Below are 83,589 nucleotides of genomic sequence, written 5' to 3'. Positions count from 1 at the left end.
GGCGGGTCACCGCTGGCGGGAGGGGGAGGGGGAGGGGGGAAAGGGTGCGGTGTGGTGTCGCGGGGTCATGGACTGCTGGTGCGTCCGGGCGGGGCGTTCCAACCCCGGGCGGCGGGCATTGCACTCAAAAGCGGTCATGGGGGTCGGGCTGATCACCGTACCGCTCCGTTGTCGTGCTGCGAGTCGAGGCGGGAGTGCAGCGCCGCCGCGTAGGGGCGTATCCGGTGCAGCAGGGAGCGGGTCAGCCGGTCGCCCTCGTCGCGGTCCAGCAGCGCGGCCACCTCGCGGGCCAGTCCCGGCGGCAGGTCGTGGGCGACCCAGTCGCGTACCGCCTGGCCCAGCCAGCGGCGCTGGAGCAGCACCGCCGGGTCCTGGTCGGCCTCCCGTACCGCCCGGGTGTCGGGGGCCGGGCCGGCCGCCAGCAGGCCGCGGCCCAGCAGCACCGGGGAGGTCCCGCCGCGCGGCAGGAAGCGGCGCACGATCTCGGCGCGCTCGGTGGCGGTGAGGGTACGCCGCAGCCGCTGGGTCTCGGCCTCCGCGTACCGCAAGTAGGCGGTCCTGGCCCGGCGTTCGCCCCGGGTGAGCGGGTCCTCCGCCCGCGCCGCGCCGGTCCAGGCGTTGCGCAGCCGGGCCTTCAGCAGCGCCGGCCACACCTCGTACCGCTGCCAGTCGATCCGGCGGACCGCCTGGAACACCTCCCACAGCACCTCGCCGCGGACCGCCTCCCGGTCGGCGCCGGCCGGCACCCGCGCCGCCTGCGCCTGGGCGGTGCGCAGCGCCCAGGGCCAGAGGGCTTCCAGCAGCCGGTCGGTGAGCTCCCGCCGCGCCCCCTCGCCCCGGGCGCGTGCCTCCTCGGCGAGGGCCCGCAGCTCGGTGTCCACCCAGGATCTGCGGAAGGGGTCGGCTGCCGGGGCGGTGTTCGGTCGGGGGTCCTGACACTGTGGCGGCTGCATGAGCCCGCTCCTTTCCATGTGCGTGGGTCAGGCCGACCGTTCGATCAGGGCCGCGGCCAGGGCGCCGCCCAGGCCGACGGGGGTCGTCCGGGCGTCCCGGGAGGACCAGCCCCGGTGCAGGTCGAAGCCGAGGTGGGCCGGACCGGGGCGGGTCAGGTCGAGCAGGACGGTGGGCCCCACGATGTCCCCGGCCGGGGACCCGGGTCGCAGCGGGCGGGTGCCGAACGCCAGGGTGATCCGGGGCAGCGGGGTCAGGAAGACCAGGTGCCCGCCGTGGAGCGGGACGGCGCAGTACGGTGCGGGCAGCCCGTCGCCGCCGATCGGCGGGGTCTGGGCGAGCCCGCAGGTGTACGGGGTCCGGGTGGTGTTGAGCACGGTGACCGCGCCCGGGTCGCCGCCGGGGCGGTCGTACGGGGCGGTGGCCGCGTCCGCGCCGACCGCCACCACCTCTCCGGCGCCGACAGGGCAGAGCCGGGGCGGGGTGGGCGGGGCGGCGGCGTAGGCGTAGGTCTCCGCCGTCCACGCCAGGGTGGTGGTGGGGGCGAGGTCCCGGAGGACGGCCCAGACCAGCGGGACGCCGTCCCGCTGGTCGCAGCCGACCGCGTGGCAGAGGGAGAGCGCGTAGCCGCCCTCGCGGAGGGCCCGCACGGTGGGCTCCGGCATGGTCAGGACGATCAGCCGCCGGGCCCCGTCGGTCTCATGGACACCGGTGCCGATGCGCGTCATGCCGTCGCCCCCTCTCCCGGTCCGCCGGTCAGGGGTTGGGGATCTCCCGCAGCTTCTTGAAGTCGTACGGGTTGCCCGGGGCCTCCGGCACATAGGTGCACTGCACCTGCCAGGTCTCCATCACGGTGGGCCGGACGAAGAACTCCGCGATGTAGACCTGGTCCTTGCGGATCACCGCGGCCCCGGCCTGCGGGGTCAGCACGGCGGCCAGCGAGTTCTGGTCGACGGAGCCGGAGGAGGCCCGGGCGATGATGTTGTTGGGCTGGAAGGGCTTGGTGCTCATCGGCGTCCAGATGGACACCGAGGTGACGGCGTCCCCGAGGAGGTTCGGGAGGCCGACGGACTGACCGAGGCCGGAGGGCACGATCAGGGTCTCGATGAACTGGTCGGACGGGATGTCCGAAGCCTGGTTGCCGGTCCAGGACCAGCCGTTGTTGATGTCGTAGCCGAGGCTGATGTTGTTGCTGAGGGTGAGGTCGGCCAGCACGGCGGGGCCGATCGAGCTCTCGATGACCATGCCCTCCTGGTAGGGCGCGGCTGCGAAGACCAGTGCCACCTTCTCCAGCGGCACGATGAGGTCGAGGTTCAGCCCGTACAGCGGGAAGGCGCAGATCGGCGTGGGCAGTCCGCCGCCGGTCGGGTTGGGCTGGGCCAGCCCGCAGGTGAACGGGGTGGTGACGGTGTTCTGCACGGTGACCGCCCCGGGGGTGCCGCCGTCCACCACCGAGCCGACCGCCTGGCCGGAGACCTGGAGGATCTGGCCCAGGTCGATCGCCTCGGTGTCGCTGCTGCTGAAGTCGACGCCGTTCTGGATCTCCTCCATGGAGGCGTAGGCGTAGTAGTCCTCGGTCCACGCCACCGACGTGGAGGTCGAGTACTGGGTGGTGGCGGCCCACACCGTCGGCGCGCCGCCGCCCACGGCACTCTGCACCGCCTTGAACATGAACAGCTTGTAGTTGCCCTGGGCGAGCTGCTGCACGGTCTCCGGCGACATGGCCACGTTGATCATGTACGGGGTGCCCTCGGCGTCCCGGAACCGTCCGGCCGGCGGGTTGACGGCGAGGTGGGGGTTGCGCATGGGGACCACTTCCCTTCGGTGGGCCCGGGCGGTGCGCCCGGGCGGCTTGCGCACCTTCCAGTAGGCAGTCCGTCCCCCGGTCCGGAGCGGTCCGGACCCGTGCGCGGATCAAACCAGGCAAACGCCAGAGGCCAACCGGTGAGTAAACGATCCTTCGGCCGACATGGTGACCGGGGCCGGCGGCCGGCACCGGGCGGAGCCGTCCATGGCCCCCGAGGGAGCGGCACGGTCGGCCCGATGCTGTGATCCGCGTCTCAGCCGGTTGCCCCTGACGTCAATGTCAGAGGTGAGGATGGCGGCGACGCCCGGAGTCACCGGGCCGGTCGGACGAGAGGCGGCGGAAGATGGGCCAGGCGTGGGGTTTCGGCAGGTATGGCGGGCCCGAGGTGCAGGAGTTCTTCGATCGTCCCGATCCCGCCCCGGGTCGCGGCGAGGTGCTGATCCGGGTCGCCGCGGCCGGGGTGAACCCCCTCGACCACCTTCTGCGCTCGGGTCTGGTCGACGGGCTCGACGGCGGACGTCCGTTCCCCCGTGTGCTGGGCATGGAGGCGGCCGGAACCGTTCTCGCCCGGGGCGAGGACGTCAGCGGGCTGGAGGTGGGTGACGCGGTCTTCGGCTTCGCGCTGACCGGTGGCGGCACCTACGCCGAGACGACGGTGCTGTCCGCACCCAACACCGCGCGCATCCCGGAGGGCCTGTCCCCGACCGTGGCGGCGACGCTGCCGGTGGCCGGGACCACCGCGGTGGACGCGCTGGACCAGCTCGGCCTCCCGGCCGGTGCCACGGTGCTGGTCAACGGGGTCGGGGGCGGGGTCGGCCTCGCCGTCGCCCGGCTGGCCATCGGGCGCGAGCTGCGGGTGGTCGGCACCGGGAGTACCGCCAAACGCGAGTACGCCGAGGCCATCGGGGTGCGGTTCATCGACTACACCGCCGAGGACGTCGCCGCCGCGGCACGCGAGCTGGTTCCGGGCGGCTTCGACGGGATCGTCGACCTGGTCGGAGGCACCTCGCTGCGGACGGTCGCTCCGCTGGCCCGGCATCCCCGCGAGGTCATCGCCGTGGGCGACGTGACGGTGCCGGATCTCGGTGGCCGCCTCGTGGAGCGCCGCATCGACCGCGAGAACCTGGAGCGGTCGGCCCGGCTGGCCCTCGACGGAGTCCTCGCACCGGTCGTCACCGCGGTCCATCCGCTCTCCGACGCCCCGGCCGCCCTCGCCACCGTCGAGACCGGCCACGCCCCGGGCAAGGTGGTCATCGAGGTGGCCTGAGAAGCGCCCGGCCGTCTGACACCGCCCGCCCCGCCGGGCCGGTGCTCGGCGGGGCGACGTGGTCGGGACTCCGGCCCAGGGGCGGGGGTGGCCCTGGGCCGGAGGTCGTGGGTCAGCGGCTTCGGTCGCCCTGCGCCGCGTCCTTGCGGGCCTGCTCCTCGATGCGGCGCTTGGCGTCCTCCCAGGTGATCGGCAGCTCCGCCACCGGCACCTCCCAGAAGGTGAACGTCGACTCGCGCATCACGGAGCGCAGCCCGGTCATGATCGTCTTGTGGGGCTCGGCCTTGGCGTAGGCGTACAGCGCGTCCCGGTCCTCCCAGGCGGAGAGCGTGTAGAAGACGCCCTTCAGCAGCTGGGCCTCCAGGGAGGCGCCGAGTGCGCCCGGGGCCTTGCGCACCTGGCCCCAGGCGGAGAGCGACTTCAGGAAGAACCGGGGGGTGTCCTTGCCGGACCGCACGTCCAGGCGCGACGCCATGACGAAGGCGGTGGTGTCGGGCCGGGCCGGGTTGGGCGTGGTCCACGGAAGAGTCGGCACGGTATCCTCGCATCACAGTTGGTGAGTGGCGGTATCTATATTAGACAGTGCTACTGCCTAGTTGCCAGTGGGGAGCTGAATCCGGGTGAGGATTTCCGAACTGAGCCGTCGCAGTGGAGTGGCCACCGCGACGATCAAGTACTACCTGCGGGAGGGGCTGCTGCCGCCCGGGCGCGCGACCGCCGCCACCCAGGCGGAGTACGGCGAGGCCCATGTGCGCCGCCTCCGGCTGATCCGGGCCCTGATCGGGGTGCGGGGGCTGAGCGTGGGCGCCGCCAAGGACGTCCTGGACGTGATCTCCGAGGGCAAGTCCGACACCCATGAGCTGCTGGGCCTGGTCTTCGGCATCTGGCCGTCCGGCGACGGGGGCGGCAAGGGTACGGAGGAGGAGGGGGACGGGCTGGGGGTGGACCACCTCCTCGCCGAGATGGGGTGGACCGTCTCCGAGCACAATCCCGCCCGCGAGGTCATCACCCGGACCCTGCACACGCTCAACTCCCTCGGTGTGGAATACGGCTGGCGCGAACTGCTGCCCTATGCCGCGCTGGCCGAGCAGACGGCCACCCTCGACCTGGACCAACTCGAAGGGCCTGACGACCCGTTGGAGAAGGCGGAGCGGGCCGTGCTGCTGACCATCCTGCTGGAGCCCGCGCTGCTGGCCCTGCGCCGGCTCGCCCAGGAGGCCGAGTCCACGGTCCGCCACCGCGGTTGACCCGCCCCGATGACAACACGGGGGCGGGCGGGGGTGCGTGAGTGGTGGGTACTCACCTTCCCCCGGCCCGCGCCGGGGTGCCGGCGGGGGGCGGGTCGCCGAGGCCGGGGGGAAGTGAGTGGCCGGCCCTCAGGTGCGCCGGACGGGGTGGATGGTCTTCTCGCGGGTGGAAGGGCACGGGGCAAAGGCCCCGCGTACCGCGTGCGGGGAGGCAAGGACATGCAGTTCAGGATTCTGGGCCCGCCCGATCTGCTCGACGAGGAGCGCCGCCTTCGGGCGCCGCTGACCAGCCCCAAGCAGCGGCGGTTGCTCGGCGCGCTGCTCGCCCGGCCGAACGCCCCGGTGCCCCGGGAGGAGCTGGTCCGGGAGGTCTGGGGCGGCGACCGGACCCCGAAGCACGCGCGCGCCGCGCTCGGCGCCCATGTCGCCGGTTTGCGCTCCGCCATCGCGGCGGTGGAGGGGCCGGGCGGTGCGCGGGCGCGGCTGACCGCCGGCCCGGACGGGCTGCTGCTGCGGGTCGCGGCCGCGGAGACGGACAGCGGGCGCTTCGGCCTCGCCGTCGCCCGGGCCGCCCGGCTGCGCCGGACCGACCCGGAGGACGCGTACACCGTGCTGCGCGGCGCCCTGCCGCTGTGGCGCGGGGCCGTGCTCGGTGGCGGTGGAGGACCGCACGGGCTCCTCTGCGCCGCGCTGGCGGACGGGCTCCGGGACGAGCGGCACCGGGCGCTGGGGATGCTGTTCGACACGGCGCTGCGCACCGGGCGCCATCGGGAGGTCGTCCCGGAGCTGCGCGAGGCCATCGCCGCCCACCCGCTGTGCGAGCGCTTCCACGACCAGCTGATGCTGGCGCTGTGCCGCTCGGGGCGGAGCGGGGAGGCGATCGGGGTCTACACCGAGGCCCGGCGCCGGCTCACCGAGGCCCACGGCCACACCCCGCTGCTCCGCGCCCGGCTGGAGCAGATCAGTACCCGGGCCCCGGAGCTGTCCGGGGAGGCCGCGGGGGAGCATCCCGTACTCCCGGCGCCCCGGCCGCCGCTGGACGGATCCGCGCGCACCGGGCGGGAGCGGTTCGCGGTCCGGGAGAGGGAGCGGGGGGCCGGGCCGGCGGAGCGCTCCGTCCTGGGGTTTCTGACCGATCTCCTCAGCGGGCGGGAGCTGTACAGCGGGGGAGGGTGAGGGGGCGGCATGAGACCGCCCCGGGGAACGGGTTCCCCGGGGCGCCGCTGTGTGGAGGGTCAGAGTTCGCCGATGATCCGGGCGGCCACGTCCATGCCGGAGGAGTAGGCGGCCTCGTGCGAGCCGATCTGGTCCACGCCGTGGCGCCTGGCGTGGAAGTAGGAGCCGCACAGCTTCACCCGGGTGCCGTCGTTGACGTCATAGATGTGCTGCTGCATCTCGCGGACCGGGACGTCGATGACGGGGTGGGTGTACGGGAACTCGGCGATGACGGTCGCCGGGTCCACCTCGCCCGGGTAGTCCAGGGTGACGAAGTAGTCCTGCTCGGCGGTGAAGCCGTGCAGCTTGTTCATGTAGTAGGCGACATAGGTCCTCGGCTGCCCGTCGACCTCGACCTTGCCGTAGTTCCACGCCTCCCAGCGCTCCCGGTCGGCCGGCACCACGGAGGGGTCGGTGTGCAGGATGACCGTGGAGCCGTTGTAGGCCACCTTGGAGAGCACCTCGGTCTGCCGGTCGCTGGGGTTGTCCAGCAGGGCGAGCGCCTCGTCGGCGTGCGCGCCGATGACCACGTAGTCGTACCGCTCGGAGCCCCGCGCGGTGGTCACGGTGGCCCCCTCGCCGTCCTGGTGGATGGCGGTCACCGGCTCGGCGGAGCGGATCTCCGGGCCGATCGCGGCCAGCGCCTTGCGCACGTAGGAGACCGAACCGCCGCCCACCGTGCGCCAGTCCACGCCGCGACCGCCGAGGCCGCCCTCGTCGTGCCCCATGAAGAAGGCGATGGCGGTGCTCGCGGGCATCTGCCAGATCAGCTCGGCCGGGATGGACCAGACCGCCGAGCAGAGCAGGATCACATACGAGTGGCGGAACGCCTGGCTGTAGCCGCCCCGGTCCAGGTACTCGCCGAGCGGGATGTCGGCCTTCTTGCGGACGAAGTCCTTGCGCCCCTCGGTGTGGAAGCGCCGCGCCTCCCGCCAGATGGTCAGGAACTCCTCGGAGTAGCGGGCGGTCACCTCCTCCTCGCTCAGGTCCAGCTCCCTGGTCCCGTACTCCAGGCCGCTGTCCCGGTCGAAGAAGTTGAAGGCGCCGCGGTGCTCGACGGTGTCGACGCCCAGCTCCTCGAAGAACTCGCAGAGGTTGGTGTAGGCGGGACGGTTGAAGACGACGAAGGCGGTGTCGATGCCGAGGGTGCGGCCGTTCTCCACCACCTCGACCGTGTTGGCGTGACCGCCCAGGCGGTCCTCCCGCTCGTAGATCGTGATGTGGGCGCGCTCGCGCAGGTGGTAGGCGGCGGAGATCCCGGCGGCACCGGCTCCGACGATGGCCACGCGCGGACGGGTGGGCTGTGACATGGGGTGTCCTTTGCTGGGGTGGGGCCGTCTCAGACGGAGGAGAGGTGCGGGAGCGGGGCGAGGTCGGTGCGGCGCAGGGCCCCCGGGCGGCCGTCCTCGGCGGCGACGGCCACCAGGTGCCCGGGGGCGGGCCGCAGCAGGTCGAACCACCAGCGGGAGGCCGGCCGGTGGGGGTCGTGCACGCGGATGGGGCCGCCGCCCCGGGGGCCGAAGGCGAACGAGCCCAGGTCCCGGGTCAGGCCGGTGCCCAGGGCCTTGAGGTACGCCTCCTTGAGCACCCACAGCTCGGCGGCGAGGGCGTCCCGGGCGCCGGGGTCCGCGGCGGCCAGCTCGGCCCGCTCGGCGGGGGCGAGCCGGGCCGCCAGTCGCGGTGCCAGCCCGGCGGGCGCGGGATCGGGGCCGGTGTCCACCCCGCACCCCCGGCCCCGGGTGACCACGCAGGCGATCAGCCCCGGGGTGTGCGAGAGGTTGAACCGCAGCCCGTCCCCGTCCCCGGCCAGCTCCGGACGGCCGTACGGGCCGGTGGTGAACCGCCAGTGGGCGAGCGGACGGGACGCGGTGGCGCTCAGCGCGTGGCGGCACAGCAGCCGGGCGCCCAGGAAGCGCCGGCGGGCCCCCGGGGCCGGGCGCCGGGCCAGGGCGGCCCGTTCCGCGGCGGTGAGCAGCCGGGCCCCGCCGAGGGCGGCGGCGAAGCCGTCCACCGCGTACTCCGGCAGCAGCCACAGGGAGGTGGAGTCATCGGCTTTCGGTGCGGGCGGCATGGGCGGGGCTCCCCCGGGTGCTCAGCGGCGGGCGGCGGCGAGGTCGCCGGCGCGCTTGGCGAGCGGGAACTGCCAGTGCGAGAACAGCCGGTCCTCGCGGTGCAGCCGGCGCAGCACCGCCATCACCTCGTCCACCACCGACTGGTCGGTGATCTGCTCGACCGGGTGGATATGGCGGCGCAGCCGCTCCAGCATCAGCAGCAGCAGCGCCCCGCTGGGCAGCGGCGCCTCCGAGACCCCGGCGGAGTGGACGAAGGTGAGCACACAGGCGGAGACCGCGTGCAGCAGGCAGTACTCCTTGGACAGTTCGAACAGCTCGGCCGACTGGGCGTAGGCCCGCCCCAGCTCCTCCTTGAGCGCCGCCGCCCGGTCGGCCAGCGCCGCCGTCCGGTCCAGCAGCTCCTCGGCCACCTCGGCGGCCCGCTCCAGCCTCTCCCGTTCGGTGCCGTCCGCCGCCTCGGCCAGCTCCCGCAGCCGGCGGATGCCGTCCGGGGCGGCGAGCAGCGCGTCGTCGGCGCCCCGGCTGAACAGCTCCTGCCGCCACGGCTCGTAGCGCGGCAGCTCCCGGTCCATGGAGAACAGCACCCCGGCTCGCTCGGCGGCGGCCGCCCGGACCTCCGGCGAGGCGTCCAGGGCGGTGGTCAGCAGGCCGCCCAGCTGCTGGCCCAGGTTGCGCAGGTTCACCACGGTGTTGCCGTCGGCGATGTTGGCCACCAGCAGGTCGCGCAGCATCTTCTGGTACGGGCCGTAGTGCGGGTGGTCGCGCAGGAAGAACCGGGCGCCGAGCACCGTGTTCAGCTGGGCCATGGTCCGCTCCAGCAGCGTCGGCACCAGGTACTTCACCGCCGAGGACCAGACGCTGACCTGCTCCGGGGCGGCCTGGAGGCAGCGCACCGCGCCCAGGCTCATGGCGTCGGCGATCATCAGGTCGGCGAACACCTCGGTCAACTGGCGGCGGCTGTAGGGGACGTCGCTGACCGCGGTGCCGAAGAGGATCCGGCCCTCGGTGAAGTCCAGCGTCAGCCGCAGCCCGGTGTCCACCGCGGACATCGGCAGGCTGCCGATCACGCTGCGGGCGACCTGGGTGGCCTTCAGTGCGATCTCCAGCCCCTGGCCCTCGGCCCCCAGCAGCGCGCCGTCGGGGACGAAGGCCCGCTCCAGGCGCAGTCCGCTGAGATCCAGGGCCCGCAGCCCGTGCAGCTTCTCGACCGGCAGCTCCTCCACGGTCTCGGCCGCGAGGGTCCACTTGTCGACGAGGAATATGGAGTACGCGGCCGGGCCGTTGCGCTTGCCGGTGCGGGCGTGGACGACCATGGTGTCGGCGACGGTGGCGTTGCCGATCAGCCACTTCTCACCGGTCAGCTCCCAGCCGCCCTCCACCTTGACGGCGGTCATCTCGTTGGCGACCAGATCACTGCCGTGCTCGCGCTCGGACAGCCCCCAGGACAGCCCGCCGCCCCGCTTCATCGCGGCGACCGCGGCGCTCTTCTGCTCCTCGGTGCCGGCGATCCACAGCGGCATGAAGCTGAGGTTGGTGATCACCATCGCGGTGGCGGTGGTGGCGTCCCGGCGGGCGACCAGCCGCATCAGGTTGAAGCCGGTCTCCACGTTGCCCGCCCGGCCGCCGTGCTCCCCGGGCAGCGAGTACTCGTGGGCGCCCCAGCGGCGCAACTGGCTGACCAGGCCGAAGGGGTACTCCTGGTTCTCGTCCAGGTCCAGCACCCGGTGGAAGGACATCCGGCTGCCGCCGTCGTGCGGATCGCCGAGGTACTGCTCCAACTCCGCGGCGAGCGCGGTGAGATCGGCCTGGGACATCAGGACTCCTGTCGGGTCGTCGGCGCCAGCGCCACGGGCAGGGCGGAGAACAGCTGCCCGGACTCCCGCAGCGCCGACACGGCGTCCAGGGCGGGAAGCAGGGCGGCGCCATGGCGCCGGGGGTCCACGCCGTCGGCGCGGGCGAGCAGATAGCCGAGCACGGCGCCCAGCCAGCCGGTGGAGCCGGGCTTGGTGCCGTACAGCGGGCGGTGCCGGTTGGCCTGCCACAGGTGTACGCAGGTGGCGGCGGCGTGCAGCCAGGCGTACCGCTCGGCCGCGTCCACCAGGGCGTTGGGGTCGGCGCCGGGCCGCTGGGCGGCGCCGGTCAGCTCCCCGAGCCCGCCGGTGGCCTCGGCCAGCCGCCGCAGCAGCCCGGCCGTCACCCCGTCCTCCTCCGGTACGTCCTCGGCCGCCGCGGCCAGGGCGCCGGGCAGGCCGGCGAGGACCGGGTCGGCGCCCCGGGCGAACAGGTCGAGGCGGTCCGGTTGGTACGGGGGCAGCTCCGCGTCCAGGTCGAACACCGTGGCCAGGGCGGCCGGGTCCACCAGGGCGCCGGAGCCGGTCAGGGTGGGCAACTGGCCCGCGTAGGACCGCAGGTTGGCCAGGGTGCTGGAGTCGATGACCCGGACCACCCCCGAGTCCCGCGCGAGCTTCTGGAACAGCCCGGCGCCGGGTGCCCCCTCCCGTAGCACCGAGCGGGTGGCCAGCACCGTGCCGCAGCGGCGGATCAGCTCCTCGCCGGACTCCGCCACCACATGCTTGGCGACCGGGGCCCAGACGCTGAACGCCTCGGGCAGGACGTGCACCCCGCGGGCCGCGCCCAGCGCCACCGCGTCCGCCGCCAGCAGCGCCGCCGAGGCCACGGCCAACTCCCGCCGGGCATGCGGCGATGCGGTGAGCGCGGTGCGCCCGACCGTGCGGGCCGAGGCGAAGTCCAGGGTGAGGCGGACCGCGCTGTCGGCGATGCCGAGACTGCCGGCCATGGACATCAGCCGTACCGCCTGCTGCGCCTTGACCGCCGCCTCCAGCCCCTCGCCGACCCGGCCGACCAGCGCGTCGTCCGGCACCGGCAGCCCGGTGAAGCGCATCCGGGCCAGGTCGATGCCGCGCATCCCGCCGGTCCGCGCGGCGGGCGCGCGCTCCAGCCGGCCGGGCTCCGCCGACGCCACATCGAGCAGCACCGCCGAGAAGGCCGCCGGTCCCCGGCCGCCGGTGCGGGCCACCACGTACACCGCCTCGCAGCGCGTCCCCAGGCCCACCATCCACTTCTCGCCGTCCAGCACCCCGTCGGTCAACCGCACCTCGCCGGACAGCAGATCGCTGCCGTGCGCCGCCTCGGTGAGCGCGAAGGCCACCGCGCCGCCGCCGCGCAGGATCCGCGCCGCCCGCTCCCGCTGCGCGGGCGAGCCGTGCAGTTGCAGACAGGTCGCCGCGATGATGCTGAACATGGTGCCCGGCATGACGTTGACGTCCCGCCGGGCCGCGCACCGCACCAGGGTCAGGCTGCGGTCGAACGACTCGAAGGTGCCGCCCCACTCGCGGGGCAGGTAGTTGAGATGGAACCCGGCGCCCACCAGCGCCTCGCACAGGGCGGTGGGGAACTCGTCCCGCTCGTCCCGGGCCACCGCCGCCGCGAACCCGTGCGGCAGGGTGTCGTCACCGGGGTCGCCGAGCAGCTCCTCCAGCCGCTCCGGGGTCAGCGCCGCGCTCATCGCAGCCCCGCCGGGGTGTCGTCCACCGGGGCCTCCAGCGGCACCGGGCGGTAGTCGCCGACCCCCGCCGGGATGCGCACCCCGGCGCTGCGCAGCTGCGCCAGCCGGGTGTGGAAGGCCGCGCCCAGCATCAGATGGTGGGCCACGTCGGCGACCCGCCGGTTGCCCGGGGTCTTCAGATAGCTGCCGGTCACCCAGTCGTTGAAGCTGCCCATCGCCGGGCCGCACCAGACCTGGTAGTCCATCGTCCGGTCGCCCTCCCCGGTGACCGCCCAGCGCGAGGACATCCCCAGATACCAGCGGAACACCAGCGCCATCCGGCGCTTGGGGCTGCCCGCCGCGCGGGCCAGCTGCTCCGGGTCGCGCCGCTCGAAGTAGCCCACGCACTCCTGCCAGACGTCCTCCAGCGGACGCCGGAACAGCTGCTGCTCCAGCTTGGCCCGCTCGGCCGCCGGGATGGCCTCGATGCCGTCGTACGCCTGGTAGAGCTGGTAGAGCTTCCTGGCCCGCATCGGGAAGAGGGTGCCCTTCTTCAGGACCTGGAGCTCCACCCCCAGCTCGAACATGTCCGCCGCCGGCGCCATGTCGCAGTCCGCGATTCCCGCCTCCGCCAGCATCGCCTTGGCGGCGGTGGACGCGCCGGACTCCACACAGGACTGGTTCACCGAGCCGGTCACCACATAGGCGGCCCCCATGGCGAAGGCGGCGCTGACCGCCACCGGGGTGCCCAGACCGCCGCCGGCGCCCACCCGCACCGGCACCGGGTAGCGGTGCTCGCGCTGCACGGTGTCACGCAGCCGCAGGATGGTCGGCAGCAGCGCGGGCAGCGGGCGGCGGTCGGTGTGGCCGCCGGAGTCGGCCTCCACGGTGATGTCGTCGGCCAGCGGCACATGGTGGGCCAGCGCGGCCTGCTCCTGGGTGATCAGCCCCTGCTCCAGCAGCGAGCCGACCAGGGCCGCGGGCGCCGGGCGCATGAAGCGCTCCGCGGTCTCGGTCCGGGAGACCTTGGCGATCAGCCGGTTGGCGGCCACCACCGTCCCGTCCGCCTCCCGGTAGAGCCCGGCCAGTCGGTAGCGGACCACATGCGGGGTGAGGTCCAGATAGGCGGACGCCTCCACACAGCGCACCCCGTGCAGCAGGAACAACTCCACCGCCTCCCGCTCCAGCCGGTCCTCGCTGGGGCTGTGGATGAGGTTGACCGCGTACGGCAGGTCCGGGATCTCGGCGGCGAACCGGCCGAGCGCCTGCTCGATCGTCCGGGGCAGCAGCCCGGCCGCCCCGAAGGAGGCGAGGAAACCCTCCCGGGCGAGGGCGATGACCATGTCCGCCGAGGCGATGCCGCCCGCCATGGCGCCGGCCATGTACGGGCTGCGCACCCCGTGGGCGGTCAGGAAGGCGGCCGACCCCAGCCGGTGCGGCGGCAGCGGCTGGGCGGCGGCGAGCAGCGGCCAGCCGGTGGTGTCGGTGCCGGAGACCACTCCGCCGCCGGAGACGGCGCCGATCCCCTCGGGGGTGACGACGATGAAACAGGGCTGGTCGAGGTCGGCGAGGGCGCCGTAGATCCCCGCCGCGTCCGTGCCGGGGTACCGCTCTCCGCGCCATCGCAGAGGCGTGTCGTGAAGGTGATGCGTGGGAGACATGGGGAACGAAGCTCCTAGGGCTGGGCGGGCCGTCAGGCCCCGGGGCGGACCTCGATGGCCACGTCGGTGAGTTCGTAGATGCGCAGACCCGGCTTGGACAGGTCCGCGTCGGCGATCACGAGCAGCCGGCCCTCCTCGCGGCGGACCTCCTTGATGTGCACGTCGAAGCGGAGCTCGCGATCGTGGCGCAGGATCTGGCCGCGGTACTTCCAGGCCGTCTCCACCCCGGTGGCCATCGCGAACCGGGGCCGCTCGAAGCCGGCGGCGAGGTCCTGCTCCAGCACGAACAGCCGCATCGCCTGGAGGATCGCCTCCACACCGAGCGAGCCGGGCATCACCGGGTCGCGGTGGAAGTGGCAGTCGAAGTACCACTCGTCCGGCCGGATGGCGCGGTACCCGTGCAGATACCCCTGGCCGTGCCGGCCGCCGTCGGTGACCAGGTCGACGTGGTCGACCAGGGCGAACTGCCCGCCGGGCAGCTTCAGATGGCCGCCGGCCGGGTCGCGGTAGGCGGGGGCGTCCGGGCCGAGCTCGATCCGGCGGACCCGGTCGGCCGCCGGCTGCTCCCGCTCGATCCAGGGGGCCACGTACGTACCGCCGTCCAGACCCACCTGGTTGGCCAGGGCCGCGTCGCTGAAGTACCCGAACAGCGACTCACCGGTGTAGAACACCTCGCCGTCGGCGGAGAGTTCGTAGCTGAAGTTCTGGAGCACCGCGCCGGATACCGCGCTCGTCATCAGCAGCCGGGAATGGTGCCGGATGGTCTTGCCGCGCAGGTCCACGTCCTTGACCAGGGTGGCCCGGCCGTCCAGGTTGCGGATCGCGTACTGCTCCTGGGGCGCCTCCAGGGTGGCGCCGAGGTAGTAGCCGAGGAAGATCGCGGCCTGGAGGGAGGTCTCCATGTAGACCGCGTTCGGCATGTGGGGGTGGGAGTTCTGCCGGTAGTACCAGGCGTCGGCCGGTGAGTCGTACTCGGTGACCATCTCCGAGCCGGGGCTGCGCAGATCGCCGCGGGTGCCCTTGAGGGACATCACCCGGTCCACGAACTGGAAGTCGCCGTTGGGGATGTAGGGGGCCCGGCTGTCCCGGTAGACCTCGAACTCCGGGCCCATCGCCACGTCCAGCAGTCCCTTGGCGGCGTGCGCCAGATGCATCTCGTTGATCATCGCGGCCTCGCCGTCCCGGTTGCGGCGGCCGAGGAACTTCGGCACACCGCCCAGCTCGGGACGGAAGGGCGTGCCCTCCTTCTCCCGGACCTGGAGGCCCAGCCCCTTCATCCGGATCACCGGCAGATCGCCCAGGTAGATGAGTACGTCGGCGATGACCGTGGCGCGCGGCAGCAGCGTCAGCTCCATCACCTCGACCTCGTAGCGGATCTCCCGGTGCTCCTGGGTGATCTGGCCGCGGACCTGGACCTCGATCGGGACGTCGGTGACGCACTGGAAGCGCGCGTCCGGCAGGGTGAGGTGCATGCCCTGGTGCATCAGATAGATCTGGAGCAGCTGCACCGCGCCCTCGGCGACCAGCGAGCCCGCGAGCACATGGTCGTCCGGGAAGTGGCAGGTGAAGTACCAGGCGTCCGGCTCCAGCCGCTTGGTGGCGCTGAGCGTGCCCAGACCGCGCGGCCCGCCCTTGCGGTCGATGACCACCTCGTCCACCATCCGCAGCCGGGCGTCGGGCAGCCGGATCGCCGGATTGACCCCCGGGTCCTGGGCGTGGTCCGGGCCGAAGACATCGCCGGGGCGCCCCTCGGAGAGGGTCTGGAGGTCCTCGGCGGTGAGGTGGTTCTTCTCGGTGTACGCCAGGGGCTTGAAGTACCCCTTCGGCAGCGCCGCGCGCTCCGCCTTCTCCTTGTCGGTCATCACCACGCCGAGCGGGGTGGCCAGCTCCTCCTTGCTGAAGAACCCGGCGCAGGCGTCGTGCAGTTCGAGGATCAGCTCGCCGTCCGCGTAGCACTTGTAGCTGAAGAAGAAGAGGGTGGTGTCGCCCTGGTGGACGAAGCGGTCGATGGAGATGTCGTAGCGGAGGGTCTGGCCGGTCCGGGGCAGGTCGCCGCGGAAGATCAGGGTGCTGTCCAGCAGCCGGTAGACGCGCTCGCCCTTGTTGCGGAAGTCGATGCCCAGATAGCTGACGAGCAGCAGATCGCACTGGCCCGCCTCCACGGTGACGGCCGGCGGTACACCGCCGTCCACCGCGTACCAGGCGTCCTCGGGCACGTCGTACTCGGTGGTGATGGTGGCGGGCTTCAGCTCGCCGGTGGTGCCCTCCAGGGCGGTGACCCGGGAGACGAAGTGGTACGGCGGCGCGGGCAGCCGGACCCGCTTGGCGTAGCCGTCGACCACGCCGAACTCCGGCCCGAAGACCTTGGCGACCGAGCCGACCGCGAACTCCAGCAGATCGGCCTCGTCCCAGATGACCCCCTCCTTGACCGTGCGCTCCGGCGCCGGGGCGGGAGCGGCCGGGGGCAGGGCGGGGGCGGCCGGGGCCGCCAGGGGCGCTACGGGAAGGGGCGCGGGCGGAGCGGTGGCGGCGGGGGTGCCGCCGTCGAGCAGGGCCTCGATCCGGGAGAGGGTGGCGCCCTGCAGGATGCGCTGGGTCTCCATCACCACCGAGTGGGTGGCGACCATCTGCTGCCGGATGTCCCGCACCAGGTCGGCGGCAGGGGTGGGTGAGTCGGCGGTGGTCGAGTCGGCGGTGGTCGAGGGGGCCGCCGGGGTGGGCGCGGGCGGTGGTGCGGTGTCCTCCCCGTGCGGTGCGGGCACCCACGGCAGGAAGGAGACCGGGTCGCCGTCGAAGGCCATGGCCTCCGCGTCGGCGAGAGTCGGATCGGCAGGCATGGCGGGGTCCTCCGGCGGTACGGGCGGTACGGGCAGGACGGGCGCGGACGGTACGGCGGGGCGGGGGGCACCCGGGCCCGCGGCGGCCGGTCGGGCGGTGGCCCTCTCGCCGCCCGGCACCGGGGCGGCACCGGTGGCGACCGGGCCAGGTCGGGTGGCGGTGGCGTGGGCGGTGGGTGCGCCCGAGGTGGCGAGCACGGCGGGGACGGCGTCCGCGGCCGCACCCGCGGACGCCGTCGCGGTGGCGATGTCCCGGGCCAGGCGGGCCGGGAGCGGGTCACCGCCACCCACATGGAAGCGGTGGACGGGGGCGGTGTGCACACTGGTCGGCGGGGACTCCAGCAGCGCGGAGAGGTCCAGCTCCAGGCCGTTGCCGACCAGCCGGGCCACCAGCCGGGCGACCGACCGGGCCGCCGGCACCCCGCGCCGGTCCACCGGGACCGCGACATGCGGGGCGTCCTTCAGGGTGTCCTGGATCCAGCGGGAGCAGGTCGCCCCGGGGCCGACCTCGACGAAGTAGCGGTACCCCCGGTCGTGGGCGTCCCGCACCAGCCGGGCGAAGTCGATGGTGGAGCGCAGGGTCCAGGCGATCCGGCGGGCGATCTCGCCCCGCTCCAGGGCCGGGAGGGCCTGGTAGTCGTAGGCGCTGAACAGCTCCAGGTCGCCGGACGAGCCGGTGGGGTAGTCGTTCAGCGCGGCCAGGCCGTCCAGTTCGGCGTCCACGGCCGGGCAGTGCATGACCACGTTGACGGGCGAGCGGGCCGCCGGGCAGCCGATCTCCTTCACCAGGGCCTTGCACTGCTCCGGGTCGCCCGCGATCACCAGCTCGGCCGGGGTGTTCACATGGGTGAGGTGGACCCGGTCGTAGCGGGGCAGGGCCGCGCGTACCGTGTCCGCGTCGGTGAGCAGCACATGGCTGGCCCAGAGCGAGGCGTCCGGGGCGGAGTCCGGCAGCTGCCACAGCTCGCGCACGGTGCGCCGGGGCCCGCACAGCCGGTCCTTGAAGACCGGGGTGTCGCTGATCAGGTCGTCGCGGCGGCCGGCGCGCCGCCAGCCGCCGGTGGCGAACAGCATGCTGGACTCGCCGAGGCTGTAGCCGAACGCGCCATGCGGCCTCACGCCCAGCACCTCGCGCACCAGATCGGTGTAGAGCAGCGCGAAGTTGGTGCCGGTGGCCAGCATGAACGGAACGTCCTCGCCCAGCCCCGCCTCCAGCTCCATCAACTCCCGCCGCCCCAGGGCGCTCTGGGCGCGCGGGTAGAGCGAGGCGGCGCGCAGCTGGCGCTCCGGCTCGGTGGCGTCCTCCTCGAACCGGTCCAGCAGCCCCGGGAAGGCGCGGAAGAAGTCCTGGCCGAGACCGGGGTACGAGTTGAAGGCGCCCGGGTAGACCAGGGCGACCTTTCCGTCCGGGCCGATCGGCCGCGCGGTGGAGTAGCTGCCCGCCGGGGTGGCCCACTCGCCGCCCCTGGCGTGCACCCCGGGCAGATCCCGGGCCGCCAGCCGCAGTTGGGCCAGCAGCTCGTCCCGGTCCTGGCCGACCAGCACCACCCGGGGCCCGCTGCCGGTGAGTTCGCGGGCGGCCTGGCGGGCCAGGGCGTACGGGTCGCCGTCGGCCACCAGCTCCGTATGCCGCTCGACCGAGGCGAGCAGCGCGTCGAAGGAGTCCGCCGACAGCGGCAGCACCACCGGTCCGCCGGCCCGCCGCCAGTCGGCCGGGGCGACCCGGCCCCGGGTGGCGTCGGCGGAGAGCACCAGGTGGCCATGGGCGCCGGAGGGGCCGACGAAGTCCACGGCGGCGTACCGGCGGCCCCCGGTGCTCCGGCGCATCCACGGCCGGGACGCGGTCGGCACGTACAGCGCCGAGGCGCCGAAGTCGCCGGCCAGCTCCTCGGCCGGGCGGGTCCAGCCGCCGGTGCCGGGCAGATAGCCGTGGTGCAGGCAGAGCACGGTGCGGATCAGCCCGGCCATGGTGGCCGCGCACCCGGCGTCGCCCACCAGGGCCTTGGCGCTGCCCAGGGCGACACTGCCGCTCCCGGCCGGGTAGATCCGGGCCAGCGCCGCGATCTCGGCGCGGTCCTGGGCCTCAGTGCCGCCCGCGTGGGCCTCCAGATAGCCGATGTCGGCCGCGGTGACACCCGCCGCGGTCAGCGCCTCCTCGGCCGCCGCCGCCAGCACCGCCGCGTCGGCCTCCGGCACCGCGCCGTCCACCGGGGCGGCGTGCCGGATGGCGACCGCGTCCAGCCGGGCGTAGGCGGGGCGCTCCCGCTCCCCGGGCCGGGTGACCACCAGCGCCCCCGCGCCCTCGCCGATCCGCCGGCCCCGGGCGCCCTCGGCGAAGGTCAGTCCGGCCTCGGCGACCACGTCCGGGCGGAGCAGCAGGTTCTCGGCCGAGCCGGCCAGGTCGACCGCGCCGACCAGCACCGCCTCGATACCGGGGTCGAGCAGCAGCAGCCGCGCCACCTCCAGCGCCTCGGCGGTGCCGGAGCCGTCGGAGGAGACCGTGAAGGAGGGGCCGGTCAGGTTCCAGAGCGAGGAGATACGGCTCGCCATGACGTTGCCGATGAAGCTCAGCACCTCGTTGGCGACGATGGGGTCCACCACCGCGTCCCGGCCCGCCGCGCTCACCGCCGCCAACCGCTCCTCGTCCACCGCCACCCCGGCCCGGGCGAACTCCTCGCGGACGAAGGCGCCCAGGCTGCGGCGGGTGAGCCGCAGATGGGTCATCGGCTCGATCTCCATCCCGACCACCACCGCGATCCGGCGGGGCTCGGGCGCCCCGCCGCCGGGGGCCGCGGCGCGGCTGAAACCGGCGTCGCGCAGCGCCTCGTCGGCGACCTTGGTGACCAGGGCGTGCTGGAGGTTGTACGTCCGCAGATCGGCCGGCGGGATCTTCAGGTCCACCGGGTCGATGCCCAGGCCGTCCACGAAGGCGCCGTACGGCAGGGCGTCCGGCGAGACGCCGGTGGCGGCCTCCAGCGAGCCGCCGCGGGTCTGGTCCAGCCCGCGCCAGCGCCGCTCGGGCAGCGGGGCGAGGGAGCCGGTGCCCCGGTGGACCGCCTCCTCGAAGGCGTCCAGCGAGTCCAGCGGGCCGAAGTGGGCGCCCAGGCCGACGATGTCCAGCGCGGGTACGGGGGTGGGCTCGGCGTCCCCGGTGGCGCCGTCCGCCGCGGTGGCCGCCTCGGAGAGCACCACATGGGCGTTGGTGCCGCCGAAGCCGAACGCGGAGACCGCGGCCCGGCGGGGCCCCTCGCCCTCGGGCCAGGGGCGTCCGGTGCGCACCAGCGAGCCTTCGCCGACCCGTCCGTCCTTGGAGGCCACCGGCTGCTCGACGCCGGTGGTCGGCGGGATGTGGCCGTGGCCCATGGCCAGGATGACCTTCAGCAGGCTGCTCAGGCCCGCCACGGTGAGCAGATGGCCGATGTTGCCCTTCACGGAGCCGACCAGGGGCACCCGGCCCGCACCGCCGAAGAACTCGGCGACCGAGTCCGCCTCGGTGGCGTCCCCGATCGGGGTGCCGGTGGCGTGGCACTCCAGGTAGTCCACGGTGGCCGGGTCCACCCCGGCGTCGGCGTAGGCCTGCTCGTACGACTGGAGCTGGCCGCCGCCGCGCGGCACCAGCAGATGGCGCCCGCTGCCGTCGTTGGTCAGCCCGATCCCGTCCACCACCGCGTACACCCGGTCGCCGTCCCGTACCGCGGCGGCCAGCCGCTTCACCGCGACCATGCCCGCGCCCTGACCGGTGAGGATGCCCCCGGAGCGGCTGTCGAAGGGCTGGCTGAAGCCGTCCCGGGGATAGGCCTGGAGGTCGGAGAAGGAGAGGTGGATCAGGGTGGGGTCGGGTGCGCAGACCCCGCCCGCCAGCACCAGGTCCGCCTGGCCGGCGGCGAGGTGGTCGCAGGCCAGCTTCAGCGCGTACAGCGCCGAGGAGCAGGCGGCGTCCAGGGCGTAGCGGGGGCCGCCCAGACCCAGGGCGCCGGCGGCGAGGGAGGCGGGCGAACCGCTCACCCGCAGGTCCTCGGGGCGCAGCCGGGACGGGTCGATCCGCCGGCTCCCGTCGGCCAGCGCGCCGAGCGCCGGGTGCCCGGCCCGGCGCAGTCCCTCCAGGACCGCCTCCCGCACCAGGGGGACGCTGACCCCGGCGGAGGCCGGGGTGGGGAAGGAGTAGTTGCCCAGGATCAGCCCGGTGCGCTCCAGGACCCCGGGGCGCTCCAGCTGCCCGCTGTCCCGCAGCGCCTCCCGGGCCACATGCAGCGACCAGTGGAAGATCCGGTCCAGCCCGGCGAGGTGGCCGGGGTCCAGCAGGAAGCCCTCCGGGTCGAAGGCGAAGTCGGTGACGAAGCCGCCCCGGGTGCAGTAGACGGCGTGCCGCGGGTCGGCGTCCCGTGCGTCGATGCCGGGCCCGAAGACCCGCTCGCCGCCTTCCGCGCGGCTGTCCGTCCCGGCGCGGAGGTTCCGCCAGAACTCGGCAGGGCTGCCGGCCCCCGGGAACAGGCAGGAGAGGCCAACGATGGCGTACTTGCTCATGAGAGCTCTACGGTCCCTTCTTGGGGGGCGGGCCGGCCCGGGCGGCGCGGGGGAGGCGCCGTCCGGGCCGACCCGATCGCGTGCGTCGGGTACGAAGGGGGGATCAGCCGCTGATGAACTTGGCCGCCAGCTGGGGCGCGGAGACCACGGAGACGTCCTCGAAGCGGGTGATCACCTCTCCGCCCGGGGTGCACGCGGTGACGGTGAGCGAGGCGCCGGAGCCGGTGGCGGCGGAGGCGGCGGGCTCGACCACGACCACGAAGGGCTCACCGTCGGGCAGCGGCCGGTGCAGGTCCGCCCGGCCGACCGACAGCGGCAGACCGGCGGTGCCCCGGAACAGCCGCACCCAGACCAGACCCGCCTGGAGCAGCAGATCCGCGGCGCCGGGGGCGAACCGGCCGCCCGCGAACGCGCCTCCCGCCGTACGGAGTTCGGTCAGCTCGCACTCCAGGACCAGCCGCTGGGCGGCCTCGTCCTCGGCCAGCACCCGGCGCACCCCGCGCAGCGAGGGGCCGTGGAAGAGGGTGCCGTCGCCGTAGAGCTCGTCGGCGGACCGGCCGCTGCCGAGGGCGGGCAGCGCGCCGGGGGAGACCGCGGCGAGCGCTGCCGCCGGGTCCAGCACCGCCCCGTAGTGCGGCCGGACGGCGCCCTGGGCGTCCGTGGACCGGATCGCACCGCGCACCGCGGTGCCGTCGGCGGTCAGCTCCAGGGTCATCCGCTCGGGCTGGGAGCCGTCGAAGACGATGCCCTTGTGTACGGAGAAGTCCCGGACCTGGCGCACCTCGGCGCCGTGGATCCGCTCCGCCGCCCCGATCATCCAGCCGAGCGCCAGCACCGCCGGGAGCACCGGGGCCTCGCCGATGACATGGTCGGCGAGGATCGGCTCGCCCTCCAGCGGGGCCGTCGCCCGCTCCACCACGGTCGCGGTCGGGACGGTCCGCTCCGGCACCGACAGCGGGGTGGTCGGGCCCAGCACGGTCACCACGTCACCGGCGCGGTCGGGAGCGAACTGCTCGGCGAACAGCCGGGCCCCGGTGTCCACCGGGATCAGGGTGAGGCCGCGCTCCCGGAAGACGGCCTTGACCTCCGGGGAGACCATGCCGCTGTCCCAGGCGCCCCAGTTGAGCGAGGTGACCCGGGCCGCCGGGTGGCGCTGCTTCCAGGCGGACGCCCAGGTGTTGAGCACCTCGTTGGCCATCGCGTAGTCCGACTGGCCCCGGTTGCCGAAGAAGCCGGCGACCGAGGAGAAGAGGACCACATGGCGCAGGGCGCCGGTGTCCAGCGCGGCGGTCACCGCGCGCAGCCCGGCCAGCTTGGGAGCGAACACCCGCTCCACCTCGGAGGCCTTCTTCTGGGCGATCAGCTGGTCCGCGAGGACCCCCGCGCCGTGCACCAGACCGGTCACCCGGTCCCGGTGCGGGGCGAGCGCGGCGGCGGTGGCGACCGGGTCGGTGATGTCCGCGGCCAGGTACTCCACCTCGCTGCCCGCGGCGCTCACCTCGGCGAGCGTCGCGCGGATCTCCCGGGCGCCCACGACGCCCTGGTAGAGCTGCTCCACCCGCTTGGGGGTCGGCTTCTCGCCCGCCGACTTCAACCGGGCGGCCGCGGCGGCCTTCAGCGCGGCGGTCTCCACGCCCCGCGCCCACTCCGGCTCGTCCGCCAGCGGAGTGCGACCGAGCAGCAGCAGGCCGGGCCGGTAGCGCCGGGCCAGCTCGATCACACAGGCGGCGGTGATGCCGCGCGCCCCACCGGTGACCACCAGGACGTCGTCACCGGTCAGTTCCGGCACCTCCGCCGTCCCGCCGGCGCCCGGCAGCTCCTCGGCGAGGGTCAGACCGACCCGCCGGGCCCCGTCCAGGCCGACCTGCGCCGGGTCGGTCACGGCGTCGCCCAGCTCGGCGAGAAGCAGCTCGGCCGAGGCCTTCGGGCTCAGCGCCGGGGCCAGGTCGACCGCGCGGCAGAACAGCTCGGGGGCCTCCACGGCCAGGGTCTTGACCAGCCCTCCGGCGCCTCCCGCCGGGGCCAGCTCCTCCGCGACCCCGCCGAGCCCGAAGGCCCCGTCCAGCCGGGTGACGGTGAGGAAGGCGGCACGGCCGGAGGCGGCGGCGGTCGTCAGCGGCCGGACGGCGTGCTTGGCGACCAGCAGCGTGTGCGCGAGCCGCCGCACCCCGTCGGACCAGTCCCCCGCACCCGCGGCGGTCAGGTCGATCACGGTGCTGACCCGGTCGGCGAGGATCTCCTCCATCCGCTCGGCCAGCTCGGTCACGCCCCAGCCGCTCAGCGCGTGGTCCTTGACCCCGCCGGCCCGCTGGGCCACCCCGGGCAGCCGCAGCACATGCACCCGGCGGCCGGACTCGATCAGCCGCTGCGCCAGCACCGGCGCCAACTCGGCGCCGTCGTCCACGATCAGCGCACCCGAACCCTCGGCGAAGGCGCCGACCAGCTGGTCCGGGCTGGGCAGGGTCACCAGGGCGGCCTGCGCCCGCCCTATGCCGGTGCCGACCGGGGCGGTGAAGGTGGCCGGGGCGGCCGGGGTGGGGGCGGCCTCCGCCGGAGAGGCGGCGGCTCCGCTGGTGAACTCCACGATCTGGCGGAGGGTGCGGAGTTCGGCGAGCTGTTCGGGGCCTGCGGTGATGGCTCCGGGGAAGCGTTCTTGGAGGATGCCCATGATTTCGACGCGTTTGATGGAGTCGATGCCGAGGTCGGCTTCGATGTCCATGTCGAGTTCGAGCATGTCGGCGGGGTAGCCGGTTTTGAGGGCGACGACGTCGAGGAGTGCGGTCTGGGCGGTGGTGGCGTCGGGTCCGGTGGGGGCGACGGGGGCCGCAGGGGCCGCCTCGGTGGTGGTGGTGAATTCGACGATCTGGCGGAGGGTGCGGAGTTCGGCGAGTTGTTCGGGGCCTGCGGTGATGGCTCCGGGGAAGCGTTCTTGGAGGATGCCCATGATTTCGACGCGTTTGATGGAGTCGATGCCGAGGTCGGCTTCGATGTCCATGTCGAGTTCGAGCATGTTGGCGGGGTAGCCCGTCTTCAGGGCGACGACGTCGAGCAGGGCGGTCTGGGCGGTGGCGGTGTCGGGTCCGGTGGGGGCGACGGGGGCCGCAGGGGCTGCCTGGGTGGTGGTGGTGAATTCGACGATCTGGCGGAGGGTGCGGAGTTCGGCGAGTTGTTCGGGGCCTGCGGTGATGGCTCCGGGGAAGCGTTCTTGGAGGATGCCCATGATTTCGACGCGTTTGATGGAGTCGATGCCGAGGTCGGCTTCGATGTCCATGTCGAGTTCGAGCATGTTGGCGGGGTAGCCCGTCTTCAGGGCGACGACGTCGAGCAGGGCGGTCTGGGCGGTGGCGGTGTCGGGTCCGGTGGGGGCGACGGGGGCCGCAGGGGCTGCCTGGGTGGTGGTGGTGAATTCGACGATCTGGCGGAGGGTGCGGAGTTCGGCGAGTTGTTCGGGGCCTGCGGTGATGGCTCCGGGGAAGCGTTCTTGGAGGATGCCCATGATTTCGACGCGTTTGATGGAGTCGATGCCGAGGTCGGCTTCGATGTCCATGTCGAGTTCGAGCATGTTGGCGGGGTAGCCCGTCTTCAGGGCGACGACGTCGAGCAGCGCGGCCTCGGCGGTGGTGGCGTCGGGCCCGGTGGGGGCCGCCTGGACGGGGGCGGTGGGCTGGACGGGCGCCGGTGCGGGAGCCGCGGGGGCCGGGGCGAGGGGCTGCGGGGCGGGGGCCAGGGCGGCCGGGAGCTGGGCGGCCGGGACCTGGGCGGGGGCGGGCCGGTGGAGGGCGGGCGCCGCGGGTGGGGCCGGTACGGCGAGTGGTACGGGTGCGGGGGTGGCCGAAGCGGGGGCGGCGCCGAACTCCAGGCCGGCCAGGTCGCGCAGGATCTCGTTGGCCCGCAGATGGCTGCGGCCGATGTCCAGACCGTGTTCCTTGACGGCGTTCACCCCGGCCAGGACCTGGCCCACCTGGCCCTGGGCGGCGGCCCGCTCCAGCAGCCCGGCCAGCCGCTCCGCGCTCTGCAACTGGCCGGTGAGGTAGTCGTCGTGCAGGGCGAGATGGTCGGCCACCAGACCGGCCAGGCGATCACTGTCCACGTGAGGGGTCTCCAAGGCGGTGGGTGCGGGCACGGCCGGGGCCGGGGCGGGCACCGGCCGGACGGCCGTGGCCGTCGACGCGGTGGCCGGGGCGGTGGCCGGGACGGCGACCTGGGCAGCGGCCGGTGCCGGGGCGGGCGTGGCGCGGGCCGGGGTCGGCAGCGGCGCGGGCCGGGGGGCCGGGACCGCGGGCAGTGCCGCCGAGGGGGCGGCGGGTGCCGGGGCGGCGGCCTGTCCCGGTGCCACCGGGGCGGCGATCCGGTAGCCGTGGTCGATCGCCTCGCGGTACGCGGCCCGCCGCTCGGGCGAGACGTAGTTGATGCCGTTCAGCAGGATGGACATGCCCTTGGCCGGCTCGGCCACCGGCGCCGGGGCGGTGTAGCGGTCGGTGGTCGCCAGCGGCAGCCCCAGGACGGCCAGCTGGGCGACGGCCTGCTTGACGGCGGTGTCGGCGTCGCGGCCGGGGCCGGCGTCGAGCGCCACCACCCAGTGCTCCCGGTCGCCGAGGATGCGCCGCACCAGCTGGGTGAGGATGTTCTTGGGCCCGAACTCCACGAAGACCCGGAACCCGGCGGCGTACATCTCCTCCACCCGCCCGGCGAAGTCCACCGGGTTGACCAGCTGTTCGGCCAGTACGGAGCGGTTGGCGGCGACGTCCTCGCCGTAGGCGGCCCCTCGGGTGTCGGCGAACACGGTCCCGTGCGGGCGGTTGACCTGGAAGTGCTCCACCTCGGTCCGGAACGCGTCCAGCGCGTGGCCGACCAGGGGCGTGTGGAAGGCCGCCGAGACCGGCAGCCGGCTCGCCCGCAGGCCCGCCTCCTTGGCGGCGGCGACCAGCAGGTCCACCTCGGCGGTGGGGCCGCCGACCACGATCTGGTCGAGCGCGTTGCGGTTGCAGACGACCACCCCCGGCCGGTCGGCCAGCAGTGCGGCGACCCGCTCCTCCGGCGCGGAGACCGCGGCCATCGCCCCGGGGTCGAACCCGGCCTCCGGCGGTGGGGCCATGGCCTTGCCCCGGGCCCGGGCGAGGGCGAAGAACGCCTCGTCGTCCAGCGCCCCGGAGGCCCACAGAGCGGTCAGCTCACCGAAGCTGTGGCCGAGGAACCCTTCGGCGGCGAAGCCCAGTTCGGACAGGTAGCGGAACTGGCCCGCGGACAGCGCGCCGATGGCCGGCTGCGCGTACGCGGTCGCCCGGAGCGCGGCCTCCTGCTCGGCGGGCACCTGCGCCCCGAACAGCGGCGGCGGGAAGGCGACCCGGGACAGCGGGGTCTCGCCCGGCGCGGCGGTGTTGGCCCGGTCGAAGGCGGCCCGCAGCGGGGGCAGCGCCATCACGGCGCTCCGGCCCAGGTTGACGTACTGGCTGCCCTGGCCCGCGAAGAGGGCTCCGACCCGGCCGGCCTGTGCGGCCCGGCGGCGGTAGTGCAGGCCCTTGGGGTGCGACCAGGCCTCGGCCTCGGGGCGGGCGCGCAGCTCGCCGAGAGCCAGCTCGCGCAGGGACGCCAGCTCGTCGGCGGTACGGGCGACCAGCGCGAGGCGGGCGTGGCCCTCGGGGGCCGGGCCGCCGGTCGCGGGCGCGTCGGCGGCGAGCAGCGCGGTGAGGGCGGCGGTGTCCGGGGCGTGCCACAGCTGGACCGCGGCGACCGGGTGGGTGACCTTCAGGTCGTCGCCGTCGCCGTGCTCCTCCAGCACCATGTGGAAGTTGGTGCCGCCGAAGCCGAACGAGGAGACGGCGGCCCGGCGCTTGGGGCGCTCCGGGTCGCGGATCCAGGGACGGGCCTCGGTGTTGACGTAGAACGGCCCGGAGGCGAAGTCGATGGCGGGGTTGGGCTCGTTCACGTTGATGGTGGGCGGCAGCACCTTGTGGTGCAGGGCCAGTGCCAGCTTGATCAGCCCGGCCGCACCGGCCGCCGCCTTGGTGTGCCCGATCTGGGACTTGACGCTGCCCACGGCCGCGTACTGCCGCCGGTCGTTGCCCTCGGAGACGACGGCGGACAGCGCGCTGAGCTCGGTGGCGTCCCCGACCGCCGTGCCGGTGCCGTGCGCCTCGAAGAGCTCGACGCTGGACGGGAGGCAGTCGGCGTCCTCGTACGCCCGGCGCAGGGCGACGACCTGGCCCTCCTTGCGCGGGGCGTAGATCGACTTGAACCGGCCGTCGCTGGAGGTGCCCATACCGCGCAGCACCGCGTAGATCCGGTTGCCGTCGCGCTCGGCGTCGGCGAGCCGGCGCAGCGCGAGCATCCCGATGCCCTCGCCGATCAGGGTGCCGTCGGCGTCCTTGTCGAACGGGCGGATCCGCCCGGACTTCGACAGGGCCGGGGTCTTGCTGAAGCAGAGGTACATGAAGATCGTGTTCTCGGCGTCGCAGCCGCCCACCAGCATGGTGTCGGAGCGGCCTTCCAGCAGCTCGCTGACCGCCGTGCGGACCGCGCCGAGGGAGCTGGCGCAGGCGGCGTCGATCGTCATGTTGATGCCGCCGAGGTCCAGCCGGTTGGCGACCCGGCCCGCCACCACGTTGCCCAGCATGCCGGGGAAGGAGTTCTCCTCCCACGGGGCGTACGCCAGGCGGAACTTGGCGGTGATCTCCTCGGCGTCCCGCTCGGAAAGACCGCAGCTGCGGACGACCTCCTTGAGCACCGGGCTCTGGAGGCGGGCGGTCAGCGGCTGGGTGAGCTGGTTGGCCCCGGTGATGCCGAGGACCACGCCGGTGCGCGAGGCGTCGTACCAGGGCTGGTCGGCGCCGGCGTCCTTCAGCAGGTCGCGGGCGACCACCAGGCTGAGCAGCTGGAGGACGTCGGTCACCTCCAGGGTGTTCGGCGGCAGGCCGAACTCCAGGGGGTTGAACGGGACGTCAGGGATGAAGCCGCCGCGCTTGGAGTACGTCTTGTCCGGCACGGTGGGGTCGGGGTCGTAGTGCTCGTCCACGTCCCAGTGGCCCGCGGGCACGTCGTCGATGCAGTCGGCGGCCGAGACGACGTTCGCCCAGAAGTCCCGCACGTTGCTGGACTTGGGGTAGAGCGCGGAGAGGCCGACGATGGCGATGGGGTCCCGGGCGAGCCGACGGTCGAGGTCGGGTTCCTGCGAAGGGTTCACGGCAAGTCTCTCTGGATCTGGGCGAACAGGGACTTCGGGGCACGTCGGCCCCGGCTCCGGCGCGGAGGGGCCGAGGGGGCCGCAGGGGCCTGCGGGGAGGGCGTCCTCAAAGGCGGGGGAGGGACGATCCGGACCGGTGGACCTCGCGGTGGCGGCGGTCGTGGGCGGGGGCCTCGGGCCGGGGCCCGGTGGCGGTACGGGCGCGGTGCGGGCGGCCGTGCGCCGGGGGCGGTCGGTCCGGCCGTGGCGCGGGGGCCGGAGTGTCCCGGGGCCGGCGGTCTCGGGCGGATGCGGGGCCGGAGTCGCACCGGGAGCGCCGGATAAGGCCGGGATGCGGGGCGACGCCCGCCGGTGGGCCGCACGGCCGGCGGCCGGGCTCGGCTCCTTCGCCGTACGGGCCGGGTGGGACCGGATACCGGGAGCGCGGCCACCGGTCCGGTACGGCCACCGGTCCCGTACGGTCGCCGGGCGCGGGTGGCGGTCGGCGCGGCCCGGGTGCCGGGGCGGCTGGGCCGCGGCGGTCAGGCCGCGGCGGTGTGCTTCTGGCTCTCCTCGGCGATGTGCGCGGCGAGCGCCTCGATGGTGGGGTGGTACCAGAGCGCCGTGGTGCCGAGCTCGAAGCCCAGCCAGGACTCCATCTCACCGGCGATGATGAGCGCCTGGGTGCTGTCCAGGTCGAGCTCGTCGAAGTACTGGTCGGGCGGAACGTCGGCCGGTGCCACGCTGAGCCGCTGGGCGATCTCCTCGATCAGCCACTTCTGGGCTTCCTCGGCCGATATGTTCTTCGCCATTTCCCGTCCTCTCGAAATGTCTGCTGCCCGCGTCCGGGAAACATCAGGGAATTCCCCGGGGCACGCCTCTCGTCCGAGGCGCCGAAGGGTGGTGAGCGGGGGAGTCGGAGCGGTAGCGCTCCGGGCCGTCCCGAGATCCGTGACCCTAGGGCGGCACCCGTCGCGGAGCAACCGGACCCGGCCCGCGCAAAGGCGGGCCGATGCCCTTTCCGAACGGAATGTCAGCGGCGTGACCGGTAACGGCCACGCTGAGCTGGGCGAACGGGTGGCGGAGAGGCGGGGTGGCAGGCGCTGTCAGCCTGCCGTAAGGCTGTCAGCGGCCGTGTCAGGCAGCCGCGTCAGGGAGCCGGGTGAGGGCCGTCAGGCCGGGGCGGGGCGGTGCGGGCGAGGTCGGCGGCGAGCCCGGCGAGGGAGCCGGACGGGGTGGCGGCGAGCTCGGTGACGGCCCGGCGCAGCGGCAGCGGCAGACGGCCGCAGACCGCCGCCAGTTCCTCGGCCGCGCCCGGTTCGGCGGCCGTGCGCTCGGCGCCCAGGTGCGTCACGATCAGCTCGTGCGCCTCCTCGGCGGTCAGCGCACCCAGGCCCAGCGAGTGGGCGCCCTCGCGGGTCTCCAGGTCGGCCAGCGGGGAGCGGCTGGTGGCGACCACCGCGTTGCCCGGGGTGCCCGGCAGCAGGCAGCGGACCTCGGAGGCGGTCTCCACGTCGTCCAGCACCACCAGGAAGCGGCGCCCGGCCAGCAAACTGCGGAAGAGGGCGGTCACCTCGTGCGGGGTGTCGGGAATCCAGTCGTCGCGTACGCCGAGGGAGCGGATGAAACCGGTGACCACCGTGCACGGGGTCACGGTCCGCTGCTCGGGGTCCATGCTGCCCTGGAGGCTGGCGTACAGCTGCCCGTCGGGGAACTCGGCCAGCCGATGATGGGCCCAGCGCACCACCAGGGCGCTCTTGCCGATGTCCGCCGGGCCGTGCACCACCGCGATCCCCGGGGAGCCGTGGCCACCGTGCCGCCGGAGCAACGCGTGGTCCAGGGCGGTCAGTTGCCCCGCCCGGCCGGTGAAGGGGGCGGGCACCAGGGGGAGCTGGGCGGGCGCCCCGATGCTGGGCGAGCGGCCCGCCGGGGCGGCCGCCGGGTGGACCGGGCCGGCGGTGCCCGCGCGGGGCGGCGGCCCGGACATCCGCGACCTCGGCGACCGGGGCGCGGGGATGGCCGAGAGGACACGCTGCTCCGGGGCGCCGCCGCCCCGCAGGACCGTCTCGCGCGCCCGCCGGATGTCGTCGCCCGGCTCGACGTCGAGCTCCTCCTTCAGCCGGGTGCGCAGCTCGGCGAAGAGCTGGAGGGCCGCCGCCCGGCGGCCGGAGCCCGCGAGCGCCAGCATGATGCGGGCCTGGAGGGGTTCGTGCAGCGGTTCCTCGTACGAGGCGGTGCGCAGATGCTCCACGGCGAAGCCGGGCCGGTCCAGCCGCAGGGCCAGGTCGGCGGACTCGATGGCCACGTCGATATGGCGCTGGGCCACCCGCACCACCGAGGGGTGGTGCCAGAGCTGGGGCAGGTCGTGCAGCAGCCGCCCCTGCCAGCAGTGCAGGGCCTGCCCGTAGAGGTCGAGCGCGACCAGCGGTTCGTGCGTCACGGTCCGGCGGGCCAGGGCCACCCGGTCCTCGAACCGGCACAGGTCCAGCCGTACGTCCGTACTGTTGAAGACATAGCCGCCGCGCACGGTGCTGATCCGCCGCACGGTGGCGGCGGCCGCCCCGGCGGAGGGCTCCACGATCCGGCGCAGCCGGGCCACATGGGTGTGCACCAGCTGCGGATAGGAGGGCGGGGCCTCGCCGTTCCACAGCACGTCCGCGATCTCCTCGTGGCTGACCGTCCGGTCCGGCTGGACGGCGAGCAGCCCGAGCAGCGCGCGCTGCTTGCTGGGCAGCGGTACGGGCCGGTCGGCCGAGAGGACCGCCAGCGGCCCCAGCACCCGGATCTCCTGGGCGGCCGGCCCGGTATCCGGCGCGGAGGCTGGCTCGTCCGGTGGATCGGCGGGCCGCCAGCCGACGACTTCGGCGATCCGCGTCAGCGTCTCGCGCCGGGGCGTCTTCACCTGGCCGTGCTCGATATGGCGGATGGTGCGCACACTCACGGAGGCCCTTCGGGCCACCTCTTCCTGGGTCAGTCTCGCCTTTGTGCGCGCGGTGCGCAGTTCGGAACCTCGTATAGTTCTCAACTAATCCCCCGTCCTGAGCAGGTCCGCGAAGAAACAAGAAAACCCGCCGGTTTTCTTTCGCTCGGCTCCTGGTCGTTCCCTTGCGCAGAGGTTATGGGAAGCGGTCGTCGGCCATACGGAGATCGTGCGGTCCGGTTACCCGGACCGCACAATCCCGATCAATTCCCCGGGGGCCGCGATTCCGTCAACTTCCCGTCGCCCGCTGACCGATCGACTCCTTCGGCACCCGGTGACCCGACCGATTTCCCGGCGCCCGGCGACTCGTTCGCCTTCCCGCCGCCCGGTGGCCCGACCGATTTCCCGGCGCTCGGCGACTCCTTCGCCTTCCCGGCGCCCGGTGGCCCGGTCGAGCACCCGGTGCCTTCGGCCCGGAGGTCACACGGCGGGTGCCGGGCTCTCCGTGGCGGGCCGCGCCGCCGTGCCCGGCCCGGACTCCGCGGGGTCCGGCTGCTCGGGCGACCTGCGCACCAGCAGCAGGACGAGCACCCCGGCCAGCACCGCCGCGAGACCGCTCACCAGGAAGGCCCGGTCGAGCCCGGCCGCGTAGGCCTGCTCGATCACCCGCTCACCCGTCTCCCGTGCCCCGGCGGGGAGTTCGGCGATCAGGCGGGCCGACTGGCCGCCGGTGGCCAGCTCGGCCGCCGCGTCGGAGTCGGGGAACACCCCGCTGTCGGCCGCCTTCCGCCCGACCACCCCGGACAGGATGGCGCCCACCACCGGGATGCCGACGGCGAAGCCGAGCTGACGGAAGGTGTTGGCCGCGCCGGAGGCCATGCCCGCCCGGCTCGCCGGGGCCGCGGCCAGGGCGGCCGAGGCGAGGATCGGCGAGGCGATGCCGACGCCCACACCGCTCAGCAGCATGCCGGGCAGCAGCGCCGTCCAGCCGGACGTGGCGGTCAGCCGCATCTCCAGCAGGGTGCCGGCGCCGATCAGCAGCAGGCCGATGCCGATCGGCCACTGCGGGGCCACCGAGGAGAGGAACCGGCCCGCGAGACCGGCCGCCACGAAGGACATCCCGCTCAGCGGCATCAGGATCAGGCCCGCCTCCACCGGGCTGAGGCCGAGCAGGGACTGCGCCCAGACGGAGACGAACACCAGATTGGCGAAGGCGGCGGCGCTGAACACCACCGCACCGGCCATCAGCCCGCCGAACGAGGGCGAGCCCAGCAGCCCCAGGTCCAGCATGGGGTCCCGCTTGCCGCGCTCGACCAGCAGGAAGGCGATTAGCGCCACTGCGCTCCCGGCGAACAGGGCAAGCGTGGTGGACGAGCCCCAGCCGTCCTCACCGGCGTGGATCAGGGCGAAGATGAGCAGGGTCGCGGCGAGGGTGAAGCCGATGGTGCCCGGCAGGTCGATCCGGCGGGTGGCCCCGGAGGGCTCGCCCTTCAGATGCCGCCGCCCGATGACCAGCGCGACGGCCGCGACCGGCAGGTTGACGAAGAAGATCCAGCGCCAGCTGGCGTGTTCGGTGAGCAGACCGCCCAGGATCGGCCCGGCGGCCGCCGCCGCGCCGTTGACCGCGCCCCACAGGCCGAACGCGATACCGCGGTCCTTGCCCTGGTAGTTCCCGGCCAGGAGCGCGGCGTTGGTGGCGAACATGGCCGCGGCGCCCAGGCCCTGGACACCCCGGGCGGCGATCAGCAGGGCGCTGCCGTCGGCCAGTCCGCAGGCCAGCGAGGCGGCGGCGAAGACGGCCAGGCCGATGAGGTAGACCCGGCGGGCGCCGACCAGGTCGGACAGCGAGCCGATCGACATCAGCAGGGCGGCGAGCACCAGGACGTAGATGTCCACCACCCACTGGAGGGCGGAGAACGAGGCGTCGAGCGAGTCCGTCATCTGGGGCAGGGCGACGCTGACGATCGTCACGTCGATCAGCAGCATGAAGGTGCCCAGGCAGACCGCCAGCAGCGGCATCCATTTGCGCATGGCGCGGTGCCTCTCTCGGGAAAGGAAGGTGACGTGAGGGAAAGGAAGTGCCTTCTGAGCGACAGGAGGTCTCTTCTGAGGGACAGGAGGCGTCTTCTGAGGACGGAGCGGTGCGAAAGGCGGGACCGACCGGTGGGGGAGGCGGTCGGTCCGAAGGTGCGGGGCGCGCTGTCCGGTTCGCCACGGGCGGCACGGCGCATGGGGGTGCGCGGCCGGTACGAGCCGGTCTTAGACAGTGGCTAATAGGTTAGGCTGACTCTATGCCCTGCGGGACGCCGGGCGTCAAGTCGCACCGGGTGCCGTACCCCCGGTAGCCCCCCAGCGTGAGGTGACAGCCATGCCCGAATCCGTATCGCGCGCGCCCGAATCGGCTCCGCGCCGCCGGTCACGCGCCTCCGCGGGCCTGCCGCCGATCACCGCCGACAAGATCGTCGAAGCGGCCGTCGAACTGACCGCCGAGCGCGGCCTCGACGGCTGGTCGATCCGTCAGATCGCGACCCGGCTGGATGTCTGGCCGGGGGTGGTGGCCCACCATGTGGGGGACCGGGAGGCGGTGGTGATGGCGGTGACGGACCGGATCGTCGGCCGGATACCCGTCCCCGGCACGGACGTCGGCTGGCGCGAGTGGTTCAGCCGGCTGACCTTCGAGGGCCGCGCCATCCTGAAGGAGTACCCGGGGGTGGCGCGCCGCCTGGTGGTGGTGGGCCCCACGGTGCGGTCCGCGCTGCCGACGATCGACGCGGGCATCCGGGTGCTCCAGGCGGCGGGCTTCGGGGACCGCGCCACCGACATCTACCGCTACCTGCTGAACAGCGCCTTCATGCTGGTGGCGGTGGAGGACGACCGGGGCAGCTACTTCCCCCAGGCCCGGGCCGAGATGGGCCGCACCATGGCCGCGTTCGCCGAGGACGCCGAGCGGCCGGGCCTGGCGGCGGCGGGCGCGCGGGCGCTGGCCAGCAGCGAGGACCCGGCCGACCAGGACCTCGCCTTCTTCCGGCTCACCGTGGAGCGCTCCCTGGACGGCGCGGAGGCGCTGCTCACCCGGCCTTGAGGCCGGGGAGGGGACGGGGGCGGTACGGAGTCGGGGCCCGGCCCCCGGTGGGTGCGGCCGGCGTTACGGGGCCGGGCCCGGTGGGCGCGCCTCCGGTCCGGGGGCGCGCCCCGGTGGTGCGGGTGCGGGGCCCTCGGGACGCGGGCCCGGGTGCAGAACGGGCCGCGCCCCGGGCGGGTGGCCCGGGGCGCGGCTGTGTGCGTGTGTCCCCGTGGGTGTACGGGGGTGGGCGGTGCGGTCAGGCGCCGGCGGGGGCCTCGTCGGGGGCGCGAGTCGCCAGCACGCCCGCCAGGAAGCCCGCGATCTCGCTCACCGTCGGGTAGTTCCACAGCAGGGTGGCCGGCAGCGCCACCCCCAGGTCGCGCTCCAGGGCCACCCGTACCGCCGCCGCCAGCAGCGAGTCCACGCCCGCCTCGGTCAGCGGCCGGTGCACCCCGATGGCGTCGGGCCGCAGCCCGAGCACCGCGGCCACCCGGCGGCGTACGTCGTCCAGCAGATACGCCGCCAGTTCCTCGCCCGACAGGCCCACCCAGTCCGGCACCTCGGCCGGCTGGGCGGTGTCGTCCGGGGCCAGCTCCGCCAGCAGGGCGGGGCGCGGGCCCCGGTGGCCGCGGAGCAGCCCGAGCACCGCGACCAGCGGACCCGCGGCGCCCGCGGCGATCTGGTCGAAGGCGCGCAGCGCCCGGTCCGGGGCGATGTCGGCCGTGCCACGGGCGGCGAGTTCGACGTCGGTGGCCTCCGCCGCCGTGGCCATGCCCATCCCGCGCCAGCTCGTCCAGGCGATGGACACCGACTCCCGGCCGCCGAGGGCCCGCCGGTGGGCGGCGAGCGCGTCCAGACAGGCGTTGGCCGCCGCGTAGGCCCCCTGACCGGGCAGCCCCAGCAGCGGGCCCGCCGAGGAGAACAGCACGAAGAAGTCGGTGGAGCCGGGCGGGAACAGCTCGTGCAGCACCCGAGCGCCGTCCACCTTGGGCCGCATCACCTCGCGCAGCGCCTCGGCCTCCAACTGGTGCAGCAGCGCGCTGTGTACGGTGCCCGCCGCGTGCACCACACCCCGTACGGGGGGCAGTCGGAGCCCGGCCAGGGCCGTGCGCACCGCCTCCCGATCGGTGATGTCCACCGCGAGGGTGGCGACCGTGACGCCCGCCGCCTCCAGTCGGCGCACCGCGGCGGTCCGGCGGTCCTCGTCGGACCACTCGGCGCGCGGCGGCAGCGGGGTGCGGCCCAGCAGCACGATCCGGCGGGCGCCCCGCTGGGCGAGGTGCTCGGCCAGCTCCAGGCCCAGCACACCGAGGCCGCCGGTGATGAGATAGGTGCCGTCGGCCCGGCAGCCGAACGGCTCGCCGTCCGGCGCCGGTGCGGCCGGCACCAGCCGGGGTACCTGGACCGCGCCACCGGCCACCGAGAGCACCGGCTCAGGGGGCCGCAGCGGGAGCAGGTCCAGCAGCAGCGTGGCGGACTCCTGGTCCAGCGGGCCGGCCGGTACGTCCACCACCCCGCCCCAGAACTCCGGGTGCTCGCTCGCCGCCACCCGGCCCATGCCCCACAGCGGCGCGCCGCCGAGGTCGCCGGCCGAGGCCGCCGCGCGCACCCCGGAGGTCAGGCACCACAGCCGGGGCTTGCGGCCGGGCAGCGCCGCGATCTCACCGACCAGCCGGGTGAACCCGGTGGCCGTGGCGACCGGTTCGGCGTCCCCCGGCGCGTACAGCACATGGTCGGCCTCGGCGAGCCCGGTCGCGTCCACGCTCACCGTGGCGCCCTGCCCCGCGCAGGCCGGGACCAGCGAGCGGGCGAGCGGATCGGGGCCGAGCACCAGCACGGTCCGGCCGGGCAGGGCGGTGTGCGTCCCGCCGCTCACCGGGAACGGCTGCCACTCCAGGTCGAAGCGCCCGCTGGTGCTCCGCTCCTCACCGGAGAGGTTGCCGTCGAGCTCCCCGTACCGCAGCCCGCGCAGCGAGCACAGTGACGCGGCCCCGCCCCCTGCCGCCTCCGGCAGTCCGCGCACATCCACATGGACGGTGGTGGGGCGGTCCGGGTCGAGCGTGACGGTGATCGCGGCGGTGCGCGGCGGCGGGCCGGACCGGCTGACCCGGTCGATGTGCGCGGGCATCCGCAGCACCGCCGGACCGGTGAAGATCACCGAGGCCATGGAGAGGGCGGCGTCCAGCACCGCCGCCCAGCTGCGGTCCAGACCGGCGGTGACCACGGCGGTCAATACACCGTCGCCTCGGCGCAGTTCGTCGATCCGCCAGGGGTATCCCATGTCGGCGACGCCGAGTTCGGCCAACCGGTCGACCACATGGTCCGGGTCCAGCGGCTCCGGGGCGCTGACCTCGCCGAGCGGCTCGGTCTCCCCGTCCCCGCCGACCGCCGCCAGGGTGTGGGTGGACCAGGCGGTGTCCGGGGCGCCCAGCCGGCGGGTGACCAGCCGCAGCCCGCCGTCGTCCCGGACGACCTGTACCTCCCGGGTCTCCTCCCGGGGCACCACCACCGGCTGGCGCAGCCGCAGATCGGTCAGCACCTCGGTACGGCCCGCGGTGAGGAAGGTGTTCACCAGGACGGCGGCCGGGATGATCTCGGTGCCCTGGACCGGGTGGCGGCGCGGGTAGGGCCGGGTCCGCAGGTCGAGCGTGGTCCGCCAGATCCGCAGCCGGGCGCCGTGCACCGCTGTCTCGGTGCCGAGCAGGGTGTCGGCGGGCGACTCGGTGAGCCCCCGGGCGTCCACCCAGTGCCGCTCGTGCTGCCAGGCCCTGGTGGGCAGGTCGGCGCGGTGCCCGGCCGGCTGGAGCACCGGCCAGTCGACCGGTACGCCCGCGCAGTGCAGCCGGGCCAGGGAGGCGAGCAGCGTGGCGCGCTCCGGCTTGTTACGGCGCAGGGTCGGCACGACCAGCACGCCCGGGATTCCGGCGGTGGTCTCGGTGACCGAGTGGCTGACCACCGGGTGCGCGGAGACCTCCAGGAAGGTGCGGTGGCCGTCCTCGGCGGCGGCCCGTACCGCGTCGGCGAACCGCACCGGCTCGCGCAGGTTCGCCGCCCAGTAGGAGGCGTCCTGGCGGCGGCCGGAGCGGGGGTCCTCGACGGCGGTGAGATAGAGCGGTACGCGGGCGGGGCGCGGCTCCAGGTCGGCGACGGCCAACGCCAGGTCGGCGCTGATCTCCGTCATATGGGCGCTGTGGAAGGCGACGTCGGAGTCCACCCGCCGTACCGTCCAGCCCTGTTCCGCCCACCGCTCGGCGGCCTGGTCCACGGCCGGGATGTCCCCGGCGACCACGGTCGAGGAGGGGGCGGCGGCGATGGCGGCGCAGAGGGTGTCGGTGGTGCCGATGGCGGCGGCCACCTCGTCGAACGGGCGGTCCACCATGATCATGGCGCCCATCCCGGCGACCTTGCGCAGCAGTGCGGAGCGGCGGCAGACCAGCCGGGCGCCGTCCGCCTCGTCCAGTACCCCGGCCGCCACGGCGGCGGCGATCTCCCCGACCGAGTGGCCGATGATCGCGCCGGGCACCACCCCGTAGTGCCGCCAGACCTCGGCCAGCCCGATCTGCATGGCGAACAGCATCGACTGGACGGTGTCGACCGAGCCGAGGTCGCCCCCGGTGAGCACCTCACGCGGGGTGAGGCCCAGCTCCTCGGCGTAGATGGGGCCGAGCCGGTCGATGGCGGCGGCGAACACCGGTTCGTCGGCGAGGAGTTCGCGGCCCATGCCGGACCACTGGGCGCCGTGCCCGGAGAACACCCAGACCGGGGCGCGGGACGGGCCGGAGGCGTCGCCGGTGACCAGGGCCGGATGGGCCTCGCCGGCGGCCAGCGCCGCCAGCGCGGCGGCCAGCTCCTCCCGGTCGCCGGTGACCACGGCCGCCCGCTCGGCGAGGTGCGCCCGGCGGTGCGCCAGGGTGTGTCCCACGTTCCGCAGCGGGTGCGCCCCGACGGCCCCGGCCAGCCGCCCGGCCTGAGCGGCCAGCCCGGGGCCGTTGGCGGAGGAGACGGGGTACAGGGTCAGCGCCCGGGCCCCGCGCTCCCGCGCACTCCCGGCGTCGGCGGCGAAGGCGCGCTCCCGCGCGGTGGGTCCGGCCCCGGTCTCGGCTGCGGACCCGGGGTCCGCGTCGGCGCGCTCCTGCGGGGTGGCACCGGCCTCCCGGGGCGCGGGCACCACGCCGCCCGGTTCGGCGGCGGCGCGCTCCTGCGCGGTGGGTCCGGCCTCCTGGGGCGCGGGCGCCACCCCGGCCCGCCCGGAGGCGCCGGGCTGGGGCTGGGCAGCGTCCTCCGCCGGGGCCTGCTCCAGCACCGCGTGGGCGATGGTGCCGCCGTAGCCGTAGCTGGCGACCCCGGCCAGCCGGGGGCGTCCGGTCTCGGGCCAGGGGGTCGGCTCGGCGACCAGCCGCAGGCCGGAGGTGGCCCAGGGGATGTCCTTGCGGGGGCCGGCCACCGAGAGGGTGGGCGGGATGACGCCGTGCTCCATCGCCAGCACCGTCTTGATCAGCCCCGCGACCCCGGCCGCGGACTCGCAGTGCCCGATGTTGGTCTTCACCGAGCCGATCAGGCACGGACCGCGGCCCTCGGCCCGGTCGCCCACCACCTCGGCCAGCGCCGCCGCCTCGATCGGGTCGCCGACCTTGGTGCCGGTGCCGTGCGCCTCGACGTAGTCCACCTCGCCGGGAGCCACCCCGGCGGCCCGGTAGGCCCGGCGCAGCAGATGCGCCTGGGCGGCCGGGCTGGGCGCCATGATGCCGTCGGTGCGGCCGTCCTGGTGCACGGCGCTGCCGCGGACCAGCGCCAGCACCCGGTCGCCGTCGCGGCGCGCGTCGGAGAGCCGCTTGAGCACCACGACCCCGCAGCCCTCGCCGCGCCCGTAGCCGTCGGCGGCCTCGTCGAACGCCTTGGAGCGGCCGTCCGGGGAGATGGCCCCGGCGACGTCCAGGACCGTGGTGAGACCCGGGCCCGCCATCAGCATCACCCCGCCCGCCAGCGCCACCGGCACCTCGCCGCTCCGCAGCGCCGCGCAGGCCTGGTGCAGGGCGACCAGGGAGGAGGAGCAGGCGGTGTCCACGGCCAGGCTGGGGCCGCGCAGGTCCAGGGTGTACGAGATCCGGTTGGGCACCCCGCACAGCGAGGAGCCGATGCCGGTCCAGGCCTCGACGCCGGGCAGGTCCTCCAGCAGCCGGCGGCCGTAGTCGTCGGTGCCCACGCCGATGAAGACACCGGTGTCGGTGCCGGCCAGCCCGGTGGCGGGGATGCCGGCGTGCTCCAGGGCCTCCCAGGCCACCTCCAGCGCCATCCGCTGCTGCGGGTCGAGCTGGCGGGCCTCGGTGGCGGACATCCCGAAGAACGCGGCGTCAAAACCGCTGATGTCGTCCAGGAAGGAGCCGTTGGAGATCACCCGCGACAGCACCGCCGCGTTCTCCCGGGACAGCGCGCGCTGCGGGGCCCAGCGGTCCTCGGGCACCGGCCCGGAGGTGCCGGCCCCGTCGGTCAGCAGCCGCCAGAAGGCCTGCGGGGAGTCGATGCCGCCGGGGAAGCGGCAGCCGATGCCGACGACGGCGATCGGTTCCTCGGGGGACGGCGGCAGAGGGGGCGTGTCACTCACCATGGGTCACCGCTCACGGGTCGGGGCGCCGTCCGCTGCGGACGGCGGGGGACGAGGGGAATCCGGCCGGGGCCGGGGGCGAGGCGCGACGAGGGGAAGGCGGTCATGCGTACATGACCGCCCGGTCCCAGTCCTCGCCCTCGCCGAAGAGGTAGCGGGCCTTGAGGATGTCGCGCGGCGCGGTGAGGGCGGAGGTGGGTACCAGCGTGCCGAGCGGCAGTCCGGTGATCCGGTGCGGTACGCCGAGTTCCCGGTCGACCAGCGCGGTCAGTTCCTTGACGGCCCGCTCGCGGACCGCGTCCGGCGCCTCGAACTCGACGCGCAGCAGGTCCCGGTGGGCCATCGCCCGCCAGAACATCACCTCGTAGTCGAAGGGCAGGCTGAACACCAGCTCCTCCAGCCGCTGCTGGGTGACCGTGCCGGAGCCGACCGGGTAGCCGGCGCCGGACCGGCCCAGCACCCGCACGGTGGGCAGCACCCAGCCGCAGCCGCAGCCCTCGGCGGCCACCTCGACGTCGTCGGCGAGGTTGTAGCGCAGCAGGGGCATGGCCTCGCGGAACAGCGGGGTCACCACCAGCTGGCCGCGGCCGGTGGGGGAGAGCCCACCGGTCTCCGGGTCCCACACCTCGAAGACCGCGCGGTCCGCCCACAGGTGCAGGGACCCTTGCGGGCACTGGCCGGCGATGGTGCCGGTCTCGGTGGAGCCGTACTCCTCCACGATCGGGATGCCGCCCCAGATCTCGCTGATCCGCTTCCGGCGCACCTCGGTCAGCGGCTCGGCCGCGGTGAACATGGCGCGCAGGGCGGGGAAGTCCTGCTCGGGGCGCAGCCCGGCGGCCTTCGCGGCGGCCGCCAGCATCATGATCTCGGTGGGGTTGCACCAGGTGAGGGAGACGTCCAGGGCCCGCATCACCCGCACCATCCGGGGCAGCGGGGTGGCCAGCGAACGGGCGTCGCCCGGCACGATGGTGGCTCCGCGTAGCCGTCCGGCGGCCTGGGCGAGATGGGCGGTGATGACCAGGCCGTAGGGGGTACGCACCAGGAAGGTGTCCGAGGGGTGGATGCCGACCCACTTGCGGGCGTACCGCTCGGCCAGATCGGTCCAGTCCCGGTCGGTGTAGTACGAGGCGGTCGGGTCGCCGGCGGTGCCGCTGGACTCGTGGTAGGTGGCCAGCTTCTCCCGCTCCACGGCGAGCATCCCGAAGGGGTACTGGTCGCGCAGATCCTGCTTGGTGGTCAGCTCGATCCCGGCGAAGTCCGCCGCCTCCACCGGCTTCGCGCGCCCCGCGTAACGGGCCGCGTAGAAGGGCGAGCGCATCGCCTGGGCGAGCACCCGGGGCAGCTCGGCGGCCTGGAGCCGTGCGAGTTCGGCGGGGTGGGACCAGTCGCCCGGTTCCGGACGCGACTGCGACATCGGATCTCCCTCGTCTGTGTCCAGGGCCGCGGGCTGCGGCGCGCGGCGGTGACGCGCACAGCACAGCACCGGCGCCCCGGGCGCGCCCGAGTAGTCGCTACTCAACTCGCGCGGGGCGGGCCCCGTACCCGCCTCATCGGTCCGGTCCGTCAACGCATCGGCGTACGACGGGGGTTGAGTACCGCCTACTCATGAGGGCCCGGCGGCCCGGCTGCTCTGCTTGCGGCCAAGGCCACCCACCACGAAGGAGTCGGCGCGATGAGGACCGAGAACCTGTATCTCGCCGGGATCGGCAGCCAGCTGCCGCCCCTGTACCCGGCCGGGCGCGCGGTGGAGGAGGGGCTGTACGACGAGGCGGCCCGGCAGTCCTCCGGGATGCGCTCGGCGGCCGTCAGCGCCTCCACGCCCGCCCCCGACATGGCGATCGAGGCGGCCCGTGCCGCGCTGGCCGGCTCCGGGCACGGGCCGGACGACATCGGCGTCCTGCTGCACAGCTACACCTACCACCAGGGCCCCGACGGCTGGTCGGCCGGGCACTACGTGCTGCGGAACACCGTGGACCGCCCGGTGCCCGCGATCGAGGTCAAGCAGGGCTGCCTGGGCATGCTCGCCTCGGTGGAGGCCGCCGCCAACCGGCTGATCGCCAACCCCACCCATGACGCGGCGCTCATCACCACCGGCGACAACTACTCGACGCCCGGCGTGGAGCGCTGGCGGGCCTCCGGGCTGTTCGTGCTCGCCGACGCCGGTTCGGCCGTGGTGCTCTCCCGGCGCTCCGGCTTCGCCGAGCTGCTGGCGGTCGGTTCGCTCTCCGACTCCTCGATGGAGATCCTGCACCGGGCCGGCGAGGAGCTGTTCCCGCCGGGCGTCACCCGGGGCCGGGGCCTGAACTTCTCCGAGCGGGCCGAGAAGGTCCGCGAGCAGTGGGCCGCCGGCCAGGCCCCGCCGATCAAGAACTTCGGCGACCGGGTCGCCGAGATCGCCGAGCGCACCCTCAAGGAGGCCGGGCTCACCCTGGACCAGGTCAGCCGGGTCTGCCATGTCGGCTTCGCCCGCCCGGCGCTGGAGGCGATGTTCCTGCTGCCGCTGGACCTCCCCGAGGAGAAGAACGTCTGGGAGTACGTCCGCACCATCGGCCACACCGGCGCCGCCGACCTCTTCCTCGGGCTGGAGCACCTGTGGCGCGGCGGCGAGGTGGGCCCCGGCGACCACGTCCTGCTGATCGGCGCCAGCACCGGCATGGAGGCCGGGGCCGCCGTCGTCCGGATCACCGAGTCCGCGCCCGAAGCCGCGTGAGAGGGGCCGACCATGCTTGCCGGATGCACGCCCTGGCCGCCGGAGACCGCCCTGCGCTACCGCGAACAGGGGATCTGGCGCGGTGAGACGCTGGGTACGGTGCTGCGCGCCGCCGCTCGTGAGTACGGCTCGGCCACCGCGCTGGTCCACGGCGAGCGGCGGATCAGCTACCGCGAACTCGACGACTGGGCCGACCGGTTGGCCGCGGGCTTCGTGGAGCACGGCGTCCGCGCGGACGACCGGATCGTGGTGCAGCTGCCCAATGTGCCGGAGTTCGTGGCGATCTCCTTCGCACTGATGCGGATCGGCGCCAAGCTGGTCTTCTCGCTCCCCGCGCACCGGGAGACCGAGATCGGCCATCTGGTGGAGCTGAGCGGCGCCACCGGCTACGTCCTGCCGGAGACCCACCGAGGCTTCGACCACCGGGAGATCGCCCGCACGGTGCAGGCCGGCAGCTCCACCCTGCGCTCGCTGTTCGTGCTCGGGGACAAGAGCGAGGGCTTCACCGCCCTCTCCGAGCTGGAGAACGCGGTCGCCGACCCCCGACCGCTGCCCGAACCCGACCCGTCCGACGTGGCGTTCTTCCTGCTCTCCGGGGGCACCACGGCGCTGCCGAAGCTGATCCCGCGCACCCACGACGACTACGTCTACCAGGCCGGCCGCGCCGCCGAGGTCTGCGAACTGACCTCCGCCGACACCTATCTCGCGGTGCTGCCGATCGAGTTCAACTTCGCCTACGGCTGCCCCGGGGTGATCGGCACCCTGATGACCGGCGGCACCGCCGTACTCGCCGACACCCCCAACCCGCTGGACTGCTTCCCGCTGGTGGAGCGGCACCGCGCCACCGTCACCGCGATGGTCCCCTCCATCGTGCAGCTGTGGCTGGAGGCCGCCGAGTGGAGCGGGGAGGACCTGGGCAGCCTGCGGCTGGTGCAGGTCGGCGGGGCCAGGATGACCCGCGAGTTCACCGAGCGCATCGGCCCCACCCTGGGCTGCTCGCTCCAGCAGGTGTTCGGCATGGCGGAGGGCCTGCTGACCTTCAGCCGGCCCGGCGACCCGGCCGAGGCGGTGCTCACCACCCAGGGCCGGCCGATCTCCGAGGCGGACGAGGTGCGCATCGTCGACGGCGACGGCGCCGAGCTGCCCCCGGGCGCGGTGGGCGAGCTGATCACCCGCGGCCCGTACACCCTGCGCGGCTACTACGGGGTGCCGGAGTACAACCGGCGCGCCTTCACCGCCGACGGTTTCTACCGCACCGGCGACCTGGCCCGGCTCACCGAGGACGGCGACCTGGTGATCGAGGGCCGGATCAAGGAAATGATCATCCGGGGCGGCGACAAGGTGTCCGCCGGCGAGGTGGAGGACCATCTGCTGGCGCTCGACGGGATCGCGGCGGCGGCGGTGATCGGGGTCCCCGACCCGTTCCTCGGCGAGCGGATCTGCGCCTACCTCGTCCCGGACGGACCGGACGGACCGGACGGACCGGATGGACCGGGCGGGGCTCGGCGGTCGCTGCCCGAGCTCAAGCAGGCCGTGCACGCCCGCGGGGTCGCCGACTACAAGCTGCCCGACGCGGTGCGCTACGTGTCCGAACTCCCCCTCACCCCCCTCGGCAAGGTCGACAAGAAGGCGCTGGCGGCCGCCGCCGCGTCCGAGCAGGAAGGCTGACGTGGACAAGTCCCCCAACCCGACCGAGCAGGACCTGCGCGAAACGCTCGCGCCGCTGCTGGGCACCGACCCCGCCGAGATCACCCCGGACGCCAACCTGGTGGTCCTCGGCCTGAGTTCGCTGGAGCTGATGCGGCTGGTCAGCGGCTGGCGCCGGGCCGGTGTCCCGGCCCAGTTCGACGCCCTGGTCGCCGACCCCACCCTGAACGGCTGGCTGGCGCACTTCGCCGCGCTGGCGGAGCCCTCCGCCGCCGACTCGGGGGCGGCCCGGTGAGCGCCCAGCTGATCACCGGCGGCACCGTCTACACCGCTGACGCCCAGGAGAGCGTGCACCCCGGCGGCGCGGTGCTGGTGGTGGACGGCGCCCTCGCCGCCGTCGGCCCCGCCGCCGAGGCCGAACGGGCCGTCGCCGCGCTCACCCCCGAGCAGCGGGCGGGCCTGCGCCGGCGCGACGCCCGGGGCATGATGGTGCTGCCCGGCTTCGTCAACGCCCACTGGCACGAGATGTTCGCCATGCGGCTGCCGATGCGCGGCGCGCTGCGCCCCGCCTCCGACCGGGACGACCAGGTCGCCTTCATGGGCGGCGGCGGCGACATGCACCAGGTCTCCGCCACCTTCGACCGCTTCGACGAGCTGATCGACGCGATGACCCCCGAGGAGGCCGGGGCCATCGCCGAGTACTCGATGTGGACCCAGCTGCGCGGCGGGGTCACCACCCTCGGGGACATGGGCTCGCTCAACCGCCCGCACGCCATGGTCGCCGCGGCGCGGCGCCTGGGCATCCGCTTCTCCGCCAGCACCTGGGCGAGCGACGCGATCTGCCCGCCCGACGGGGACCGCCCGGTGCGCACCCGGGACACCGACGGGGTGCTGGCCGGGGTGGCCGAGCTGCTGGAGCTCACCGCCCGGGACACCTCGGGCCGTATCCGCTTCCGCCCCAGCATCGCCTATGTCACCAACATGACCGACGAGTTGGCGCGGGGCATGGCCGAGCTGGTCGCCCGCCATGACCTCGGCTTCGCCACCCATGTGGGCGCGCTGCGCAACGAGACCGCCCTGATGCGCACCTACTACGGCGAGACCGGGGTGCGCCGGCTGGCCGGGTTCGGCCTGGTGGACGAGCGGCTGATGGCCGGCCACTGCGCCTTCGTGGACGAGGACGAGCAGAAGCTGCTGCTCGCCGGGCGCGCCCACATCAGCCACTCGCCCGGCAAGTACGGGCCGTCCGGCGAGTCCTCGCTCACCGAGACCGGCGCGGTGCCCGCGCTGCGCCGGCAGGGCCTGGACGTCTCGCTGTCCACCGACGGCTCCTCGATGCCCAGCGCCGGGATCGCCGAGACCATGCGGGCCGCCTGGCAGATGTACAACGAGATGAGCGCCGACCAGACCGAGGTGCTGCCCACCGACGCGCTGGCCATGGGCACCCGGATCGCGGCCAAGGGGCTGCGCTGGGACGACCAGGTGGGCAGCCTGGAGGCCGGCAAGCAGGCCGATCTGGTCCTGGTACGGGCCGACGACTGGCGCTATCTGCTCAACCCCCGGCCGCTGGAGAGCTTCCTCTGGCTGGCCGGCTCCACCGACATCGACACCGTCATGGTCGGCGGCCGCACCCTGGTCTCGGGAGGCCGGGCCGTCGAGGTGGACGAGGCCGCGCTCCAGGAGCGCTACCTGGCCGCGCTCGGCTCCTTCTCCACCCGCGCGCTGCGCATCCCCGACGAGGTCGTCGGCCGCGTACTCGGCGGGTGGTCCCGATGAGCGCCCCGCAGTCCGCCGCCGTCCGCCCGTCCGGGGCCGCCCCGCTGTCCGGGACCGCCCTGGTGACCGGGGCCGCGGGCGGCATCGGCGCCGCCGTGGTCCGCGCCCTGGCTACCGCCGGGCTGCCGGTCGCCCTGCTCGACCGGGACGCACCGGCCCTCTGGGAGCTGGCCGGCGAACTGGCCGCGACCGGGGCCCGGGTGCTCGCCGTCCCCGCCGATGTGACCTCCGCCAAGGAGGTGGACGCGGCGGTGGCCACCGTGGAAACCGAACTCGGGCCGATCGAGAACCTGGTCAACGGCGCCGGGGTGCTCCGCAGCGGACCGGCGATCGAGATGGACGACGAGGACTGGGAGACCACCCTCGCGGTCAACGCGGGCGGCGTCTTCCACACCAGCCGGGCGGTGGCCGCGCGGATGGTGCCCCGGCGCCGCGGCGCGATCGTCACCATCGCCTCCAACGCCGCCTCCACCCCCCGTAGCTCCATGGCCGCCTACGCGGCCTCCAAGGCGGCCTCGGCCATGTTCACCAAGTGCCTGGGCCTGGAGCTGGCGCCCTACGGCATCCGCTGCAACGTGGTCGCCCCCGGCTCCACCCGCACCCCGATGCTCACCGCGCTCCAGGGCGACGCCGCCGAACGCGCCTCGGTGGACGGGGTGCCCGCCGCCTACCGCCTGGGCATCCCGCTGGGCCGGATCGCCGAGCCCGCCCATATCGCCGACGCCGTGCTGTTCCTGCTCTCCGAGCGGGCGGCCCACATCACCCTGCACGACCTGACCGTGGACGGCGGCGCCACGCTCGGCGTCTGACCGAACCCGTGAGAGAGGGAAACGTTCCGTGGCCATTGCGCCGATCGACTCCTATCCCATGCCGCGGGCCGCCGACCTGCCGGCCAACACCGCCGCCTGGACCGTCGACCCCCGCCGGGCCGTGCTGCTGGTGCACGACATGCAGCACTACTTCCTCGCCCCCTTCGCCGAGGGCGCCGAACCGCGCACCCGGCTGCTCACCGGCGTCACCGCGCTGCGCGAGGCCGCCGCCCGGGCCGGTGTGCCCGTCGTCTACACCGCCCAGCCCGGCGGGATGAGCCCCGAGGACCGAGGGCTGCTCCAGGACTTCTGGGGGCCGGGCATGTCAGCCGCCCCCGAGGACCGGGGCATCCCGGACGCCATCGCGCCCGGCCCGGACGACACCGTCCTCACCAAGTGGCGGGCCAGCGCCTTCCACCGCACCGAGCTGCTGGCCACCCTGCGCGAGCGGGGCCGCGACCAGCTGGTCGTCTGCGGGGTCTACGCCCATGTCGGCATCCTGCTCACCGCCTGCGACGCCTTCGCCCACGGCATCCAGACCTTCGTGGTCGCCGACGCGGTGGCCGACTTCACCCCCGACTTCCACCGGATGGCGCTGAGCTACGCGGCGACCCGGTGCGCCATGGCCGTCACCACCGCCACCGTGCTCGGCGCCCTGGCGGCCGCGCCCGCCGTACCGGCCGGACGTGCCCGGTGACCATTCTCGACGAACTGGCTCTGGGGGGCCGCCCGTTCGCCCTGCTGCACCGCCCCGAGAGCGGGCACCCGGACACCGTGGACCTGCTGCTCGGGGACTTCTCCGAGGTGGCGACGGTGGCGGAGCTGCCGGACCGGGACGAGGGCCCCGACCGCCATGAGGCGCTGGTCCTGCTGCCGTACCGGGTGATCGGCGAACGCGGCTACGACCACCATGACGACGGCGAGCCGCTGCTGGTGATGACGGTGCGCGAGCAGTCCCGGCTGCCGGTGGCCGGTGCCCTCGCCCAGGTGCTGGACTGGCCGCTGGAGCCGGACGGCGCCGAGGGCGGCTTCGACCTGGACGACGAGGAGTACGGGGAGCTGGTCCGGCGGGTGCTGGCCGAGGAGATCGGCCACGGCGCGGGCGCCAACTTCGTCCTCAAGCGCACCTTCACCACCGAGCTCCCGCACTGGTCGGCGCGGACCGCGCTGGCCTTCTGGGGGCGGCTGCTGCGCGGCGAGCCCGGAGCGTACTGGACCTTCCTGGTGCACACCGGGGAGCGGACCTTCATCGGCGCCAGCCCCGAGCGGCACGTCAGCCTGGACGGCGGTACGGCGGTGATGAACCCGATCAGCGGCACGTACCGCTACCCCGCCGAAGGCCCGGACACCGCCGGTCTGCTGGAGTTCCTCGCCGACGGCAAGGAGACCGACGAGCTCTACATGGTCCTCGACGAGGAACTGAAGATGATGAGCCGGGTCTGCGACGACGCCCGGGTGGTCGGCCCCCGCCTCAAGGAGATGGCCCACCTCGCCCACACCGAGTACCGCATCGTCGGCAGCAGCGGCCGCGATGTGCGGGAGATCCTGCACGAGACCCTGCTCGCCCCGACCGTCACCGGCAGCCCGGTGGAGAGCGCCTGCCGGGTGATCGCCAAGTTCGAACCGCACGGGCGGGGCTACTACGCGGGTGTCGCCGCGCTCATCGGCCGGGACGCCCTCGGCGGGCGGCGCCTGGACTCCGCGATCATGATCCGTACGGCGGACGTGGACGCCCGGGGCCGGATGCGGATCGCGGTCGGCTCCACGCTGGTACGGGACTCCGACCCGGCGAGCGAGAGCGCCGAGACCCGGGCCAAGGCGGCCGGGCTGCTCGCCGCGCTGGACCGCACGCCCCGGCGCCGCCGCCCGGCCGGCCACAACGAGCACCCGCAGATCAGGGCCGCGCTGAAGGAGCGCAACCGCCCGCTGTCGGAGTTCTGGACCACCCCCGCCCCACCCCGCCGCACCGGCCGGGGCCGGCTGCTGGTGCTGGACGCGGAGGACACCTTCACCGCGATGGGGGCCCAGCAACTGCGGTCGCTGGGCTACGAGGTCGCGGTCCGCCGCTTCGACGAACCGCACCAGTTCATCGGCCATGACCTGGTGGTCCTCGGCCCCGGTCCCGGCGACCCCCGCGAGGAGGGCCACCGCAAGATCGCCTATCTGCGGGCGGTCACCGCCAGCCTGCTCAACCTGCGGGTGCCGTTCGTCTCGGTCTGCCTGAGCCACCAGATCCTCTGCCGGCTGCTCGGCCTCCCGCTGAGCCCGCTGGACCGGCCCAACCAGGGCGTACGGCGGACCATCGACCTCTTCGGCGCCACCGAGCAGGTCGCCTACTACAACAGCTTCGCCGCCCACGCCGAGGACGACCTGCTGCACTCCCCGCTGACCGCCCATGGCGTGGAGGTCGCCCGCGACCCGGCCACCGGCGAGGTGCACGCCCTGCGCGGCCCCGGCTTCGCCTCGGTGCAGTTCCACCCCGAGTCCGTGATGACCCGTCACGGTACGGCCATCCTGGACGACCTGGTCACCGGCGCGCTCGCCCCGGTCCCGCAGAGAGTGGAGCTCACCGCGTGACCGCGACCCTGCCCGGTGTCCCGCCCGTTCCGCACGTGCCGGCGGACCCCGGCCCGCCCCCGCTGCCCGCCCTCCAGCAGCCCCGGTGGCCCGACACCCCCGCGCTGCCCGCCGCGCTCGCCACCCTCGCCCGGAGCCTCCCGCTGGTGCTCCCGTCCGAATGCGCCCTTCTCAAGCACCGGCTGGCCGCGGTCGCCCGGGGCGAGGCCTTCCTGGTCCAGGGCGGCGACTGCGCCGAGTCCCTGGACGCGCTGCACCCGGACGCGGTGCACCGGACCGTCGCCCTGCTGGGCCGGCTGGGCAGCGTACTGGGCCGGGCCATGGAGCTGCCGGTGGTCACCGTCGGACGGCTGGCCGGGCAGTACGCCAAGCCCCGCTCCTCGCCCACCGAGCTCCGAGACGGCACCGAACTGCCCGTCTACCGGGGCGACGCGGTCAACGGCCACGCCTTCACCGCCGCCGACCGGGCCCCCGACCCGGACCGCCTGGTCCGCGTCTACCAGGCCTCCGCCGCCACCCTCAACCTGGTCCGGGCCCTTGCCGGGAGTGCCCGCGAGGAACCCCGGGAGGACCTGCCCGAGGAGCTGTTCACCTCCCACGAGGGGCTGCTGCTCGACTACGAGCGGGCCCTCACCCGTACCGACCCGGCCTTTGCCAAGCCGTACGCCGCCTCCGGCCATCTGCTCTGGATCGGCGAGCGCACCCGGCAGCTGGACGGCGCGCACCTCGCCTACTTCGCCTCCATCGCCAACCCGATCGCGGTCAAGATCGGGCCGACCACCGGCACCGACGAACTGATCCGGCTGGTCGAACGGCTGGACCCGGACCGCGAGCCGGGCCGGCTCACCCTGATCGCCCGGATGGGCGCCGGCCGGGTCCGCTCCGTACTGCCCGACCTGGTCAGCAAGGTGCGGGCCGAGGGCATGACCGTCGGCTGGGTCTCCGACCCGATGCACGGCAACACCGTCGGCGCGCCCTGCGGACGCAAGACCCGCCGCTTCGACGACATCCTGGACGAGCTGTCCGGCTTCTTCGAGGTGACCAGGGAGCTGGGCGCGCACCCCGGCGGCGTCCATCTGGAGCTGACCGGCGAGGACGTGGCCGAGTGCGTGGGCGGCGGCGGCCGGGGCGTCCTCCCCGAGGACCTGCCGGGCGGCTACCGGTCCGTCTGCGACCCCCGCCTCAACCCGGAGCAGTCGCTCCACCTCGCCGACCGGCTCGCCGCGCTCATCGCCCGGCCCACCGCGCCATGAGCCTCCTCGCCACCGGGCCCGACCTCGGTACCGGGACGGCCGATCTCTGGCTGCTGCCGGAGCACGCCATCCCCGCGTTCACCGCCGGGCTCGGTGGCGAGCGGCTGCTGACCCCGGCCGAACGCGCCCGCCGGGCGCGGCTGTTCAGCCCGGCCGCCCGGCAGCGGTTCCTGGCCCGGCGGCTGCTGTGCCGCCAGGCGCTCAGCGCCCGCACCGGCCGCCCGCCGGACGCCTGGCGCTTCACCACCGGCCGGCACGGCCGGCCCGAACCCGCTCCGGACGGGTACGGAGACGGGGACGGCGTACGGTTCAGCCTCGCCTCCACCCGGGGCCTGGTGGTCTGCGCCGTCACCACCGGGCGGGCCTGCGGGGTGGACGTGGAGTCGTACGGGCTCTCCGCCGACTCGGCCCACCACCTCGCCAGGTTCTTCGCCCCCGCCGAGCGCCGGGAACTCGCCGCGCTGGACCCGGCCGCCCGGGCCGCCCGGACCGGTGAGCTCTGGGTGCTCAAGGAGGCCTATCTCAAGGCCCAGGGGGCCGGGCTGCACCGGAGCCTCGCCGAGTTCTCCTTCACCCCGCGCGGGCCGTCCGGCCAGGGGCGGATCACCGTCCGCGACCCCCTGCGCCCCGGCCCCTGGTCCTTCGACCTCCTCGACCTCCTCCACCCCGGTGCCCGGCACCTGGTCGCCCTCAGCGTCGAGGGCGACCACCCCGCCGAGGTGCGCCAGACCTGGCCGGCCGGCGCCGACACGCCGACCGCCCCACGACGACGGGAAGCCCCATGAACCGTGAACCGAACCGTGAAGCGAACCGCGAACTCGACCTGACCGTCGCGCTCTTCCCCGGGCAGGGCGCCTACCGCCCCGGGGCGCTGAAGGGCCTCTGGGAGGACGGCGACCGCACGGTGCGCGCCACCTTCGAGGAGGTGGACGCGGTCGCCAAGGAGCTGACCGGGCGCGAGGTGTCCGCGACCGTGTTCCAGCCCTCGCCGCCCAGCCCCGCCGCGCTGCTGGAGTCCGCCCCGGACACCCTCCAGCTGGCCGTCTTCACCACCGCCGTCGCCGCCCACCGGCTGCTCGCCGAGCGCGGCGCCGTGCCCTCGGTCCACCTCGGCCACTCGCTCGGCGAACTCGCGGCCCTGACCTGCGCGGGTGCCTGGGACCTGGCGGACGCGGCGGCGATCCTCTGCGAGCGGATCTCGGTGCTGCGCGAGCAGGACCGCAGTGGCGGCGCGATGCTCGCCCTGGGCTGCGACCGCGCCCGCGCCGAGCGGATCGTCGCGCTGATCGACGACCCCGATCTCGTACTCGCCGTGGACAACGGCCCCCAGACGGTCGTCTCCGGCCGGGCCGAACCGCTCACCACGGCGGCGGACATCGCCGACCGGCTCGGCATCAACCACACCCGGCTGCGCTCCCCGCACCCCTTCCACCACCCCCTCCTGGAGGGCGCGCGCACCAGCCTGGCCGAGCGCCTCGCCGCCTACCGCCCCCGCCCCCTCCAGGTGCCGGTCTACTCCCCGATCCTGGGCCGCTTCTACCGCGACGGCGACGACCTGGCCCGGCTGCTCGCCCTGCACCTGGTCACCCCGGTCGCGTTCGGCCCGGCCGTCTCGGCGCTGTACGCGGCCGGGGCGCGGGTCTTCGTGGAGACCGGGGCCGGGCGGGTGCTCTGCGCCCTGGTGGAGCAGCTCCACCCCGGCGCCCACGTGGTCAGCCCCTTGGCCGGCCGGGACGAGGAGGCCGGCCTCACCCGGGCGGCCGGCGCCCTGCGGTCTCCGCTCAACCAGACCCCCGTGGCCGCCGTACCAGTGGCCCCTGAGATCCCCGAGCCCGTCGCCGCCCCGCCCCGGACAGCGGACCGGGCCGAACTCAGCGGCCAGGTCAGGGCCCTGTACGCGGAGGCGATGGAGTACCCGGAGGAGGTGTTCACCGACGACGTGCAGCTGGAGGCGGACCTCGGGGTGGACTCGGTCAAGCAGACCGAGCTGCTCAGCAGGCTGGGGGACCGCTTCGGGCTGGGCCTGCCGCCCGCCGGACTGCGGGTCGCCGACTACGACACCTTCGGCAAGGTGGTCGACTTCGTGGCCGCCGGGGTCACCGGCGGCGCGGGCGCCGGAAGCGCGGCCGGGCGATGACGGGTCCGAGCCCCGGCGCGGAGTTCGCCGGACGCATCGCGCTGGTCACCGGCGGCGCGGGCAGCGTCGGCCGGGTCGTGGTCGAACGGCTCGCGGAACGCGGCGCGACCGTGCTGCTGAACTGCTTCCACTCCTACGGCGCCGCCAAGGAGCAGGTCCGCGCGCTCACCGGCCGGGGGCTGGACGTCCGGCTGATCCGCGCCTCGGTGGCCCGGCCCGAGCAGGTCGAGCGGATGTTCGGGGAGATCGGCGAGGAGCACGGGCGGCTCGACATCCTGGTGAACAACGCGGCCGCCGGGTCGTTCGTCCCCTTCGACGAGATCACCGAGGAGCTGCTGGACCGCACCTACGCCACCAACGTCAAGGGCCCGCTGTGGTGCGCCCGCCACGCCCGGCCGCTGCTCGCGGCGGCCGGCGGGACCGGTGCCGCGATCGTCAACGTCTCCTCCCTCGGCGCCGCCACGGCCCCCGCCAACTACCTGCCGGTCGGCGTCTCCAAGGCGGCCCTGGAGGCGCTGACCCGCTATCTGGCGGCGGAACTGGCCGGGGACCGCATCCGGGTCAACGCGGCCTCCTGCGGGCTGATCGACAACCCGGTGGGCCAGCTCTTCCCGTCGTTCGAGGACGTCCGCGCCAACACCGTCGCGGCCACCCCGCTCGCCCGGCTCGGCCGCCCGGAGGACCTGGCGGAGGTCGTGCTCTTCCTCAGCTCCGAGCGCTCCGGCTGGGTCACCGGCCAGACCCTCCTCGCCGACGGCGGCCTCACCCTGCTCCGTTCCGCGATGTCCCCGACCGCGAACGAGGAACCGGCCGCGTACGCGGAGCCCGCCGCATACGAGGAGCCGACCGTCCTCGCCGAGCCGGCCGCCCTCGCCCAGCCGGTGGCGCACGCTGAGCCGACTGTGCCCGAGGCCCACGTCGACCCGGCCGCCCTCGCCGGTAGGGCCGCGCCCCGCGATACAGCCTCACCCCGCGAACCGGCCCCGCCCGCACCGGCCGCAGTCGGGTCCCCGGCCGCCCACGGGAAGCCGACCGCTCACACCGATTCGGCCGTGCTCGGTAGAGCCGTGTCCCGCGAGCCGATCGCGCCCGCGTCGGCCGCGTACGCCGAGCCGGTGGCGCGCACCGAGCCGGTTGTGCCCGGGGCCCCCATCAACCCGACCACCCACGCCGGTACGGCCGCCAGCGAGCCGGCCGCCCACGAGAAGCCGACCACCCTCGCCGGTACGGCCTCACCCCGCGACCCGGCCGCGCCCGCACCGGTCGCAGCCGGGTCCCCGGCCGCCCGCGTCGAGCGCGCCGCGCCCGCCGAGCCGGCCGCGCTCGCCGAGCCGGGCGCCCATGGGTCAGCTGCCCATGAGCCGGGCGCCCATGGGTCAGCTGCCCATGAGCCGGGCGCCCATGGGTCAGCCGCCCATGAGCCGGGCGCCCATGGATCGGTCGCCCATGAGCCGGGCGCCCACGAGAGCGCCGCCCTCGCGTTCCCGGGCGCCCACGGCGGACCCACCGACCCCCACGACCCCGCCGCCCTCGCGTTCCCGGCCGCCCACGGCGAACCCACCGACCCCCACGACCCCGTCGCCGTCGTCGGTATGGGGATGGCCGTCCCCGGGGCCTCGTCCCCGGAGGAGTTCTGGCGGCTGCTGTGCGAGGGCGCCGAGCTCTTCGTGGACGCGCCCGCCGACCGGTGGGACATCGCCCGCTTCCATGACGAGGACCGCCGGGCGCCCGACAAGACGTACCAGCGGCGCTCCGGCTTCATCACGAGCTTCCGGCCGCACGACAAGCTGCGGGCGGAGGGGCTGGCCGACGCCGGTCTCGACCACACCGCGCTCTGGCTGCGGCACAGCCTGCACCAGGCGCTCGACGGGGTGCGCCGGGCGGACGGCGACCGCTTCTCCTTCTGCGTCGGCTACACCCCCGACGGCAGCCAGCACCTGGAGGAGTCCTACGTCCTGGGCCACGCCCTGGACACCCTCGCCGAGGACGGCGACGAGGCCGTCCGCGGCCCGGTCGGGGACGCCCTGCGGGGGCGGTTCGGCCGGGGCGGCGCACCCGGCGAGGCCCGCCACCCGCACCGCGTCGGCCGGGACGCCATGGACGGCATCCTGCCCGGCGACACCCGGCTGCACATGGTGGACACCGCCTGCTCATCCTCGCTGTACGCGATGGACCTCGGGGTGCGCGACCTGCTCTCCGGCCGCAGCGACATCGCGGTGTGCGGCGGCTCCTTCGCCCTGGCGCCCAGCGGTTCGATCCTGTTCGCCAAGCTGAACGGGCTCTCCGCCGGCGGCGCCGTACACGCCCTGGACGCGGGCGCCGACGGCGCGCTGTTCTCCGACGGGGCCGGGCTCGTGGTGCTCAAGCGGCTCTCCCGGGCCCGCGCCGACGGAGACCGGGTCCTCGGCCTCATCTCGGCGATCGGGCTCTCCGCCGACGGCCGGGGCAAGGCCATCTACGCCCCCGCCCCGGCCGGCCAGGAACTCGCCGTGGAACGGGCCTTCGAGCGCGGCGGCCTCGGCCCGGACGACATCGACTGGATCGTCGCCCACGCCACCGGCACCCCCGCGGGCGACGAGGCCGAGTTCACCAGCCTCGCCCGGCGCTACGCCGGCACCCGCGTCCAGCAGGTCACCTCCAACAAGTCGCTGGTGGGGCACTGCGGTTGGGCGGCCGGGGTGGTCTCGGTGATCCACACCCTGCTGGCGCTGCGGCACGGCACCATCCCCGCCCAGTACCGCTTCTCCCGGCTGCCGGACGCCCTCGCCGGACAGGCGAGCGGGCTGACCGTGCCCCGTGAGCCGGTGCCCTGGCCCGCCGAGCCCGGCCGCCCGCGCCGCGCGGCCGTCTCCGGCTTCGGGTTCGGCGGCACCAACGCCCATGTGATCATCTCCGAGGACCACCGGGCCGCCCGCACCGGCCGCCCACCGGCCCTGCCCGCCCCGCTCGGCGAGGACCTGGTCCTGGTCGGCTGGTCCGCCCACCTGCCGGGCGCCCCCGCGCCCGAGGAGGTCGCGGCCTGGGCGGCGGGCAGCCGCGACGAGGAGTTCGAGCCCTCGTTCGGCGCCACCTACCCCGTACCGCCGTTCCAGGAACTGCGGATGCCACCGCCCACCGCCCGCGCCACCGACCGCACCCAATTGGCCCTGGTCCGCTGTATGCAGGGCCTCCCGGAGCCGGTACGGGAGCTGTGCCTGAGCCACAACCGGACCACCGGCGTGGTCGTCGGGCACACCGGGGCCACCCGCAACGCGCTGCTCTACAAGTCCCGTGCCTACCTTGACGAGATCGGCCGGGTGGTGGCGGACGCGGGCGACCGGCCCGGCACCGAGAAGTTCCTGCGGCGGCTGGAGGAGCGCGCCACCGGGCTGATCGCCGCGCCCACCGAGGACTCGTTCCCCGGAGAGATGCCCAATGTCATCGCGGCGCGGCTCTCCAACTACTTCGACCTGCGCGGCCTCAACATCACGGTCGACGCGGGAGAGGCGTCCCTGCTGGAGGCGTTCGACGTGGCCGGCTCCTATCTGGACTTCCGGGAGATCGACGTGGCGCTGGTCGCGGGCGTCAACGGGACCGCCCTGCCCGGCTGGAACGACGAACCGGGCCGCCGCGCCGCCGAGGCGGCGTTCCTCTTCGCGCTGACCCGCAGATCGCTCGCCGAGCGCACCGGCCTGCCCGTACTGGCCGTCGTGGAAAGGAGCGTGGCGGCGTGAGCCCCTCGCACCAGGGAACCACCCTGCTGGGCGCCGAGGGCGCCCGGGAGCTGATCGCCTTCCTCACCGGGCCCGGCCAGGACTCGGCGGCGGTGATCGAGCGCGCCTTCGAGACGGGCGGCCCCACCCGGCTGCTCCGGCTCAGCCGCCCGATCACCGAGGCGCCCCCGGCCACCGAAGAGGCCCCAGCCGCTGGGAAGGCCGAGCCCCGGCTGCTGGACCGGCATGTGCTGCGGCTCGCCCCCGCGCCCCGCCCGGCCTCCGCCTCCGCCCCGCCGCCGCTCTTCCCGCCGTCCAGCGCGCTGCTGGCGGACGGGCGGGCGGCGCTGGGCGGGTACGAGCTGCCCGCCGACTGCACGCTGCTGCTGCCCGAGCCGTCCGAGGGGGACGCCCTGGAGGAGGCCGTCCGGCGGGCCGCCCCGCGCCATGTGCGGGTGGTGGTCGACCTCTCCCGGGAGGGCGACCCGTCACGAGGCCCCTCCGAGCGGCTGCTGCGGCTGCACGACGCCCTCTTCCGTACCGCCAAGCAGTGCGCCCGACTACCGCAGCTCCCCGCCTCGTTCACCGTGGTCGTGCTCGGCGGCATCGACGCCGAGCGGGTCCCGCATCCCAGCACCGGACTGTTCACCGGCTTCACCAAGAGCCTGGCGCTGGAGTGGCCGTCCTGCTCGGTGGTGGCCGTGGTCCACCAGGCCACCGCGCTGGCCGAGGCCGAGGCCGACGCGGCGGCGGAGTCCCAGGCCGCCCAGCTGCTGCCGGTGGTCGCCTTCGCGGACGGCGAGCGGCTGCTGCTCCAGGCCGTGCAGGAGCCCGGCACCACCCAGGCCGTTCCACCGGTGCCCCGTACCGTCGTCGCGGCGGGCGGCGCTCGGGGCATCGGCGCGGCGCTGCTGACCGCGCTGGCCCGCCGCGACCGTCCCCGTATCCATGTCATCGGCTCCACCCCGCCCGGCCCGGACTCCACCGAACCGGCCCCGACTCGCGCCGAGTTCATCCGGCTGCGGAGCGCCGGCCCGGAGCGCCTCACCGTGCGGGAGGCCAACGCGGCCTACGACCGGCTGGCCGCCGCCGCGGAGGTACGGGACACCCTGCGCACCCTTCAGGCGCTCTGCGGCGCGGACCGGGTGGCGTACCACCTCTGCGACCTGCGCGATCCGGAGGCGGTACGGGAGACCGTCGGCCGGATCGAGGCGGCGGAGCCGGACGGGGTGGACCTGCTGCTCAACATCGCGGGCACCAACCGGGCCGCCTCGGTGGCCAAGAAGAGCCTGGCGGACTTCCGGACCGTCCGCGACCTGAAGGTGCGCGCCTACGCCAACCTCAAGGCGGCGTTCGGCGACCGGGTGCCCCGCCGCTGGTGCAACTTCGGCTCCTTCGTCGGCTTCACCGGGCAGAACGGCGAGACCGACTACGGCGCGGCCAACGACTTCCTCAACACCGCCGCCGCCCACAGCGCCGCCCGGGGCGCCCGCGAGTCCACCATCGGCTGGACCCTGTGGCGGGACATCGGCCTCGGCGCCACCCCGATCATGCGGAGGTTCCTGGCCAAGAGCGCCCAGTTCACCGCCATGCCCACCCCGGAGGGCGTCGAGCACTTCCTGCACGAACTGGACCAGTCCGAACCGCCGCCGCTGACCGTCCTGTTCGGGGACGCCGAGCGGGCCACCATGGAGCTGGCCGCCCCCGGCTACCTGGACTTCTGCCGCGCCCCGGCCCCACCGTCCCCGCCCCGCCCCGCGTCGCCGCCGGACTTCTTCGTGGACGACATCGTGGACCGCGGCCCCGACCGGCTCACCGTGGTCCGCACCTTCTCCCTGGAGCGGGACGCCTATCTGCGCGAGCACGTCGTCAACGGCTTCCCCACCCTGCCCGGCACCTTCGTGCCCGAACTCGCCGCCCAGGCCGCCATGCACCTGGTGCCCGGACGGGTCCCGGCGGTGCTGGAGGACGTCCGGCTCGACGCCTTCCTGCGGGTCTACAAGCCCGGCCGGGGCGAGACCAAGCGGATCACCGCCCGACTGGTGGAGCACGGGCCGCGCGAGTCCGTGGTGGACGTCGAGGTGACCGGCGAGGTGCGGGCGCCCGGCGGCCGGCTGCTGGTCGCCGACCGCCGCCACTTCTCGGCCCGGGTGCGGCTGCGCGACGAACCGGTGGCCGCGCCGCGCTGGGAGCACTGGGACGACCAGGGCGCCGAACCGCTGGCCGACCCGTACCACCTGCCCAACCCCGCCGTACTGCTCAGCGGGGTCTTCGTCTCCACCACCGCCACCCGCACCCATCCGCACGGCCGGCGGGCCCGCTACCTGCCCGACCGGCCCGGCATCGAGCGCTGGTTCTCCGGCCTGGTGGTGCCGTCCGTGCTGCTGGACGGCCTGGCCCGGGTCTCCGTGCTGGACCGCAGCGACGGCGAGTGGACCCCGCTCGCCGTACCGCGCACCATCCGCCGTATCGACCTGTACGGGGGACACACCGACGCCTCACTGGCCGCTGCGGGCACCGGGGTCGAGCTGTACTCGCTGCCCGCCTCGCTCGACCTGGAGAGCGCCGAGGAGAACCGGGCGCTCGCCGTCACCGCCGCCGGGGACGTCGTGCTGCAGATCAAGGACATGACCGGGGTCGTGCTCGGCCATGTCCACCAGACCACCGGCGAGTACCGCGCACGCCGCCCCGCCGAGGAGGCCCGCCCGTGACCGACGCACCACCGGACGACAGCACCGCCACCCCCGTGCGACCGGACGACACCACCACGACCGCCACCACCGCGCGACCGGAGGCGGGCGTCTGCCCGGTGACCGGCGCCCGGGCGAGGGCGGTGCGGGGGCCCCGGTCCTTCCCGCTGTCCAACCCGGTCATCTCCACCGTGGCCTACGCCGCCGACCCGCCCGGCTACTCCCTGCGCGCCCAGCGCGACCACGGCACCGTGGTCCGGCTGCCGATCCTGCCGCACAACCCGACCGTGCAGCTCTCCGCGCCGGACGGCATCCGCCGGGTGCTCCAGGTCAACGCCGACAACTACGCGCGCGGCGCCTACTACGAGGCGTTCGAGCTGTTCATGGGGCGCGGGCTGCTCACCCTGGAGGACCGCGACTGGCGCGCCCACCGCAAGGCGGTCAACCCGGCCTTCACCCCGCAGGCCATCGCCGACCGGGCCGGGCAGAGCGACGAGGCGATCGCCGCACTGCTCGACCGGTGGGCCGCGCACGCCCGCACCGGGGAGCCGTTCGACCTCTTCCCGGAGGCCATGAAGCTGACCTGCCGGGTGCTGGGGATGGCCCTGGTCGGCAAGGACCTGTCCCAGGACGGCGGCGAGTTCGCCGAGGCGGTCTCGGTCGCCCTGGAGGCGATCTTCAAGAACGTCGGCTCCGTGGACAAGGCCATCCCGTCTTTCGTCCCGACCCCCTACCGCCGCCGGGTGGCCAGGGCCCGCCGCACCCTGGAGCGGGTGGTCGCGCAGGCCGCCCGGGACGTCGACAACGGGGCCGGCGGCGAGGTCGCCACCCTGATCCGCGCGGCGGACCTGCCGGACGACGCGCTCTGGTCGGACCTGGTGACCCTCTTCCTGGCCGGGGTCGAGACCACGGCGCTCGCGCTGACCTGGACCCTGTACGAGATCGCCCGCCACGGGGAGGTGCGGGACACGCTGGCGGAGGAGACCGACCGGGTGCTGGGCGGGCGCCCGCCGACCGCCGGGGACCTGGACCGGCTGACGTACACCGCGATGGTGGTGGACGAGAGCCTGCGGGCGCACCCGCCGGTGTGGCAGTTCACCCGTGAGGCCATCGAGGACGATGTGCTGTCCGGCCATCACGTCCCGGCCGGCACCCCGCTGCTGGTCTCGGTGTACGGGGCGCACCACAACCCCGAGCAGTGGGACGAGCCCGAGCGGTTCGACCCGGAGCGCTTCCGTCCGGGCGGCTCGCCCGCCCGCGACCGCTCGGCCTATCTGCCGTTCGGTGGCGGACGGCGCCAGTGCATCGGCAAGCGGATGGGGCTCGCCCTGCTCCAGCAGACGGTCGCGGCCGTCGCCGGCCGGTTCCGCATCTCGCCCGCCCAAGGTGCCGTTCGCGGCGGCGCGTTCATCACGCTCTTCCCCAAGGGCGGCATCCGGGTGACCATCCAGGAGCGCGCCCGATGACCGCCACCACCCCGGTGGCAGAGCCCGCCTGGCCCGCGCTGCGGCCGCATCTGTCCTCCTTCGACCCGGAGGCCTTCGTCCGCCCGGTGGACCGGTTCGTCTGGGAGCCCGTCCCGGTCCCGCACCCCACCCCCGCCGTGGCCCGTCCGCTGGCCGGGCGGCGCCTGCTGCTGGTCGGCGAGTCGGCCGCGCTGGTGGCCGCCGTGGCCGGGGAGCTCCGGGCGCGCGGCGCACGGGTCATGCGCTGCGACCCCGAGACCCCGCTGGACGCCGAGGGCTGGGACGGCGTGGTCGACCTCAACGTCACCGGGCTGGCGTACGAACTGGGCGACACCACCTGGCAGTCGGCGCTCACCCGCACCACCGGGGTGATCCATGCCGCGTACGGCCGCTGGAGCACCGAAGCCCGCTTCGGCCGCCATGTCTATCTCGCCGTCACCCACCTCGGCGGCCTGGCCGGGCACGGGGCGGGGCCGGTGCCGCAGCCGCTGGGCGGGATCTGGGCCGGGCTCGCCAAGTGCCTGCCCCGGGAACTGCCCGCCGCGGGCGTGGTCGTGGTGGACCTGGACCGGGCCGACGCCGCCGCCGTCGCGGACGCCGTCGAGCGGGAGTACGTACGGCCCGCGCACTTCGAGGTCGGCTACCGCGACGGCGTACGCCATGTGCTGGCGGGCCGCCCGGCACCCGCCGTCCCACCGGGGCCGCGGCCACCGGGTCCCGGCGACACGGTGCTGATCACCGGCGGCGCGCGGGGCGTCGGATTCGCGGCGGCCCGCTCCTTCGCCGAGCGCTTCGGCTGCCGGGTGGTGGTCACCGGCCGCGGCGAGCGGCCCGAGCCGGGCGAGGCCACCGGCCTGGACGACGAGGCGTTCGCCGCCTGGCGGCGCGGCCGGCTGGCCCGGGCCCGTACCCCCGCCGAACTGACCGCACTGCGCCGGGAGATCCGCCGCGCGGACGAGGCCCGCACCGTCCTCGGCAATCTGGAGCGGGCCGCCGCCGACGGGCTGCGCATCGAGTATCTGCGCTGCGACTGCACCGACGCCGAGCAGGTCGAGAGCGTCTTCGCGGCGCTCGGCGACGGCCCGCAGTACGTGGTGCACAACGCCGGGATCGACGAGCCGGCCCGCTTCGACCGCAAGTCACCGGAGTCCGTGGTGGGCACGGTCGACGTCAAGGTGACCGGCTTCGCCCAGCTGGTCCGAGCCGTCCTCGCCCGCCCCGAACGGCGGGCCGCCCTGCGGCTGCTGAGCAATGTCGGCTCACTGGCCGGCCGGATGGGCGGGATGGTCGGCCAGATCGACTACGCGGCGGGCAACGAGGCGCTGGCCCGGCTGGGGTTCTGGGCCCGCGACAACCTCGGGCTGCCGGTGCAGACCCTCTGCTGGCCGACCTGGGAACGCCTCGGCGTCATCGCCAACTACGCCGCCGCCGTCCGGTACGTCTCCACCCTGGACCCCGCCGAGGGCGCCCGCCGCTGGGCCGAGGAACTGGCCTCCGGGCACACCGGCGAGGCGGTCTTCCTCGGCCGGATCGGGGCCGTGCTGGCCCCGGGCCAGCTGCGCGGCTTCGGGATGCTGACCGGCCACCCGGACCTGCCCCGGCTGCACGCGCTCGACCACCATCTCGGGGAGGTCGAGGAGTACGCGCTGTTCCGGTCGCTGCGCACCCGCTGGACGCTGGAGGCCGGACGGCACCCCTGCCTGGCCGAGCTGCGGGTCGAGGGCGCCGAGGCCGTACCGGTCGGAGTCGTCCTGGAGCACCTGGTGGCGGCGGGGGACTGGGTGGTGCCGGAGGGCTGGCCCCTGCTGCATCTGCGGGAGGTGCGTGGTTTCACCGTCCACCTGGCCGGGCTGCGCCTCACCGGCGGGCGGCTGGAACTGCACCGGTGGGCCGAGGGGGTCCGGCGGGACGGCGAGTGGCAGGTGGACGTCAGCGTGGACGATCCGTCCGGTGCGCGGGTTGCGGGCGCCACCCTGGTGTACGGCCCGGAACCGGCCGTACTGCCGGCCCCGGGGCCCACCACCGACCGGGTGCCCGCGGCGGAGGAGGCGCCCTCCGACGCCGGGCGGCTGGAGTGGGCCGGGGTGGTGTTCCCGGCCGAACGGCCGGAGCCCGGCGCTCCGGGGGAGTACGCGCTGCGGCCGGTGACCCCGGCCGACCTGTGGACCACGCCCTTCCCGCCCGGTCACACCGTCTCACCCGCGGCCGTCGAGACCATGGTGCGCGAGACGGACCGCCGCTCGCCCCGCCCGGCCGCCGGCACGCTCACCGTAGGGCGGCTGGTGCTGAGCCCGGGGGCGCAGCGGGTGGACCGGCTGCGGGCGGGTGCGGCACCCGGCGAGTGGTGGGGCGTCCGCGCCGGGCGGGAGGTGCTCTGTGCGGAGGGCGTCACCCTGACCGACTGAGGACCGCCCGGTCGATCAGGGGCGCGGGGGCGGTGCGGAGTGGCCGCCGTCCCCGGCCCGGGCGCGCCAGCCGCTGACGACGGCGTGCAGGGTCTCCTCGTAGACCGCTCCGATGTCCAGCCCGGTCGGGGCGTTGCCGGACAGCTCCAGCGAGACCAGGCCGTGGGCCGCGCCCCAGCAGGACAGGGCGATGACCTCGGCCGATCCGTCCTTGAACTGCCCGGCGGCCTGGCCGCGCGCCACCGCGTCCACCAGCGGCTGGATGGTCGAGCCGGCCTCGTTCAACCGCTCGGGTGTGGGCTCGTAGTCCAGGCGGTCGGCGAACACGATCCCGTACAGGTGCGGGTTGGCGACGGCGTAGTCGCGGTACGCGATGCCGAGCCGTACCACGTCGGCCGCGGGGTCGTCGCTGGGGCGGACGGCGGTCAGCCGGGCGAGGAACAGCCGGACCGCCTCCTGGTACAGGCTGTCGATCAGCCCGGCCTTGTTCCCGAACAGCGAGTAGACGGCCGTGGTGGACGTCTTCACGTCGGCCGCCAGCCTGCGCAGGCTCAACGCCCCGGCACCGCGGTCGAAGACCGTGGCGGCGGCGCGGTTGATGAGCCGGAGGCGGAGTGCTTCGTCGTGGGTCTTGAGCCTGGCCATGGACCCGAATGTATCGCAACGGCGTTATGGAGGCTCCCCGCCGGAGCACGGATGCCCGGTCGGCTGACATCCGGCTGACGCGGCACCAAAAAAATTGCACAGTGTCTAAGAGCGTCAAAAGGCCTGTTCAGAACGGGTGCTGATAGATCGTCCGCTCCTGCCGCCGGTTGCCGGTTGTGGCGAAGAGCATTGATAACACTGTTACTGTCGGCTTAGCTTGGGCACCATGCCACGCGGAACCGGTAGAACCATCTAGGGAGTTGGGATGTTCGAGGCGCTGGGGCGATTCATCCACCGGGGGCGCAAACCCCTGCTGATCTTGACGCTGGTGTTCGCGGTCTTCTCCGGCATCTACGGCGTCGGTGTCTTCGGCGACATGAAGCCCGGTGGCTTCGAGGACCCGAACTCCGAGAGCCGCAAGGCGGCCCGCCTGGCCGAGGAGGCGTTCCCGCAGCGGGCGCCGGACGCGGTCGTGGTGTACCGCAGCAAGGACAAGACGGTGGACGACCCGGCCTTCCGGGACGCGGTCGTCACCAAGCTGGACTCACTGCCCGAGTCGGCGGTGACCGGGTCGGCGCACTTCTGGATGACCAGGATGCCGGCCCAGGTCAGCCGGGACCGGCACGCCACCTACGTGGCGATGAACCTCAAGGGCGGCGACGACAACGCCAAGGAGGCCTCGTACAAGAAGATCAAGGACAAGCTGGACGTCGAGGGGCTGGAGACCCTTCAGGGCGGCCCGGTGCCCACCGGCTTCCAGGCCGGTGAGGAGATCGGCGAGGACCTCGCCGCCGCCGAGGGCTACTCCTTCCCCGTCCTCTTCCTGCTGCTGGTCGTGGTCTTCGGCGGGCTCGCCGCCGCCAGCCTCCCGCTGCTGGTGGGCGGGCTGTCCATCCTGGGCTCCATGGCGGTGCTGCGGGTGATCGCCCAGTTCACCGACGTGTCGGTGTTCGCCATGAGCCTGGTGACCATCCTGGGCCTGGCCGTGGCCATCGACTACGGCCTGCTGATCGTGAGCCGCTACCGCGAGGAGCTGGCCGCCGGGCACACCGGCGAGGACGCCCTCGCCCGGACCGTCGCCACCGCCGGGCGGACCGTCATGGTCTCCGGTATCACCGTCGCGGTCGCCCTGTTCGGGATGACCTTCTTCCCCTTCGCCTTCCTGAAGTCGATGGCGTACGGCGGTGTCGCGGCGGTCGTCCTCTCGGTCTTCTTCTCGATCATCGCGCTGCCCGCCGCCCTCGCGGTGATGGGCACCAAGGTCAACTCCCTCTCGCTGAGGCGGAAGAGGAACGCCGCCGCTCCCCGAGCCGCCAAGGCCGCCGAGGAGGGGCCCTGGTTCCGGCTGGCGCAGGGCCTGATGCGCCGTCCGGTCGCCGTCGCGGTGGCCGCCGTGGCGATCATGCTGGCACTGGCCGCGCCGTTCCTGCGGATCGACTTCGGCGCCAACGACGCACGGCAGCTGCCGGACAGCGCCGAGGGCCGCCAGGTCCACAACATCATGGAGCGCGACTTCGAGGGCGACGGCGTCAAGTCCATCGACGCCCTGCTGAAGCTGCCCGGCGAGGCCAAGTCCCCCGAGCAGGGGGCGGCGCTCCAGGCGTACGCCGAGCGGCTGGCCGAGGTCCCCGGGGCGAAGGAGGCGCAGATCAGCGGCGCGGAGGGCACCTCGGGCCGGATCTCGGTCAGCTTCGACGGGGATGCCGTCTCCGCCGACGCCCGCGACCTGGTCAACGACCTGCGCGCGGTGGAGCGTCCGCCGGGCGCCACGGTGTACTTCGGTGGCGAGACCGCGGTCTTCGACGACACCCTGGACGCGCTCGCCGATGTGCTGCCCTGGATGCTGCTGTACATCGCCGTCGCGACGTACATCCTGCTCTTCCTGGCCTTCGGCTCGGTGCTGCTGCCGCTCAAGGCCATCGCGATGAACCTGCTGTCGCTGTCGGCCACCTTCGGCATCCTGGTCTGGATCTTCCAGGACGGGCACCTGGCCGACCTGATCGGCTTTGACCCGACCGGCAACATCGAGCCCAACATGCCGATCATGCTGTTCGCGCTGATCTTCGGACTCTCCATGGACTACGAGGTGTTCCTGGTGTCCCGGATCCGGGAGCAGTACGACCTGCTCGGCGACCCCAGCGCCGCGGTGGCGACCGGGCTGCAGAGCATCGGCAAGCTGATCGCCAGCGCCGCCCTGCTGATGTGCGTGCCGCTCGCCGCGATGGCGACCAGCGGGGTGCTCACCATGACGCTGTTCGGCGTCGGCATGGTGATCGCCATCCTGCTGGACGTGGCGGTGGTCCGCATCCTGCTGGTGCCGGCGGTCATGAAGCTGATGGGGCACGCCGGCTGGTGGGCGCCCGGCCCGCTGAAGAAGGTGTACGCCCGGGTCGGCATCAAGGAGGGCGACGCCGTCCTGGCCGACCGGGAGGTCCCCCGGGAGCGTGTCCCCGCGGGCCGCTGAGGCCCCACCCCGCCGGGTGAAGTGCCCCGCCTGCCCAGGGCACTTCACCCGGCCCGGCCAAGCCGGCGAGTCCGGTGGGAGTTCCCGTACCCACCCCCCGCCGCGGCGGATGTCGGGTACAGTCATCGCAGCTATTAGACAGCGTCTAACACACGCCCTGGAGGACCGGATGGCCGCGGAACAGGCCGCACTGGGCGAGATCCTGCGCCCGATCAGAGGAAGGCTGCGGCTGGCCGTGGCCGCCCAGACCCTCTCGGCGATCGCCGGGGTGGTCCCCTTCATCGCCATCGCCGAACTCGGGCGGGTGCTGCTGGGCGACGGCGCCGACCGCTCGGACCGGGCGTGGACCATCACCGCCGTCGCCGTCGGCGCCCTGTTCGTCAGGCTCGCCCTGATGCTGGCCGCCGGCGCCCTGTCGCACTTCGCGGACGACGAGCTCCAGTCGCACATCCGCCGCGGGATGGTGGCCCGGCTCGCCCGGGTGCCGCTGGGCTGGTTCTCCGCGCGCAACTCCGGCACGGTGAAGAAGGCCGTGCAGGACGACGTGGACGCGATGCACCACATGATCGCCCACTCGCTGCTGGAGATGACCTCGGCGACCGTGGTCCCGGTGGTCTCGGTGGTCTACCTGCTCTGGGTCGACTGGCTGATGACACTGGTGACGCTCGCCCCGCTGGTGATCGGGCTGGGCCTGTACAGCATCACCATGGCCCAGATGGCCAAGCACCTGCCGGACTACGACCGGGCCATGGGCGAGATCAACGCCAGCGCGGTCGAGTTCGTCCAGGGCGTCGCGGTGGTCAAGACCTTCGGCCAGACCCACCGGGCGCACCAGAAGTTCCGCGACGCGGCCGACGACTTCGCCGCCTTCTTCCTCTCCTGGGTGCGCTCCACCGTCCACTCCAAGGCGGTCGCGGAGATGGTCCTCTCGCCCATCGCCGTGCTGCTGGCCGTGGTCGCCGGGGGCGCCCTGCTGGTCACCGGCGACCGGCTCGCCGGGGTGGACCTGCTGCCGTTCGCCCTGCTGGGCGTCGGCCTCACCGCCCCCGTGCTCGCCCTCTTCTACGCCAGCTACGAGCTGCGGTTCGCCAAGGCGGCCGCGGCCCGGGTCGGCGAGGTGCTCAACGCCGAGGAACTGCCGGTGGCGAAGGAGCCGCGCACCCCGGCCGGGAACCACGTCAGCTACCAGGGCGTGCGGTTCAGCTACGACGGGGAGAAGGAGGCCCTGGCCGGTATCGACCTGGAGCTCGCCCCCGGCACGGTCACCGCGCTGGTGGGCCCCTCCGGCTCGGGCAAGAGCACCCTGGCCACCCTGCTGCCCCGGTTCGCCGACGTGACCGGCGGCAGCATCGGCATCGGCGGGGTGGACGTCCGGGACCTCGCCCTGGACGACCTGTACCGCCGGGTCGCCTTCGTCTTCCAGGACGTCCGGCTCACCCAGACCTCGGTGGCCGACAACATCGCGATGGCCCGCCCCGGGGCGAGCCGCGAGGAGGTCATCGCCGCGGCCCGCGCCGCCTGCGTGCACGAGGAGATCGAGGCGCTGCCCCGCGGCTACGACTCGGTCGTCGGCGAGGACGCCCGGTTCTCCGGCGGGCAGGCCCAGCGGATCTCCATCGCCCGGGCGCTGCTGGCTGACACCCCGATCATCGTCCTGGACGAGGCCGCGGCCTACGCGGACCCGCAGTCCGAGGCCGAGGTGCAGGCCGCCCTCTCCGAACTGACCCGCGGCAAGATCGTCCTGATGATCGCGCACCGGCTCTCCACCGTGGTGGAGGCGGACCGGATCGTGGTGCTGGAGGACGGCGCCATCGTGGAGGAGGGCACCCACCCCGAGCTGGTGGCCCGCGGCGGGCGGTACGCCCGGATGTGGCAGGCCCATGAACGCAGCACCGTCTGGCAGCCGCACCGGGGCACCCCGGACCCGGCCGCCGGCACCGCCCAGGTGGGAGGCATCAGCCGATGATCCGCAAACTGCTCGACGTCGTGGGCCCCGAGCACAACCGGCCCATCCGCCGGATGATCACCGCCCTGGTGGTCTGCGCGGTCCTCCAGGGCGTCGCCTTCGCCCTGCTCGTACCGATCCTTCAAGCCCTGCTCGGCTCCGACCCGGACTCCGTCTGGCCCTGGGTGTGGGCGCTGCTGGGGGTCTCCGCCCTCTACTGCGCCGCCTACTACGACTCCCTGCGCACCGGCTTCGACGCCGGGGCCACCCTCTCCCGGATGCTGCACAACCGGATCGGCGACCAGGTGGCCTCGCTGCCGCTGGGCTGGTTCGGGCCCGAGCGGGTCGGCCGGCTGGGGCAGCTGGCCACCAAGAGCGTCATGGACGTGATGGGCGTCCCCGCGCATCTGCTGCGGCCGCTGGTCACCAGCTTCGTCACCCCCGCCACCGTGGTGGTCATCATGTACGTCTTCGACTGGCGGCTCGCCCTGGCGGCCACCCTCACCGCGCCGCTGATCCTGCTGGTCTACCGGTGGAGCGCGGGGCTCACCCGCACCGCCGACGAGGCCCGCACCGCCGCCCAGGCGGAGACCGGCGGCAAGGTGGTCGAGTTCGCCCAACTGCAACCGGTGCTGCGGGTGTTCGGGCGGGGCGAGCAGGGGTCGGGCGGCACCGGTCTGGACGCCGCGCTGCGCAACCAGGCCGAGGCCTCCCGCCGGGTGCTGAGGACCGGGGTGCCCGGGCTGGTCAGCTTCGCCCTGGTGGTGCAGGCCGCGTTCACCGTGATCCTGGTGACCGGGGTGTACCTGGCGCTGGACGGCGGCCTGGACGTCGCCAAGCTGCTGGCGGTGCTGGTGCTCGCGGCCCGGTTCACCGAGCCGATCGCCGAGGCCGCGGTGCTCGGCTCCACCCTGCGCACCGCCCAGGCCGCGCTGGACCGGATCGCCGAGCTGCTGGCCGAGCCCCGGCTGCCGGAGCCCTCCCCGGCCCGCGAACCGCACGGCCATGACGTCGAGTTCGAGGACGTGCGCTTCGGCTACGACGGCACCCCGGTGCTGTCGGGGGTCTCGCTCAGGCTCGCCGAGGGGACGATGACCGCGCTGGTCGGGCCGTCCGGGTCCGGCAAGACCACGGTCGGCAAGCTGATCCCGCGGTTCTGGGACGTGGACGGCGGCGTGGTCCGGGTGGGCGGGGTGGATGTCCGGGAGATCGACCCGGAGGTGCTGATGTCCAAGGTCTCCGTGGTCTTCCAGGACGTCTACCTCTTCGAGGGCACCATCCTGGAGAACATCCGGCTGGGCCGCCCCGGCGCCAGTGACGAGGAGGTCCGGGCGGCGGGCCGGCTGGCCCGGGTCGAGGAGATCGCCCAGCGGCTGCCGTACGGCTGGGACCAGAAGGTCGGCGAGGGCGGCGCGCTGCTGTCCGGCGGTGAGCGCCAGCGGGTCTCCATCGCGCGGGCCATCCTCAAGGACGCCCCGATCGTGCTGCTGGACGAGGCGACCGCCTCGCTCGACCCGGAGAACGAGCGGGCGGTGCAGGACGCGCTGACCCATCTGACGGCGGGCCGCACCCTGCTGGTCATCGCGCACCGGCTGCAGACCGTCGCGGCGGCCGACCAGATCCTGCTGCTGGACGAGGGCCGGATCGTGGAGCGCGGCGCGCACCACGAACTCATGGCCGCGGACGGCCGGTACGCCTCCTTCTGGGCCCAGCGCAGCCGCGCCCGGCGCTGGCGGCTGGCCGCCCGGCCGGCCTGAACGGCGGCCCCGCGGGGCCGCCCCCTGAACCACTCGTCCCCGGTGACCCCCGCGCCGGGGGCGAGTGTCTCCACCTGGCCGATCTTCGACCCGTGTATCAGCCAAAGAAACATGGCGGAGACGGAGGGGCGGAAGGCCCAATTCCGGTGCGGATCCGGTCGGTGCCCGCCGAAGCGACGGCAGAATTGCCGGTCCATATTGCCGATCAGGCCCCCGATCGGCCGCCGGAAGCCCGGGTATCAGGCCGTTTGAACGTTCTCCGCCCCGTCAGATCGCCGTCAGCTCCGGTCTCAAGGTGCCGGTCTATACTTGACCGGAAATGTAGGCCCGGATGGTCGTGATGTGACTGAAGGGCGGCCTGCGCTGTCGGGTTTGCGCCAGGGATTTCCCCTGTTCGCACCCGGCCGTCCCCGGCCGCAGGGAAATCGAATCCAGTCCGTCCACCCCCGGGTCGACCAGTGTTCACCGACAAGTGCTGACATTATTCCTGCGGGGGCACGAGAAACAATGTCAACAGAGCTTTCCGTCGATTGGCCGCTAACGGGTAGACAGTCCGAACTCGACGCCGTGGAGCGGGCACTCGCCCGCGGCGGCGGCGCGATCCTGGTGGGCGGATCCGGGGTGGGGAAGAGCCTGCTGCTCGCCACCGCCCTGGAACGCGCCTCCGACGCCGGCCGCACCGTCCTCTCGGTGGGCGGCGCGAGCTGGAGCAGCAGCGGTGCCCGTGCCCAGGGGTACGGGTCGCTGGGCGAATGCCTGTCCTCCCTCGAACCATCGACCCTCGGCGGCCCGGCCGCCGACCGCCCGGTCGTCGGCATCGACGACGCCCACCTGGTGGACGACGCCTCGGGCCTCCGGCTGCACCGGCTGGTCGCCGCGGGCCGCCTCAGCGTGCTCGCCACCAGCCGCCGGGACGCGCCCGCGCCGGCCGGCATCGACAAACTCTGGGTGGACCGGCTCATCGACCATGTCGACGTCGCGCCGTTCGACCGGGCGGCGCTCCGCGACGTGCTGCGCGCCCGGCTCGGCGGCCACACCGACGCGCCCACCCTGGAACGGCTGTGGGCCGCCACCCACGGCAACGCGCTGATGCTGCGCGAACTGGTCGACTACGCCGTGGAGCGGGGCTCGCTCCGCCCGGCGGGCGGGGTCTGGGTCTGGGAAGGCCTCACCGACCCGCCCGGCCACCGGCTGTCCGAGGTCATCCGCCTCGGGCTGCGCGACCTGGGCCACGAGGAGCGCGAACTGGTCAACATGCTGGCGGTCGCCGAACCGCTGGACCTCGACATCGCCGCGGCGTTCGGACTCGGGCACGCCGCCGAGTCGCTGGACCTGCGCGGCATCGTGGCCGTACGCCACGAGGGTACGCGCGTAGAGCTGCGGCTGGCCGTCCCGCTCAGCCGGGTGGTGGTCGCCTCCCGGATGTCCGGCCTCACCGCCCAGCGGCTGCGCCGCCAGGTGGCGGACGCCATGGAGTCCACCGGCCCGCAGCAGCCCGAGGACGTGCTGCGGGTGGTCTCCCTGCGCATCGAGGCCGGACTCGTACCGGAGCGGGAGCAGTTGCTCGTCGCCGCCCGGGCCGCCGTCCGGCGGCGGATCCACCACCTCGCCGAGCGGCTGTGCCTGCTCGCCCTGTGCGTCGCCGTCCCGGGCAAGCCGCCCCGGCGCGGCTCGGTGTCCGACTTCGGCGAGGGCACCCAGGCGCTGTGCCGGCTGGTGGCGTACGCGCTCCGGAACTCCGACGCCCCCGCGGACACTCTGCGGGCCGCCCTGCTGCTCGGCGAGGTGCTGATCGGCCGGGGCTGCCACGAGGAGGCCGAGGCGGTCTTCGACACCGCCCTGTCGGCCGGGGTGGAGATGGAGCGGGCCGAGTACGTGGCCGCGGTGCACGCCCGGGTGGTCAACCTGGCCTGGCGGCTGCGCCGGGTCCCGGACGCCGGGGCGGTGCTCGACCGCGCCCTCGACGCCGTCGGGCCGGGCGAGGCGGGGGTGCTGCACGGCAGCCGGGCCCTGATCGCCATGATGTCCGACCGGCTGCGGGAGGCCGTGGAGATCGGCGAGGCGGTGCTGCGTACCGGCGACGTCCCGCCGGCCGTCGCCCAGGGCCTGGTCCCGGTGGTGGCGCTGGCCCGCGCCGAGCTCGGCGACCCGGTCGGCGCCTCGGAGCTGCTGAGCCGCCACCGCGGCGCCAGCTTCGAGTGGGACCCCGACGCGGTGGTCCTGCTGGAGGCCCTGGCGGCCCGCTGCCTGTGGCTGGCGGGCAACCTCAGGGAGGCCGCGGACGCGCTGGACGCCCCGCACCGCTACGACGAGGCCGACCGCTGGCCGGCGCTGCTCCAGACCGTGTTGGCGCGGGCCCGGCTGGCCCGGCTGTGCGGCCGGCCGCAGCGCGCGGTGGCCCTGCTGCGGCAGGCGGTCGCGGTGGACACCGCGCACGAGTGGCCGGTCACCCGCGCCTGGCCGCTGGCCCAACTGGCGGGGGCGCTGGCCGAGTCGGGGCAGCACGCCGAGGCACTCCGTACGCTGGTGGAGGCCCGTACCGTACAGAGCGAGGGCGTCTCCCACCCGATCGCCGACGACGAGATCGCCTTCGACCGGGCCCTGGTCCTGGCCCACACCGGCGACCGCTCCGGGGCCGCCTCCGGCGCCCTGGAGCTGGCCGACCGGGCGGCGGCCGGCGGGCGCCCGATGACCGCGCTGGCCGCCCTGCACCTGGTTGCCCGGATCAAGGAGAACGCCTCCTACCGCTTCCAGGCCCGCGCCCGGCAACTGGCCGCCTCCTGCGGCGGTGCCGCTGCCCGGGCGATGGCCGACCACATCCAGGCGCTGGCCGAGGCCGACGGGCAGGCGCTGATCCGGGTCTCCCGGCAGTTCGGCGAGATGGGCGCCTTACCGCTGGCAGCCGAGGCGGCGGCGCAGGCCGCGCGCGCCCACCGGGCCGCCGGGCAGCGCCGCAAAGGCCGGGAGGCCTGGGCGATCTGCGAGGACCTGCTGAGCGGCGGCGCCTGCGCCCTGCCCGCCTGGACGGTGAACGAGAGCCGCGGCGACCTGGCCCCGCTCACCCCGCGCGAGCGGGAGGTGGCCGCGCTCGCCGCCACCGGGATGTCCAACCGGGACATCGCGGTGCGGCTGGTGGTGTCGGTACGGACGGTGGAGAACCACCTCCACCGGATCTACCACAAGCTGGGCATCACGGCCCGGCAGGCACTGCACCGGGCCCCGGGCCAGGAGCCCGCCGAACGCGGCGCCCCCGTCACGGCCGGCTGACCGCCGAGGGGCAGTCGAAGGGGCGGTGGCCACCGGCCACCGCCCCTCCGTACGTACGATGTGCCGGGCCGTCAGCCCACCAGCGCGGCCCCGGCCGCCGGCGCGGGCAGGGTGCCCTGGCGGACGAAGTACGCGACATAGGTGGCGAACAGCCTCTCGTCGATCTCCGGGCGCACCACCCCCGAGCCGCTGAGGAGCGCCCGGGTCTCCTCGTCCGAGAACTCCGCCGCCTCGAACCGCTCCAGGTCCACGATCAGCCGCATCAGCGGGAACATCGAGTTCCCGGTGTCGGCCGAGACCGCCTTCATCCACTTCAGGATGGAGACCTCCCGGATCTCGTACCCGGCGCCGCGGACCAGCTCCAGGATCCGGTCCGAGTCCAGGGAGCCCGCGCTGACCTGGTGGAAGCAGCGCCCGGTCGACCGGGGGTCGCGGGAGGCGGCGACGATCGCCGCGCTGACGTAGTCCACCGGGACCATGTTCATGTCCAGCCCGAACCGGCGCGGATACACCCCGGCCTGGATGGACCCCTTGATGAACCGCCACACGAAGTCGTTGGGCTGGCAGGCACCGGTGGTGGAGTCGCCCCACACCTGGCCCGGCCGGTGGATGGTCAGCGGCACCCCGCGGCGGCCGGCCTCCCGTACCAGCTGCTCGGCCACCCACTTGCTCTTGGTGTAGCCGAGCGACAGGGACTCGGGCGGGCCCGTCGGGTCCGACTCCCCCCGGGGCGTCTCATGCTCCTTGGGCTCGAAGATGCCGGTGGTCGACACATGGTGCAGGGTGGCCCGGGCGTCGCGGGCCAGCCGCAGGACCTCATGGGTGGCGTCCACCGTCGGCTTGCGCAGCCACTTGTAGAGGGTGAGGAAGTTGACCTTGGCCGCGGAGTGGTAGACGGCGCCGATCCGCGCGGTCAGCTCCGCGTACTCCGCCTCCCCGATCCCGAGCCGGGGGCGGGTGACATCCCCGGTCACCACCCGGACCCGCGAGAGGTCCACCCCGTCCAGCACCTCGTAGGCGCCGAGCGTGGTCCGCAGCCGGGCGAGGCCCGCCTCGGCGTCGGCGGCCCGCACCAGGCAGGTGACGGTCAGTCCGCGGGCCAGCAGGTCCCTCAGCAGGAAGCTGCCGAGGAACCCGGTGGCGCCGGTGAGCAGCACCTCACAGACCGTGCCGGGGTCCCTCGCCTCGAAGCCGGTGATGTCGTCGGCGAGGACGACATCCGCCGCGAACTCCTCGGCGATCCCGGTATACGTCGGCGCAGTCATCAGTCCCTCTCTCTTCCTTCCTCAGACTTCCTCAGACGCCGGCGGCGGCCTGGGCTATCGCCCCGCCGAGCAGCGACAGGGCCTCCTTCACGTCCTCGTCCGAGGCGGTGATCGGCGGCAGCAGCCGCACGGTCGTCGGCCGGCTGATGCAGGGGGAGACCACCAGACCGCCGCCGGCCAGCGCGGCCAGTACGTTGCCGGAGACCTCGGCGGTGGTGAAGTCGATGCCCCACAGCAGCCCGCGGCCCCGGGTCCCGACCACCACCTCGGCGTACCGCTCCCGGATCTCGGCCAGCCCGGCGGACAGCGCGGTGGCGACCCGCTCGCCGTCCTGCGCGTGCTCCTCGATGGCGGCCAGCGCCGCGGGGATCACCCCGGTGCCCAGCGGATGGCCGCTGAACGTCGCGGTGTGCAGCATCGGGTCGGCCAGCAGCGGGGCGAACAGCCGGTCGTTGCCGACCGCGGCCGACACCGGCACCACCCCGCCGCCCAGTGGCTTGCCGAGCAGCACGGCGTCCACCGGCAGACCGGCCTCCAGCGCCAGCGACCGGGCACCGCAGCGCCGCAGCCCCACCTGGATCTCGTCCGAGACCACGAGCGCGCCATGCTCCCGCGCGTCCCGGCACCAGCGCGCCAGCACCTCGCCGTCCAGCACCCGCACCCCGTTCTCGGCCTGTACGGGCTCGAAGAAGAGCGCCGCCACCTCCCGCTCGGCGACGACCCGGGCCACCGCCTCGGGGTCCTCCGGGTCCACATGCACCACGTCCCGCAGCAGGGGCTCAAGACCTGCGCGGAACCGCTCGTTGTGGGTGAGCGAGAGCGCGCCCAGGGTCTTGCCGTGGAAGGCCCCCTCCACGGCGATCACCGTGGCCCGGCCGGTCGCCAGCCGGGCCAGCTTCAGCGCCACCTCCACGGCGTCGGCCCCGCCGCAGCCGAAGTACACCCGGTCGAGGCCGCCGCCCAGGTACGCGGTCAGGTGCTCCGCGGCCAGCGGGGCCGCCGCGTTCTGCACCGTCCTGGTGGAGGTGGGCAGCACGTCCAACTGCGCCCGGACCGCCTCCACCACGGCCGGATGCCGGTGCCCGAGCAGCGCCACCGCGTACGAGCCGAAGTCCAGCACCGACCGGCCGTCCGACAGGGTCACCCGGCTGCCCTCGGAGGCGGCCTCCACGGCGCCCTGCCCGCTGAACTTCCCGGCCACCGCCAGCGCGGGCGAGAAGTGCCTCTTCACCCGCCGAAAGGTCTCCTTGGCGTCCACCGCGCGAACCGCGCCCTCCGTCGCCCGCGACTCACTCATCGCCGCCGCCCTCCTCCGCACTCCGGCCGATGATGTCCCGCTGGTAGCCCTCCAGCGCCTTGGCCACCGCCGGGTGGATCATCTCGGCGACCAGCGGCAGCCCGATGTCGAATTCCACGAACAACTCCAGACCGGTGCCCTCCCCGTCCTCCACGACCTGCCAGTACCCCTCATAAGAGGCAAGATCGCCTTCCGTCTGCCGGAACTCCACCCGCCGCCGTCCCGTGTCGACGACATCCTCCTGATCCCATTCCATTTCCGAGCCCTTGAGCTCGACCACCCAGCTGCTGGTGCGGACATCGTCCTTCCCGCCGGTTATCCCGACCTCGTTGACGCCCTCCATATAGGACGGGTACGCCTCGATGTCCAGCAGTGTCTTCCACAACTGGTCGGCGCTTCCGCCGCCCCGATGCACTTCATGCAGCACGGTCACAGAATTCCCCTGACCCCTCATCCCGAATTCCCTCGCACGCGATTCTTCGCACACGTCCGGCGATCCGCAGTGTAGGAGCGCCCCCAGCGCATCCGGCCGAATCCCCACGCACATCTGACACCTCACTGACACCCTGACGATCTCGCGCGAAAAACCCCTCACGCTCCCTCAGGCGGAATCCCGCCGCTGGGCCGCCCCGCCCCGCTCGACCAGGGCCGTCAGCCGCTCCAGCTCGGCCCGCATCGCGTGCTGCTCGGCCGACAACTGCTCCACCCGGCGGCGCAGCCGCACCAGCTCCAGGTCGTCGCCCTCCTCCCGGGGGTGCGCGTGGTCCTCCTCGGCGCCCGGGACCGCCGGGTGGTCCGCCGTCCAGAGCCCGCCCCGCCCGGGTCCGGCCTCGTGCAGCTGCCGTACGGCGGAGGCCGCCACGACCGCCGCCGTCCCGCGCTCGGCCTCCGGGGCGCGCAGCCGCCGGACCGCCGGCACACCGCCCGCCCGGCCGCCGCGCTGGAGGGCCAGGGCCAGCAGGTCCCGGAAGCGCTCCCGCAGCGGATGCGCGGCGACCAGCTCCTCCAGCCGCCCGACCACCTGCCGGTGTCGGCCGGCCCGGATCGAGGCGTCGCACAGGTCCTCCAGGGCCAGCAGCCGCTCCTCCTCCAGCCGGGCCGCGACCCCCGCGCAGAGCGGCCCGTGCGAGCCGCCGTCCAGCGCGGGACCGCGCCACAGCCCGAGCGCCCGGCGCAGCAGGGCGGCCGCGGCGTCCGGGTCCGTCGTCAGCTGCCGGCGCGCCCGCGCCGTCTGCAACCGGAAGCGAACGCTGTCGAGTTCGTCGGGCCGGGCCTGGAGCAGATAGCCGGAGCCGCGCGCGATCAGCCGGGGTGTGTTCGCCCGCGGCGGCTCCACCTCGATCAGCTGCTGGCGCAGCCGGGAGACGTGCGCCTGAAGGGCGTTGATCGCCTTGTCGGGGGCGTTGCGCCCCCACAGCTCGTTGATCAGCGCCCCCGTGGGCACCACCGAGTCGACGCGCACCAGGAGCACCCCGAGGAGCACACGCTGCTTGGGACTGTTCAGCGGAAAGCTCCGCTGCCTGACATCGTCGTAGATCTCAGGGGTGCCCAGTACACGGAACTGCATCACAGCCTCCACCGGTCCGCGCGGCCTGCACGGCGCCGCGGAACCTAGGCCACCACGTGCCCCTGGTGGCCATCGTGAGTACCCAGGTACTCAAACCCCCGCCCCCGCACCGGGCCGGCCCTCAGACCCATCCCATGGCGCGAATCCCCATGACCCCCCATGACCCCCCGGAACCCCCCGGGTGAGTACCGGATACTCACGCCCGGCGCCCCGGCCCCGTGATGACCTGCCTCCAGGCACACGGCAGCGGGAACAGGAGCGGGGCAGATGACTGGGTGGGACGCGGAGGCGGCCGTCGTCGGACTCGGGGCGTGGGGCTCCTCGGCGCTGTGGAGACTGGCCGCCCGGGGCGTCGACGTCCTCGGCTTCGACCGGTCCGCGGTGGGCACCGCCGTGCGGCAGCCGGGCTCCACCCTGTTCCGCCTCAGCTGCTCCGCGCACCCCGGCCTCGTCCCGCTGGCCCGCCGCTCCCGCGAGCTGTGGACGGAACTGGAGGACACCACACGCACCTCCCTGCTCCTGCCCTCCGGCGGACTGCTGGTCGGCCCCCCGGACGGCCCGGTCGCCGGAGAGGCGCTACGGGCGGCCCGCGAACACGGCATCGACGTCCGCACCTTCACCGCCCGGGCCCTGCGCTTCCAGTACCCCCGCCACACCGGGGTCCCCGCTCACCACATCGGCGTCTGGGAACCGTCCGCCGGCCTGCTCCGCCCGGAGGCCGCCATCCGAGCCGCCGTCACCGCCGCCCAGGCCGCCGGCGCCCGGGTCTTCGACCACACCCGGATCTCCGCGATCGACCCGATCGACGGCGGCGTCATCCTCCGCTCCGCCCTGCGGGACGTCCGGGTGCGCCAGGTCGTGGTGACGGCCGGTGCCGGGCTGCCGTCCCTGGTCCCCGGCCTGCCACTGGAGACGCGCCGCGCCCCGGTCGCCTGGTTCCGTCCCCTCGAACCCGACGCCGGCCTCACCCTGGACGAATTCCCCGCCTTCGCCCGCGAGTTCGACGACGGCCGGATCCTCCACGGCAGCGGCACCGAGCACGACCAGCACCTCCGCCTGAGCCTGGAGGACCCGGCCACCCCCACCGTCGAGGCCCCCGCCCCGGACCCCACCCTCCACTACGACGACCTCTCCCCCCTCGCCCGCCTGCTCCCCGCCAAACTGCCCGGCCTCCACCTCTTGCCCGCCAAGGCCACCGTCCACCTGACCACCCGCGCCCCCGGCCGCCCCTTCCTCCTCGGCCGCCCCGGCGACGACCCCCGCATCCTCGTCGCCGCCGGCAGCGCCACCCAGGGCCTCCAACACGCCCCCGGCATCGCCGACGCCCTCGCCGACGCCCTCGCCGACACCCTCACCGGCACCGACCTCCCGGCCCCCCTGCACACCTTCGCGGCCAGCGCCCTCCGCTGAGCCCGGCTCCATGGCCCCGCGCGCCGTCGATCCGCTCAACGGCTGACGGCCCGTGTCGAGAACGCGTGGCCGTGGTCCACCAGTTCCCTCACGAGGCCCTCCGGCAGGGGGTGCGTCTTCAGGGACGGGACCATATCGATCCACCGGCCCGGCGAGCGCGGACCCACGTCCCCCCGACCCCGTTCGGAAGGACCGGATGATCACCGCGGGATCCGCGCCGGGGTGGCGCCCCGGAGCGCCTTCGACGGCACCTCGGACCGCGGCGACCACGTCCTCTCGCACCTGAAGGCGTACGACTCGAAGGACGTCACCGTCGACGACTCCTCCTTGGAAGCCGGGTCACACCGCTTCGGCCAGGGTCGTCGAGCCGATCTCCCTCTCGCCGAGCCGCCCCCTCAGGTGGACGAAGCAGATCGGGAAACCCTCCGCGCTCAGCGGTCATCGTGCGCCGGCCGGCAGCTCTGCCACAGCGACTCCCGAAGCGGTGGAGGTGCCGTGGGTGCAGATGCGCGCCGCCCCCGGTCCCCCCACGGACGCCGGCCCGTTCTGGATCTCCCGGAGTATCCAGTCAGGTGCCGTCGTTCCCGCAAAGCCCGGCTGCAAGAGGTTGAGGGCCAGCCGTCGCAGGTTCTTGCCGGCACTGCTGGACATGTTCTGTGCCTTTCGCACGGGGCGCCGCGCAGCCCCCATGCAGCAGCCCGCCGCAGTGCACTGCCGCCGTTTGGTATGGACCAATAGTCTGCCCTGAAGCCGGCCTTCGGTGTCAAGCCATCAAGGCGGCCTGGCTCCGACCGGCATGCGAACAGATCGTGAACTCACAGGTAGCTCCCGCAATATGACCGTCAGTCACGTCGCCGCGGACGGTTGACAATATGTATTGGTCTAGTCCAGCTTGGTTGCACCTGCACCCGGGGAGCGCAAGCCGGCAGAACCTTCGTGACCGGAAGGTGGCCCGCTCCGGGAACTGCGCCCGCTCGCACGGCGATCGGCGGCGCCCGACCTCCATCGGTGCGGCCTCGAACCCCTTCCGTTCCCAGCGTCATGACCCCAATCGAGCCACGGAGCGATACATTTCAATGGCTAGTTCCTACCTCCATCGTGCGTCCTCTGATCGCCCGTACTTCAGCGCCGACGGCGAGACCTACCTCGCGCAGACACCTCTGCGTGACATCGAGAAGACCCGTCCCCTCCGCGTGCTCTCCGAAGAGGACTTCGCCTTCTGGCAGAACTACGGCTACGTGGTCGTCAAGCAGGCGATCCCGGAAGCGTCCGCCCGAGAGCTCCTCGACTTCTCCTGGGAGTTCCAGGGCCTGGACCCGGAACGCCCGGAGACCTGGTACGACGAGCGTGAGTACCGCTCCGAACTGGACCAGGAGCTGCACATCTACGGATTCGTCGAGGCGTACCACCACCAGCTTCTCTGGAACAGCCGCCAGAACCGCCGGGTCTACGACGCGTTCGTCGACGTGTGGGACTGCGAGGAACTCTGGGTCACCCTCGACCGGTTGAATCTCAATCCGCCCAACATCAAGACCCGCGACCGATCCCTGATCGGGTTCCGCGAGACGGGCTTCGACATCAACCTGCACTGGGACGTGGACTCCACGCTCGGCGTCCCGCCCCAGCGAGTCCAGGGCATCATCGCCCTGAACGACTCCAGCGCCGAACAGGGCGGCTTCCAGTGCTGCCCCGAGCTGTTCCGCGACTTCGACCGGTGGAAGGCGCTCCAGCCGGCCGGCCGGGACCCGATCCGGCCCTCGATCGACCGAAGCGAGTTGCCCGTCATACGGCCGGAGTTGAAAGCCGGGGACTTGCTGATATTCAACGGCTTCCTGGCCCACGGCGTGGCCCCGAACCAATCGCCGGACAAGGTGCGGGCGGTCCAGTACCTCTCCATGATGCCCGCCCTGGACGGCCACCAGCGCCTGCGTCGCGAACGCGTCCTCTCCTGGCGCGACCTCTCCACGCCGACCTGGAACGGAACGCTCCTCGGTGACGCGACCCGTCCCGAGTCCGAGAGGTACGGACGGGCCACGCTGGACGAACTGGGGAGCAAGCTGCTCGGTCTCACCGGCTGGCACGGCCAGGACCTCGACGAGAACGGTCAGGAGCGGGCATGCGAAGAATCTGCCTGACGCTCCCCACCAACCGGGCCTGCGCGGCGACGATCGCGGCCACCGGGGCGGAAGCGGTCCATGCTGCCGAGCACTTCGACGTCGAGGTCCACCTGCTGATCCTGGACTCCTGCGACAGCGCCACATACGAGGAGCACCGCGCCGCCGTACGAGGTCTCGTCCCGCACCCGCGCGTCGTCGTCCACCACCTCGACGAGGACGACCAGCGCGACTTCCTCCGTCGGGTGATCGACAGGTCCGGGGCCGCCAAGCCCGAACTGCTGCTCCGCCTCATGCTGCCGAACGCCATCTCCTACGGAGCCTGCACCAACCGCGCCTTCCTGATCAGCTTCGCCCTCGGGTGCGAGTCGGTTCACCGCAGGGACTCCGACAGCCGCTACCAAGTGGCCGACGGCGCTTGGGTCTTCCCCATCCACCAGGAGCTCGGATCGCTCGGCCTGACGGCCGAGGAGGCTTCCCGGTCGGTCTCCGAGACAGCCCTGGCCCCCGAGAACCTGCCCCGTCGCGTCTCCATGGTCGGCAGCTCCTTCATCGGCCCGCCCTCGGTGGACATCGACGAGATAGCGGCACTCGACAACGATGTCTACCACGACATCGTCAGCTTGTGGGCGCCCCTGGACCACTCGCCCGAGCAGAAGCGGGAACTGGTCGAGGAGTCCTTCCGGGGCGCCGGCCAAGCGGAGTTCGAGCAGGACCGCACCACGCTGTGCCTCGTCGATCCCATGCGGGTCGACATGTGCAACATCGCCTTCCAGGACGTACACCGGCGCGTTCCCCTGCCGCCGGCCACCGACACCATCGGCAGCGACTACTTCCTGCTCCACCTGGTGCGGCACGCCGGGCTCCCCGGCGTCCTCCACAACCGCAACATCGTGAACTTCCACACGGCGGAGCGCCGAACCGACGCGGGCTTCCTCGCCTACCAGACCCGCTTCGCCAAGTTCCTCCTCTCGATGCTCTACCACAACGCCGTCTACGACGCCCTGGCCCGTGCCGGGGACACCCTGCTCGACGACGGGGGCCAGGTACGGGCCGCCGCCGTCGCCGGACTCGTCCGGCAGAGCACCGGTCTCGACCCGGCCGACAACCACGAGCGCCTGCGCCGTCTCGACACCGCCTATCGCGTACTGGGCGGCCGGTACGCCACGCTCGCCGACCACCTGGGCGCGCGCCACCACCACCTCGTGGAGGAGGCCCGGAGCGATACGGAGGACTTCGCCCTCCTCATCGAGGAGTGGGAGCCGCTGGTGCGGGCGGCCGCCCGGACGCCCATGCGCGGCTCCGAGGGGGGCGGGCGGCGATGAAAGCACTCTCCACCCGGCTGGCAGCGGAACTGAGGCGCACCGGCCCCGACCGGATCGTGCTGGACCTGGACGGCATCGGCCGGCAGCATGCCCAGTTGCTCGACGAGCTCCCCGGCGTCGACCTCCGCTTCGCCATGAAGGCCTGCCCGGTCGACGACGTGATCACGTACCTGGCGGCCCGAGGCTGCGGCGTCGACGCGGCCAGCGTCCCGGAGATCGCCCAGGCCCTGCGGGCCGGAGTGCCGGCCGACCGGCTGCATTACGGCAACACCATCAAATCCGACCGGGACATCGCGGCGGCCCACCGGATGGGCATCACGGACTTCGCCACCGACAGCGTCGAGGACGTGCGCGCCATCGCGGCGCACGCGCCGGGAGCACGGGTCTTCTGCCGGGTGGCGACGACCGGTACCGGCGCCCTGTGGGGGCTCAAGGACAAGTTCGGCTGCTCGCCCGAGGACGCCGTACGCCTGCTGGAAGCCGCCCGATCCCTCGGTCTGACCCCAGCCGGCCTCTCGGTCCACGTCGGCTCGCAGCAGATGGACCCGGACACCTGGCACGCCGCCGTCGAACGCGTAGCCGCCGTCATGGACGCCCTCAGCTCGCGAGGGATGGAGCTCGACCACGTCAACCTCGGAGGCGGTCTTCCCGCGCTGGGGTACACCGACCGACGCGGAGTGGCCCTCGACCCTCCGATCGACAAGATCTTCGCCGTGCTCCGCGAAGGCATGGCCGGCCTGCGCCGCGTCCATGGCGAGGACCTGCGCTTCGTCATGGAGCCGGGACGTTTCCTGGTGGCCGACCAGGGCGCCGTCCGCGGCCGGGTGGTACGTCTGTCGACACGCGAGATGCCGGACGGTGTGCGCCGGCACTGGCTCTACCTGAGCTGCGGCAAGTTCAACGGGCTGTACGAGATGGACGCGCTCCAGTACCGGCTCGTCTTCCCGACGCACGGCGATGACGTCCCCACCGTTCCCGCCGTGATCGCGGGCCCCACCTGTGACAGCGACGACGCGTACGCCGCCGAGCACCGCCTGGTACAGGTACCGCGGGAGCTGGCCTCCGGGGACCCGGTCTGGGTGCTGTCCACCGGGGCGTACGGGATCAGCTACATGACCGAGGGATTCAACGGCGTCGCCCCGCTGACCTGCACGACCACCGGGGGCGGGCGGTGACGGAGGACCTTCTGATCCGCCCCCTCGCGGAGGGCGACTGGGACGCCGTCGTCGCGATGGAGTCCTCCGCGTACTCCGGGCTGGGGCTCTCCGAGGAGCGCACCGCCCTGCGGTCCCGGGCGGACGCCTCTCCCACGACCTGCTTCGTCGCGGAGATCGCCGAACAGCCCGCCGGTTACCTGCTCTCGCTTCCGTACCCCGCCGGGCGGTACCCGGATCTCGGCCAGGTGGAGGGCGGCGGCTTCCACTCGCGCAACCTCCACCTGCACGACATCGTGATCGCATCCACGCACCGCCGGCAGGGCCTGGCCCACCGCCTCCTGGCCCATCTGGAAAGGACCGCCCGCGCGCAGGGTTACGAGCGG

48 protein-coding genes (1 of these 48 cut by a window edge) are annotated in these 83,589 nt (G+C 74.1%); 27 read left to right on the top strand and 21 right to left on the bottom strand.

The window, feature by feature from the left end; all coding sequences use genetic code 11:
• Nucleotides 1-152 precede the first annotated feature (152 nt).
• From M1O15_RS21855 to M1O15_RS21845, 3 genes are read right to left on the bottom strand one after another with little or no spacing between them, the layout of a single operon-like run.
• Nucleotides 153-953, bottom strand: coding sequence for a hypothetical protein (locus M1O15_RS21855; protein ID WP_248635807.1), 801 nt, complete (start codon nucleotides 951-953; stop codon nucleotides 153-155).
• A gap of 27 nt (nucleotides 954-980) precedes the next feature.
• Nucleotides 981-1,679: a hypothetical protein gene (locus tag M1O15_RS21850; RefSeq protein ID WP_248635806.1), complete on the bottom strand. Its 699-nt coding sequence runs from the start codon at nucleotides 1,677-1,679 to the stop codon at nucleotides 981-983.
• Between the two features lie 28 nt (nucleotides 1,680-1,707).
• A complete protein-coding gene (locus M1O15_RS21845) occupies nucleotides 1,708-2,757 on the bottom strand; it encodes a hypothetical protein (protein WP_248635805.1) in 1,050 nt (349 codons plus the stop codon).
• Between the two features lie 344 nt (nucleotides 2,758-3,101).
• Between M1O15_RS21845 and M1O15_RS21840 the strand changes: the two genes are divergently transcribed.
• Complete coding sequence (locus tag M1O15_RS21840; protein WP_248635804.1) at nucleotides 3,102-4,025, top strand: NADP-dependent oxidoreductase; 924 nt, start codon at nucleotides 3,102-3,104, stop codon at nucleotides 4,023-4,025.
• A 112-nt stretch (nucleotides 4,026-4,137) separates the two neighbouring features.
• On the opposite strand, the gene M1O15_RS21835 is transcribed toward M1O15_RS21840, so the two are convergent.
• A complete protein-coding gene (locus tag M1O15_RS21835) occupies nucleotides 4,138-4,560 on the bottom strand; it encodes a DUF3291 domain-containing protein (RefSeq protein WP_248635803.1) in 423 nt (140 codons plus the stop codon).
• Between the two features lie 85 nt (nucleotides 4,561-4,645).
• Here M1O15_RS21835 and M1O15_RS21830 point away from each other — a divergent pair, with 85 nt between their 5' ends.
• Nucleotides 4,646-5,272, top strand: coding sequence for a MerR family transcriptional regulator (locus tag M1O15_RS21830; RefSeq protein ID WP_248635802.1), 627 nt, complete (start codon nucleotides 4,646-4,648; stop codon nucleotides 5,270-5,272).
• A gap of 219 nt (nucleotides 5,273-5,491) precedes the next feature.
• Nucleotides 5,492-6,448 (top strand): AfsR/SARP family transcriptional regulator, encoded by a 957-nt coding sequence (locus M1O15_RS21825; protein WP_248635801.1) that lies wholly within the window; start codon nucleotides 5,492-5,494, stop codon nucleotides 6,446-6,448.
• A gap of 59 nt (nucleotides 6,449-6,507) precedes the next feature.
• On the opposite strand, the gene M1O15_RS21820 is transcribed toward M1O15_RS21825, so the two are convergent.
• The 10 genes from M1O15_RS21820 to M1O15_RS21775 form a co-directional block, all read right to left on the bottom strand.
• On the bottom strand, nucleotides 6,508-7,797 hold the full coding sequence (locus tag M1O15_RS21820) for an NAD(P)/FAD-dependent oxidoreductase (RefSeq protein WP_248635800.1): 1,290 nt from the start codon (nucleotides 7,795-7,797) through the stop codon (nucleotides 6,508-6,510).
• 29 nt (nucleotides 7,798-7,826) lie between these two features.
• Nucleotides 7,827-8,558: a 4'-phosphopantetheinyl transferase family protein gene (locus M1O15_RS21815; RefSeq protein ID WP_248635799.1), complete on the bottom strand. Its 732-nt coding sequence runs from the start codon at nucleotides 8,556-8,558 to the stop codon at nucleotides 7,827-7,829.
• Nucleotides 8,559-8,579: 21 nt separating this feature from the next.
• Entirely contained in the window at nucleotides 8,580-10,373 is a 1,794-nt protein-coding gene (locus tag M1O15_RS21810; protein ID WP_248635798.1) for an acyl-CoA dehydrogenase family protein, read from the bottom strand.
• Nucleotides 10,373-12,085, bottom strand: coding sequence for an acyl-CoA dehydrogenase family protein (locus M1O15_RS21805; RefSeq protein ID WP_248635797.1), 1,713 nt, complete (start codon nucleotides 12,083-12,085; stop codon nucleotides 10,373-10,375). Before M1O15_RS21805 ends, M1O15_RS21810 begins: the two co-directional genes overlap by 1 nt.
• Nucleotides 12,082-13,725, bottom strand: coding sequence for a PfaD family polyunsaturated fatty acid/polyketide biosynthesis protein (locus M1O15_RS21800; RefSeq protein WP_248635796.1), 1,644 nt, complete (start codon nucleotides 13,723-13,725; stop codon nucleotides 12,082-12,084). Before M1O15_RS21800 ends, M1O15_RS21805 begins: the two co-directional genes overlap by 4 nt.
• 32 nt (nucleotides 13,726-13,757) lie before the next feature.
• Nucleotides 13,758-21,086 carry a beta-ketoacyl synthase N-terminal-like domain-containing protein gene (locus tag M1O15_RS21795; RefSeq protein ID WP_248635795.1) on the bottom strand — a complete coding sequence of 2,443 codons (7,329 nt, stop codon included), beginning with the start codon at nucleotides 21,084-21,086 and terminating at the stop codon, nucleotides 13,758-13,760.
• A 103-nt stretch (nucleotides 21,087-21,189) separates the two neighbouring features.
• The gene (locus tag M1O15_RS21790) at nucleotides 21,190-28,266 is read right to left on the bottom strand and encodes a type I polyketide synthase (RefSeq protein WP_248635794.1); all 7,077 of its coding nucleotides are present in this window, start codon (nucleotides 28,264-28,266) and stop codon (nucleotides 21,190-21,192) included.
• Nucleotides 28,267-28,787: 521 nt separating this feature from the next.
• The gene (locus M1O15_RS21785; RefSeq protein ID WP_248635793.1) at nucleotides 28,788-29,057 is read right to left on the bottom strand and encodes an acyl carrier protein; all 270 of its coding nucleotides are present in this window, start codon (nucleotides 29,055-29,057) and stop codon (nucleotides 28,788-28,790) included.
• Nucleotides 29,058-29,395: 338 nt separating this feature from the next.
• Nucleotides 29,396-31,270, bottom strand: a complete 1,875-nt coding sequence (locus M1O15_RS21780; protein WP_282577062.1) for a BTAD domain-containing putative transcriptional regulator — start codon at nucleotides 31,268-31,270, stop codon at nucleotides 29,396-29,398.
• Nucleotides 31,271-31,645: 375 nt separating this feature from the next.
• Entirely contained in the window at nucleotides 31,646-33,196 is a 1,551-nt protein-coding gene (locus tag M1O15_RS21775) for an MFS transporter (protein WP_248635791.1), read from the bottom strand.
• A 337-nt stretch (nucleotides 33,197-33,533) separates the two neighbouring features.
• Between M1O15_RS21775 and M1O15_RS21770 the strand changes: the two genes are divergently transcribed.
• Nucleotides 33,534-34,247 (top strand): TetR/AcrR family transcriptional regulator, encoded by a 714-nt coding sequence (locus tag M1O15_RS21770; protein ID WP_248635790.1) that lies wholly within the window; start codon nucleotides 33,534-33,536, stop codon nucleotides 34,245-34,247.
• A 238-nt stretch (nucleotides 34,248-34,485) separates the two neighbouring features.
• Here the strand turns inward: M1O15_RS21770 and M1O15_RS21765 are convergent, their stop codons facing one another.
• Both M1O15_RS21765 and M1O15_RS21760 read right to left on the bottom strand, forming a co-directional pair.
• Nucleotides 34,486-39,834 carry a type I polyketide synthase gene (locus tag M1O15_RS21765; protein ID WP_248635789.1) on the bottom strand — a complete coding sequence of 1,783 codons (5,349 nt, stop codon included), beginning with the start codon at nucleotides 39,832-39,834 and terminating at the stop codon, nucleotides 34,486-34,488.
• Nucleotides 39,835-39,934: 100 nt separating this feature from the next.
• Nucleotides 39,935-41,245, bottom strand: coding sequence for a phenylacetate--CoA ligase family protein (locus M1O15_RS21760; RefSeq protein ID WP_248635788.1), 1,311 nt, complete (start codon nucleotides 41,243-41,245; stop codon nucleotides 39,935-39,937).
• 258 nt (nucleotides 41,246-41,503) lie between these two features.
• On the opposite strand from M1O15_RS21760, the gene M1O15_RS21755 reads away from it, so the two are divergent.
• From M1O15_RS21755 to M1O15_RS21690, 14 genes are all read left to right on the top strand, one after another.
• Complete coding sequence (locus M1O15_RS21755; protein ID WP_248635787.1) at nucleotides 41,504-42,541, top strand: ketoacyl-ACP synthase III family protein; 1,038 nt, start codon at nucleotides 41,504-41,506, stop codon at nucleotides 42,539-42,541.
• A gap of 12 nt (nucleotides 42,542-42,553) precedes the next feature.
• Complete coding sequence (locus M1O15_RS21750) at nucleotides 42,554-44,209, top strand: (2,3-dihydroxybenzoyl)adenylate synthase (RefSeq protein WP_248635786.1); 1,656 nt, start codon at nucleotides 42,554-42,556, stop codon at nucleotides 44,207-44,209.
• 1 nt (nucleotide 44,210) lies between these two features.
• On the top strand, nucleotides 44,211-44,483 hold the full coding sequence (locus tag M1O15_RS21745) for a phosphopantetheine-binding protein (RefSeq protein ID WP_248635785.1): 273 nt from the start codon (nucleotides 44,211-44,213) through the stop codon (nucleotides 44,481-44,483).
• Nucleotides 44,480-45,964, top strand: coding sequence for an amidohydrolase family protein (locus M1O15_RS21740; protein WP_248635784.1), 1,485 nt, complete (start codon nucleotides 44,480-44,482; stop codon nucleotides 45,962-45,964). The genes M1O15_RS21745 and M1O15_RS21740 overlap by 4 nt, the downstream gene beginning before the upstream one ends.
• The gene (locus tag M1O15_RS21735; protein ID WP_248635783.1) at nucleotides 45,961-46,773 is read left to right on the top strand and encodes a 2,3-dihydro-2,3-dihydroxybenzoate dehydrogenase; all 813 of its coding nucleotides are present in this window, start codon (nucleotides 45,961-45,963) and stop codon (nucleotides 46,771-46,773) included. The genes M1O15_RS21740 and M1O15_RS21735 overlap by 4 nt, the downstream gene beginning before the upstream one ends.
• A 28-nt stretch (nucleotides 46,774-46,801) precedes the next feature.
• Nucleotides 46,802-47,470, top strand: a complete 669-nt coding sequence (locus M1O15_RS21730) for an isochorismatase family protein (RefSeq protein ID WP_308282380.1) — start codon at nucleotides 46,802-46,804, stop codon at nucleotides 47,468-47,470.
• Nucleotides 47,467-49,350, top strand: a complete 1,884-nt coding sequence (locus M1O15_RS21725; RefSeq protein WP_248635782.1) for an anthranilate synthase family protein — start codon at nucleotides 47,467-47,469, stop codon at nucleotides 49,348-49,350. The genes M1O15_RS21730 and M1O15_RS21725 overlap by 4 nt, the downstream gene beginning before the upstream one ends.
• A gap of 62 nt (nucleotides 49,351-49,412) precedes the next feature.
• On the top strand, nucleotides 49,413-50,603 hold the full coding sequence (locus M1O15_RS21720; RefSeq protein ID WP_372499535.1) for a 3-deoxy-7-phosphoheptulonate synthase class II: 1,191 nt from the start codon (nucleotides 49,413-49,415) through the stop codon (nucleotides 50,601-50,603).
• Nucleotides 50,600-51,388 (top strand): 4'-phosphopantetheinyl transferase family protein, encoded by a 789-nt coding sequence (locus tag M1O15_RS21715; protein WP_248635781.1) that lies wholly within the window; start codon nucleotides 50,600-50,602, stop codon nucleotides 51,386-51,388. Before M1O15_RS21720 ends, M1O15_RS21715 begins: the two co-directional genes overlap by 4 nt.
• Nucleotides 51,385-52,740 carry an acyltransferase domain-containing protein gene (locus M1O15_RS21710; RefSeq protein ID WP_248635780.1) on the top strand — a complete coding sequence of 452 codons (1,356 nt, stop codon included), beginning with the start codon at nucleotides 51,385-51,387 and terminating at the stop codon, nucleotides 52,738-52,740. The genes M1O15_RS21715 and M1O15_RS21710 overlap by 4 nt, the downstream gene beginning before the upstream one ends.
• Nucleotides 52,737-56,453, top strand: a complete 3,717-nt coding sequence (locus tag M1O15_RS21705; protein ID WP_248635779.1) for an SDR family oxidoreductase — start codon at nucleotides 52,737-52,739, stop codon at nucleotides 56,451-56,453. Before M1O15_RS21710 ends, M1O15_RS21705 begins: the two co-directional genes overlap by 4 nt.
• Nucleotides 56,450-59,143, top strand: a complete 2,694-nt coding sequence (locus tag M1O15_RS21700) for a KR domain-containing protein (protein ID WP_248635778.1) — start codon at nucleotides 56,450-56,452, stop codon at nucleotides 59,141-59,143. Before M1O15_RS21705 ends, M1O15_RS21700 begins: the two co-directional genes overlap by 4 nt.
• Complete coding sequence (locus M1O15_RS21695) at nucleotides 59,140-60,588, top strand: cytochrome P450 (RefSeq protein ID WP_248635777.1); 1,449 nt, start codon at nucleotides 59,140-59,142, stop codon at nucleotides 60,586-60,588. The genes M1O15_RS21700 and M1O15_RS21695 overlap by 4 nt, the downstream gene beginning before the upstream one ends.
• Nucleotides 60,585-62,993, top strand: coding sequence for an SDR family NAD(P)-dependent oxidoreductase (locus tag M1O15_RS21690; protein ID WP_248635776.1), 2,409 nt, complete (start codon nucleotides 60,585-60,587; stop codon nucleotides 62,991-62,993). Before M1O15_RS21695 ends, M1O15_RS21690 begins: the two co-directional genes overlap by 4 nt.
• Nucleotides 62,994-63,008: 15 nt before the next feature.
• Here M1O15_RS21690 and M1O15_RS21685 read toward each other — a convergent pair whose 3' ends face one another.
• On the bottom strand, nucleotides 63,009-63,638 hold the full coding sequence (locus M1O15_RS21685) for a TetR/AcrR family transcriptional regulator (protein ID WP_248635775.1): 630 nt from the start codon (nucleotides 63,636-63,638) through the stop codon (nucleotides 63,009-63,011).
• Nucleotides 63,639-63,903: 265 nt separating this feature from the next.
• Here M1O15_RS21685 and M1O15_RS21680 point away from each other — a divergent pair, with 265 nt between their 5' ends.
• The 4 genes from M1O15_RS21680 to M1O15_RS31700 all read left to right on the top strand — a co-directional run bounded on the left by M1O15_RS21680 (nucleotide 63,904) and on the right by M1O15_RS31700 (nucleotide 73,071).
• Complete coding sequence (locus M1O15_RS21680) at nucleotides 63,904-66,102, top strand: MMPL family transporter (RefSeq protein WP_248635774.1); 2,199 nt, start codon at nucleotides 63,904-63,906, stop codon at nucleotides 66,100-66,102.
• A gap of 169 nt (nucleotides 66,103-66,271) precedes the next feature.
• Nucleotides 66,272-68,068, top strand: a complete 1,797-nt coding sequence (locus M1O15_RS21675) for an ABC transporter ATP-binding protein (protein ID WP_248635773.1) — start codon at nucleotides 66,272-66,274, stop codon at nucleotides 68,066-68,068.
• Nucleotides 68,065-69,804, top strand: coding sequence for an ABC transporter ATP-binding protein (locus M1O15_RS21670; protein WP_248635772.1), 1,740 nt, complete (start codon nucleotides 68,065-68,067; stop codon nucleotides 69,802-69,804). Before M1O15_RS21675 ends, M1O15_RS21670 begins: the two co-directional genes overlap by 4 nt.
• 567 nt (nucleotides 69,805-70,371) lie before the next feature.
• Nucleotides 70,372-73,071, top strand: coding sequence for a helix-turn-helix transcriptional regulator (locus M1O15_RS31700; protein WP_248635771.1), 2,700 nt, complete (start codon nucleotides 70,372-70,374; stop codon nucleotides 73,069-73,071).
• 71 nt (nucleotides 73,072-73,142) lie between these two features.
• On the opposite strand, the gene M1O15_RS21660 is transcribed toward M1O15_RS31700, so the two are convergent.
• The 4 genes from M1O15_RS21660 to M1O15_RS21645 form a co-directional block, all read right to left on the bottom strand.
• Nucleotides 73,143-74,336 (bottom strand): SDR family oxidoreductase, encoded by a 1,194-nt coding sequence (locus M1O15_RS21660; RefSeq protein ID WP_248635770.1) that lies wholly within the window; start codon nucleotides 74,334-74,336, stop codon nucleotides 73,143-73,145.
• A gap of 31 nt (nucleotides 74,337-74,367) precedes the next feature.
• Entirely contained in the window at nucleotides 74,368-75,633 is a 1,266-nt protein-coding gene (locus M1O15_RS21655; RefSeq protein WP_248635769.1) for an aspartate aminotransferase family protein, read from the bottom strand.
• Entirely contained in the window at nucleotides 75,626-76,060 is a 435-nt protein-coding gene (locus M1O15_RS21650) for a type II toxin-antitoxin system RatA family toxin (protein WP_248635768.1), read from the bottom strand. Before M1O15_RS21650 ends, M1O15_RS21655 begins: the two co-directional genes overlap by 8 nt.
• A gap of 174 nt (nucleotides 76,061-76,234) precedes the next feature.
• Complete coding sequence (locus M1O15_RS21645; protein ID WP_248635767.1) at nucleotides 76,235-77,200, bottom strand: AfsR/SARP family transcriptional regulator; 966 nt, start codon at nucleotides 77,198-77,200, stop codon at nucleotides 76,235-76,237.
• Nucleotides 77,201-77,467: 267 nt separating this feature from the next.
• Between M1O15_RS21645 and M1O15_RS21640 the strand changes: the two genes are divergently transcribed.
• The 5 genes from M1O15_RS21640 to M1O15_RS21620 all read left to right on the top strand — a co-directional run.
• Nucleotides 77,468-78,610 carry an FAD-dependent oxidoreductase gene (locus M1O15_RS21640; protein ID WP_248635766.1) on the top strand — a complete coding sequence of 381 codons (1,143 nt, stop codon included), beginning with the start codon at nucleotides 77,468-77,470 and terminating at the stop codon, nucleotides 78,608-78,610.
• A 1,070-nt stretch (nucleotides 78,611-79,680) separates the two neighbouring features.
• On the top strand, nucleotides 79,681-80,745 hold the full coding sequence (locus M1O15_RS21635) for a phytanoyl-CoA dioxygenase family protein (protein ID WP_372499534.1): 1,065 nt from the start codon (nucleotides 79,681-79,683) through the stop codon (nucleotides 80,743-80,745).
• Nucleotides 80,727-82,049: a DUF6271 family protein gene (locus tag M1O15_RS21630; RefSeq protein ID WP_248635764.1), complete on the top strand. Its 1,323-nt coding sequence runs from the start codon at nucleotides 80,727-80,729 to the stop codon at nucleotides 82,047-82,049. The genes M1O15_RS21635 and M1O15_RS21630 overlap by 19 nt, the downstream gene beginning before the upstream one ends.
• Nucleotides 82,046-83,224, top strand: a complete 1,179-nt coding sequence (locus tag M1O15_RS21625) for a type III PLP-dependent enzyme (protein ID WP_248635763.1) — start codon at nucleotides 82,046-82,048, stop codon at nucleotides 83,222-83,224. Before M1O15_RS21630 ends, M1O15_RS21625 begins: the two co-directional genes overlap by 4 nt.
• Nucleotides 83,221-83,589 carry the 5' portion of a GNAT family N-acetyltransferase gene (locus M1O15_RS21620; RefSeq protein WP_248635762.1) on the top strand. 201 nt of this gene lie beyond the right edge of the window, so the window shows 369 of its 570 coding nt (coding positions 1-369); it begins with the start codon at nucleotides 83,221-83,223; its stop codon lies off the right edge, out of view. The genes M1O15_RS21625 and M1O15_RS21620 overlap by 4 nt, the downstream gene beginning before the upstream one ends.

The sequence above is a fragment of the Streptomyces lichenis genome (assembly GCF_023218175.1).
GTDB classification, from domain to species: Bacteria; Actinomycetota; Actinomycetes; order Streptomycetales; family Streptomycetaceae; genus Streptomyces; species Streptomyces lichenis.
The sequence above is the reverse complement of the archived record's forward strand: the minus strand, read 5'-3'. Positions and strand labels throughout refer to the sequence as shown.

Coding starts and splice junctions, on each gene's coding strand:
- M1O15_RS21855 (WP_248635807.1), bottom strand. CDS start 953: ATGCAGCCGCCACAGTGTCAGGACCCCCGACCGAACACCGCCCCGGCA.
- M1O15_RS21850 (WP_248635806.1), bottom strand. CDS start 1,679: ATGACGCGCATCGGCACCGGTGTCCATGAGACCGACGGGGCCCGGCGG.
- M1O15_RS21845 (WP_248635805.1), bottom strand. CDS start 2,757: ATGCGCAACCCCCACCTCGCCGTCAACCCGCCGGCCGGACGGTTCCGG.
- M1O15_RS21840 (WP_248635804.1), top strand. CDS start 3,102: ATGGGCCAGGCGTGGGGTTTCGGCAGGTATGGCGGGCCCGAGGTGCAG.
- M1O15_RS21825 (WP_248635801.1), top strand. CDS start 5,492: ATGCAGTTCAGGATTCTGGGCCCGCCCGATCTGCTCGACGAGGAGCGC.
- M1O15_RS21820 (WP_248635800.1), bottom strand. CDS start 7,797: ATGTCACAGCCCACCCGTCCGCGCGTGGCCATCGTCGGAGCCGGTGCC.
- M1O15_RS21815 (WP_248635799.1), bottom strand. CDS start 8,558: ATGCCGCCCGCACCGAAAGCCGATGACTCCACCTCCCTGTGGCTGCTG.
- M1O15_RS21810 (WP_248635798.1), bottom strand. CDS start 10,373: ATGTCCCAGGCCGATCTCACCGCGCTCGCCGCGGAGTTGGAGCAGTAC.
- M1O15_RS21805 (WP_248635797.1), bottom strand. CDS start 12,085: ATGAGCGCGGCGCTGACCCCGGAGCGGCTGGAGGAGCTGCTCGGCGAC.
- M1O15_RS21800 (WP_248635796.1), bottom strand. CDS start 13,725: ATGTCTCCCACGCATCACCTTCACGACACGCCTCTGCGATGGCGCGGA.
- M1O15_RS21795 (WP_248635795.1), bottom strand. CDS start 21,086: ATGAGCAAGTACGCCATCGTTGGCCTCTCCTGCCTGTTCCCGGGGGCC.
- M1O15_RS21785 (WP_248635793.1), bottom strand. CDS start 29,057: ATGGCGAAGAACATATCGGCCGAGGAAGCCCAGAAGTGGCTGATCGAG.
- M1O15_RS21775 (WP_248635791.1), bottom strand. CDS start 33,196: ATGCGCAAATGGATGCCGCTGCTGGCGGTCTGCCTGGGCACCTTCATG.
- M1O15_RS21770 (WP_248635790.1), top strand. CDS start 33,534: ATGCCCGAATCCGTATCGCGCGCGCCCGAATCGGCTCCGCGCCGCCGG.
- M1O15_RS21765 (WP_248635789.1), bottom strand. CDS start 39,834: ATGGTGAGTGACACGCCCCCTCTGCCGCCGTCCCCCGAGGAACCGATC.
- M1O15_RS21760 (WP_248635788.1), bottom strand. CDS start 41,245: ATGTCGCAGTCGCGTCCGGAACCGGGCGACTGGTCCCACCCCGCCGAA.
- M1O15_RS21755 (WP_248635787.1), top strand. CDS start 41,504: ATGAGGACCGAGAACCTGTATCTCGCCGGGATCGGCAGCCAGCTGCCG.
- M1O15_RS21750 (WP_248635786.1), top strand. CDS start 42,554: ATGCTTGCCGGATGCACGCCCTGGCCGCCGGAGACCGCCCTGCGCTAC.
- M1O15_RS21735 (WP_248635783.1), top strand. CDS start 45,961: ATGAGCGCCCCGCAGTCCGCCGCCGTCCGCCCGTCCGGGGCCGCCCCG.
- M1O15_RS21715 (WP_248635781.1), top strand. CDS start 50,600: ATGAGCCTCCTCGCCACCGGGCCCGACCTCGGTACCGGGACGGCCGAT.
- M1O15_RS21710 (WP_248635780.1), top strand. CDS start 51,385: ATGAACCGTGAACCGAACCGTGAAGCGAACCGCGAACTCGACCTGACC.
- M1O15_RS21705 (WP_248635779.1), top strand. CDS start 52,737: ATGACGGGTCCGAGCCCCGGCGCGGAGTTCGCCGGACGCATCGCGCTG.
- M1O15_RS21690 (WP_248635776.1), top strand. CDS start 60,585: ATGACCGCCACCACCCCGGTGGCAGAGCCCGCCTGGCCCGCGCTGCGG.
- M1O15_RS21685 (WP_248635775.1), bottom strand. CDS start 63,638: ATGGCCAGGCTCAAGACCCACGACGAAGCACTCCGCCTCCGGCTCATC.
- M1O15_RS21680 (WP_248635774.1), top strand. CDS start 63,904: ATGTTCGAGGCGCTGGGGCGATTCATCCACCGGGGGCGCAAACCCCTG.
- M1O15_RS21675 (WP_248635773.1), top strand. CDS start 66,272: ATGGCCGCGGAACAGGCCGCACTGGGCGAGATCCTGCGCCCGATCAGA.
- M1O15_RS21670 (WP_248635772.1), top strand. CDS start 68,065: ATGATCCGCAAACTGCTCGACGTCGTGGGCCCCGAGCACAACCGGCCC.
- M1O15_RS21660 (WP_248635770.1), bottom strand. CDS start 74,336: ATGACTGCGCCGACGTATACCGGGATCGCCGAGGAGTTCGCGGCGGAT.
- M1O15_RS21655 (WP_248635769.1), bottom strand. CDS start 75,633: ATGAGTGAGTCGCGGGCGACGGAGGGCGCGGTTCGCGCGGTGGACGCC.
- M1O15_RS21645 (WP_248635767.1), bottom strand. CDS start 77,200: ATGCAGTTCCGTGTACTGGGCACCCCTGAGATCTACGACGATGTCAGG.
- M1O15_RS21640 (WP_248635766.1), top strand. CDS start 77,468: ATGACTGGGTGGGACGCGGAGGCGGCCGTCGTCGGACTCGGGGCGTGG.
- M1O15_RS21630 (WP_248635764.1), top strand. CDS start 80,727: ATGCGAAGAATCTGCCTGACGCTCCCCACCAACCGGGCCTGCGCGGCG.
- M1O15_RS21625 (WP_248635763.1), top strand. CDS start 82,046: ATGAAAGCACTCTCCACCCGGCTGGCAGCGGAACTGAGGCGCACCGGC.